Genomic DNA, 115,343 nt, shown 5'->3' with positions numbered 1-115,343 from the left:
CTGTTGATCAGAATTTTGGCTTGCGGTGAGGTCCACAACACCCGGTCGATCAAATCATTCGGGCGGTAGGGATTATCGGCTATGCCATCACTGTTAAGATCGAAGCCGGCATTGTCACTCCAGTAATTGCCACGCCCTTCATGTGACCAGTCGAGGTTACGTGTGCCGACATATTTGACCTGATTGCGGTTGTTGATGAAAGCATTGCCAGTCATGGTATTACCTTCAGAACCAGCGGTGAAGTGAATGCCTATGCTGCAATTTTCAAAACTGTTGTCGGTGAACTTGTTCTTGTTCGCATTATAAATAAAGACGCATTTTTCTGGCCCAAGGCGCATGGTTTCGCCTGCCGTCGCTGCTTGCTGCTTTTCGGTAGGAAGACCGTGTTCGCCTTTTTGCACACCCGCATCGAGCCAGCGATCAATGGGTTGCATGCGTCCAATCACCTGATTGCCAGAAACTACTGAACTATTGGCATAATTGAGCAGCAATCCGTGATCGCGATCACCGTCTGAGATGTTATTCATCACCTTGAGACGATTGGTGTACATGATCGCAAAGCCAACCGAATTATTTCGCGAAATATTGCCAATCACTTCACTGCGGTCGGTATACATGTAGTGAACAGCAAACCGCACGTTTTCCATGAGATTATTCTGAAAGACGTTATTTTTGCTGGCATTTGTATAAATACCATCACGGCCATAGCGAATAGTATTGCCGATGACCTTGGCTCCCGGCGCATTCCAGATCGAAATCCCGCTGCCGGTTTGTGTCATGCGCACATTGCGCCGACCGATAACCTCATTCTTTCGCGCGATGGAATCGACGGCGCCGTGCAAATATATTCCATATAGATTTTCAATTAGCCGGTTGTCTTCAACCAACGCACCCGTTGCGGTTCGGGCGACAAAAATGCCTGCATTGAGTTCAGGCATGTTTTCGCCTGAGCCGCGTATTTCAAGCCCGCGCACAATTGCATCAGGAGCTTCAACGAGAATGACATTGCCTGTTCCCAGCCCGTCTACAACAGCACCCGGTTCACCGGTAAGCTCTATTGCGCGGTCAATGACCAGCGAACCCTTGTGTGTGCCAGTGGCAAGCCGGACGACATCGCCCGGCTCGGCCTTCTCAATGGCCGCCTGTACATTTTCGCCTTCAGCAACATCGATTTGCTTCGCCAGTGCAGCGTTGCAAAAGAGCGTTGTCAGAACGATGGTAAAACTGAATGAGAGATACAGACGGGGGATTATCATTTCATTCAGCTCTTTTTCGGTTCCACGAGCATGCGACCCTTCATTTCCATATGCATGGCATGGCAGAACCAGGAACAGTAATACCACCACACACCCGCCTTATTGGCAGTGAAGGTAACGGATGCGGTCGCTTGCGGACCAACCTCCATATTGACGCCGTAATTGATGATCGCAAAGCCATGCGTCAGGTCTTCGATTTCATCAATATTTGTCACATAGACGGTCACTTCATCGCCTTGCTTGACCGTGAAATCAGTCAGACCAAAGGCTGGGGCGGCCGATGTCATGTAAACGCGAACCTTGTTTCCATCGCGAATGACTTCGGAATCCACCATCAGGTCGATGCCATCCGCTTCAGCCTGTTTCACCGCATCGGCAAACATCGGATCTTCGCGGCTCCAGAAGTTGACCGGGTTGATCTTGGAACGGTGAACGATTGTCGCGTCATGCGGTTCAGCAAAGCTTGGACCATCATGGACGATTTCCATTTTTTCGCCCGAAATATCAATCAGCTGATCGTTTTCAGGCTTGAGTGGGCCGACATTGAGATAGCGATCCTTTGAGAACTTATTGAGCGAAATCAGCCATTGGCCATCAGCATCCTTCGTTTGTCCCATCGATGTATGATTATGTCCGGGCTGGTATTGCACATCCAGTTTCTGACGGATTGGATCGACCTTTTCACCAGCAAAGGCACGCTTTGCATCTTCGATGTTCCACTTGCAAATCTGACTGTCGATGAAGAGCGTTGTGTAAGCATTACCCTTGCCATCATAAGCCGTATGCAACGGTCCAAGTCCGAGTTCCGGTTCTGCAACAACGGCATCGCGTGGCTGGATCTTGTCAGCAAAAAGGTCATCGAACTTTCTGACGTCAAAAACGGTCACAGTTGGCGACAGCTTGCCATTGGCAACAATATGAATGCCATCAGGAGCGGTATTGATACCATGAGGGCTATTCGGAACAGGAATATAACGCGTGAAAGGCGAACCGTGGCGACCATCGACGACGGGCACACCGTTCATCTCCTTAAACTCGCCCTTTGCGACGGCTTCTTCAATGCGCTTGAGGTCAAAGACAACAAGCCAGTCCTGCTCGCTGCTCATCATTTCAGCAAGTGTGACGCCTTCTTCTGAATTATAGCAGGTCGCAAATGCGTATTTGCCCTGATAGTCGCAATCCACATTGTCGAGGTTGCCATCGACCATCACCTGCCATGCAACCTTCATTGTATCGCCATCGACGGCCGTGAAAATCGCATGATACTGCTTTGTATCTGTGAGATTGCTACCATCATTTGGAATTGGCACGCGGTCTTCACCGTTACAGAAGACGTAGCCTGTGCGCGGATATTTCTGCACGCGCAAACCATGAACCGTATGCTGGTTAGGAAGCTGGATGATCTTGTCGCATTTCATGACATCCAGACGAATGCGGCAAACGCGCGTGTTGGCCTTATCATTGGCAAAGAGATAACGACCATCATATGTGCCATCGGTGAATGACAAATGCGGATGGTGAAGATCCCCGTTCAGGAAAATACCGCCGCGATCTTTCATGAATTCGCGGTCTTCCGGCAACATGCCTTCACGGAGAATCTTCAGACTTTCATTGGTCTGTCCCCAGCCTGTCGCGCTGTCGCGATTGAAGACGGGAATACGCATCAATTCGCGCATCGAAGGCAATCCGACAATGCGCACTTCCCCTGTCTGTCCGCTGGAGAAGAAAACATAATATTCGTCGAGTTCGCCCGGCAAAACGGTAGCCTTGGCAGCATGACCGTTGCCGGCGGCAAGTGCGGGTGTGCTTGTTCCGGCAAGCAGCGCACCACTGATGCCAGTTGCACCGGCTGCTGCCACAAATGCTGATGTCCCCAGTAGTTGTCGTCTGCTAAACCTTGATTGTGTGTTTTCGTCGGTCATTTTTCTCTCCTTTAGAAACTAGTTCGGCGAACCGGTGCCAAGCTGGGCATCCAACGGTTTGCCTTTAACTGAGATGACGGGCTTGGCCGGTCCCCCGCCGCGTTCGGCAGTTGCTGCAAGAGGTGCATTGCGCGCGGCAAATTTTTCGCGTTTCACACGAACCTGAATCATGTGCGGGCAGCGTTGATCGTCGTGATAAAGTTCCTGACAATGCATGCAGTAAATGCATTCATTCACATTGATCTGGCCTTCAGGATGAATGGCTTCAACAGGGCATTCTTTAGCGCAACGCTGGCATGGCGAGCCGCAATCGGGCCAGCGTTTGAGCCATTCAAACATGCGGATACGGCCCGGAATGGCAAGCGCTGCGCCCAGTGGGCACATGTAGCGACAGTAGAAACGCTCGATGAAAACGCCTGCTGAAAGCAACGTCAGTGCATAGATCACAAACGGCCATTCGCGCGAGAATTTGAGAATAATAGAGGTTTTGAACGGCTCTACTTCAGCAAAGACTTCTGCAAGTGCCACCGAGTAAAGTGACAGTCCGAACAGCCCCAGAAATATGATGTACTTCACGGGCCACAGGCGCTCATGCAATCCCCATGGCAGTTTAACCTGAGGCACTTTCAGCCATTGCGCAAGGTTATTGCTCAGCTCCTGCAAGGCACCGAACGGGCAGAGCCAGCCACAAAACGGCCCGCGACCCCAGAATAGAAGTCCAGCAGCAACCGAAGCCCACAGAATAAAGATCAGTGGTGAGGTGAGGAAAAATTCCCAGTTAAAGCCGGTAATCAGCGAACTGGTAAAGGTCAGAACATTGACCACCGACAATTGCGCATTATTGTACAATCCGAGCCAGAGCAGAATAAAAAGCAGATAGCTGCGTCTGACCCAGACAAAAATGCGAGGACGCGCGACAAGACTATTCTGGAAGAAGAAGATTGCGACGAGTATGAAGATTGCGAGCCCCGCAATCACCACATTGACCCGGTTCATCTCCCACATTTTTACCCAAAGCGGGCTATTGTTGCCAAAAATATCGGATGCCGTCGCCTCTCCCACCGGCTGCGGTTGGCGCGGTGCCTCAGAAGCGGATACGGGCTGAACGGGTGCTGGAGCCGGCTTTGCGAGCAGATAGCGTTCCGGCAGGCTATAGCCCAAATCATAGCTGAGATTAGCCTTGTCACGCGCACCAAATCCGCGCTGAACGAGAAGCTGCAAATCCCATGGCTTTGTCACATCGAAGGCGAAACCCGCTGGCACACGTAAGAGCGCAATTTCGCGCAATTGCGGCGCGCCATCGGCTTCAATGTCACCAAGGCGCGTATGATTTTTGTCGCGGAAGCGAACGCCTTGTCCGTCCTGCAAAAGTTCTATGCGATCGAAAATTCCGCCGCGTACGTAGCCTGACCCCTTGAATGAATAGGCGCCGTCACCGGCAACCAGAATGGCCTGTTCACCGGGTTTAAGCTGTTTTTCCAGCCGTTCATAACCGTCTTTTCCGAGCAGGCTAATCCCGATGCCGGGCACGGAAACAGGAGCGGCATAAAGTTCGATAAAGTTATCGTCAGGGTTGGAAGTCTCTGCGTTGTTTGCAGCCTGTTCTTGATTAGCGTCGCGAAAGGCTTGGCTGACCTCGCCGACATTGAGTTTAAGGCTGCGAACCGATCCATCACCGATGAGCGTTTGCCAATCCTGCGGTGCGCGCAGTTCCATATTAACTGTTCGCGGCGCGTCAACGCTCTCGGCAAACACGGGCGTATTTCCCAGTCGCCCGCTGCGAATAAGACCCACTGCCGAGCGCACAATACTGTCACCCATCACAAGAACCGTGACGGTTGCACCACTGACGATCTCGACCTGTGGCGGTTTCGCCTTGCCTGCTGAAACCGAAGCCAGATCGCTGTTCACAAGGGAATTAAGTGCCGCGACAACTTTGGCTTCAGGAATACCAATCAGGACGATAGGCTCTTTGTGGTCCACCAGTTTGATACCACGAATGACACCTTTGGTATCTATTCCAACGAGGATGCGGATCGGCTTACCGGAATAACCGATCGAACTGGTGAAATCGGAATTGAGATAAACGTAGCCGAGCAGCTCGCCACCCTTCGTCACAGGGGCAATCGGTGGTTCACCAGCATGTTTGCCAACACTGTCTGCTCCGGGGAAGACCTGCGTGACTTCCAACGTCGGAAGATACTTTTGCAAGTCGGCGGAATATGAAGGAGATGCAAAAATACTGAGCGTAATCAGCGCAATCAAGACTGAACAAAGGTGATTAGAAAACACCTTGTGGGCCAAATGGCAAAAGCAACGGGATTGCCGGATCACATAATCGAAAGCTGTAGCGCCCGTAGTCAACATATTCATTTCAACCTAGCTGGCTGCCCTTAGGGGTAAGGCACCCGTTTATGTCGATGAATAGCGATCCGTGCGTCTTCTTCTTTGTTTCAGAACAACTAGAAAAAATCTTGGTTCGGTTGCAACGTTATATTGAACGAAAAACGGCTTAAATTTGGACGCGTTTACGCTGAAAATGCTTCAAAATCCTTGTTGATGGATCATGTTTTCTAGTCTGCAAAAAAGCCTCTTATTTATGATCCTATGGATGAGTTTGATGCTCGCGGAGGCAAAAGCTCCACCTAATCAGAAATGGCGTATCCGCTCGCGAAATTATCTGGGTTCCAGCTTTGCGCTAAAGAAGTGACTGCGCCGACTAGATCAATTGCGCGCGCTGCAATCTGATCGGCAATTTCCTCCACACTTTGAGGATGCAGATAAAAAGCCGGAACGGGGGGCATCACGATTGCCCCCATTTCTGTAACCGTACACATGTTGCGCAGGTGGACGAGATGCAGTGGTGCTTCGCGTGTCAACAAAACCAATCTGCGCCTTTCTTTCAAATGCACATCCGCAGCACGCGTCAGCAGACTGTCGCTGAAACCATGCGCAATCGATGCAAGGGTGCGCATTGAGCACGGCGCAACAATCATCCCCGCTGTCGGCACCGAGCCGCTTGCAATGGTAGCCCCTACATCTTCAACCGAATAGGTTTTGTCTGCGAGCCGATGAAGCATCGAATAGCCATTGGGGCCAAGCTCGTAGCGCAAGGTTCGCTCGGCGACTTCCGAGACAACAAGATGCGCTTCCACATCTTCTAGCTTTGCCAGCTTTTCGAGAATTTTAAGAGGGATAATAGAGCCTGATGCGCCGGAAACGCCGATAACAATCCGCTTCATTGGCGTGGCACTCCGCTAAGACCAAGTTCATCCCAGATCGCGTCGACGCGCGCAATTGTGCTGTCATTCATAGTCAGCACATCGCCCCATTCGCGATCTGTTTCCGGCCCAATCTTGTTGGTGGCATCAAGCCCCAGCTTGCCGCCCAGACCAGAGCGCGGTGACGCAAAATCGAGGTAGTCGACAGGCGTATTGTCAAGCGTGACGAGATCACGGCTTGCGTCAAAGCGTGTCGATAAAGCCCACAGCACATCATCCCAGTCGCGCACGTTAATGTCTCGATCAACTGCGATGATAAGCTTGGTATAGCTGAACTGCGGCAGCATCGACCAAAGACCCATCATCACCCGCCGCGCCTGTCCCGGATAGCGCTTGTCGATGGAAACCACCATGGCGCGATAGGAGCATGCGGCAGACGGTAGCCACAGATCAGAGATTTCAGGAAACTGCGCGCGAACAACCGGCACGAAAAGTTGGTTCATCACTTCGCCAAGCTTCGACGGTTCATCTGGCGGGCGCCCGGTATAGGTCGATAAATAAATGGGGCGTTTGTGCATGGTTATTGCGCTCAGTTGCATGACAGGGAATTCTTCGACACTATTATAATAGCCGGTATGATCGCCATAAGGTCCTTCAGGTGCCGTATATGACGCCGAGACATGGCCTTCGAGAATAATTTCTGCATTGGCAGGCACACTCAGCGGAACCGTGAGCGCATCAGTGATAACAGGTCTGCGGCGCGACAGGAGACCTGAAAAGGCCAGTTCACTCATGCCTTCCGGCAAAGGCATGACAGCAGCCAATATGCTGGCCGGATCGACACCGATTGCAACAGCAACAGGCATATCAAGCCCGCGCTGCTGCCACATGCGGTGATGTCGTGCTCCGCCACGATGCGCGAGCCAGCGCATGATCAGACGGCCTGGTCCTAATTTCTGCATGCGGTAAATGCCGACATTCACGTCTGACGGATCGTCGGGCGCACATGTAATCACCAGCGGCCACGTCACAAGCGGCGCAGGTTCACCCGGCCAGCACCACTGAATCGGCAGTTTGCCAAGATCGATTTCATCACCCAATAGAATCGTTTCATGAACGGGTGCACGGCTTATCCGGCGCGGACGCATGGCAAGCGCTGCACGCGCAATGGGAAGCTTGCTCCAGATTTCCTTCGCGGAGCGCGGTGGCTTGGGCGCACGCAATTCCGCAAGCATTTCGGCAAGTGCTGGAAGTTCCTCGACTTCCCGCCCCAGTCCCCACGCAATCCGTCGCTCAGCACCAAACAGATTGGCAAGCAGCGGGATTGTCCGAACATGACCATCAGCATCGACAGGCTTTTCAAACAGCAATGCCGGACCATCAGCGTGAAGCACACGCTTATGGATTTCCGTGACTTCGTGAACCAACGAAACCGGGCGCGTGATGCGCACAAGATCGCCGCGCTTTTCAAGCTCACGCATAAAGCTTTGCAAACAGGTATAGTTCGGCGGCAAAACAGAAGCATTTTTCATGCCTCATGTTTGAGTACCGAATTGTTTTCCCGTCTTTGATCTTAATCAAACTCCGACAGCACTGAATCGCATAATTCTCTGATATGTTAAACAGGAGCTGAGTAATGATGAAGATTCCACCAGCTGTGGCTGCTCCTGCCCGGCTTGTTCCGCCATTTCTGCTGACCCCGCTTGTTTCGCGCGTTTTTCTTCAGGTTATCCGCGCACATCCGGGCCTGTTTGAGCGTCTTGGCGATTACGTCAACAAGCGATTTGGTTTCAGCCCCTCCGACCTGCCATTTGTGTTTGTAGTCGAGCCTGCACGGCCCGCAATCACTGTAATGCGCAAAGATGCGGCTGTAGAGACCGATGCGGCGATTGATGGTCCGCTCGTCATGCTGCTGGCATTGCTTGAAGGAAAGCTTGATGGTGATGCGCTGTTCTTCTCGCGTGACATCACAGTGACCGGCGACATGGAGGCGATGCTCGCTCTGCGCAATGCGCTGGACGATTGCAATGTCGATCTTCCCGCCGATCTTGGGAAAGCAGCAGGCCCGTTTGCCCCAATCATTCAGAATATTGCGGGCTATGTTCGCGACAAGGCATTGCATGTCAAAGGGTCGGATCAGGGAGAACGCACATGGAACTGATCTGCCCGGCAGGTACACCGGCCGCATTGCGTGAAGCTGTTCAGGCAGGTGCCGATGCGGTCTATTGCGGATTTCGTGACGAAACCAATGCGCGCAATTTTCCAGGACTGAATTTCAGCCGCAATGAACTGCGCGATGCGATAATCTTCGCACATTCGCACCGTACGCAGGTCTTTGTTGCGATCAACACCTTCATGCGTGCGGGCGACGAACATATCTGGTATTCCGCTGTCGATGACGCCGCAGCTCTTGGGGCGGATGCGGTAATTCTAGCCGATTTCGGCCTGATGGCTTACACGGCGGAAAAACATCCGCAGCAGCGTTTGCATGTTTCGGTGCAGGCTTCGGCTTCCAACGCCGATGCAGTGCGTTTTCTGATCGATGCTTTCAAAGCAAAACGCGTTGTACTGCCGCGTGTTCTGACCATTCCTGACATTGCAAAACTTGGTAAAAAAATCGCCTGCGAGATGGAGGTCTTCGTCTTTGGCGGCCTTTGCGTGATGGCAGAGGGACGCTGCTCGCTTTCCTCATATGCCACCGGCAAGTCACCCAATATGAATGGCGTCTGCTCTCCGGCAAGCCATGTTCGTTACCGCAATGATGGTTCTGAACTTGTATCGGAGCTGGGCGATTACACGATCAACCGGTTTCCGGCGGGAGAAGCTGCGGGCTATCCGACGCTGTGCAAAGGCCGTTTTAATATTGGCGACGAAGAAGGCTACGCCTTTGAAGATCCGGTTTCGCTTGATGTGATGAACCATATTGATGAGTTGCGCGCTGCAGGCGTTTCGGCCCTGAAAATCGAAGGCCGTCAGCGCGGTAAAGCCTATGTTGCGGAAGTTGTTTCGACTTTGCGTCAGACATTATCGGCAGGGCCGGAACGACGCGCCGCCCTTTTGTCGCGATTGCGTACATTGAGTGAAGGTCAGCAGACCACCTCAGGCGCTTATGAGAAACGCTGGAGATAATCATGTCAGCTCAACGCTCCACGCCCAGCCTTAGCCTGGGTCCTATTCTCTTTTTATGGGACGGACCAAAATGGCGAGATTTCTATTTTCGCATCGCTGATGAATCTCCCGTCAAACATGTAACGGTTGGGGAAATCGTCTGCTCTAAACGTTTTCACTTCATTAATCATTTTATGGAGGAAGTGGTTGAGCGATTACAAAATGCTGGTAAGAGCGTGAGCATTGGTTCGCTTGCGTTGGTCATGCTGGAACGCGAAGCAAAACATGTGCGCCAGACGGCAGAGGATTCACCCTTTCCGGTTGAGGCCAATGATCTTTCAGCGCTTGGATTGCTTGCAGGCAAACCGCATATCGTCGGCCCATTGGTTAATGTGTATAATTCCGCAACGGCAAAAGTTCTAGCAGCGCATGGCGCAACATCCATTTGCCTTCCGCCAGAACTGCCTCTGAATTCCATTCGTGAAATTATCAAAGGTGCGCCGGAAATAGCCTTTGAGGTGTTCGCTTTTGGACGCATTCCGCTGGCGATCTCGGCACGTTGCGCCCATGCCCGCTCCAAAGGCCACATCAAAGACAATTGCCAGTTTGTCTGTGGTGAAGAGCCAGACGGATTGCCCGTTAAAACCCTCGACAGTCAGCCATTTCTGGCGCTCAACGGTGTGCAGACGCTCTCTCACACCTGCCAGTCACTTATTGAAGATATTCCCGATCTTGTACAGGCAGGCGTTCAGCGTTTCAGGCTATCGCCGCAGGATTGCGACATGGTTTCCATCGCAAGAATTCATGAAGATGCCCTGCATGGTCGAATCGATACTGAGGAAGCGCTGGCGAGATTGCAGCAGATTTATCCGGCGGCGCCGCTTTCCAACGGCTTTTTGCATGGTGGCATCGGTGCAGCATATGTCAGTCGTCAGAAGACTGCATCAGTCATGCATGGCTAAGACTCTAAAAGCAAAAAGACCGTGCTTTCGTTTAAAAGAACGGTCTTTTATCATTTAAAATTTGCATCAAACTCAGGCGCTTAAACTTCACCTTCCGCAAGTTTCCTGATGCCCTGCGTATCGATCACCGTCAGCTTCTGACGCCCGCCGAGCACAAACCCTTTTGTTTCCCATCCACTCAAAATCCGCGATACGGTATGGAGCGTAGTTCCCGTCATCTCGGCAATATCCTGCCTTGTGATCGGAAAATCGATGCGAATACCGCCGTCTTCTTTCTTGCCAGCCTTCTGGGCCAGACGCAACACAACATGGGCGACGCGGCGCTCGACTTCTTCCGTTGACATTTCTCGGATGCGCGTATGCGCTTCCTCAAGACGCGTGCCAATTGTTTGAATGGCATTCATCGCAAGACCGGGATTCTGCTCGACGAAATAATCCCACAGTTCGGTGGGCCAACCGAGCACAATACTTTCTGTGACTGCCATGGCAGTGCCGGGATAGTCGTTGCGCTGAAGAGCTTTGGCAAAGCCGAAAAGATCACCCGGATGCACCATGCGAACGATAATCTGCTGCCCGTCAGAAGTGACCTGATTAACCTTGAGACGTCCATAGAGCAGCAGATAAAACGTTACCGCTTCATCACCTTGTTCAAAAATGGATTCACCCTGCGGAATACGTCGCGACGAAGCATAGGAGACAAGCTTATCCAGCTCATTGTCCCCCATTTTGGCGAATAATGATAATTTCCTGACAAGACCGCGATCAATCGTGGCCATTCGAATACCCCTACTCTGAATCCCTATTCCTACTTAGCATAATTAAGCAGGAAAAGCATGCGTTTAGGGGCAAAAACTTGTGGCGATTCATCAATTAAGGTTACACCGAAAGGGCTCTTAACCGCTTGAGCACAGGGGCATACCAGCGCCCGTCGCGGACAAGGCGAAATCCGAGATTATCAGGCGGCAAACCAACACTGCACCCCCCGGATTTTGGGTTACGGATAAACGAACTCATCGCTGCACGATGCTTGCCATTCACCACATAGACACCGCAAACCACGTTTTCGCTTGCTATCTTGCCATATGCATCAAGATTGACACGACGGTGACAAGTCGTGGTCCATTCCCACACATTGCCACCAATATCGGCTATACCAAGCTCGTTTTCACCAAAGCTGCCCACCGGACGGACCGCCGGATCGCGATCCTTTTTGCTTTCGCTCTGCTTTTCATAATCGCGCAACCAGCGCAGCGCTGGATTAACACTGCCATTGTCATCACCGCCTAGAGCATCATCGGCAAAACGCGACCCCGCAGCGAAAACCCATTGCTCGTCGGTCGGCAAATGCCACACTTCGCCCGTTCTGTCCGAAAGCCAGCGCGCGTAAGCCTCTGCATCATCATAGCTGATGCCAACAACCGGATGGGTCGATTGTGCAGTGTTTGCAGCCTTAGACTGCGTATCAGCGGCAATACATGCGCCATCGCTTACGCACTTGGCATAGTCTGCAACCGTAACCTGATATTTCATAATCTCGAATGCCCGGCCAAGCCTGCGTGTCGTCAACGGTGCATCGGTCGGATAATTGTTCTTCTGAAAATCGCCATCCGCGCGATAGGTCATGCTTCGTGCAGTAACCGTCACGGTTTGCGGGCGATTAATCTCGGATGCCTCAGCTTTAGCCCCGATCTGACCCGCCGCATCGACCACGAAGAGCGCGCTAGCGACAGCAAGAAGGCCAGCCGGAACAGCGACGCCAAGATCGCGCAGCTTTTTCTTTGCATTCTGTTTCATGATGTTCACACGATCAGTTACAGGATCAGTCGTCCGGGAGACGAGCCTCCAGTGCTCTCATGTCCCCCGAACTATTGGCTGTCATGTCAGGCTTACATGCCCGATGGTGCCAGTATTGACGTCATCAGATCGTCGTTCCATTCGCCCGTTACTTTGAAGTGAGCAGCAGCGCCCAGCTCAAAAGCCTCGATCAGGTTATGGTTCACATAGGCGTAAATGCCCGGTTGCTGGAAGGTATAGAAGGCTGCTGCCGCTGCACCACCTGGGATAAACCATGTTTCCTGATCAACATCCGGTGGCGTGTTAAACTTGCCGGTTGCCCAGACATAGTCCCCATGTCCACCAATCAGGTGCGCACGCGTATCGCGGTTAGCCTGCGAATGGACGATCAGAACCTTTTCACCAACCTTTGCTGTCATGGCCTTATCGCCTGTCAGCGCACCGACACCGCCATTAAAGACGACATGGGTTGGAGTAAGAGTACGCATGACCTTGACAACATCTTCATAAGAATCGCCGGGCGCGTCATACTTCTTGTAATTGCCTTCTTCGTCGCGCGGAACATAGAAGTCCTGTTCGCCAACATAATAGACCTTGTCATAAGTCAGCGGATTGCCCTTGCCATCGTTTAGGCCTTCGCGTGGCAGCACCATGATTGCACCATTCATGCCCGATGTGACATGCCATGGAACCATTCCGGGAGGTGCGCAGTGGTAAACAAACACACCAGGCTTGGTTGCCTTAAACCGCAGAACCGTCTTTTCACCCGGGTTGATCTCTGTGAGCCCCCCACCACCCAACGCGCCGGTTGCCGCATGGAAATCAATATTGTGCATCAGTGTATTTGTTTCAGGATTGATGAGCGTCAGTTCAACATAGTCGTCCTGATGCACCACCATAAGCGGCCCCGGCACGGTGCCGTTAAATGTCATCGCATGAACTTCGGTCCCAGCATCATCGAGGATCATCTTTTTTTCCTCGATCACCATGGTGAATTCAACCACCTTGGGACCGCCGTTTGCAACCTGACTATGCGCATGCACGAAAGGAGGCTTAACCAGCTCGACCTTCTCTCTTGGCAGCGCTGCAATTTCTGCGGCACTTGCCTTTTTCAAGGTTCCTGTAGCCCAGGCTGAGCTTGTCGCCAAAACTGGTGCCAGTGCGCCTGCAAGGGCTGCTCCTGCCAAAATTGTACGACGATTAATATTGATGTGATCACCCATCGATTCTCTCCTTCCGATAGGACCGAGCGCTCTGTTTGCTCTGTCACTATAGTTATAGGCCGATACCGCTGAGGCTCATTGTTTATGATCAACATCCGTTGATTATTTCAATAATAATTACCATTATAAATCAAATACTTAAAATAAAAAGCCAACGCATTAACTTCGCCATTTGCGCCAGAACAAGTAAGGAAAGCAAAAACAACAATTAAGCACCCTGATTACGTTCACATGATATGCTTAGTCTAGTTTAGAACAGTTCTTTACTGACAATTCCTTTCGTCTCCAAAACGATAAAAGCAGCCCTGAAAGGAGCTGCTTTTGTGAATTTAGGCGCTGAGATAGGCATCAGAAATCTGGCACCGCAAAACGGGCGCGTGCTTCGGGGATGGCCATATCTGGCGACCATGCCGGTTCATAGATCAGTTCAACGTCTGCATGAGAAACACCCGCCACCTCTTCAACGCAAGTCTGTACGGCTTGCGTCAGAAATCCAGCCGCAGGACAGCCTCGCGTTGTTGTCGTCATTTTGACCGACACATCACCATTCGCATGCGCAGTGATCATATAGATCATGCCAAGATCAACGAGATTAATGCCGAGTTCAGGGTCCATCACAATGCGCAATGCATTGCGTACATCATCTTCCAGCCGGTGGAGTTGTTCACTTTGCATCATCGTTCCTCACGCTGTTCCGACGTGCACCATAATGCGATAAGCCTGACCTGTTTCGTCGAAATTCCCCACCCATTGGTGGCCGCGCTTTTCAAGTTCAGGAAACAGAAACAACGGCTCGCGATGCAAAAGTGCAAAAAGCACCTCGCCTGTCTGCATATTCTCGACTTCCGCAAGAATGCTGACCATCGGCTGTGGCGGATCCATATCCGAGCAATCAAGATATTGCGAAGGCTCCGGCCAGTCATCAGGCGAACCAGCATTATCGGAAATCTGCACAACTGGCGTGTCTTGTCCGATGGGTGCAAACAAAACCTGCCAATCGCCATCGCCAATTGCTTCCGCTTTGGCAGAGAACCCCTTGCGTTCCATGACTGCAAAGAGTGGTACCGGCTTAAATGGAGCAATTAAAATAAGGCTTTGTCCGGCAGCCAGTCCTTCGACAGCGCCCATAATTGCCTGAAACGGCTCGACGCCAGCTTTCAGGAGTGGGCGCACATCAAGCTCATGTGGAATCAATTCGTAGACTGACACTGTCATTTTCTCCCCCTCGAAACTGGCCCGCCAGCGTAAATCAGATGTGGCATCGTGATAACGTTTGGAAGCTTCATGGCTTCCGGCACATCCATCAGTCGCCGTGCGCGAATGAAATGAGATGACAAAGCGAGAATTGCAACAAGATTAAGTCCACATCCCACCCTGAATGCGAGCGTTTGCCCGACGATGAGCGCGATAATGGCAATGGCAACGCCTGTATAATACACCCAGAACCAACGCTTTGCCCGGCTTTCAACCACAATGTCCTGCACGCGCGGCGTCAGAATTTTCCCCATCACCGGACCATAGCATTCAAGCCATGTCAGGAACGGGACGATCTTGTATAGCTGTGCCAAACTTAGGCCGGTTAGCCAGCCAAATGTATAAAGATAGACCAGCGCTGCAACAACCCCATCCGTGGTGCCGACCCAAGGCAGAGCAATTGCGACGGGCAGCGAAAGCAACATGGCGGCAAAGGCCGGAACAGATGCAGCACTATTCAACTCAATATTTTTACGTTTTCTCTGGCCATAAATCGAATGCACATCATGGACGTAAAGTCCGATACTGGTAACGCCCAGTGCCAGCGCCACCATGAGAGCAATATCAATTCGATCATAGCCCCATGTTGTGAAAACCGTCACGAAAGCCAGTAAAGCAAGAGCGGCAACACCTGCTGCCAGGACCAGTTGCGTCGTCCGTTTTGCAGGCTCCGGCGCAAGCATAAACATGCTTAAAAGACGATAACTGACACCCATCGCTGTAAAGGTCATCCAACCGCCAAGCCCCAAAATGACATGGGTCGAAAGGCCTGACGAAACGATTTCCATCAAAAAAATCTGCTCAAGCATGCTCGACAACATGAGTGTGAAGAGGCTTCCCAGAACAACCACAACCAGCAAGCACACAAGACCGACGACGACAAAACGTGCTGGCAGCGTTAGAGGCCTTGCGATCCAGATTGTCTTACCAAGCATTATGATAATGATTGCAAAGCCTACTATTAGAAACAGCGCTGAGAGAGGCATCAGCCATAACGGAAGATCGACAATGCCTGCGAGAACCGCGAAGCTGGCGATTAGTCCGCAAAGGCCGGTCAGCAAAAACAGCAATGCCGGAAGCTCCGCACCGCTCAGTTGCAAAGGCTTTGCGACCAGCACAGGCACGAACTGCAACAATGCCCCGCACATCAACAATGAAAGCCAGCCAATCGCGATAATATGCACCACGATGAGTGTTTCCGGTGCCCGTAAATCATCAAACGGATAGCCGAAACCTCCCGCCATGAGTGCCATTCCTACACTCAAGAAAAACAGCGAGGCAGCGACATATGAGAGTGTCCATCGGGAAAGCGCGGCACCGAACATGGCAGGCCTTCATCAAAAAGCGGGATTAATGGTTACCACAAGTACATTCGTGGCCATCGGCATGATCATGGGAATGGTTCTTTGGGCGACCAATTTCTACGCGCCACACCGGACCGTTTTCCTTATATTCCCACGAGAAGACACCCGGATCACGGTTTTCAAGCTGATGGCGCAGCGGAACCGGATCATGATCGTTGACGATCTGCAACGTTTGGCCCGACTCCAGATCATCAATCATCGCGAAAATGGTCGCGTGACGAGAGATAGGCGGAATGGTGCGTACATCGATAATATTGATCGTGGAAACAGGTTCGCTTGTCATCAGGGTCATCCATGGCCGTCGGCTATCGAAAGATGATGATGACAGCCCCGCATCATCATGAAACCAATTCTAAACTGGATGATGCGGGGGCGATTTGTTTCATCTCAAACAAGATAAAAAATAAGACTATTGGAACTCTAGCCCGCAAGCATGCGGTAAATTGCAGGAAGAGCTGCCGGAAGCTTGGACAATTTTGCAATCAGAGAATAGCCGCCATGCCCAAAAAGTGCGGGCAGATAAGCATTGGCTTCGCGATCCACAGTCACGGCAAAGACATTAATCCCTTGGGTCCGCGCTTCACTGACCGCCCTCCGTGTATCCTCCAAAGCAAAGCGACCCTCATAATGATCAACATCGTTGGGCTTGCCATCGGTCAACAAAAGCAACAGCTTCTTACGATTATGCTGTTCGCTGAGCTTGGCAGTTGCGTGGCGCATCGCAGCACCCATACGCGTATAGAAGCCGGGTTTTAGCGCCGCAATCCGGTGTTCAACCGTCTTGCTAAATGGCTCATCGAAATCCTTCACCGTTTCAACCCGCACCCATGCGCGACGACGCGAGGTAAATGTCAGGATCGAACAGCGGTCGCCACAAGCGGCAATGCCGTTGGCCAGCACGAGCAGCGCTTCTTTCTCCACATCCAGCACTCGCCGGTTATCAACCCATGCATCGGTTGATAGCGAAACATCTACAAGAATAGTCACCGCCAGATCGTTCGCCTGCGGACGGCTCATCAGATGCACGCGCTCGCTGCCCTGCCCGCCTGCCGCAAAATCACAGCGCGAGCGGACAACCGCGTCAAGATCAAGATCGTTGCCGTCGAGCTGCGCACGCATCATCTCACGACCGGGTCGCAAAATCTCAAACTGACGCCGCACTTTTCGCACTAGACTTCGCGCCTCATCATCGAGTTCGAGTGCCTCATCGCGGTCCTGCACTGGTGCTGCCAATACACTGCAATGATCCTGAAGATAGGTTGCCTTGCGATAATCCCATTCAGGATAGGTAAGTTTTGCGTTCAGCAAACTATGATCCACCGCCTCCGGCGGCAGATCAAGATCAAACCGAAAGCGCGCTGCGGGTTTGCCCTTACGTTCGCCCAGTGTCAGATCATCAAGTTCATCAGCGGATTTTGCACTCTGCTCGTCGCTGTCATCCGAAGGCCTATCGACGCGGACCATTTCAGCCATCGCCAAAATTTTCTCAAACCGATTGAGAATGAAAGGACTTCGATCCGTTTGACGACTATCCTGCTTTTCACGCTGTGCAATCTGCCGCCCTGTCTCAACACCTTGCGCGTTGGAATTGCGCACGGGCTCGTCTGCATCTGAACGTGATGCGGTTTCGTCACGTCGGATCAGACCCGGCCAGAGCGGCACTGGCAGGATCGGCAAATAGCCCGCTGGTGCACGATGCGGAACAATCGCCGCAAAGCTGAAATCCGGCAGCCCTGCCCCTTCTTTTAGCAATGACAGAACGCGCTGTTCAACAAGCAGTTCAAGCTGGTTTAGCGGCCGCTTTGGTCGTGCGGCAAGCACGGCATCGCAAAGCCGCGCATACCGATCCTGTAATCCAGGAAATAACATGCAGGTTTTAAGCGTCGTCTCTGTCGCTATATCAAGCGATGCCAGATCGCGGCGTAACGGATCATCTGGTATTGCAGTCAAATCCATCGGCATGACCGCCATGTAACCTGCCAGCCAAACATATAGATCGTAATTGAGCCTTTGATCAGGAAACAGCGCTATTTCAGGCGGCAACATCAGCGTTGCTTCATCACGCAAAGGATGGTTGAGTTTCTCCTCACCCAAAGCCATGCGCTGTCGCAATCCTAGCCTATGCCCGGAAGTTCGCGCCCGCGCAGGCGCAATCTGAACAGCAATATCGCCGCCAAAACCACGGAAGCAAATCGCAAGTCTTTGGCGAATATCAGCAAGCTTTACCGCCTGATCAGGATATTGCGGCCATGACCCGGTTTTGCCGATAAGGCGATGCCAAGCCCGACCAACGGTTTCCTCAAGCTCCAGAAAATCCAGCATAATATGCCCGCCTATTTCAGCATTGCATCAGCAATTTCCAGAAGAGCTGCCTTCACATCCGGCTCGTCGGTGAGCGGTTCGATCATGGCCGCACGCGCTGCTTCTCGTTGTGACATCCCCGCATCGATCAGTGAAGCGCAATAAACCAGCAGACGCGTTGAAACGCCTTCTTCGAGATCATGTCCTTTCAGACCGCGCAGACGATGGGCAAGAGCAACAAGCGGCGCGACGGACTTCGCATCAAGGCCGCTTTCTTCGCTCACCACTGCAATTTCCTGCTCTTTCGGCAGGAAGTCGAATTCAATGGCCACAAAACGCTGACGCGTGCTTGGCTTGAGTGATTTGAGCAAGTTCTGGTAGCCGGGATTATAAGAAACAACGAGCATGAAGCGGTCCGGTGCTTCAAGCAGTTCGCCGGTGCGTTCCAGCGGCAGAACACGGCGGTCGTCGGTCAACGGATGCAGAACCACAGCAACATCTTTGCGTGCCTCGACAATCTCATCGAGATAGCAAATGCCGCCCTCGCGTACTGTCCGTGTCAATGGTCCATCCACCCAATGGGTGTCGCCGCCTTTCAGCAGATAACGTCCCGTAAGATCGGCCGCCGCCAGATCGTCATGGCAGGAAACCGTTGAAAGTGGCAGGCCAAGCTTTGCCGCCATGTGGCTGACAAAACGGGTTTTGCCGCAACCTGTCGGGCCTTTTAAAAGCAGCGGCAGCTTTCGCTTCCACGCCATTTCAAACAAGGCGCATTCATTGCCAGACGGGCTATAAGCGGGAATGGAAGCGTCAATTGTTTCAACGCTTTTCAAAACGGAATTAATTGTGCTGGTCATGGCCGTCTTCCTATTTGTTAAATGAAGAAGCCCCGCCGGACGACGGGACTTTTAGCATTGATTATTCAGCAGGCTGTACGAAACCAGTTACGTTTTCGCGGCGTTCCTTGCCCGGAACCAACACGGCCCAGATGAACATGAAGACCGAAATCACCACGACAACGCCAGAACCAAGTCGCATCCAGTAGAAGATCGCGAGTTGATCCTGCACAACCATGAAATTTTCGCCCAGCACGCGTTGCAGATGGGTCTGCACCACGCCGGCAAATGTGAGCGCAAAGGTCATGACCGACATCGCTGTACACATGGCCCAGAAGCTCACCATCGAGAGCATCTGATTATAAGGCGCACGTCCACGAATTTCCGGGATCGCATAGGCCATAACTGCAAGGTTGAGCATCACATAGGCACCGAAGAAAGCGAGGTGGCCGTGTGCTGCGGTGAGCTGTGTGCCGTGCGTGTAATAGTTGACCGAGGACAGTGTATGCATGAAGCCCCATACGCCTGCACCGAAGAATGCCATCACCGAACAACCGATCGACCACAGAAGTGCCGCACGGTTTGGATGTTTGCGACCGGCTTTCCACGTCATCACGAAGGTGAAGATTACCATGGTGAAGAAAGGGGCGACTTCCAGCGTCGAGAACAAAGAACCAATCCACTGCCAATAGCCCGGTGCGCCAATCCAGTAATAGTGGTGGCCAGTACCAAGAATGCCGGAAAACAGGGCCAAACCGACAATGACATAGAGCCACTTTTCAACAACTTCGCGGTCGATACCATTGAGCTTAATCATCAGGAAGGCGAGGATCGAAGCCATGATCAATTCCCACACGCCTTCAACCCAAAGATGGATCACATACCACCAGTAAAGCTTGTCGATGGCGAGATTGACCGGATTATAGAAGGCGAAGAGGAAGAACAGCGACAGACCCCAAAGACCAAACAGCAGAATATTGGTGACTGTCGTTTTGCGGCCTTTCAAGGCGGTCAGAGTGATGTTGAACATAAACATCAGACAGACGACAAGAATACCAACTTTGATGATAAAGGGCTGTTCAAGAAACTCACGGCCCTCGTGGATTTTAAACAGATAACCCACAACCGCGACACCGGCTGCCACAAAGAACATCCAGAACTGGATGACGGCAAGCTTTGTGCTGTAAAGCTCAGTTTCTGTTTCTTCCGGCAAAAGATAATAGGTCGAACCCATAAACCCCATCAGCAGCCAGACGATCAGCGCATTGGTATGGATCATGCGCACAATATTGAACGGCAGAAGCTCGGAGAGCGTGTTAGGGAGCACATAGATCAAACCGGCGACAACGCCGAACGCGACCTGCGCAACAAACAGGGCGAGTGCTCCATAAAAATAGAGCATCGCAACCTTTTGGCTTTCATATTTCATATCATAAAACTCCGTTCATCCGCGCCTCAGCCTGCGTCATTCGGTGGCCAGTTCTGCGTCTTGATGCGGCTTGTCCATTCAAGGAAATCAGCCAGATCGTTGAGTTCCTGCTCAGTGAGGTTGAACTGCGGCATCTGGCGGCGTCCCTCGATGCCGGTCGGCTGCGCTTGCATCCACGCTTTCATAGTGTCGCGTGCGCCCTCAGGATCGTCTTCCCCGCCATAGCGTTTCCAGACATTGCCAAGCTCAGGGGCGAAGTAAGCGCCCTCACCCAGCAGCGTGTGACAATTGATGCAGGAATTCTTTTCCCAGACGTGCTTGCCCCGTATGACCCCTTCAGTCAGTGTAGATTCATCCGTGGATGTTGTTTTCATGTAGTAATGGCTGTGCGCCGTCAGTCCCACGAAGATCGCGAAAAAGAAAATGGAACCGCCATAGAAGACGTTTCGGGCGCCGGTCTTGGTTAGGCGTTCTGCCATCCCCTTCGTCCTTTCATTGGCCTAAGGCATAGCCTCGGCATTCAGAGCCGTTTCGCTCTGAATATTTATTTTAACGCGCATCTTTTTCCGAAAACCGTTTCACACTTTTCGGGATGCGCTCTAATCCCCATCAATGGTTTGGCTGGTGAATCCCCTCTCCAGCATCGCGGGACAGCACTGTTCTATCGGGAGGTGAAAAGCCGTCTTTGCGATTTGGCAAAGACCACAACAGTTGCTTAAAGGAAGAGCCGCACTGCGACAGAACGCGCGAGTGCAAGCATTAGCAGAATTGCTGCCCAAGCCAGTAAAGCAGGTTTCAAAGCGCCTCTGGTACCGCGCATTTCCATGAAATCAAGCACGACGAACCAGCCTTTTGCAAAAGCAAGAACCAGCACAACGACGATTGCTGCAAGCACACCGTGACTGAAACTCGCAACCAGCGCGCCACTCAGGGCAAGTGCCAGCAAAATGATGATCGTGCGGTTAAGCGAAGTGTGTTTGTGGATTATCACTTTATTGCCTCATGCAAGATAGAGAACCGGGAACATCACCAGCCAGACGAGATCAATCGCGTGCCAGAGCGTGGTAATGAGCAGGACATTGGATGGAGACGGTCGCCATGCGACAAGCGCCAGAATGACGGAACCGAACAACACATGCATGAGGTGAAAGCCGGTCAGCAGAAAATAAAGTTCAAAGAAAGAACCGGCGGCTTCATCACCCGCGAACCCAATTTCATGCGAATATTCGACGAGCTTCACAGCCACGAAAACAACGCCGAAACATGCGGCGTATAAAAGCGGACGCCGGACCCTGTCAGTATCATGACGCCTGCGAACAGCAATCGCTGCCTGCCAGCCACTCATCAGCAAAACGACCGTATTGGTCGCTGCCAACCCGGGACTGAGATGTGAGCGCAATTGCGCAACACCTTCAATGTTGATGATCGACATCACCATGAACGCAATCAGTAAAATTGCAAAAGTGATGAGCTCACTCCAGACGAGTATCCAAAGGAGGAAATTATCCTGCCCTACATCATCTGAAATCTTTGCCGCAAAGGACGCTTCTTCTATTCTAAGCATGGCCATGCCTAGCGCGCAGCGCACACGCCTTCTTTGCGTTTTGGCAAAGAAAAATCGGCACTGCGGATGCATTGTGCGTTTTCAAAACAAAGGAATGTTTCAATGACAGAAGCACAGTTTGGGCTGTTGATAGCAACGCCCGTCATCATAGGCTTTTCGCTGGTGCTTTACCAGATGGGTGCTTTGCAGGGGGCTGGCACACTCTCAGCCGTTGCAGCGTCCATTGTCATCGCCGTCATTCTTTTTCTGGGCCAGTGATCATGGAGAAAACCTCTCAACTCCACGCGTCCGATGTGAGTCATCTTGAAGCGCATCATGGCGATGCGCTTAATCTGTGCCTGCAATTGGAAGAAACAGCGGAAGAGCTGGAAAGCAATTGCTCACCGCAAGATTATTTAAGGCTGGCGGCTTTCATTCCACAGCTTGTCGGCGAGACCCATGCGCTGGAAGAAAAAGTGCTTTTCCCTGATTTTAGTCAGCAAGCTAATTCTCATTTTGCGGGCGTTATCATCGAACGTCTGAAGGCCGAGCACCGCTGTGATCGGCTGGCGGCTGATGAACTTGCACAGACTCTGACAGCGATTGCAGAAGGCAAAAGCACGCGCGCTCCTGAGACAGTGTCGTATATGATCCGTGGATTTCTTGAGAGCCTTCGCCGTCACATTCTGTCGGAAAAGCTGATGATTGAAGCGCTGCTCGCAGCCAAATCCGAACAACGCGAAGTATTTGGCTGATATTGATTATCAGCCAAGCTGGTTATCACCGCTTTGCAACACGCGTATTGCGGGCCAATAGCTCTTGAGCCACAGCAGAAATGCAGCCGCCCATAAAACTGCTGTCGGCGCATAAGGTGAACCCGGCAACTCCGGCATAAAGCTCATATCCGGCAAAACACGGAAAAAATCAGCTGCAGTCAGAAGGAAAATCGCAAGCTTGGCCGCGCGTGGCAGACCAAGCGTCTGATGCGTATGCAGCAGACCCGCGATACAGAAGACCGCAAGAACACCAAGCCCCAGACCACCCATCAGCGCCACATGCAGGCCTGCAAGTTCGGGAACAGGTGCGCCAAGCTTCGCAGCTCCACTCAGTAACAAGCCAATACCTGCCAAAGCGGAAGAACCAGCAAGTGCTACGATTTCAGCACGCAAGGCCTCTTTGCCGATAAAGGCTTCGCCCACACGGTCGATAAAAGCAGCACCCGCTGCAATCAGCAGATAGCCGCATGTTTCAGGTGAAAAGCCAAACAGATCGACCACGACTGCAACCACGATCAGTCCCGGTGCCAGATTAAGTCTGCCGGGATGCGGGCGAAAGGGGGCAATGCTACGCGTTGGATCCAGCACCAGATTGGTAATCGGCACCGTAATGCGTGCCAGCGCAATGCCAAGAAGCCCGAGAAACACCAGTCCGGCGATGCGCAGCATCTGGCCTGCCAGTTCAATATTCTCGACAAGGAAACCGTATCGCACCAGCGCCTCGCAAAACGTCAGCGCTACGATCCAGCCGATGAACGCCAGCAGCCGGTCAGTGCGCCGCACAATGATGAGCTTGAGCATGTAGGCAATAAGAAAGCCAAGCCATGCAAGGTCGCATAATGCACCAATAAGCCCAAGGCTGTCAGCCCCCAGAAAACCAACCAAACGCCCCGTCAACCAGAGGGCTGCGAGCACGAGAAGCGGCCTGCCCTGCAAGCGTTTCGTGTCGGTCCATTCAGGAACTGCCGTGGTAATAAAGCCCATGAGTGCAGCGCCAAAGGCGCCGAAAATCATCTCATGTGCATGCCAAAGCGCTGGCGGCGTGGAACGCACAAGCGGCAGATCAAGGCCAAAAACCAGTACCCATTGAAATGGCCAGAGTGCTGCGTAAAGTGCTGCAAGCGGGAAAAAAAGTCGGAAGCCTTCATCCGTCAATATGTCTATTAATGGCTGTGCTGGCCGCTCTGTGATGGCAGTCATGGCCGCCTCCGCTCATCAACATCGTCAATATGACGGAAAATCGGATCGTGTTTGAGAAAATCCTGCACAGTCGCAAACACGTCTTCGTCCGAACGCTGGCCCGGCAACAGCCGTAGCCTACGCTCGCCCGCAATACCGCTGCCATCGCTGTTGAGCACGACAATCCGGTGCGCAATACGAGCTGCTTCCATGAGATCATGGGTTACGAATATCGCGGCAAAGCGAGTCGTCCGCCCCGCATCGATGATAATATCCTGCATTCGGCGTTTGAGTGCGACATCGAGCGCGGTAAACGGCTCGTCGCAGAACAGGAAATCCGGCTCAATGACCAGCGCACGGGCAATGGCGACACGCTGCTGCATCCCGCCCGATAGTTCGGACGGATATTTATCAAGATCAGTAAGCTCAAAAGCCACGCGGTTTGCCGCACGCTTCACTGCCTCATCACGATCACGCCGCTTCATGCCTGCGATACGCAGCGGATAGGCAATATTGTCATTCGCCGTTGCCCATGGCAGCAGGCGCGGCTCCTGAAAGATTATGCCGTGCCGGCTATAGTGGCGTCTGATCCGCCCATAGCGCTGATCGACAATACCAGCCGCAATATGGATAAGCGTACTTTTACCGCAGCCTGACGGTCCGACCAGCGCGACTATCTCAGCCGCTTCTAAATCGAGACTGATATGATCGAGCACGGTGCGCCCGAAATATGCATGTCCGATACGATCAAGTTCCAGCACTGTCATCACAACCACCTCAACGCTTGACGCCCCATGGCTGCGCAGCAATACGCCAGCGTTCAAATTCGGCACGAACTGGATGGATCAACCCGTATTCAATCACGATCAGCGCCGTTACAGCGATCAGTACCCAGGCAAGCGAACCGGCAATATCGAGATTGGCACGATTGCGCGCCAGTTCACCGCCAATGCCGCCGACATTGGCGAGCAGTTCTGCCATGACCGCCACCTTGAAGGCCGAGCCGAGGGATACGGCGAGCGCAGGAAACAGATAGGCCGAAACATGGCGCAAACTAAGTGTCGTCAGCCGCTTTAAGCCGCTTGCACCAAAGGCACGCGCCATATCGTCAAGCTTACGATCACGCGTTATGATGCCTTCGGCAACGGAAACAAAAATGAGCGGCGATGAGGATACGAGAATGGTCATGGCAACAGTTCCGTCCGTTGAGCCAAACCAGATCATGGCAAGCACGATCCACGCTATAGGCGGAACCCCGAGCAACACGGTGACGAGCGGCTTTGCCAGCCGCAGAACTGCCGGAAAATAACCGGCAGCCAGACCAAGACTGGCACCAAAAACCGATGCGAAAGCAAAGCCTTTCAGCGCGCGACGTGTCGTGAGGAAGGTGAGTTCCCATGCATGATGATCGCCCAGCAATGCGATTGCAGCGTGAAACGTTGCTAAAGGTGATGGCAGGATAAAATCGCCATAGGTCTCATGACCGACCTGCCAGAGTGCTGCCAGCAACATTAATGCTGCAAGGCCCGACCATGCGGACCAGAGAAAGCGTCCTGTCCTCCCTACCCTGTCAGCCCAGCTCGTCATACTATTTCCAGTTAAAGGTAGAAGCCGTCATCCGGCAATTTACCGGCGATGATAGCAGGATCATTCGATGCAAGGGTTTCAAGCATCGTTTCAATTGCAGGCCGTGCCTTGCTGGCGCGCGTCGCCGTAAGGCGCGACGTTGCGATGGATGCAGCGAGAACCGGTTCGGGGAAATCAAGCGATTGCGCTGCAATGCCCGCAGCCTTTGCAGGCTCAGCATTCACGCGCTGCGCAGCCGCTTCCAGAGCACTCTGCAAACGATCCGCTAAGTCGGGATGCTCTGTCAGGAGCTTATCCGTCAGCACCAATCCTGCTTGCGGCAGAATTGGTGCTTTCCCCGTCACCTCGCCCCAGAGCTTTTGTACGTCGATGGTGCGACTGATATTTTTGCCTGCGGCTTTACCAAGCATAGTGGCAGCAGAAACGGCGGGCTCAGGCGCTAGAACTGCATCGACCTTACCTGTCAGCAGCATCTGCATTGCCTCAACCGGCGACGACGTGTTCTCAAGAGAAACATCTGTCTCCGGTGACAATCCGTAATGAGCAAGCAAGCGCTTTAGAACAAGGTCAGGCATATCATTTCTGAATGGCACAGCCAGCCGTTTGCTCTTGAGCGCAGGAATAGTGTTGAGCGCTGCATCGTCTGAAACAATATAGATCAAACCATCAGTCATCGTGTTGAGAAGCTTGAGCTTCATCCCGCGATTATAGAGATTTGCCGCGACCTGAACCGGCCGAACCACCGCCGACATTGTGCCAGAAGTGAGGCCTGCGCGCATTTCATCAGGGCTGCGCCAGACTTTGAAACTGGTCTTGTTAGCAAGGCCATTGAGTTCGCCTGATGCCAGCGCCTCAGCCAGAATGATCGATGGCCCGGCCGGTGGGCCATAGATCACCAGCTCTTCCAGTGTATCGGCGTGCGCTGCGCCGAAGCCGCCCATAAGCTGTGAAATCAGCAAGCCTGTCGGAATGGCAGCAAGACTGGTCAGCAGAGCACGTCTGTTCAAGGGCGCGGTCATGACAGCCCTTAGCGTTTCACTCATTGTCCACTCCAATGGGTTCAGATTTTTCCCATCATTATAACTGTGGTTGGCGCCCCTCTTTGATTTGGATCAAAGAAGAGAAATTCCCTCATGTTTATTTGCCGCCTATCATTAGGAGCGCGGGGCGCTCGCAATTGCAGGGGAATATTCATGCGGATTGAACAGGGCACCTCAAAGCCAGGAGGCTTTCACCAACGGCGTATGCTGCAACTTCTGACATCGACCGGATTAATACTGTTCGGTGCATGCGGCTTTGCTCTGGCGCAATCAGCATTACCCGGATCATCAATTGTGCTTGATCCGATCATCATCGGTGCCGACGATAACGCAGCCTTGAAAAAGCGCTTCGATGCAATGCCGGGCGGTGTTGCACTTGTCGAACAAAGTGATCGGGTCGTGACCGCAAACGAGACCGTATCGCGTGCATTGCGTTCTGTTCCGGGTGTGGTTGTGCAGAACTTCTTTGGTGGCAACGACCAGCCGCGCATTCAGATCCGTGGTTCCGGCCTGCAACAAAATCCGGTCGAGCGTGGCATTCTAATGCTTCAGGACGGTTTGCCGCTTAATCGTGCAGACGGCACTTACGCGGTCGGATTTGCAAACCCCAGCCTTGCGGAAACGATAGAAGTCTATCGCGGCTATATGGCCAATCGGCTTGGCGCGACTGTACTGGGTGGCGCACTCAATTTCGTATCGCCCACAGGCGCGCAATATCAGGGCATGCAGGGAACCGTCAGCGGCGGCTCATTTGGACAGGTCGGCGTTTCCGGCAAAGCAGGCTTTCAGACCGGCACGATGGATGGGCTGTTTCAGGCCGATTACACACGTCGCGACGGTTTTCGTGATTATAACCAATCCGAACGCGTGAGCGTTGGCGGCAATGTCGGCTTTGAGGTGAACGATAATATCAAGACCCGCTTCTTCTGGGGCTATACCGATCTTGGCTTTGATGTGTCCGGGCCTCTCACCAAAAGCCAACTCGAATCCGATCCACGTCAGGTTCACACCGGTCCGACAGTCATACCGGGCGGCGCGATCAATGCCGGCCCAAATGTTCTGCGTGACAGGCCACGGCGCGATGCAAAACAACTCCTGATCGGTTCACGCACCACAGCCGAATTCGACGCGCATCTTTTTGATTTCGCGATGGGTTACACCTATACGGACGACACATTCCGCTTCCCGATTTCCGCGGAGATCCGCGAAACCAAGGGTGGCGATTTCACCGGTGTTGTTCGTTACGCATATAGACACGACGATGCAGCGCCCCTGCCTCTTTTTGAAACGACTGCGCAATATTCCATCGGTTCCATAGACCGCAATTATTACATCAATCAATCCGGCACACAGGGCGCGCAGTTTGGTGAAAACGATCTCGATGCCAGCACACTCTCGCTTCATGCTGGCTTCAACGTTCCGCTCAACGATACAATTACCGTCTTTCCAGCACTGTCCTACGCCTACGCAACGCGCAAGAATGACGACACTTACAGCCTTTCAACACGGCCAACCATTGCCTACAATCCCGCCAATCCAACGCTACGTTTGCCCAACGGTGCAGTTCCAACAAACAATAACAGCTACGACCGCAATTATCAGGGCTGGAGCCCAAGCCTTGGCGTGAGCTACAAGCCTGATGACGCCAACACATTCTTTGCCGCCGTCAGCCGCAGCTTTGAACCGCCAACACATGACGATCTTCTGGCAACCATCAATGGTACGCCCAACAGCAGTGCCGGACGGCCAAACCCCGGAGCACCGTTTGCGGTAGCCGATGCTTTCCGCGCACCCGATCTTGATGCACAGACCGCAACAACGATCGAAGCAGGCTGGCGCTCCGAAATGGGGCTGTTTGCATGGGATGTGACGAGCTATTATTCATGGGTCAACAATGAGTTGTTGAGCTCGCGCGACGTTACAGGCGCCTCACTGGGCGCGATCAATGCCGACGATACACGACATTTTGGTATCGAGCTTGGACTGGCAGCACAGATCACTGATCGAATTTCCGGTCGGGTCGTTTATACCTATCAGGACTTCCGCTTCCATGATGATCCGCTTCGCGGTGACAACCGGCTTGCCGGTGCCCCTCGCCAGATCATCAACACGGTGCTCAATTACGAAGTTAACGACCGCTGGACTTTGCAGGGTGCCGTTCAATGGGTGCCTGAAAAAACGTCCGTCGATAATATGAACACGCTCTATTCCGATCCCTATGCCGTGGTTGATCTGCGTACAGAGGTGAAAATCAGCGATAACCTTCTGTTCTTCGGCGAAGTCACCAATGTCTTTGACGAAAAATATGCAAGCTCAACGCTGATTGTTGATCAGGCTCGGCCCGATCAGGCTGCGTTTCTGCCCGGCGATGGACGCGGGTTCTTTGTGGGCCTTAAAGCTAAATACTAATCGAATGAATGCGCCCTTTTGCAACTAACTACATGCAAGAGGGCGCATAATACTATTTATTTAACACCTCGGGTCTGATAGCGCTCTCTTAAATTCCCAACAGCTTGTTGCATTGTTGATCATGATGCAGTCCAAGTGCCTGGAGTAAGAGATGGCTGCCGATACAATGCTGAAAAATATGGTGCGTGCCCTTCCTGTTTTTGCAGGTATGGAACCGCCAGCTTTCGATAAGCTGCTCGCGCAAGCCACACACAGATCAGTTCCGCAAGGCCGCACGGTTTTCCAGCAGGGCGAACAGGCCAAGCTGTTCTATATTCTGGTGCATGGTCGTTTGAAAGTAACCCAGGTCACTGCTGACGGACAGCAACTCATCGTTCGGGTGGTCAATCCCGGCGATCTGTTTGGCTTTGCGCTTGCGCTGGGACGCAAGGATTATCCCGGCACGCCTCTTGCACTGGCCGATAGCAGCGTCCTTGCATGGCCGATGGAGCTAATGACCGAATTTATGGCACGTCACCCGACGCTAGCCGTGAAGACCATGCAGATGATCGGTAGTCGTCTCGACGCTGCCCATTCGCGTATTCGCGAAATTTCCACACAGGAAGTCGAGCAGCGCGTTGCTCATGCGATCATCCGGCTTGCTGATGAAGCGGGTGTAAAAGAAGATAGCGGTATCCGCATCGATTTTCCCGTCTCGCGGCAGGACATTGCAGAATTGACCGGAACTACTTTGCACACAGTTTCGCGCATCATCAGCCAATGGCAGGGCAAAGGCTGGGTCGAAGGTGGCCGAAAATCCCTGATCGTGCGTGATCTGAGGCGCCTCAAGCACATTGCTGAAAGCGATATGTGAGTCTTATTCTCCACTATTTAAATCTATTTGATCTCAATCAAAGATATGAGTCTCGAGCCGTTCTAAATCTACATCAGCCTGGCGAATGGGCATCGTTGTGAAGTCGTCCAAGCCAGCTATGGAGATCAAACAGATGCGTAAATTTGCAATTTCGTTCGCCGCGGCAACTCTCAGCCTAATGATGGTGGCCCCCGTCATGGCTGAAAATATCGAAGTCCACATGCTTAATAAGGGCGCAGAAGGCGCAATGGTTTTCGAGCCTTCTTATATCAAGGCAAATCCCGGCGACACGATAACATTCATCCCTACTGATAAGGGGCACAATGTTGAGTCGATCAAAGGAATGATCCCAGAAGGCGTTGATGCTTTCAAAAGCAAGGTCAACGAAAATTACGTACTGACCGTCACAGAACCCGGCGCTTATTTCGTCAAATGCACACCGCATTATGCAATGGGTATGGTTGCACTGCTCGTTGTTGGCGACAATCCAGCAAATCTTGAAGGGATCGTTGCAGCCAAGAAGCCAAAGCCTGTGCAGGCAAGACTAGAGAAGGCAATTGCCAGCGCTCAGTAACAGACGGCTCTAAATTGCAGAAAACCGGTCAGGTGACGAGGATATTATGGCAATACAGGAAGGTCTGCTTGCTGCCCCCGCAGCTAAGCCCTCCGAACGGCGCGGCGCGATAGCGCGCGGTTTCAAAAAAACCGGACCGGCAATTTTTAGTTATGGCTTCCGCCCATTTTTTCTGGGCGGGGCCATCTGGGCAGTTCTGGCAATGCTGCTCTGGATATTTTCACTGACGCTTGGCCTGTCTGTCGGTGGTGCCTATGGTGCACTCAACTGGCACGCCCATGAAATGGTCTTCGGCTTTTCTTCTGCTGTTCTTGCAGGCTTTCTGCTAACAGCGGTTCCCAACTGGACTGGAAGGCTGCCAGTTTCCGGCATGCCGCTTGCAATCCTTTTTGGTGCATGGCTTCTCGGTCGTCTGGTATTTCTCAATCCCGAAATCACAAACCTGTATCTGGCTGTTGGGATCGAAAGCCTGTTTCTGCCAATGCTGCTTTTCATTTGCGCGCGTGAAATCATCGCCGGACATCAATGGAAAAACCTTAAAGTTTTGATCGCTGTGGGTGTTGTTACGTTCGCCAACATCGCATTTCACTATCTAGCTCTGAGCGGTGGTAACGTTGCAATGGCAAACCGTATCGGCGTCAGCGCCTATGTGCTGTTAATCATGCTGATCGGCGGACGCATTATTCCAAGTTTCACACGAAACTGGCTCAACAAGACCGGATCAACGCTGTTTCCAGTTCCATTCAACCGCTATGACGGATTGTGCATTTTGGTGGGCGTTGCAGCCTCTCTTTCATGGGTCACAATACCTGAATCAACGCTGACTGCAGTTCTCGCAATCACAACGGCGATACTTCACACAATCCGTCTTTATCGCTGGCGCGGCTGGACAGTGGCGCGCGAAAAGCTTCTGCTTGTGCTGCATGGTGCCTACGCTTTCGTACCAGCAGGTTATATTGCCATTGCATGCGCGGCGCTTGGGAAGCTCAACCCCTTTTCAGCGCTTCATGTCATGACGGTTGGGGTTATCGGCTGCATGATGCTTGCAGTAATGACGCGTGCCACACGCGGTCATACAGGCAGACCGCTGACAGCAACGCTAACAACACAAATTGCCTATCTGTGCGTCATTCTCGCAGCCATTATCAGGCCTTTTGCTGAAATGATGCCAAACTTCTTCCATACATTTCTTGCGGGTTCCGCACTGCTATGGATGCTGGGATTTGGTCTCTATGTCCTCGAATACGGACCTATGCTCACGCGCAAACGAAAAGCTTGAGCAGAAAACCCAGTCAACGAACGATTGTTTTGAAAGGCTGCCGCGTCAACATCATCATACTCGGCGCATGAACTTGAGAATGATCAAGATCAGCTATGACCTGTGGTCTGCTCGTTCCGTACAATTGCAGCTTGTCAATGACTATACGCTATGGAGCTAATCTTTGCAGCTTAAACATTATGGCGGCACTGCACCTTCGCATCAAGCACATTTGCGTTCTGATCAATTGGGTAAGATGACCATCAATCCAAACATTTTACGCAGGTGGAGATTGGAATGAGACGACTTTTGCAAATGGATACGTGCTCATTAATGTGCCTCAGAGCCTGAATCATAATGAATGTAACGATATCAGGCTCTTGCGATGCGCCGGGTGAGCAGGCGAATGTTTGCGATGTAGACCCAGGCTTCAGCAGACGCGACGGTTTTTTCGATATCTTTGGCCAATCTACGGCAACGTCCCAGCCATGCAAACGTCCGCTCGACCACCCATCGGCGTGGTAAGAGTTTGAAGCCCTCAGCGTGATCGGATCGTTTGACGATTTCCAGCGTAAATTTTCCGACCTTTTCCAACCTGTCTTTGAGCTTGGGTCCCGCGTATCCACCATCAGCAAAGATATGCCGTAACCACGGCCAGCGTTTGAGGATGGTTTTCAAGACATCAGGTGCACCATCTCTGTCTTGAATACCCGCAGAATGGATCACCAGACCAACCATCAAGCCGAGGGTATCAACCACAATATGACGCTTGCGACCGTTGATCTTTTTTCCGCGTCAAAGCCCCGTATTCCGCCACTTTCCGTGGTTTTTACTGACTGGCTATCGATCACGCCAGCGGTAGGGCTGGGCTGCTTTCCGGTCAACTCGCGTGCTGTCATCACGAGCGCGTTGTTGATCGTGCGCAGCATCCCTTCATCTCGCCATCGATAGAAATACTTTTGCACCGTGGAAAATGGTGGGAAGTCCGTGGGCAAAAGCCGCCATGCGCCACCTGATGAAGCAATATAAAGCAACGCATTTACCACCTCTCGCAAATCCGTCTTGCGAGGGCGTCCGAGACGGCCCGGTGCAGGCATCATCGGTTCGATGACAGTCCATTCCGCATCCGTTAAATCGCTTGCATAACGTGCGTTGCGTCGTCCATATTGTTGCCGAGCGGTTGCAGTCCAGGCCATCATGATCTCCATCGAATGTAAGCTATCCGATTGAATCATAACCTACTGAAATCGCTCAATCCTTTTTGGAACAGGCTCTAAGGCTTCAAAGCATTTCATTCGGCCTCAGCGACTATCGCGGGCAGTGAAGTGGCGCATATGATCCGCAAATATCAATTCACAAATAATCGCCGTTCGCCATTCAAAGTCTTTGCGGAGCTCGCAGCATAATTGTGTCTACAGATAAGGCAGGCCTTAACTGGCTGAAATATTTGCGACACAACCCTGACAAGCACACCACGCTCTGCAAGAAGATCGTCTACATCCGCGGTGCTCAATGCAAAGCGGTGATAGGTCCAGACAACGTAGGCAACAATTTAATGCGGATAACTAAACTCCTTCAACCGGGATAGGAGCTGAGTAATTTCATGCCATATCGATACCGGAAACGCCAGCCTCAAACAACTTGGCAATACCTGCCGGACATATGCCGGTCTATTCCGACAATGTGCCGGTTATCCCGACAGGATACTTGATGCCTGAAAATGGTTGACGTGCCAAGCTGCCGACAACAAATCTAACCCGGAAAACTGTTTATGACCGATCTCACTCATCCCGCGCCCCAGTTCTCGCCAATCGACGCTGAAAAGCTCGCCAAAGACATATTTGGCGTCACCGGAAGCGCATCCGCGCTTGATAGCGAACGGGACTGCAATTATCGGCTGAAAACTGAGAGTGATGCAGGCTGGATTTTGAAAATCGTCAATGCCAGCGAGCCAGAGGTCGAAAGCGAGTTCCAGACAGCGCTTTTTCGTCATCTCGCAAATGGTAATTCCAAACTGGCTGTGCCTTATCTCAAGCCAAGTCTTTCCGGTGAAATGCTTGCTTCCGTCACGGCTGCCGATGGTGAAAACCATGCCGTGCGGCTGGTTGGCTGGCTTCCTGGCACTCCAATGGCGCAAGTCACGCGCACCTTTGAACTGATGCGCAATCTGGGCCGCTCGCTGGGTGAACTGGATCATGCGCTTCAAGGCTTCATTCATCCCGGTGCTGTGCGTGAACTCGACTGGGATTTGCGTCATGCTGGACGCGCACGCACGCGCCTGCACTTTGTCGGTGATGCAGACAAGAGGGCATTGCTTGAGCGCTTTATCACTCGCTTTGAAACACTGGTTGCGCCGAAACTTGCAGGTCTGCGCGCGCAGGTCATTCATAATGACGCGAATGACTGGAATATTCTCGTCGATAAGGACAATAATGAGCAGATCGCAGGGCTGATCGATTTCGGCGACGCCGTTCATACGGTGCTGATTGCAGAAGTGGCGATTGCCTGTGCTTATGCAGCGCTTGATACAGAAGACCCGATTGGTGCAGCCGCAGCTCTCGCATCAGGCTTCCATGAAAAATATCCGCTGAAAGAAGAAGAAGTTGATCTTCTGTTTGAACTCATCGCGATGCGGCTTGTCACCAGCGTGACATTCTCGGCATCACGCCGCGACCAGACTGAAGACAATCCATATCTCGCTATCAGTGAAGCACCAGCATGGAATTTGCTGGCCAAAATGGATGCTATGAACCCGCGCTTCGCCACCGCTATTCTGCGCAAAGCCTGTGGTTTTGATGCGATTTCCGGCGCTGGCGCAATCCGTAAATGGATTTCCGACAATCACAAAAGCTTTGCGCCAATCGTGCAGCCCGCACCGGCTACCATGACCAAGGCAATTGTGCCTTATGGCGATGAAACGCACTTTATGACGGTCGCATCTGCTGAGCAGCGCGCAAAAGAGGCAACAGAGTGGTGGAATAATTTCTGCGCCGAAAACAATATCGAGCTCGGTATTGGTTCATGGGGCGAAAAGCGCACCGTTTATACGGATACGGCCTTTGAATCGCGCTTTATTGATGGTCTGCGTCGTATCCACCACCTCGGCGTTGACTTGTTTATGCCGGCTGGAACGCCGCTTTATACGCCGCTTGATGCGACGGTTACAAGCGTTGAAGTTGAACGCGAGCCGCTCGGCTATGGCGGTCTGGTAACGCTGTTGCACAGCCCGGAAGGTTGTCCGCCATTCGTGACCCTGTGGGGGCATATGGCGCAGGAGGCCTTGGGCCGTCTGAAGGCTGGGCAGAAGCTCAAAGCCGGTGATCTGGTTGGCTATATGGGTGATATTCATGAGAATGGTGGATGGACCCCGCATCTGCATTTAGGCATGACCACCGATCTCAATTTGACTGCGACTGAAGTTCTGGGTGTGGGCGAAACGGCCTATCTGGATGTCTGGGCTGATCTGTTCCCGGATGTCGCAGAACTGGCCGGTATTCCGCCCGAAACCTTCCATCAGGATGGTTACACACGCGCAGAGATTATCGAAAAGCGTAAGCAGATTTTGCTGCCAAACCTTTCAATCTCTTATTCTGAACCGATCAAATTCGTACGTGGTGAGGGCGCCTGGCTGATCGATAATACAGGCCGTGCCTATCTCGATTGCTTCAACAATGTTTGTCATATCGGCCATGCGCATCCTGAAGTGGTCGAAGCCATTGCGCGTCAGGCGGCGTTACTCAACACCAACACCCGCTATCTGCACGATAATATCGTCAACTATGCTGAGCGTTTGACAGCCACATTGCCGGAAGGTCTGACGGTTGCCTCTTTTGCCTGTTCAGGCAGCGAAGCAAACAGTCTGGCGCTGCGTATGGCGCGCAACCATACCAATCGCAATGAAGCAATTGTTCTCGACTGGGCCTATCACGGCACCACACAGGAGTTGATTGATCTCAGTCCTTATAAATATAAGCGTAAGGCCGGTAAGGGCCGTCCTGCTCATGTTTATGAAGGCACAATTCCTGACAGCTATCACGCTCCGGAAGACTGGCCCGTCGAGGAACATGCAAAGCGCTTTGCAGCCAATATCGCGGAGCATATTGAATCCATGCGCAAAGAAGGATGTAGTCCGGCCTTCTTCCTGGCAGAATCCATTCCGAGTGTTGCCGGTCAGGTGTTCCTGCCTGAAGGCTACCTCAAGGAAGTTTATGCGATGGTTCGCGCTGCTGGTGGCGTCTGTATCGCGGATGAAGTGCAGGTCGGTTTTGGCCGCGTGGGCAGCCATTGGTGGGCATTCGAATTGCAGGATGTGGTGCCGGATATCGTCACCATGGGCAAGCCTATCGGTAATGGGCATCCAATGTCGGCAGTTGTCACCACGCGTGAGATCGCTGACAGCTTCAACAATGGCATGGAGTACTTCAACACATTTGGCGGTAATCCGGTTTCCTGTGCTGCTGGTCTCGCTGTTCTTGACGTGATCGAACGCGATAAGCTGCGCGAAAATGCGCTTAATGTCGGCAACTATCTGCTTGATGGTTTCCGGGCGATGCAGAAGCGCTTCGATATTATCGGTGATGTTCGCGGTAGCGGTCTGTTCCTCGGTATCGAGCTGGTAACAGATCGTAAAACCAAAGCGCCCGCAACTGCTTTGGCGCGTGCAATCAATGATGGCGCAAGAGCGCACGGTATCTTGATGGGTACTGAAGGCCCGCATGATAACGTGCTGAAAATGCGCCCATCGATGGTGTTTAGCCGTGCCAATGCAGATCATCTCTTGAGCGTATTGAGCGATAGTTTTGCAGCCGCTTTGAAATAATAAATAGCTCACTCGCTATTTTGAAGGTCGCATCTTTTTATCCGTAAGGGATAAGGGTGCGACCTTTTTGTGTTTGAGTTTGGGTGCAAAAATTTGGCGGCAAGAGTGCCGACAATATGCCGGTCAATTCCGGCAATGTGTCGGGCTTGCAGACATATTGCTGGATGCTTGAAAACAAAGCCTGTGCCAAGCTCCATCATGAAGGTTGATGGTGAACCATAGCCCTAAAACAAAAAGACAAATCCAGAGGAAACCAAAAATCATGAATTCCAGGATTAAGAGCCTGATTGCTGTCGCAGCTGTCGCAATTGCTGCAACGTTCTCCATTGCCCCAGTGCAGGCAGATGAACTTGCCAAGCTCAAAGACGCTGGCAAAATGCGCATTGCGATGAGCGGTCAATATCCTCCGTTCAGCTTCACCAATGAGCAGAACGAAGTTGTTGGCTTTGACGTCGCAATTGGTTCTGCAATTGCCGACCGTCTCGGCGTAAAGCCAGAAATCGTTACAACCCCTTTTGACGGTATTATTGCTGGTCTGCTGGCGAAGAAATATGATGCCGTTGTGGCCTCGATGACCATTACACCAGAGCGCGAAAAAGCCGTTGATTTCGTCGGTCCATATTATCATGCCGGACGCACAGTCGTTGTTAAGGACAGCTCGCCTGTTCAGAAACTCGAAGAGCTGAACGGCAAGACCGTTGGCGTCACGATGGGTGATGCTCACGAAAAATGGGCGAAAGCTCAGGGCGACCTGACAGTTCGCACCTATAAGGGTCTGCCAGAAATGCTGATCGACCTTGATGCAGGTCGTCTTGATGCGCTGGTTATGGACAGCATTCCGGTAATGATTGCCGTTAAGGAAACCGGCCAGAAGGTCCGCATTCTCGAAACTCCGAATATTGATGGCGCACGTGAAGCGCTCGGCATTGCTATTCGCAAGAACAATCCAGAACTGAAAGCCGCTATGCAGAAGGCATTGGACGATATGCTTGCTGACGGCACTTACGAAAAAATCTCGATGGAATGGATCGGTAGCGACATTCGCTAACAGGATTTCCAGCCCGGCCCATTTTATCATAAACGGTAAAATGGGCCGGTTTATATGAGTTTTCGGAGTGGTTTTATGGATCTAGCGTTAATGCAGCGCGTCCTCCCGTTCTTTCTGGAGGCTGCGTGGGTCACGGTGCAGATTTCTGTACTCGCTCTTTTGCTGGGCTTTTTGATTGCCGGTCTTTTGGTGGCTGGTCGCCTGTCAAATATTATCGTTTTTCGTTCTTTGGCCGGTGCCTATGTCAGCATTTTTCGTGGCACCCCCTGCCTGGTTCAGTTGTTCGTCCTTTATTTCGGTGGACCGCAGATCGGTCTGGAACTTGAGCCATACGCAGCTGGCGTCATTGGTCTTGGTCTGAACATTGCTGCCTACATGGCTGAATCCATTCGCGGAGCAATTTCAAGCGTTGATAAGGGACAGACAGAAGCTGCCCGCTCTATAGGCTTTGATCGCGAACGCACGCTTCGGCTGATTGTTCTGCCGCAAGCAGCGCGCCTGATGATCCGTCCGCTGGGCGTCAATGCTGTAGCGCTTGTCAAAGGTTCGGCGCTGGTTTCGACAATCTCGGTGGTAGAACTCACCTATACGGCGCAGCGCTTCATCAGCTCTACATATAAACCCTTTGAGATATTTGCGGTTACGGCCGTTCTCTATATGTTCATCGTCTATGTCGTCGTTATGATTGTCGATCTTCTCGACAAACGTTTTGCGCCACGTTGAGGGAGGATTAAATGCCAGCTCTCGACTTCACTATCGTTCCTCCCTATGCAGAACTGCTTCTCGCCGGATTGTGGTGGACGCTTGTTCTCGCCGTGTCATCCAGCGTTCTCAGTTTTGTCTTTGGCATCTTTTTCGCGCTTGTCGTGCTATATGCACCGAAAATCCTGGCCTATCCGATCCGCTTCTTCATGTGGCTTTTCATGGGAACGCCGCTGCTGCTGCAGCTTTATCTTATCTATTACGGGCTTGTTCAGGTTGGCGTCGATATTCCAGCGCTCTTTGCCGGGATCATTGCTCTTAGTCTGCATTTTGCGGTTTATAATGCCGATGTTTTCCGGGCCGGTATTGTTACGGTTGATCCGGGGCAGACGGAGGGCGCACGTTCAATCGGCCTTAGTCGTGGCCAGACCTTGCGCTACATCATAATCCCGCAGGCCATCCGCAATACCATTCCGCCAATCGGCAACAATATGATCGTTTTGCTGAAAGACACATCACTTGTTTCGATTATCGGGATTGCGGAACTCGTGCACAGCGCGCAGATCGCGATCAGTGAGACATACAGCCCGTTTGAATTTTATCTGACTGCCGCCGTACTTTATTATGCTGCCAATCTCGTTATGGAAGCTGGATTGCGGCGCATCGAAAGAAAAGTGGAGGTTACGCGATGAGCGCCCTGAACCCAATGGTGGAAGTTAAAGGTGCCCGCAAAGCCTATGGTGCACTTGAAGTGCTCAAGAATATCGATCTCTCCGTCTCACGCGGACAGATTATTGCGATTATTGGGCCGAGCGGCTCGGGTAAAAGCACGTTGTTGCGCTCCATCAACCATCTTGAAACGCTGAACGGTGGCGAAGTCTGGCTTGATGGCGTACAGGTCAATCAGCCGCTGACTGGCAAAGCTTTCGAAAAGCATATCAACTCTGTTCGTCAGCAGATGGGCATGGTATTTCAGCACTTTAATCTCTTTCCGCATATGACGGTGATGGAGAATATTACGCTGGGGCCAATAAAGCTCAAAGGCATGTCAAAAAGTCAGGCACGGGAACTGGCGTCGGATTTGCTGTCTAAAGTCGGACTATCAAGCAAAGCCGATGTCTATCCATCGCGACTTTCGGGTGGGCAGAAACAGCGTGTCGCCATTGCGCGCGCATTGGCGATGCAGCCGAAAGTTATGCTTTTTGATGAGGCGACGTCCGCTCTTGATCCGGAGCTGGTCGACGAGGTCAATCTCGTCATGAAACAGCTTGCGGCTGAGCATATGACGATGTTGATCGTGACCCATGAAATGCGCTTTGCGGGAGAAGTGGCAGATAAGATTCTGTTTATGGATGGCGGCGTTGTGGTGGAAGAAGGCAAGCCGAAAGACTTGCTAACCAATCCTCAGAATGATCGTACTCGTAGCTTCCTACGTACGTATCTTGCACCGAATGGAATTTAACGCATAACCCGAAAAGCATGAAATTGTATAAAAGCGGCGAGCCAAAGGTCCGCCGCTAATTTTTCAGTAGGTTAAGAACAAGCTTATCGCTGGAGGTGATTATGCCGCGTTCTCCGCGAACAACACGAATGGCGAGCGACTGTCATTTGCGAATTGATTCTTACGGACCATATGTGCTACTTTGATCCCAGCAATGGTAGCAGAAGCTGAATGAAGGGTTTTGAAGCCTAACATATGTTTGGTGATCCGCTTGATGAAGCGATGACCCTGTTGAAGGATATTGTTCAGGTATGTGACCTTTAGGAGTTCAATCAGCTTATCCGCACCCGTAATTTTCATGATATTGTTTATAGCCAGCGCACCAGCCAAATTAGCCCCGCTTTTATCAATAACAATGTCGTTTGGAATACCATTGCTTGCGATGGCTTGCCTAAAGAACCGCCATGCAGCGTCGAGATTTCGGCGCTCAGACAGCATGAAGTCAAGGGTTTGTCCGTCTCGATCAACTGCTCGATACAGATACATCCATGTCCCTTCGACCTTAATATAGGTCTTATCAACACGCCATAAGCCAAGTGTTGGTCGTTTACATCTTTGCGCGCGGGCAGCAACCTGCGGCGAGAATTTAACCACCCACCGGTTTAATGTTGCATGGTCGATCTCTACGCCGGGTTCAGTCATTATTTCTTGAAGATCACGATAGGAAACCGGGTAACGAACGTAAAAGAATACGGCATACATGATCACACTTTTGGGGAATGCGTCCCCTTGAAATCGACCATGATTAATGCCTCGCTTCGATCTGAAATCGGTACAATCCCTTGCACGGATCATCAGATACGAAAAGTTTGCGACAGAACCGCGCTCAAAGTCCCTCTTGGCGATATTGCGCGACTGATGGGTAGCCACCGCTCGACGATCTATCGCGAGATCAAGTACAACAGCTTCCGGACACCGAGATTCCAGATTATAATGGCTATCATAGCGTTGTTGCCGACAACATCAGCAAGTACCGCAGAACACGGTTGCGCAAGATCAGACGGTACCTAGAGCTGCGCAAGTTTGTCACTTAACAATTGGAAGCAAATTGGTCGCCGGAACAGATCTGCGGGAGACTGGTTAGCCATGGCTTGAGCGCGATACGTCTATTCTCAGAAACGATCTATCGCTTCATTTATTCAAAGGAAGAATACGCGCTGAAGCTGTATGAGCACCTGGCCGAGATGCGAACAAAGCGCTGCCCACGCCGCACCAGACGATCGCGCAGCTCCTGCATTCCAGAAGCATTTTGTATTTATCAACGTCCTGATTTTGTTGGCAATCGTCTGCAATTCGGCAACTGGGAAGGCGACTTGATTATCTTTGATCGTGACCTTGGAGGAGCCAATGTCACGACACTTGTCAAACGCAAGAGCCGCTATTGCGTCATCATTAAAAACAACAGTCGGCGTTCAAAGCCTATCATGAATAAAATCATTCAGGCCTTTGCAGCGCTGCAAATAGAAAACCTTAAAGCGCCGATCTGATCATTCTGATCGGCGCTTTAAGCTAGCGGAACTCTGCAAGACGCTCTGTTAAAGAAGCAAAGGTCTGGCCATCCAGATTAATGATTATGCCGCGGTGGCGTCTTCGAAAGCTGACGAAATTTTTCCGCATCACGAATGGTTGCACCATCCGCAAGTTGCGTGACGGTTTGCCGGTAAATCATCTGCCAGGGCGTCGCATCCGCCGGTGTCTTCGGAAGGCCGTCCGCCTTCCGGCGCGCAATCTCAACATCATCCACCAACATATCGCACCTGCCCTGATTGAAGTCGATGCGAATAATATCGCCATTTCGCACCCATGCCAAACCGCCGCTTGCTGCACTTTCCGGTGAAGCGTTGAGAATGGATGGACTATCAGCGGTACCAGATTGGCGACCGTCACCGATGGTCGGCAGACTGGTAATGCCGCGTTTTAGCAAGTGATCCGGAGGCTGCATATTGACCACTTCGGCAGAGCCCGGCCAGCCGAGTGGGCCAGCGCCCCGAATGACCAGAATGCAGCGCTCATCAATATTGAGCTCCGCATCGTTGATGCGCTGATGATAATCCTCAGAGCCATCAAAAACGATAGCACGACCATCAAAAACGCCCTCGCGGCCCGGCTCTGAGAGATAGCGCTCGCGAAATTCCGGTGAGATCACACTCGTTTTCATGATGGCAAAATCAAACATATTGCCCTTCATGACAAGGAAGCCCGCACGCCACTTGAGCGGCTGCGCATAGGGGTAGATCACATCGCGGTCCGATGTTTCCCGACCTACGATATTTTCAGCAATCGATTTGCCGGTAACACTCGCACAGGCCCCATCAAGCTTTCCCGCCGAGAGCAGTTCCCACATGATTGCCGGAACACCGCCCGCCCGGTGGAATTTCTCACCCAGATATTCACCCGCTGGCTGGATATTCGCAAGTAGCGGGATGTCAAACCCCTCATCCTGCCAGTCTTCTGGCTTGAGTTCCACACCCGCATGTTTTGCCATCGCCATCAGATGTGGCTGCGCATTGGTTGAGCCGCCAATCGCCGAATTAACTTTGATCGCATTGATGAATGATGCGCGCGTGAGAATACTGGATGGACGGATGTCTTCCAGCACCAGTTCGACCGCGCGGCGGCCTGTGCGGTACGCCATCTGGCCGCGCTCACGATAGGCTGCCGGAATGGCAGCGCAACCTGTAAGCGACATGCCAAGCGCCTCTGCCATGGCATTCATCGTCGATGCCGTTCCCATCGTATTGCAGTGGCCGACCGATGGCGCAGAACTTAGCGCTGCTTCAAGAAATTCTTCTTTTGTAATTTCACCTGCTGCATATTTGCGGCGCGACTGCCATATCACCGTGCCGGAGCCTACGAGCTTGCCCTCATGCCAGCCATCAAGCATAGGTCCGCCCGAAAACACGATTGCCGGAATATCGACCGTTGAAGCGGCCATCAAAGCGGATGGGGTAGTCTTGTCGCAACCTGTTGTCAGCACAACGCCATCAAGCGGATATCCATAGAGGATTTCAACCAGCGTCATATAGGCCAGATTGCGATCCAGCGCTGCCGTCGGGCGTTTGCAGTTTTCAAACAGCGGATGACTTGGAAACTCAATGACAATGCCGCCCGCGTCCCGGATACCGTCCCGGATACGCTTCGCAAGATCAAGATGATGTCGATTGCAGGGGTTAAGATCGCTGCCAGACTGAGCAATACCAATGATTGGCTTGCCCGAACGCAATTCTTCAGGCGTGGTGCCATAATTCATGAAGCGCTCAAGATAGAGCGCTGTCAGATCCAGATGATCGGGATTATCGAACCAATCCTGAGAGCGTAGCCGACGCGGCGTACTTCGATCATCATTCATTGGTCTTCCTCCGGCTCACGGTTGTTGAGCCTCTCCAAATGCAGCAACAAGCCTGAGTGGTCCTTTTCCCCATGGCCAGATTCTACGAATGCGCGGAATTCATCACGAACTCCCTCGGTCAGTGGCAACTCAAGGGACAGAGTTTCAGCCATTGCTGCGACTGCATCCAGATCTTTCAATTGTAATCGTGAAGGTCCACCAGGCTCAAAACTACGCTCTACCATGCGTTTGCCATGCAATTCCAGAATGCGGCTTTCCGCAAAGCCACCGCGAATGGCATCGCGAAACTTGCCGCGATCCGCACCACCGGCTTCCACCAGCATCATGGCTTCAGCAACGGCACCGATGGTGATCGCAACAATCTGCTGGTTGGCTAGCTTGCATACCTGCCCCGCACCCGAAGGCCCGACATGCGTAACGCGGCCAAGAGCTGCAAACACATCCGCCAGTTCCTCAACAAGTGCCCCATCACCGCCAGCCATGAGTGCAAGAGTTCCTGCCTCTGCTCCGACAGTTCCGCCGGAAACAGGGCAATCAATATGCCGGATACCCATTGCATTCAAATGCTGCGCATGTTTCCGCGCAATCGGTGGAGCGATAGACGAAGTATCAATGACAACGGCACCCGTCTTAAGTGCGGCGGCAACGCCCCCATCAAACAGCACCGCGCCGACCGCTTTGCCATCGGAAAGCATTGTAAAAACCAAGTCGGCGTCTTTGACAGCTTCAACAGCGCTTGTGGCGACAATCGCACCATTTTGAGCCAAGGGCTTGGCCTTTGTGTTATCGCGATTCCACACAGAAACGCTATAACCAGCACCAAGCAGGCGTCGAACCATTGGCGCCCCCATAAGGCCTGTGCCAAGGAAAGCAATCTTGCGCGTCAAAGCGAACCTCCAAGCTCATCCTCAATATGAGCATGAATAATCTGGTCAAATGAGGTTTCTGCCTCAAACCCCAACGCGTGCGCGCGCTTGGCTTCAAAACCCGGCGCCCATCCCGCACACATCTTTATGATCATCTCATCGGGCTCGCGACGAATAAGCGCGACCGCTTTTTCACCGGCGATACGGCGTAATGCTTCGATCTGCTCTCCGACGGTGACGGAAAGGCCCGGCATAAACAAATTGCGGCGCGCTCCAACGCGCTGAAGATCCATCGTAGCACCATGAATAAGAAAACCAACGGCAGAGCGCGGCGAGGCATGCCAATGACGAACGTCTTCGGATACGGGCAACACGGCTTCCTGCCCGATCAAGGGCTCACGCAAGATATTCGAGAAGAAGCCTGATGCGGCGGCGTTGGGCTTGCCCGGACGAATGCAAATCGTCGGCAAGCGGATACCAATGCCATCGAAAAAGCCGCGCCGCGTATAATCGGATAACAGCAACTCGCAGATTGCCTTCTGCGTGCCATAACTGGTTAGTGGCGTCAGGTGGAACTCATCGGGAATAGGAAACGGCAGTGGCGCGCCGACAACTGCAATCGAAGACGTGAAAACAATGCGCGGAAAATAACCGTCTTCCATGTGCGCTTGGCGAACGGCATCAAACAGAAGACGCGTACCATCGAGATTGATCCGGTAGCCCTTATCAAAATCAAGCTCTGCTTCACCCGAAACAATGGCCGCCAGATGAAAAATGATGTCTGGGCGTGTTTTTATCAGCTTCTCAGCGGTGCCGGGTACAGAAAAATCGCCACTTTCAAGCCTGACCTTGCCTGTAAAATCTACAGGTGATTCCGGCTTTACGGCATCGACCAGCGTCAGTGTTTGGATTGACTTGCCATCAAGGCCGCCATCTTTAACCAATCGCTGCGACAGCTTGCGGCCGACCATACCTGCCGCGCCTATAATCATAATATGCATTATCTTCTCCTCCACGACAGATCTTATTCGATTCTGTGTGCTCCAACACCAAAAGCCCGAAAAAGTATTTGTAAGGTTGTCTGATAACCTTATATCATGCGCTTGAAAACCAAAATAATGAATTTGCCCTCTGCATCATCGAACAAGGCAGGCAGGAGGCTGGAGGAATCATGCAACTGGAAATCAGACCCACGAGCGCCGCTGACACCGCATCAGATCATGTGCAGGCGCTAATCGCTCAATTGGGAACAGACCTTGTTCTTTCCGGCGACGATATGGATCGCTTTTGCCGCGACTGGCACGATGATGTGATTAGCAGTGCTCTTGCGGTGCTGCGTCCGCGTTCGACACAAGATGTATCCGCATGCATAAAAGCGGTGAGCGCGCGTGGACTTTCCATTGTCCCGCAAGGCGGCAATACCGGTCTTGTGCTTGGAGCAATACCCGATTCCCCTGCAACGCAGGTTGTTCTAAGCCTTGAGCGCATGACAAACGTGCGCAGCATTGATGCCGATGATTTTTCGGCAGTCGTCGAGGCTGGCTGCATTCTGTCGGAATTCAAGGACAGGGTTGAAGCGGCTGGAATGTTCTTTCCACTTGCGCTGGGCGCACAAGGGTCTTGTCGCATTGGCGGAAATGTGTCCACCAATGCAGGCGGCATTAATGTGCTGCGCTATGGCATGACGCGTGAACTCGTCCTCGGTCTGGAGGTTGTGCTACCGGATGGCTCCATCTTCGATGGCCTTTCAACGCTGCGCAAAGATAACCGCGGTATAGACCTGAAGCAGCTGTTCATCGGTGCTGAGGGCACTTTGGGCATCATTACAGCCGTTGCCGTCAAGCTTATGCCGCATCCTGAACAGGTCACGACCGCGCTGCTCGGACTGAATTCTCTTGATGATGCGATCGCGCTCTATCGCCGCGCACGATATGATTGTTGCGACTTGATCTCGGCATTCGAGTTCATGCCGCCTCTTGCCTTCACTCTGGCACGCGAAGCAATGCCGGATTTGGCCATGCCGATGGACGGAAATTACCCGGCCTATGTACTGGTGGAAATTTCCGGCTCCGGCCTGATAGATATTGAAGACCTCATGCAGCGTTTTCTTGAAAACGTCATGCAGGATGGTCTTGTTGTCGACGGGGTCATTGCAACTTCGCATGACCAATCCCGTAAACTTTGGCTGTTCCGCGAAGGAATGAATGAAGGGCAGGCCAAGCGTGGGCCGCATCTGCGGACAGACGTTTCTGTGCCATTGTCGCGCCTCGCCGATTTTGTCCGTGACGCAGAAGCTGCCGTTTATGCTTCTCTTCCAGAGTGCATTTGCGTGTCTTACGGTCATGTTGGCGACGGCAATGTTCACCTCAATGTTCTGCCGCCTGTGATGCTTGATCGCAAAGAGACTGATGCCTGCATTTATGCAGCCAAAAACATCATCAATGATGTGCTCGAACGTTATGAAGGCTCAATCAGTGCAGAGCATGGGATTGGTCGCCTGAAGCGTCCAGATTTTGAAAAACGCTTGCCTGATATTCGCAGGCAGTTGCTGAGCAAGATCAAGACTGCAATTGATCCGGCTCACGCGATGAATCCGGGCTGTCAATTGAGCTTTCCTGCGAATTCTCAAACAACCGCCTGAAGAATATACGCAGGCGTGCTGCATGTGGCGGAATCTGCGTAAATAATATGTTTGGAATGTTTGCCTGCATGCGTTGCTGCGAAGCGCGGAGCGACGCTCAATCCCTATCGTTGTTTTTTGCGGGTCCGCTTATAATGCAGACAACCGTTTAAAATTAAGCTGCAACAGACGATCACTGAACACGTAATTTCAGTTCTGGACAGGGAAACAAACTCCAACTAAAACAGTTGGCACGGTTGTCAGACATCCTGACAATAAGGCAGCATCGGTGTTGGAGGCCGCTGTCTTTTAAAGTGAGCATAGCCTTGTTCCATGTGGAGGAGAAGGCCAGCAAGCGACCTGTTTGTCGCTAAATGTTGAGTCGTATGTTTCCCTGTGCCGGAGACAGGAAACAAATAATTGTAGCTTCCATTGGAGGGAGGCTATGGGGAGGAGGGTCGCTTGAATTCAAAGCATTCGCTGAGTGCACTCAGAATTTTGCCTGCCAATGTGCAAAATGCTATTTTGTTCGACCGGGTTTCTGCGCCGGATACAAAAGGCATGATGTCATGATCAAGAAGCTAACTGATCTGTTTTTCCGATTTCTGGCGCTGCTTATGATTTTGGCGCTGGCAAGCATGGCACTGATGGTTTTCATCAATGTTGTCCTTCGCTATGGCATGAATTCAGGCATTGCCATTTCCGATGAAATGTCCCGATACTTTTTTGTGTGGCTGACCTTTATTGGTGCCGTCGTTGCACACCGTGAAAACCTGCATATGGGCGTTGAGACGGTCGTACAACGCTTTGGGCGAACCGGTCGAATAGTTCTCATGAGCGTTTCCAATCTAGTTATCATGGGTGTTTCAGCAGTCCTCTTTTGGGGAACTTGGCAGCAGTTGCCTATCAACGCCTCTATGGTCGCGCCCGTGAGCGGTCTTTCCATGGGCTGGGTCTACGGCATCGGGTTGTTCACGGGTGCTGGCATTTTCCTGATTTCGCTTGAAAGATTGTTCCGCATTGTAACGGGCCGCATCACCGAAGACGAAATTTCTGCCTTCGCGGGTGAACATACCAGCATTGAAAAACTCTCGGAGCGTGCCTGATGACTCTTCTCGTATTCATTGGATCGCTCGTCGGCGCCATGGCCATCGGCGTACCGGTCGCTTTTGCACTTATGCTCTGTGGTGTCGCGCTGATGTGGCACATGGACATGTTCAATACGCAGATCATTGCCCAGAACATGATTGCGGGTGCTGATACATTCACTCTGCTCGCGATCCCTTTCTTCATTCTCGCTGGTGAGTTGATGAACTCAGGCGGCCTATCCCGTCGTATCATTGATTTTGCAATTGCCTGCGTTGGTCATATTCGCGGTGGATTGGGCATCGTCGCAATTTTCGCGGCCATCATCATGGCGTCTATTTCCGGCTCTGCGGCGGCCGACACTGCAGCACTTGCTGCCATTCTCATTCCGATGATGGCCAAGGCGGGTTATAATGTTCCTCGCTCTGCCGGCCTTATTGCTGCAGGCGGCATTATTGCGCCGGTTATTCCACCTTCAATGGCCTTCATTGTCTTCGGTGTCGCCGCCAATGTCTCCATCACAAAACTTTTCATGGCAGGCATCTTCCCCGGTGTCTTGATGGGAATCTCTCTCATCATCACCTGGCTGTTGGTTGTCCGGAAGGACAAAGTCGAAACTCTTCCTCGCGTTTCAGGCAAAGAGCGCCTGAAAGCCAGTGGTCGCGCTGCATGGGCACTTGGCATGCCCGTCATCATTCTGGGTGGCATCCGGGCCGGAATTGTAACGCCCACTGAGGCGGCGGTTGTTGCAGCGATGTACGCCCTCTTCGTGGGCATGTTCATTTACCGCGAACTCAAGATAACCGATCTTGGTCACGTGTTTCTTCGAGCCGCGAAAACAACGTCTGTTGTTATGTTCCTTGTCTGCGCGGCTCTCGTGTCTGCATGGCTTATTACAGCAGCGAATATTCCGGCTGAGATCAGCAACTATATCGAACCACTGATCGACCGTCCGACTTTGTTGCTCTTCGTGATCATGCTTCTGGTTCTGGTTGTGGGTACAGCACTTGATCTGACACCCACGATCCTGATCTTAACGCCGGTTCTGATGCCGATTATCCAAAAAGCAGGTATTGACCCTGTTTATTTCGGCGTTCTCTTTATTATGAATACATCTATCGGCCTTCTCACACCACCGGTTGGTGTTGTGCTGAACGTCGTCTCCGGCGTTGGCCGCGTGCCGCTCGGTCGTGTCATAACAGGCGTTTTTCCGTTCTTAATTGCCGAGATTTGCGTACTGCTCCTTCTGGTTCTGTTCCCAAGTCTCGTTCTTGTTCCTGCCAGCTGGCTCTATTGAGTCACTGGTTTCTTCTACTTTCTATAACTCTGGGAGGATACTTATGAGAAAATTCCTAATCGCAACAACCGCACTGGTTTCTGCCGTTGCAACTTTTGCCATTGCACCAGCACAGGCTGAATTCAAGAGCCGCAACATCCGCGTCTCCAATGGCATCAATGCTGATCACCCGGTCGGCGACGGCATCAAGGCAATGCAAGCATGTCTTGATGAAAAATCGGATGGAAAGCTGAAGTTGACCGCATTCTGGGGTGGCGCTTTAGGCGGCGATCTTCAGGCAACGCAGGCTCTGCGTTCTGGCGTACAGGAAGCCGTTGTCACGTCCTCTTCGCCTTTGGTCGGCATTGTTCCCGCACTCGGCGTCTTCGATCTTCCGTTCCTGTTCGCCAACGCTGAAGAAGCCTATACCGTGATGGATGGTGAATTCGGCGATCTTCTGAATGAAAAGCTCGATGCGGCAGGTCTGGTTAATCTGGGTTATTGGGAGAACGGCTTCCGCAACCTGTCCAACTCCAAGCGCCCAGTCAACAAATGGGAAGATCTTGAAGGTATGAAAGTTCGCGTTATGCAGAACAATATCTTCCTCGATACATTCAAAAATTTTGGCGCCAATGCCACTCCAATGGCCTTTGGTGAAGTTTTCTCTGCGCTGGAAACAAAGGCTATTGATGCACAGGAAAATCCCTATGTGACAATTGACACCTCTAAATTTTATGAAGTGCAGGAATATGTTTCCGAAACAAAACACGCCTACACACCGTTCCTTTTCTTGTTCTCCAAGCCTATCTTCAATACCTATTCTCCTGAAGAACAGGCTGCTCTGAAGGAATGTGCCAGTGTTGGTCGCGATGTCGAACGCAGCGTGATTGCCGAACTCAACAAGAAGTCGCTGGCAAAAATCGAAGCGGCTGGCGTAAAATTCAACACGATCACGCCTGAAGAACATGCCCGCATCCTCGAAAAGTCTCAGGTGATCTACGAAAAGCATAAGGCTGACATCGGCCCAGATATCGTGGACCGCGTTCAGAGCATCCTCGCTGATCTGCGCAAGTAAATCTAAGCATCAATGCAAATATAAAACCCGCGGCGTTTGTTCACCGCGGGTTTTCATTGAGAGATTTTTGATAGATAAAGAATACGCTTTCAGGCTTCCCGCTTTACCCGTTGTTCGCGGAAGAAGATGAACAACCCTGACCCCACGATGAGCACTGCGCCGATCATCATGCTTGTTCTCGGAACATCTCCGAAAAACATCCAGCCAAACAGCACAGCCCATAACAAAAGCGTATATTGCAATGGAGCGACCGTTGCCGCATCGGATATTTTCAATGCGCGATTAACGAGCATATGCGCAGCCATAGCAACGATTCCCAAAAGCAGCATGAGTACAAGATCGGTAGACGTTTCCATCGGCCGCCAGTCAAATGGCGCAAAAATGAAGCCCGCGATCAGCGCACCTATTAATTGAAAGAAAACCAGCGTTTTGTCCGGTGTGGCGCGTAGGCTGCGGCCTGAGACCATCATGAAAGCAAAGGCAACCGTACCGACAATCGCAATAATCGCGGGCGTGGTAAACATGGCACTGGAAGGATTAAGCGCGATAATTACCCCCACGAAGCCTATACTAATGGCTGCCCAGCGACGCCAGCCAACTTTTTCGCCAAGCAGAAAAGGCGAAGCTGCTGCTACATAGATCGGTGCGGCCAACCAATATGTCATAACATCAGCCAGCGGCAGATACATCACCGCATAGTAGAACGCAAAGACCTCCAAGGTCGAAAAGAAAACACGTGCTGCTTGCAACAAAGGTTTTTCCGCTCTCACAATGGGTTGAAGCCCAGCCCGCCAAAGAAAGGGTGCCAAAATTATAAGCGCCGCAACACTACGAATGAGAATAACCTGACCAACGCTGTAACTGGCTACAAGCCATTTACCCATTGCATCGTTTAATGAAAACATCAGCATGCCGACAAGCATAATAGCCGGTCCGGCGATTGCTAACATGGCGCTACCGCCGTGGTGTGGTTGTGTGGTGGCAGACATGGAGCCTCCGATCATGACTGTAAGTTAAATTGTTCGACCTTATATCGAGGCTGTATCTGAAACCCGGCGACTTACCGTGAATGCTTTGTCCAGATCCGGGTTTAATGCCATACCAAGACCCGGGCCGGGGGGCACCGTAATCGTGCCGTTCTTCACCTCTGGCAAAGCCGTGACAAGATCGCGATACCAGGTCCGATAAAAGGCACGGACACTCTCCTGCACCAGTGCGTTCGGCGCATTAAGCGATAGATGGGTCGAAGCACACAACACCACTGGACCAGTACAGTCATGGGGAGCAACAGGCAGATGCCACGCTTCAGCCATCGACGCAATTTTTCGCGCTTCAGACAATCCGCCGCACCACGAAATATCCAGCATGACAATGCCCGCAACGCCGGTTTCAAGATAATCGCGAAAGCCCCATCGCGAGGCCAGCGTTTCAGATGCGGAAATGGGCGCGGGAGAAACGTCTGCATAGCGTTTGAGACTGGAGAGACTATCCATCTTGATCGGATCTTCATGCCAGAAAGTGCCATAAGGCGTCAGCGCTTTTGCGATCTGCATCGCGGGCAAAAGCTGCCACATGGAGTGGAACTCCACCATAATATCGATCCGGTCACCAACGGCCTTGCGGATTTTTTCAAAAGGCTCAAGCGCTGCTATCATATCCGACGATGCTATATATTGACCGCGCGTTTTTTCCGCAGCTGCATCAAAGGGCCAGATTTTCATAGCCGTGATGCCCTCTTCAAGAAGAGAGTGGGCCAATTCATCTGCCCTGTGTAAAAAGCCATTCAGATCATCATAATCGCGACCGGTCGAAAGGCCATAATTAGCTGTGGTCTGGCCAGTTGCCTTCTTGATATATTCTGTGCCGGCACACGTGTTGTATGTTCGAATTTCGCGTCGCGAAAAACCTCCCAGAAGCTGAGCTATAGGTTGGTGGGTTGCCTTGCCGAAAATGTCCCACAACGCAATGTCAAAAGCCGAGTTACCGCGCACTTCCGCGCCCGATGAACGAAAGCCGACATATCCCACAAGATCGGACGCCAAACGGTCGATTTCCAGAGGATCGCGTCCAATAACTCGGGGTACAACATACTCGTGAATGTAAGCTTCAACAGTTTTCGCACCGAAAAACGTTTCGCCAAGCCCCGTGATCCCCTCGTCTGTATGAACAAGAACCCAAAGCAGGTTCGCGCGTTCTGCCACGCGCACAGTTTCTAACGCCGTGATTTTCATAGATTCCTCCTAAACTCCCCCTTGAATACTCCTCATGAGCCTTTTGGATTACTCATAACTTGACAAATGGAAGTAGCAAATTTGTTAGCGTTTCGAGATGCAGATTCTCAAAGGCATTGCCAAGTCGTTTCATTAAGGCTTCAAGTCGCTTGAGTCTGTGTTTTCAAGTGACTATTGTAGTAGTGTACTCACGCTATAATGCAAATGAATCGGTGCGTGCATTGCGGTTGGATATGGTGATGAGATTGTTGCGGCGAGGACGGAATATCATGTTGATATAATAGTAGGCCGAAAATAATCGTTGCGCCTGACGCGATGATTTAAACCGCCTCATCATTTTTCCTGTTTTCAGCTTAGGCGATGTGAGTTATCAATTTTATTATTCAGGCCTTTATGAGCACGCTGTTCCGGCAACTGACGCTAGGTTTTATATCGGATTGACGTAGCTGCGCAACTTGTGTGTCACAGCACCGCGTCGCTGACGGAATTATCTGATCAGTTTTGAAAAGAAATGCCTGGCGGCTTTGGGGTTTCGACGCGTTTCAGACAGAATATCAAAAACATCGCTGTCTGCATCAATTGCACGCTAGAGCCAGAATCTCTTTCCACCGATCATAGTGACGGCCTAGGCTCAGGACTCATTCCTTTCCAAGCCAGAATATAACGGCTGCTGCGAGATCTATTGCTGCTTGGAACACAATCGGGCAGCGATCATAACGGGTAGCAATTCTTCGCCAGTCTTTCAGTCTGCCAAACATGATTTCGATACGATTGCGCCGTTTATATCGGCGTTTGTCATACTTGATAGCCTTCTTGCGGTTTTTGCGCCCCGGTATGCACGGCTTTATCTCTTTGTCTTTTAACCGTTTTCTGAACCAGTCAGCATCATAGCCTCTGTCTGCAAGAAGCCAGTCAACCTTCGGCAGTTTATCGATTAGAACTGCTGCTCCTTTATAGTCGCTGATTTGCCCTGCCGTGACATGGAAACAAATGGGACGCCCCTGCGTATCGGTGACGGCATGCAACTTGGTATTTATGCCACCCTTCGTCCGACCGATCAGGCGTCCAGCGCCCCCTTTTTTAACCGTAGGCTTGAAGCCGTACGGTGTGCTTTCAAATAGGTCGCATCCATCATCACAGTCTTGCCGACTGATGATTGTGAAGACAGGCCTTCAAATATCTGCGCAAATATCCCCTTGTGACACCAACGGTTCCAACGATTATAGAGCGTTTTACAAGGCCCGTATTCCCGAGGGGCATCACACCACCGTAACCCATTGCGAAGAATGAAGATAATTCCACTCAAGACACGCCTGTCATCAACGCGTGGACGTCCATGGCTCTTGGGAAAAAACGGGCGAAGGCGTGACATTTGTCCTTCGCTCAGCCAGTAAAGATTACTCATTGATCAGCCTCCTCAAACGAAACTGAATCACCTCTCCTTTCTGAAATCAATGGGTCCTGAGCCTAGGTCCGTAACCTCCGACGATTCCTGTAGGCAGCGGCGCAAAGATTGTTTTACCGTCCGGGGTCACCCAGCATTCACGCCGGTAATGAATAACCTCAGCGCGCAAAACCACATCCCGAACGTAACAGCTTTTGTAACCTTTAAAACGTGATCCAACCGGAGCATTGGCATGAAGAACAACATCACGGTCAACGCGTTCGACATCCCGTTTTGGTCCACGTGGTTTCTTTTTGCTTGGCTGTTTATCCTGCGCCTTCGCGTCTGTGGCCTTGTCCATGCCTGACGGTTTGAACGGTGGTCGTGGTGGCAGGTTTTTCAGCCGAGCAATCTCATCGCGAAGGAGTTGGTTCTCAACCTTAAGCCGGGTGTTTTCCAGACGAAGCTCGGCATTCTCCTTACGGAGTGCTGCATTCTCAGCTTCCAGTCTCTCAAGACGAGCCTCTGCATGTTCTGCTTTCTCAACCAGACCTGTGACCAGACTGCGCAACGCATTCAGTGAAAGCGTGTCAGCATGCTTGGGCGAGGGAAGCGTTCTCTTCGGCATACCAAAAGAGAATCATGATTTGCCAAAATCAGGAATCCCATAGGCATGAAATATCGATGCGAAACTCGCGATATGCACAGTGTTTGATATTTCTGACTTCGACTCAAAAACAAAAGAACTGCCAACAAATCTGCCCCGGTTACAACCGCAACTGGCCACTGCGCGTCAGCGCGCCCTTGTCGACCAGGTCCTGCAGATCACGGGTCGCGGTGGCACGTGAGGTTTTGGTAATGGCCAGATAATTGTCAGCACTTAAGCCGCCCACAAAGCCTTCGGGCCCGGCTTCAAACAACCGCGCGACGACTTTTTCTTGCCGAGGATTGAGTGCACCCCGGAACCGGTCATAGAAATGCGCTTTGGCAATATAAAAGCGCACCCGCTTGAGCGTCAGTTGTTGCGCTGCGAGCACGGTATGCCCAAACCACACCAGCCATTCTGTTACATCAAGGGTGCGCTGATGTTGTTCCAACTGCGCGTAACAGTGCCGCCGAATTCCCTCAGACAATGGTCGAAGCGCGAGTGGCTGCCGGACATTGTCGGCGATGTGGATTATGCGAGGCCGCAACCCAGACTGTTTGGGGTGAGGGGCCCGAAGACGCTGAGCTCATGATTGTAGGAGAACAGCCGGGTGATCGTGAGGATCTGGAAGGTCGACCGTTCGTAGGTCCGGCAGGTCACCTTTTGCGTGAAGCCATGGTTGCAGCAGGAGCAGAAGTTAGGCAGACATGGCTGACAAATGCAGTCAAGCATTTTAAGTTCACGCCGCGTGGCAAGCACCGCCTGCATCAAAATCCTGACCGGCAGGAAATTCTGCATTGTCGCTGGTGGCTTGGGCTTGAGCTGGCTTTCATCCGTCCACGCATGGTGGTTGCGTTGGGGGCTTCTGCGGCGTTCGCTCTGAGGGATAACAACGCTCCTCTTACTTCGCGACGCGGTCAGGCTGAATTCGGGTTACATGGTGGACCGGTGCTGATCTCCTGGCATCCATCCTATATCTTGCGGTTAAACGACAGTGTCGCGAGAGAACGTGCAAGGCGTGAATTGATCGAAGATATAATCCAGAGCGCTCGCATCGGCGTATCTGTCTGACCCATCAATGTTTCAGCTTCGATCAGGAGAGATCAATGAAAGGAAGCCGCCGGCGCGTTCGGTGTGTTAGTTCACTGACAGCAGTGGCCATTGATGCTCCAATGTCGGCACTTGCCGTAATTCCCTGCACGAAAGGCTGGTCGTGCATCAGATACGGCAGCCCGCCGAACGCAATCTTGCCACGTGCAATGTCCGGTGCCAGCAAAGTGTAGTCGTCTGAAACGTCCGGAATATCCTCTCCGACCGAAACGAGTTGCCGGCGCAGTGACGGAAACGGTAAATCCTTCGTCTTGAGTGGCTTCTGGCCTCGGGCGTCGATGAACACGTCGAATGTCCGTATTGCCGAGCCAATGGCGATGACGGTGTGATCCTCCCTTACGTCCATGTCGTAATCGTGCCCAAGTTCGAGGACGTCTATCAGGCCAGCCTTGCGCAGCGCCAGCAGCCTGCGGATCGATTCCGACGGGATGGCGGCATAGTTGTCGACGAAGACCTTGCAGAGTCCTGTATCGAACCGCTCGCGGTCCTCTTCATTGAGATGCGGGATAATCTCTTGCACGACCTCGTGCAGCCGAAGGATTGCATAGCGCCAGGGGACGGTATGCTTCTCCTGCTTGTTGCGCTCGACTTCTTTGAGATTGTATTCTGCCCAGCGGAACGCATCGTGGTTTTGGCGGTCGGCAAAGTAGGCATCAGCGAAGCTGTCAGCGTCGAGCTTCGAAAGCGAAACACGCTCGCTCCAGGCCGGATCGGCGTCCTCGATTTCGCGCGCGACCAGGGCAAATATCCTGTCAAGCAAGCCACTCTCGTCAGTCTGGATCTCCCTGTTGATCGCCTGCTCCGTAGCAATCTGTAAGGGCTCATACGGGATCGGGCAATAAAAATCCGCTTCTGGCAGGATGCCAGAACGGGACATAAGCGTTATCGCCAGACCTTTACTGTCCGGGTCAAGGTCGAAGCGCAGGCTTTCGTCTTCTTCCTCGATGAAGCTTCCGTGCTGGGCAACGACCGCCATCGCTGCGTCGATGGCGCTGAGCGATGTCCCCATAATGCCCACTTGACACGCCGGTATCCTGGTTTCGATCAGTCCAGACCAGGGGCTGGGAAAATAACTGCGCGTTGCTTCGTCGTCGTCGGGCCAGACGTGGCCGGTGGCTATGACGACGAGATCGAAGAGTTTCGAATCGAGCTTCCCCTCAGTCCAGAGTTTGACACCATCGGCCGTGGCTTCGATATCCGTGACCTCGCAGGATTCGTGCACTTCGACTTCAAAGCCTTTTCGACGCGCTGCCTCGACAAGAGCCAGAAACTGATCCCGGAAATATTCGCCCAGCAGAATGCGAGGCAGGAATTGTCGATCGTGAAGACCTTCCTTGTCGACCCGGTATCGAGCGAGACGCGTCTCGTCCTGCTCGCGCAGCCAGTCCAGATAGGTCGAGGTAATCGGCGGAATCTCGATGCTGGCGATGTTGGCCAGCATCATCCGGCTGTTCTCATCGTCATTATATGGCATGCCTACGCCAGCTTCATCTTCCTTCTCGTAGATCGAGATGGACATTGGCTCTGCGAATTTGAGCAGCGAAAAGAAAGTATAGATCCCGGTCGGTCCGGTGCCGACGATAGCAATGTTCTTCATGGGCGATTACCAATTTCTCCACATTCTAATACGCGCGGTAAACGGCCCGGCTGGGCCGGGCCGCTTGTGTTTGCACTTCGAACATCTCTTCACATCAATTGTATGCTGCGAGATCAGAGCTTGACGGTATCTTCACGCGCCCATAAGCGAAGCTTACGGCAAGACGCGACGAAATCGGTGGCCGCCCTTGCATTGTCGAGCGGGATCAGCCCTTCGTCCATTTCGGGCTCGATACCGGCCTTGGTGAGCAGCGGCATCGCGCCTGCGGTAAAGCCAATGAACTTGCAGTGGGCAAAAGCGTCTGCAACAAAGTCTCTTGCAGTGGACTCGCCGATAAGCCTGTTGACCGCTTCTTCAGATAACACAAGCGCTACAGCATCAAACAATACGGATGGACCACCGTCAATCATATGGTCGGCCTCCATCCAATCGCCGCTGGATGCTTCGAAACCTCCGACCGTCGGCGCAACCAGTTCCACCATTGCGCCTTCCTTCTCCGCGGCGTGCCGGATACCCTTGAGCACCTGTGCATCCGTGCCATCGGCGACAAACACGCCGATCTTTCTGCCCTTGAAGCTGCCGGGTCCGTTCTCAATAATGCTGAGTGCAGGAGACGGAGCAAGATTGTCACGTACGGGCACCATTGCATCCGCAGCCTTCGGCATCTTGCGGATGCCGAGCTTTCCGGCGACCGTTTCCGCAAGGTTGGCATCGATGTTGAGCAAATGAGACACAACACGCTCACGGATCACAGGTGTTTCCACCTTCGACAGTTCGAAGGTCAGCGCCATGGCGATATGTTTTTGCTCCACAGCGGTCTGGCTCAGATAGAACTGCCGCGCCTGGCTGTAATGGTCGGCGAAGCTCTCCGGTCGGAGGCGAACTTTCTGTCCGTCTTCCTGCGCTGCAAACGACCGGAACCCGCGCTTGGGATCAGGCCTCGACCCTTCGCCCCAGGAATTAGGCTGGTAATTTGCTCGTCCGACAGGATTGCGCATCGCCATATGGCCGTCCTGCTGGAGATGGTGAAACGGACACTTTGGCGCATTGATCGGAATATGGGTGAAATTCGGACTGCCCAATCTTTTCAACTGCGTGTCGAGATAGGAGAAATTGCGCCCCTGGAGCAGCGGATCATTCGAGAAGTCGATGCCGGGGGGAACGTTCTGCGTCATGAACGCGACCTGTTCAGTCTCGGCGAAGAAATTGTCCGGCATGCGGTTGAGCACCAGCCGCCCAACCGGCATGGGCTTTATGATTTCTTCCGGGATCAGCTTGGTCGGGTCCAGCACATCGAAGTCGAAGCTGTCGGCAAAATCCTGATCAAAGAGTTGCACGCACAGCTCCCATTCCGGAAAGTCACCCGCTTGGATGGCATTCCAGAGATCGCGCCGATGGAAATCGGGGTCGGCGCCATTGATCTTGACCGCTTCGTTCCATACGACGGATTGGAGGCCAAGTTTCGGCTTCCAGATGAATTTGACAAAGGTCGACTGATCCCTGTCATTCACGAAGCGGAAAGTATGGACGCCAAATCCTTCCATGAAACGGAACGAGCGCGGTATGGCGCGGTCCGACATGATCCACATGATCATGTGCATGGATTCTGGTGTCAGGCTGATGAAGTCCCAAAAATTGTCATGTGCCGACTGGGCCTGCGGGAATGCCCGATCCGGCTCCTCCTTGACGGCGTGGACCATATCGGGGAATCGGATGGCGTCCTGAATGAAGAAGACGGGAATGTTGTTGCCGACAAGATCCCAGTTGCCTTCCTTGGTGTAAATCTTGACGGCGAAGCCCCGGACGTCCCGGGCGAGGTCGAACGAACCCTTCGATCCAGCAACCGTGGAAAAACGGACAAAGACAGGCGTCTTCTCGCCAACCCGTTGGAAAATATCTGCGCGCGTATATTCGCTGAGTGATGCTGTCGTCTCGAAATAGCCATGCGCGCCATAGCCTCGGGCATGAACGACGCGCTCGGGAATACGCTCATGGTCGAAGTGAAAGATTTTTTCCCGGAAATGAAAATCCTCAATCAGCGTAGGACCACGCTGGCCGATCTTCAACGTGTTGAGGTCGTCTGACACCGGCCCACCCTGCGCGGTGGTCATGGCAGGTGTCTTGTCGCCGGCAATCTGATAAAGATCTCCGCCTGGGCCGGCTTCGAGCTTTTGGTCATGAATCTTGAGTGATTTTTGCACATTTGTGGCTTTGTCGGTGGCTGACATAGCTGGCTCCCGTCCGTTATGTGATCTCTATACAAATTGGAAAGGGTGCCGAGTGGCACCCCTGCTTCATGATCACGCAGCCTTGGCGCGTTGGTTGGCCGAAGCATCCGCAAGTTTCGTCAGATCGCTGTCCGTTTTGGACTCTTCCTGAAGCGTCTGATCGAGAAGCTTCGCCGCATCGCTCAGGCCAAGTTCTTTTGCCCACCGTTTCAAAGTTCCATATCGGGTGATTTCGTAGTGCTCGACCGCCTGCGCGGACGAAATCAAGCCGGCGTCGAGCGCCGCTGTATTCTTGAACTCCTCCATGATCTCCTCGCCTTCGGCGATGATCCCTTCGATCGCGTCGCAGGTTTTGCCTCTCGCTGCCTTGCCCATGATCTCGAATACCTGGACAAGTCGTTCGACATGAACCTCCGTCTCTTCGCGATGCTTCTCGAAAGCAGCCTTCAGGTCTTCAGACTGCGCCGCACGTTTCATCTTCGGCAAAGCCTTCAGGATCTTGCGCTCAGCGTAATAGATGTCCTTGAGAGTGTCGTGGAACAGGTCTTCAAGGGTCTTTTCCTTTGCCATGGTACTTCTCCTCTCATGAATTGTCGGATCGATATTTGAGCCCCGAAGACCGCTAAGTTCGCGGAAAAATGTGAGAATTGGCCAGTGTTCCGGTTCAAAGCGAGCATCTTCACCCGTCTTTTAACGCAATGTGATAGCTTAAGTTCCGTAGCTTATCGCTTTCCTCTTAGCTTTCGCATGGTCGAAGATATGCTGGCTTACCGTGGGATCCTCGTCACCCACAAGACGGTGCATGAATGGGCGGAGAAGTTTGGACGTGAATATGCCAATACGATCCGTCGCCGTACCCCACGTCTTGGTGATAAATGGCACCTTGATGAAATGGTCATCACGATCAAGGGTGAGAAGCATTTTCTGTGGCGCGCGGTTGATCAGGATGGCTTTGTACTGGATGTTCTTGTTCAGAAGCGCCGCAATACCAAGGCTGCTAAGCGTTTCATGCGTAAACTTCTGCGTAGCCAGGGCTGTTCAGCGCGCGTCATGGTTAGCGATAAGCTGAGGTCTTATGGCGCTGCCAAACGAGAACTGGGGATGAGCGTTTGCGATCATCGTCAGCACAAAGGCTTGAACAACCGCGCTGAGAATTCGCACCAGCCCATCCGACGACGAGAGCGGGTCATGAAGCGCTTTAAATCAGCGCGACACGTGCAACGCTTCACATCCATTCACGACCCGGTCTACAATCTCCACTACTTTCCCCGCGACCTTCTCTCCTCAGCAGACCATCGCGAGCTGCGTCAGACCGCCACAAACATGTGGCGTGAAATCGCATGCCTGAAAGCTGCATAATTTCAGCGTCATAGACAAAATTGCGGACTTGCTCAGGTTAACGTAACAGTGCCTATTGGCGATAAAGTGAGGAACGAGATTCGATCATGGCCTATTTTCGCAGCTTATGCTTGCGCCAGAGTTAAGGTAACTGTGCCGTCAAGCGTCTTCAGCGCTTCGATGATTTCGTCATATGAGACGGCCTTATCGGTTCCAGGATAAAGGCGAAGAGCCGGACTGGAATCGATGGCAAAGATGTCGGATGCCCACGACGCAAGAATGGCGCGTTTCTCGTCTATGTCGATATCGTCGGCTGCAAGAACGTCTCGGGGATGACCGAAATGTTGGACCGGATGATGCAGATGCTCGGCGCTAATTGCTGCTGGTTTCTCCGGAATCAAATTTTCCAATCTTTCCTTTCTCATAGCTTGCCCCCCTTTGATGCCAGGCGGATGGTTTCGGTTGCATGTGGCGCAGGTCGTTAGTACGCCCGGTGATCGAACACGCCTCGCGCGGCCTCGACCATTGTTTCTAGATGGCTCGGTTCGCGAACACCTTGCCTGTATAATTCCACAGTGATGGCCGCCATCCGCTCCGCTTCCTCAGTTTCCTTGGTAACTCCAGCTCTCGATCGAATGTCATCGAAAACCCTCTGACAGACAACAAGGTCTCTGGAATAGAGTGGTTGGGGTGAGCGCTTGGTTGTAGTCTGAACCATGTTTATCTCCTCATTAGAGGCTCACCCCCAGCGGGGGCGAGCCAAAGACAATCGCTTAGAAATCCATGGCGGCGCTAGCCGGCAGGGCTGGAGTGGCTTCCTTTTTGGGCTTCTCTGCGATCATCGCTTCCGTTGTCACCAGAAGACCGGCAACCGAGGCTGCGTCCTGCAGCGCAGTGCGCACAACCTTGGCCGGATCGATCACGCCCTGGGCATAGAGATCGCCATATTCGCCGGTTTGGGCGTTCCAGCCGTAGGAGAAGTCGGTATTCTCGCGCAGCTTGCCGACGATCACCGAACCTTCGGCGCCGGCATTCTCGGCAATCTGGCGCACCGGCGCTTCGATCGCGCGGCGGACGATTTCGACGCCGACCTTCTGGTCCTGGTTGGCGGTTGTGAGATTGTCGAGTGCCTTGACGGCGCGGAGCAGCGCGACGCCGCCGCCCGGCAAGATGCCTTCTTCGACCGCCGCACGGGTGGCATGCAGCGCATCGTCGACGCGGTCCTTCTTTTCCTTGACCTCGACTTCCGTGGACCCGCCGACACGGATGACAGCGACGCCCCCGGCAAGCTTGGCAAGACGTTCCTGCAGCTTCTCGCGGTCGTAGTCAGAGGTGGTTTCCTCGATCTGGGCGCGGATCTGGGCAACTCGACCGTCGATCTGCGCCTTGGAACCGACACCATCGATAATGGTGGTGTTCTCTTTCTCGATCGCCACCTTTTTGGCCCGACCGAGCATGTTGAGCGTGACGTTTTCGAGCTTGATGCCGAGGTCTTCGGAGATGACTGTGCCGCCCGTCAGGATGGCGATATCTTCCAGCATGGCCTTGCGGCGGTCACCGAAGCCCGGAGCCTTGACGGCAGCGATCTTCAGACCGCCGCGTAGCTTGTTGACGACGAGGGTTGCAAGCGCTTCGCCTTCAACGTCTTCAGCGATGATGACGAGCGGTTTGCCGGACTGGACGACGGCTTCGAGAACCGGCAGCATCGCCTGCAGGTTCGACAACTTCTTCTCATGGATCAGGATATAGGGATCTTCCAGTTCCACCCGCATCTTGTCTTGGTTGGTGACGAAGTAGGGGCTGAGATAGCCGCGATCGAACTGCATGCCTTCGACGACTTCGAGTTCGGTTTCAGCGGTCTTGGCTTCTTCGACAGTTATAACACCTTCGTTGCCGACTTTCTCCATCGCCTCGGCAAGATAACGACCGATCTCGGTATCTCCGTTGGCAGAGATGGTACCAACTTGAGCAATTTCGGAATTGCTGGTGATCTTGCGGGCGTTGGTCTTCAACTCCTTGACAACCGCATCGACGGCGAGATCGATGCCACGCTTCAGGTCCATCGGATTCATGCCGGAGGCGACGGCCTTGGCGCCTTCCTTGACGATTGCCTGGGCCAGAACGGTAGACGTTGTGGTGCCGTCGCCAGCAAGATCGTTGGTCTTGGAGGCAACTTCGCGCAGCATCTGCGCGCCCATGTTCTCGAACTTGTCTTCAAGCTCGATTTCCTTTGCGACCGAAACGCCGTCCTTGGTGATACGAGGGGCGCCGAAGGACTTGTCGATGACGACGTTTCTACCCTTGGGGCCGAGGGTGACCTTCACGGCATTAGCGAGCACATCGACCCCACGCAGCATGCGTTCACGGGCATCGGTGTGGAACTTGACTTCTTTCGCAGCCATTTCTTTAACTCCTCAATAGGCAGCTATCTGACGGATGGGTTGGATTGACTGGTATCGCCTCAGGCGGCCTTTTTCTGCTCGGCCTGGGCTTCGATGATGCCCATGACATCGCTTTCCTTCATGATCAGCAGGTCTTCGCTATTGATCTTGATCTCGGTGCCTGACCATTTGCCGAACAGGATGCGATCGCCTACCTTGACGTCGAGCGCCTGGATCTGTCCGGACTCATTGCGCGAGCCGGGACCAACGGCGATGACCTCGCCTTCCTGCGGCTTTTCCTTGGCGGTGTCGGGAATGATGATGCCGCCCTTGGTCTTTTCTTCGGATTCGACCCGGCGGACGAGAATGCGATCATGTAGCGGTCGGAACGACATGTTTTCCTCCGTTGAGCAAAAATGATGACGTTGTTCCCTCTGCCCGGACCGAATGATCGGTCCGGGCGGGTGCAAAACCTCAAGTCGAGCATTTTGCGCAAAATGATCTGGTTTTGAGATTTTTCGATTTCAAGAGGGAGAGACGAAAAAATTAGCACTCGTCTTCTGATGCTACTAACATACTGGAAAGGAACAATAAACGGCGCGATTGCGTTTAAAAATCAGTTGATGGTCGTGAAATTTTGCGACACACTTCACAGTGTCATGAAACGGAGATGAAGCATGCAATTCTCATCGGATCTGGAACGTCAGCTCAAAGGCTACGGCCTCACCACCGCGCACATCCTCTATCGCATTCCTGATTTCGAATCCGTGCTGCAGACCTATGTCTGGCAAGACTACGATCTGGCACCCGATTTTCCTGAGATGCACAGGTTCCTGGATTTCTGGCAGTCCAGGCTTGAAGGCCCGCTCCATTCTGTCCGCTATACGCATCAGTGCTTGATCGGACCGAATGAATGGCGCCGCGTCGAAGGCGAGTTCAAGCTTCACTGAGGTCTTGAACAGAAATTTCGGCGTTGTCACGTTAACTGGGCTACAGTTGCCTTCCTGACGGTTTGGGCGTAAATTTTGGCGATGCAGACATCAGATATCATCTTCAAGCGTCACCGTTTTCCGCCACAGATCGTTGCTCATGCGGTGTGGCTTTATCTGCGGTTCAACCTTAGTCTGCGTGAAGTTGAAGAAATGCTGCTTGAGCGTGGAATCGACGTATCATGCGAGACAGTTCGTCGTTGGATCGCCAAGTTCGGCCCCCAGATCACACGCAACTTGCGGCGGCGTCAGGCGCGCCCCGGCGATATTTGGTATTTGGACGAAGTGGTCGTCAAATGCGCTGGAGAGAAATTCTGGCTCTGGCGTGCGGTGGATCAACATGGCTCCGTTCTCGAAGAAATCTTGCAGAAGCGGCGTGATAAAAGGGCGGCAAAGCGACTGCTCGTGGCGTTAATGAAGCGCTATAGCTTTGCTCCCAAACGGATCATCACCGATAAGCTCCGCTCCTACGGTGCAGCAAAGGCAGAAGTGGCACCCGGCCTTGACCATTGGTCGCACAAGGGCCTCAATAATCGGGCTGAAAATAGCCATCTGCCGTTTCGAAAACGGGAGCGAACCATGCAAGGTCATCGGTCACCTGGAGCGTTGCAACGGTTCGTCTCCATGCACTCAGCGACCCGCAATTGTTTCTCTGTTCCATCTCGTCGCCGAGCCGCACAAACAATTCGCTACCATCGCCTCGAAGCTTTCGATGCATGGAAAATTGCGGCCAGTGTCGCATGAATATCTACGAGCCCCTGGTCTTTCCGGCCAGAGAAACTTAACGTGACAACACCAGCGGCGCCAATCTCGCCGGAGCCGAGGCTGTAAACAATATCCTGAAAATCACGGGGCACAGCAAGATGATTGAAATTCTTCAGGTCAAATATCTCAATAACATCCTTGAGCAGGATCATCGGTTCATCAAGCGGATCACAAAGCCGATGATGGGCTTCAAAGCGTTGCATTCAGCTTCAGCAACAATCGCAGGCATCGAAGTCGCACATATGATCCGCAAGAACCAATTTGCAAATGACAACCGCTCGCCATTCGAGGTCTTTGCGGAACTCGCAGCATAAGTGTGTCCGCAGAGAAGGCCGACTATAACCCGCTAAAAAATTTACGACGGAGCCAGTTCGGCGGTATGGACACATCCATGGTCAGCCAAATGAAAAGTACTTGTCACAACCCGCTAACCAACGGGTTGTGTATGCTTACAGTATTATTCGCCTCATTCAGGAATGACTGCTCCAATTGCTTTCAGTCCCGCCACTGCACATTCTGCGTCAATCGCTCCTGTGGGTGCTCCACCTACACCAATGCCACCGAGCAGAGCTTCACCAATTTTAATCGGCAAACCACCAGCTTGAATAACCATGCGTGGATCCATATCCCGCATGCCTGAATTTTCCTGTTGTGCGGTGATAAAGCTGGCAAGTCCAGCCGTGTCGCGACCCAGCGCAGCAGAAGTAAAAGCTTTACCTTCAGCACTTGAGCCAGTATGCGGGCCAGAATTGTCAGCTTTCAATAGAACCTTGGTGTTACCATCGCGCGCAACGATCGCGACACTCACATTGCTGCCTTTGGTAGCGCACGCATCTAACGCTGCCTGTGCTGATTTAACCGCTAATTCAACTGGCAAATAAGAAGTGGTTGGCAGTTCCTGCGCTATCGAAGTGACAGGAAGAAGAAATACTGATGTAAATAAGAGGCCACGGATCATAGTTTCACTCCATTTTTCATGAGAAACTTAATTGCATGATCTTTATATTTTTAGTGATATTAACAAAAGGTTTTCTTCTAGCATTATTCGATTAAAGCACCGGCTATATTAGTATTTTTATTCCCAATAATCTTCGCAATGAAGCCAATCACTTGGCGGGGAAGGTGATTATAATTTTAATATTTTATCTATAACCAAAATGATTAAGGCTGATTTAGTCTATAATTATCGTTGTCCCAGCGTTGGAAACGATCTAGACTGGCGTCCTCGTATGACGTTCCTTTTCTTTAGCAAGGCCTGTAACAGCAACCTCAATCCGCGATCCCTTCATTAAGTCATCGTAGAAATTAGCAACTTTAAACACGTGGCGCGGATCTCTTAGCTTTTAAAGTAATGTGCAGATGAGGCAGCAACCCGGACCGTAGAGACCCTTCGGGTAAACATGTCATCAAGACTATGAACGGTACGATGCGCAAACATCTATCAGCGCAGAATATTATCCGCATTGCAGACGCTTACGCGATGTGCATTGCAATGCTTCAATCTCCGGCCGCGAGCGACTTGCCACATCTTTATAAAAAGATGATCAAAGGAATTTTCCTCGATACTGGCAAGAAACACCTTAAAGGTGGCACTTCTCTTTCAGCTGCCAGTGACGAGTTAAAAGCATTCCGCCGCGACAGCCGTGAATCGAAGGCAATCGATAACAAATTCGAGCCGACAAATTCAGTCTTCGAGAAACTGAAAAATGTCAGATCATTCGATTATGTATAGACACGGCCTACAGTTGATTTTTGAAGATCTGTCCGTCCTTCATAATCACGAGTAATTTGTTGCTTGGATCAGCTAACAGAGCGATATCAGCAATCGGGTCACCGTCCACTAAAAGCAAGTCAGCAAGCGCACCTTCTTCGACAACACCCAGCTTACCCGGATAAGGATTGCGCCGGTCAGATAGCGCTAAAAGCTCGGCATTGTCTGTGGTTGCCATTTTAAGGACTTCAGCAGGCGTGTACCACCGCGTCATCGTCGCGAGTTGCGATCCCTGCTGTGCGGCGCGTGCGGCATCAAAAAGGATGTCCGTGCCAAAAGCAACTTTTACACCGTATTTCTTAGCCAATTTATATGCATTATCTGTACCAGCACGAACTGCCGCTGAACTCGCCTGTCCATCGCCGTGTGCATGTTGGTTCGCATTTTCGTCATCAAGAAACGGCTGAAGGCTCCACCAGATCCCCTTCTCAGCCATCAATTTTACGGTCTCTTCATCCGCAAGCTGACCATGATCAATAACCTTGACACCAGCTTCAATCGCATTGCGGATGGGTTCCGGCGTATAGGCGTGAACCGTTACATAGGTGCCCCAATTTGCAGCAGCCTCTACCGCCGCACGGATCTCTTTTACACTCAATTGAACCGTATCAAGCGGACCATAGGGCGATGACACTCCGCCGCCAGAAACCACTTTAATCTGGCTCGCACCTTGCAATAATTGCTCTCGGGTTCGCTTTCGTACTTCATCCGGTGAATCAACTATAGCAGACATGCCTACACGTTCTGCGTAACTCAATGCTCCTGATGGTGAAGGTATTTCAGACAACATACGAAAATCACCATGACCGCCTGTCTGAGAAATCATAGCGCCGGATGGCCAAATGCGCGGACCCGAAATAACGCCCCTGTCGATGGCCATCTTAAGACCAAACGACGGGCCACCTAAATCTCGAACACTGGTAAAGCCACGCATTAAAGTTGCTTCAGCCTCAGCGCCGGCCAGCAATGTAACGAAATTTATAGGCGCCGTTGTCGCAACTGCCATCGAAGGAGCAACCATGAACGTGTGCCAGTGCGCATCTATGAGGCCTGGCATCAGCGTACGTCCTTCACCCGCAATCTGGATTGCAGCATCATCCACAATGATCGGATCAGAGGAAATTCTAGCAATCTGATTACCGGAAACCAGCACGTTCATAGGTGACGTCAACTTCGAGCCGTCAAAAATTCGGACATTCGAAAAAATGGTGTCAGGCTGTGAGGGCGTTTGCGCTTGTATCGCGGTTACTGTGAGGAATACCTGCACTGAACTTATCAGCATTATACCAAGTGACTTTAGCATCTAATTTCCCCGAACTAATAATCCGTATGATTTGTCGTTCCCAAGTCATGCTAGTTGGGAAGCCGCATTAAAAACGATATGTAACCCCGAGCACAGGGCCGCTAAATCGAACGTCATAGACGTGGCCACGATGCTTATAATCGACATCCAGCATTTTATAGCCGGCGGACATCGATAGATTTTGAGTAAGCGTATAATTGACCGTAGACAAAAAAGACCAGGTCAAATCAGATCCGACACTGAATCCGCCGATATCTGCCTGCGCTTGTAGGGACAGCCTGTCTGCCAGATTGACAAATACACGGGACCCAACCACGGGATCAACCCAACTGAAGCTCTCGTGATAACTCTCTGATCGTCCTAAACCGCTTGCGGTGATTTCGTTGGAGATATGCCAAATACGGATACCGCCCAGTGCATCAAGAGTAAGACCGGGAACATCGAAGACGCGATACCCCCCTTGAAGGGTTCCCATAAATTGCTTTGTGTCTAGATTTCCTTTTACATCTATCGCTGGCAGCTGAGACGTTCCCGGAAATCTGTAAGTATCACTGTCTGTTGTATCGGTGTACATCACATTCGCAGAAAGCACGAAGCGGTCATATCGGCCCCAAATATTTACGAAACCTGCAACATTGAGCCCATCCCTGCCGTCTGAGAATGAACGATCTACTCCCACCGTTGGCCCCGGCCCAAATGGCGAAACCGCTCCTCTCAGCCCAGTTGCCCAAATATAGGGTGTAATTTGCAGTGCGAAGCTTGGGCGTCCTGTCCCGAGCTCAACGTTCGGCTCATTATAGACCGAATCTGCCGCACAAACATTTTGCGGAAAACATATCGCCAGTCCGAATATCAAAACACGCCAATTCAAAATGATGCCCCTTCCCCACGAATATCGCCTTATGAAGCGCTGAAACCAACACTGCAATATTCAAAATAAGAAGTCACAGATTCCTAAACAGAATACAATGCCCTTGAAAGCGTGTTTCTCTGTGAAATAAGGCGAATTTGATCGGCATTTTATCACTTTCATTTGCAAATTTATCGTCAAATGAATAATCGTCTTCAGACTGGGGATTTAGAGGCGGGAAATATTACTATATGCATAAAAAGAAATTTCGTATGCGAAGCTCTTTCTGTGGCTCGGGACTTATAATTGGAGCTTTATTCTTTGCTGCTTCATTAACACCCAGCCTGATACCACGTAATTACGTTTTTCAGGGCATTTTGGCGGGCGTAGCTTTTGGTTCGGGTTATGGTATCGGCGTATTTCTCCGTTGGCTATGGCTATACTTGGAGCTACCCAGCCTGAATGCTCAGATCTTAAAATATGCAAAACTGCTAGCCGCTATCATTTGCTTGAGCATCATGCTTGTCGCCTTGTATCAAACCGCAAGCTGGCAAAACTCGATCCGCAGCGTTTTGAGTATGGAGCCTGTAGAAAGCGGTTATCCATTTAGTGTCAGCGTGCTGGCACTGATAACCTTTGGGGCTCTCGTTCTTCTGGCGCGTGGGATAATCGTTCTGGGCCGGATGATAATCAATAAACTCAACAGCTATTTTCCACGCAGAGTATCCATTATTGTCGGCGCAGCAATTACGTTTGCTCTTATATTTACAATAGCAAACGGCGTTTTGGTAGAGTATTCATTCCGCGTATTAGACAGTTCTTTTCAAAGATTTGACGCTCTGGTCGAACCGGACCGTCCGCAGCCACTCATAGCGGAGCGCGCTGGCAACCCTCAATCGAAACTCGATTGGCGGAAATTGGGTCGTGCGGGACGAGAATTTGTAGCCTCAGGACCGACGGCATCCGAAATCAGCGATTTTAACAATCGCACCGCGCTAGAGCCAATTAGGCTTTATGCTGGCTTGCAGGTGGCGGATACACCCGATGAACGCGCTCAATTACTGCTGAGCGAATTAATCCGAACAGGTGCTTTTGATCGCGCAGCACTTGTTGTCATCACGCCAACAGGCACTGGTTGGGTTGACCCATCCGCAATTGATGGACTGGAGTTCTTGTTTGACGGTGATGTTGCAAGCGTTGCCTTGCAGTATTCTTATTTAAACAGCCCGCTTTCACTCCTATTTCAGCCAGAAAACGGACTTGCTTCATCACAGGCGCTTTTCCGGGCAGTCTATGACCACTGGAAAAAATTGCCGGTTGATCAGCGCCCAGAGCTATATCTCCATGGACTTAGCCTTGGTGCATTTAATTCCCAGCGGTCTATAACTTTTTTTGATATTCTGGGAGATCCAATTAATGGCGCGGTCTGGAGTGGCCCACCCTTCCCGAGTGAGAAATGGCGCTCGCTGACCAATACTCGCGATGCCGGATCAACAGAATGGTTGCCGGTTTTTCAGGATGGACGGTTTGTGCGCTTCATGAACCAGAACGGCACGCCAGAGGGGAATACAGTGCAATGGGGTAATACGCGTTTCGTCTATTTACAATATGCCAGCGATGCGATCACCTTTTTTGATAAAAGTCTGGCCTATCAGGAAGCCGACTGGATGAAATCGCCGCGAGGTCCTGATGTCTCGCCTATGCTGGGATGGTATCCGATTGTGAGCATGCTGCAAATCCTCATCGATATGCCTTTGTCGGACACGGTGCCGATGGGTTATGGGCACGTCTATGCGCCGGATCACTATTTAAATGCGTGGCTAGAGGTTACGGGCATAGAAACCTGGCAAGCTGACGAAATAGAGGCGCTTAAGAAGCATCTCATTAATAGAGCTCAGCGTGAAGATGGTTACGAGTATCGTGGCGGTTGAAGATGTAAAGCCGCAAATTTTACGCCAGTGATGCGAAAAATCATCGCAGATAAACAACACGTTATCAGTTTGGAATTCACTGAATGGCCGCAGTATTTCAGCTCTCTGTCTATACGTCCTTCTTAGCTTTTACGGCTCTAGGTATAGCGTTCTTTTTATTCGGGCGTCTGGTTTTGTATGTGCTTGCAAAGCATGCAAAACATAATCATCTCTCAATTCCTATCGGAGCATTTATAGGGACAGTGGCTACCGCCTGGGCGCTCGCGCTCGGCTTTGTGGCAGCCGACATCTGGGCTGTGGGTTCAAAAGCTGACCAAGCCACCAGTGATGAGCGATCAGCTATTGTACGCTTGATTGGTACGGCTAATTCTCCGGCCATTAACGCGCCTGAACTACGGGAGGCTCTGATAACATATCGAACGGCGGTCATAGAGGATGAGTGGACGAAGAATATCAACCTGCGCCCGGTTTCTTCTGTTGAGGTGGCATTACAGAATATTCGAAATGAGATTTTTGCGATAAGCCAGAGCGATATTCCAACGCCCATTATCTCACATCTTCTCAATGATTTTGATATTCTGCAAAATTCGAGAAACTTGAGGTTGGCAGTCGGAACGACGTCAGTTGATGCTTACAAATGGTATTTGGTATTGGCACTCACATTGATGACGATTATGACAATTGCTTCAACCCATGCTGACAGAACACGCGCTGGCAGCATGGCTTTGACGATTTTTTCCTTCAGTGCAACTTTATGTTTATGGATATTGGCAATCCATGCAAATCCGTATCAGGGGCTGGAAAAGCTTGAACCAACGCTGCTGCTAACTGAGAATACCCCTCAGACGTAATGAGAGTTAGTTCAGTCGGCTATCAAATCAGAGGGTGGCAGAATATTGCGATTAAACCCCTATTATCACGGGCCAGTAACAGACCATTTCGACGGCCAAAGGTTCTACAACCCGGGTGAACCTATGACTGATCGTGGTGTTCAAGAAGTACTGCGCTGGCAGCGTGCTTCTCCTAAAAACGCCTGGCCAACTAAGATCAATGTTCAGCAGGTTGTCCCTGAAAGTCGTGTGGACGCATTGACCGTAACAATGGTCGGCCATGCGACGGTTCTCATTCAAATTGCTGGTCTTAATCTCCTCACCGATCCAGTATGGTCAGATCGCGCGGGTCCTTTTCACCTTGTCGGACCTAAACGTGTCGCTGTTCCCGGTATAGCATTGACCGACCTTCCGCCGATCGACATAATCTTGCTGTCCCATAACCATTATGACCATTTTGATGTACAGACCTTAAGAAAGCTCAAAGCGCGGCATTCGCCACTGTTCGTTACACCATTGGGCAATGATGTTTTGATCCGGCGTTACTTGCCAGACGCTCGTATCGAGACAGGTGATTGGGGAGATTTTTTCTCGATTGGTAAAAATGCGGAGATTCACATCGTTCCTGCAAATCATTGGTCAGGACGCAGCTTACACGATCGTCGCATGGCACTTTGGGGCGGCTTTATGGTTAGGACGGCTGGACGATTGATTTATTTTGCAGGGGACACCGGATATGGAACAGGGAGGATTTTCCGCGACATGCGACGACAATTTGGATCGCCTGATTTAGCAATTCTGCCATGCGGCGCTTATGATCCTCGTTGGTTCATGGCCCCTCACCATGTTGATCCAGAGGAAGCCATCCAAATCATGTGTGATCTCGACGCCGATAAGGTCCTGGGCATGCATTGGGGCGTGTTTAAACTCACTGACGAAGCATGGAATGATCCAGCTATTCGACTCTCAAAAGAACTTGAGGCCCGCGGCGTTAATTCGACGCGTTTCCAGCCAATGATGCCCGGTCAGGTGGCACACATTTCTTAATGCGATTCACGGTACGAACCAGAGCAACGTGATTAAACGTCGGATTTTCCTTTTATACTGAAGTCACAAATTCCATGGAGGCCCGCATAGCTAAATTAACAAACCAAGGCTAGGGGAGCTAATTTCGGCGCCTATACCATCCAGGTGTTTAAAATAAGCTCGCCGTGAGGCTTTATTGTTAAGCCAGCCTTCATATAGTGCCTGCGTGGGTTTTCAGTTATCGGAGGTTAGCCATCATCGGTGATTACATTACCACCAAGACTGTAATGGACTTGTCCCGCTTTATTTCCGCCTCATGATCTTGTTTCGGCGGTTATTTGTTCGAATTGAGCGGGCGATATTCCTCCGAGGGTCGAATGCCTTCTGCGTATGTTGTAAAATCCGTTTATGTATTTGAATAGCGCATCCGTCAGATGCTGCCGTGTTGGTGTTGTCACGTTAAGTTTCTCTGGCCGGAAAGACCAGGGGCTCGTAGATATTCATGCGACACTGGCCGCAATTTTCCATGCATCGAATGCTTCGAGGCGATGGTAGCGAATTGTTTGTGCGGCTCGGCGACGAGATGGAACAGAGAAACAATTGCGGGTCGCTGAGTGCATGGAGACGAACCGTTGCAACGCTCCAGGTGACCGATGACCTTGCATGGTTCGCTCCCGTTTTCGAAACGGCAGATGGCTATTTTCAGCCCGATTATTGAGGCCCTTGTGCGACCAATGGTCAAGGCCGGGTGCCACTTCTGCCTTTGCTGCACCGTAGGAGCGGAGCTTATCGGTGATGATCCGTTTGGGAGCAAAGCTATAGCGCTTCATTAACGCCACGAGCAGTCGCTTTGCCGCCCTTTTATCACGCCGCTTCTGCAAGATTTCTTCGAGAACGGAGCCATGTTGATCCACCGCACGCCAGAGCCAGAATTTCTCTCCAGCGCATTTGACGACCACTTCGTCCAAATACCAAATATCGCCGGGGCGCGCCTGACGCCGCCGCAAGTTGCGTGTGATCTGGGGGCCGAACTTGGCGATCCAACGACGAACTGTCTCGCATGATACGTCGATTCCACGCTCAAGCAGCATTTCTTCAACTTCACGCAGACTAAGGTTGAACCGCAGATAAAGCCACACCGCATGAGCAACGATCTGTGGCGGAAAACGGTGACGCTTGAAGATGATATCTGATGTCTGCATCGCCAAAATTTACGCCCAAACCGTCAGGAAGGCAACTGTAGCCCAGTTAACGTGACAACGCCGCATCGAGGCGATTTACCGTCGCCCAAACACCTCGAAGCCAGCGCCAAGGCATAAAATCTATCCCTATCTCCTGCGCAAGCTGGCGGTCACCAGACCCAATCAGGTGTGGGCAATGGACATAACGTATATTCCGATGGCACGTGGCTCTGTCTATCTGTGCGCTGTCGTCGACTGGTTCAGCCGCCGGGTTCTGTCATGGCGACTGTCGATCACAATGGAGGCGGACTTCTGCATCGAAGCGGTTGAGGAAGCTCTGGTCAGCTATGGAAAGCCTGAAATATTCAACACGGATCAAGGATCACAGTTCACGTCCATCGACTTCACTAACTTGCTGAAAAAGGCAGAGATCGCCATCTCGATGGATGGCAAGGGTTCGTGGCGAGACAATGTCTTTGTCGAGCGGCTCTGGCGATCAATCAAATACGAAGAGGTTTATCTTCACGCCTACAAGACCGTGTCCGAGGCCCGCAATGCCATCGGCAGATATCTAAATTTCTACAATAGCCGACGCCCACATTCATCGCTTGACCGGCAGACACCGGATCAGGTCTACTTCAACGCGCTGACACCAATGATGGTGGCGGCATAAGCGAGGCGGAAATCCACTTAACAAAACGCCAGAAACTGTTCAGACAAACCGAGCCACTTCTATCTAGGGTTGGATCGGTTAATTTGTCATAGACACAATATACAAAGGCAAAAAAAATTTATGAAAAAAGCGAGCCTTACGGCTCGCTTTAAATTATTAAAGATATCGGTTTCTTTCTCGTTCAATTTCTTCTGACGTATAGGGTTCGGCGTTAGGATCAAAATTCTTCCAGCCTTCGCGAGTGTACACTTCGCGACGCGCAGCCACATCGACACGTGATGCGCCTGCAAGAATTGCGTCTGCTTCAGCGGCTCTCTCTTCAGGGACACGCGCAGTCACCAGTGAACCACCGCGACGCACGCTTTCCGCGTAAACATTAGCATCCTCCTCGGAAACACCCGACTCTGTCAGAGCTCCAATAAGGCCACCTGCTACGCCACCGACAACGGCACCACCAACTGCACCAGCAAGAGTAGCGGCAAGCCAACCGGCAGCTACGACGGGACCTACACCCGGGATCGCCATGATTCCGAGGCCAGCCAACAACCCGCCCGTTCCGCCGATTGCAGCACCAATACCGGCACCTACGCCTGCTCCTGCGCCCGCATTGCTTTCACCTTCGCGATGATGGGAGACAATGGAAATATCGTTGGACGGAAAGCCTGCAGATTCTAAGCGGTTAACTGCATCTTTCGCAGCATCATAATTATTAAATAGCCCGGTAACAGTTTTCATTTTGCACTCCGATAAAAATAGTTTTAAAAGGTGAAGGAGTCTTAGAAATGGGTCTTACATTGCCTTCTTGGTTACGTTTCCCTGATAATCAAGCTGAACCTGAACCTTATCTCCCCCCTTCATTGCAGAGGCATTCCAAATCCCGTCTTCCCCCAGCTTAAGATCCATGACGCTACTATATCCGGCTTCTTCAATTCGGGATTTTGCTTGATCCTCAGTGAAGCTATTCTCGCCTTTCACTGGTGCGTCGGGGTTCTTGTCGCTTGGTGTACTAACCGCGGGCGTCTCTTTCGCCGTCGAACCCGTATCGGGAGCAGAAGTTTGAGCAAAGGCAACAGAAGGCGCAAGAAAACATGCGCTGAATAGCGCTATAGTGCTCATTTTCATGATGTTTCTCCAATATTCAAACTTATTGTCTGGATATTTAATAAACGCATGAATATGTTATCGGTTCCATAAGCTGAGCGTTTGTATGAAGAATAACTGTACCACCCTTCTTGATTGTCACCAGCTTGACGCGAGTACGTCTCAAACTCTTATCTTAACGAACATTTTTTTCGAGAAGTGTTTTAAACCTCTTTAAACGGCCCTAATAAATTCCATGCATCACAGCATCATAATGATCTTCTATGGCTGTAGTGCAGTTGCATGACTTTTTACGCAATGCGGCCTCATCCTCAATGGTAACAACACCGCGCTTTGTTGAAATTACCCCTTCTGCGCGGAGTTGCCCTATCGTCCTTGTTACAAACGTTCGTCCTACACCAAGCATTTCGGATAACTGATCATGGGTGAGTTCAAAATGATCTGAATTTGTTCTGGCAGATGCAGACAGCAGCCATTTTGCCGTTCGCTGGGTAATTGTATGGGTTGCGTTGCAGGCTGCCGTTTGAAAGACTTGCGCCATCAGGCAATCTGAGTATCGCGCAAACCAGTGGCGTAAAGTGATCGATTCCATTTTGACCTGCTCAAGAGCAGACGTTTTAATCCTGTAGAAACGACCGGCATTACGGACTATTGCTGTTGCATAGGCTGGAAGGCTACCATTTGAAACGATGCCACCTATTGCACCTTCTCTGCCGATTAATGCGATTTCGACAGCACTATTGTCCTCATCTACCCATCTTTGAAAACTGGCCATCGCGGGTCCGCAAGGAAACCATGTATTTACAACATCGTCGCCGGCTTTATGCAAAATAGTAAGTGCTTCGAGATCATAGGTAATTGTATGGGGGAGCAATTTTTTTCGGTCCTCCTCGCTGAGCATCATCAACAGCAGGTTATCTGAGAAATCTTGCATCGATTGAATGCTCATTGAAAACGTTTCCTTTATTCGCTCTGGAACTGTCCATAAGTGGACAGACGATTGACGTTTGCTATGTTACTTTTAGACATAACGAATGAAGCTGATTGGAAATTTGGTTTCACCGATTCCTCAAATGAACAGAAGTAAATCTGCAGACGTAGTGGTGCATTGCAAATAAATAAACTCGCCCTTGCTACCATTGACACCCTCAACAAATACTCTTTTGATTTGACTTCGTGAGAAAGTGTGCCGTTCATAATGTCCCTATCTGAGCCGGTTAACCTCACAAATTGCGACCGCGAACCTATTCATATTCCGGGCTCAATACAAACACATGGTGCTATGCTTGTTGTTGATCCGGTAAGCCAGCGCTTGCTGTATGCCTCTTCCAATGTCGTTTCGTTAACGGGCTACAGTGGCGATTTGATCCCTGGCACTGAAATTTCTTTGATCATCGGCGAGAAAAATGCGCATGATTTTCGCAATGCTGCCGCCAAAGCGAGAGACCCAGGTCTATCTTCAATCTTGATAGGATTGCGATTTCCTGGACGACCAACGTTGTTCGACGCCATCGTTCATTCACACAATGGTAAGACTTTTATCGAGTTTGAACCTTGCCCTGATCGTGGCCAGACAGCAAGACAAGCGCTGGATCTGACGCGGTCAGTCATTCATAGGCTCGGACGCGAGGAAAGCGTTGATCGTGCGGCAACAGCGGCCGCCCGTCTCATGCGTGCCATGCTCGGTTATGATCGGGTGATGGTTTATCGCTTTCTTCATAACGGAGCCGGGCGTGTTATTGCTGAGGCGAAATCGGCATCATTAACGAGCTTTATGGGGCAGCATTTTCCGGCGAGCGATATTCCGGTTCAGGCGCGCAGGCTCTATGTTAACAATACCATTCGAATGATTTCCGATACGACATCTAGCCCTGTGGCGTTGACCCCTGCACTGAGCTTAGGCGAAGAACCAGTTGATATGTCGTTTGCGCAGTTGCGAAGTGTTTCCCCAATTCATTGTCAGTACCTGAACAATATGGGTGTCGCAGCTTCGCTTTCTATATCCGTAGTCGTGGATGGAAAACTCTGGGGATTGATCGCATGCCATCATGACGCCCCCAAAGTGACACCTCTGCCACTGCGTATAGGTGCTGAATTATTCGGCCAGTATTTTTCACTTCACATTGCCGCCTGCGAACGCCGCGCAACACTGCAAGCTGCTGCCGATGCGCGAGCACAGTTGGATACTATCGTTTCTCGACTTGGCGTAAATAGTTCGATGCGTGAAGACCTCATTGGACAGTTGCCAGAATTTGCGAAACTTGTTTCCAGTCACGGTGCTGCGATATGGATGAATGACAAGTGGTTTCAGCATGGAGATACGCTGGATCAAGTCTCGACACTACATCTTCTGAAAAAGGCCCGAGAACAGGCAGCTGGTGACATATGGTCTACCTCTGAAGTAAAGACGTTTCTGCCGGAGCAATCCGGTAAGGTTGCGGGAATTCTGGCAATTCCGCTTTCGGTTACTTTTGGCGAGTATCTAATTTTATTTCGCAATGAAGAAGCGCACCTGATTGAGTGGGCTGGCGAACCCGTAAAAACTGTCGTGAATACCCCATTCGGAGAGCGTCTGACACCACGCGGTAGTTTTGAAACATGGCGCGAGGAAGTAAAAGGTCGCTCTACTCCATGGACAACCGTCGATCTTTCGGTCGGTCGCGCAATCGCCACCTATTTGCGAGATGTCATACTTCGCCAGAGCGAGATCTCGGAAAAAGAGCGCATTCGGACAGAACAGCGCCGCCGTATTCTCAATGCCGAGCTAAATCACCGAGTTAAAAACATTCTTTCTCTGGTCAAATCTATCGCTAGACAAACAGGCATGGGCGCACAGAATGTCGAAGACTATGCGCGCACACTGGAGGGACGCCTTCGGGCACTCGCAGCCGCACATGATCACTCTCTCGACATTACAAAAAGTGGGTTGATTAAGACGCTGATTGAAAGCGAGGCAAATCTTTATCGCGACAGTGCTGGCTTGGAAAAAGTTTCTCTTGAAGGTAAGGCACTCAGTTTGGATCAGCGGGCCTACAGTGTTCTATCACTGGTTGTACATGAGATGATGACCAATGCTGCAAAATACGGCGCACTGTCCACGAGCAATGGCCGGCTGGATATCAGCTGGCATCTCGAAGCGAATGGGGAATGCAGGATTATCTGGCAGGAGAGCCAAGGTCCTGTGGTTGTGCAACCGACAAGCACCGGCTTTGGAACCAAGCTGATCAGAAGCTCCTTTGAATATGACTTGCGAGGAAAGGTTCATATCGAACACAAACCCGAGGGGCTCTACGCAACATTTCAAATTCCCGCAGCATACGTTAGTTCCGAAGAACTCATAATGACCAAAGAGGATTCATTGTGCATATCAGAAAAACCTCAACTGAATGACACTTCCATTCTCGTAGTTGAAGACCAGAGTCTTATCGCAATGGACGTTGAAGACACACTGCGGGAAATGGGTGCGCAGGACATAAGACTTATCAGTAACGCTGAAGAGGCAGTGGCTGCACTTACGACTTTTAATCCGCACATAGCGATTTTGGATTTCAATCTTGGCTCCGTTACATCAGAGACTGTCGCAGAGCATCTTTCTGAACGCGGAATTCCATTCATCTTCATGACTGGTTATAGTGATCAGTCATCCATTCCTGAACGCTTCCGGCATATCGAAGTTATCCGCAAACCTATCGATATATCGTCGCTCAGTATGAAGTTGAATTCAATGATTAAAGCGCCGATTTGATCGAAAGGGATGCACTCTCAATAATCGCTGGTTTTAACTTTGATAGTTTTAAACTTGATGAATAGAGCCTACCCCTTCGGTTTACCGGTTAACTTCCTTAAGATTATTGGTCGTGGATTTTTAAATACTCCTGGCGCGGCATCGGAAAGACACTCGATTGCAGCTTCAAGAAGATTGAATGTCAGAAAGTCAGCGTGGCTATCGTGCTGCAATTTCTTGCGATCAAATATCGTCTCGTTCGTGGTTGTCTGCCATAACGCCAGTCCGATACGGGCTCCCGGATTGAGACGTCTCAAACGCCGTAAAGAAAACTTGGCGCGACGTGCAGACTCTAAATCGAGCACGCAAAGAACAATCGCAGTGGCACCCGCAATATCTTCCTTGCGCAATTGACTGGGTTGAGTTTGCTCCTGATCAATCACCTTGGTTTGCGCTGCCTGAACCGACAAAACCTGCGCCAGCATTGCAGCCGTAACATCGTCAAAAGGACCACGTCCTCCGAGACAAATTATCGATTTATTTTCACCTGAGGGGATCTGCAACATTTCGCCATCTTCGGTATCTGATAATGCATCAACAGAGACAGTTTCTTCATTATCCTCTTCTTCATCGGCTATTTGTTTGAGATTTGCGACCAGCATTCTGGAACTCTGGGAAATCTGTCGTAGCTGTGTGTCACTGAGAACGCCGCGAATGCGATCCTGTTGTGCAATAAGCAGCGCTGGAATGGCTACGTTGCCATAATATTCCACCAAGAATTGTTCAGATAATAATTCAAGCGCGTTGTCGGTGGCCTCATTAGGATCACCAGCCAAAAGTCGTTGATATAGCCTCTCTTCGGGAGTGAGTACCGGATCCGAGCCAAAAAGAATTTCAAGAAAGCGAAACTGCGGAACATAGCGCCCCAGAACGACCAAACATACGGTCAGTGGCGTTGAGAGTATCAATCCAATCGGACCCCATAACCATGTCCAGAAAATTGCAGAAACAATAATTGCTAAAGGTGAGAGGCCAGTTCGCGATCCATAGAGCCACGGCTCAATTACATTGTTGCTGATGAGTTCAATCAAAACGAAAAGCGCGATGGTCCATAAAAGTAGATCCCATCCGGGTGCTATGGCAAATGCCAGAAAGATTGGCATTATAGCCGCGATGACAGGACCAATATATGGCGCAAATCGTAAGACTATTGCCAGCATGCCCCATAAAATTGCGTTCGGTACACCTAAAATCCAAAGCCCAATGCCCAGCGGCACGCCATAACTGATATTTACAACTAGCTGTGTGAGCAGATAGCGCCCCACCCGCGTACCCGCCTCCTGCAAAGCTGAGGTGGTCCGATGAAGATCCCCATGACCCACCAGACGAATAAAGCGATCTCGTAATTCTTCTCTCTCGAGAAGCATGAAGACCACCACCACAATAACGAGCCCCAAAGTGGCAAGCGGCCCAATAAGCGGCCCTACGATTGTTTCAAGCGTTTGAACTGGATTTCGCTGGGAAAATATTTCTACGAGAATTGGCTTGCGCTCGGGCTGTCTTGAGACGGCTTTATCGACAGTTTTTCCCTCGTCTTGACTGATCTCCGCGCCAATACGTTCCGCAAAGCTGTTCAGGCGATTAAGCAGACCATTATCGGTGCCAGTTTCTTTTAGCGTACGAATTTTTTCGATGATATTGTATTGATAGGTCGCGATGTTCTGACCGACTTCATTGACCTGAAATGCCAAAATTGCGCCAAACAATCCAAGAATCAGAAACCCGCCAGTAACGCTGGAAATGATGGCAGGCAAACGCGGCAAACCAAGACGTCTGAGAAAAGAGACAATCGGCGCCAGCATGAAGGTTAAAAGTACAGCAGTGGCTAAGGGTAAAAATACATCCTGAGCAAAATAGAGGATAGCAACGACTGCAGCGACGGCAGCAAGTGCGGGCAACCGTGATTGTTCGTGCGCTACAGCTAAAGAGTGGTTACCACGTCCAAGTCCGCGCTGCATGATGCCTCTTATTAGTTCGTGTTCCTATGATGCAAATTGATACGCAGTGCTGACGTTTACATTGTTAAAGCATACGAAAAGAGGACTATTTACGGAAAATAATGGTTAGGCTTTAAGAAATACAACAGCCGCTACCGGCAAGGCAACCCAGATACCGGGCTCACCACGATACGCAGAAAGCTCACCGCTTAAAGCAATGGGCTTTTCACAAAATGCGCAATCTATCAGGCTTTATCGATAACACTCTTTACAGAATGTTTTGCCTTACCTTTGGCCTGCTGTGCATCGCCCTTGGCTTGCATCTCTTTGTCATCAATGGCTTTGCCAATAGATTGCTTAGCTTTACCAGCGATTTCATTAGCCTTGCCGGATACCTTATCTGAGGTACTGCTCATTCTAACTATCTCCCTAAACTATGTTGTTGTAACTCCATTTTAACAACGATCATCGCTAAAATTGGTTCCAAGGGAGTTTTCACTTTCGAAGTCCAGCACTCTGAAATCAGCGTTGAGGCCGGGAAGGCATTATTAATAGAACTGGACCCAACCTTGCATTACGCCCGACCATGAATTGCCAGAGGAAGAAGCAGGGAGAAAATGATTATTAGCACCAAAAACTCAGGAAAATCTATTCAACGAAACGGTTGAGGTTAAATGTCACATTTTCAAATAAGAGCATTACTTAATTGACTCAAGCCCAAATCATTCGGGGATCGCCCAGCTGGTCCATAGCGCGCAGTTGTTAAACGCAATGAGCGGGTGCGATTGCTGATATTTGAATGGAGGCCTTTGTATTCTTCGGTCCAGACTTCAAACCTGTTAAGCTGATGTGGCCCAAAGGTTGAAAATAGCGGAATGTCACTTGCGTCTCTGCCACGCGCCACGAGAGCCCGCCCTATCCTTGGCTGGTTATGACGGGCATCAACAGTAAACCACTTACCATCGAGGTAAACCTCAACCCAATGTTGGTTTTCGTCTGGTTCTGAGCCAGGTTTCCATTTCGGGTTAACCAACACGAAGACGGAAATAGGCATGGGATTCAAAAAGATACATGCGCTGTGGCGGATCAGCCTTAAACACACAACTGGGTCAAATTCAGGCTGAATTCAACAGTCAGACCCTAATTGATTACGTAACGAAACTCCCGACTTGCGTTGTAGCGATGGAAGCGTGTTGTGGAGCTCATCATCTTGGTCGGCTGTTTGCGGCACAAGGCCACGAGGTCCAGCTGATGTCACCAGAATATGTTCGCCCGTACATCAAGGCCCAGAAAAACGATGATCGGGACGCTGAGGGGATTGCCGAAGATGCATCTCGACCGACCATGCGTTTCATCGATCTTAAGAGCCAGGAGCAACTGGATATCCAGACACTGCATCGGGTGCGTAGTCGCCTTGTGGCAGAGCGAAGGAATCTGATCAATCAGCTTCGCGCAATTCTGTTGGAACGTGGGATCATCTTCCCGGTCGGACGGCAAAAGTTCGAGATCGGCATTGATGCTCTGCTCGCAGAGAGCAACGAAATATTATCTCCACGTATGCGTCAGCTGGTTGGCGATTTACGCGTGGAATGGAAGGACCTCGACACGAAGATCGAAACTTTGAATACTGAATTTGTTCAACTGGAACGCAATGCTACGGCCCCGGCGGCTGCAGTGGGAGATGCAAGCAGCTTCAAGGAAGCGCCCGATCTGGGTGCTTGGCTCGGACTGGTTCCTAACTGGCTTTGAACGCAGCTACCCAGTGGCTGTGTAATAGGATCGGCTACATAAAAGGAACGCGTAGCCAGCGAAGTTTGCAGGGAGGATCGTGAAGATGGCCAGACAGTCGAACGGCGTTTGGAAAACCCGGCCAAAAAAATGGCACCTGTTGCCGAAGTCTTTATTGGGTCTCTAAGCGTGCGGATGTCCATCTTGGCCATGAGCTTGCTCATGAGACCGATACGGTGACGCAGACTGAACAGAACACCGTAAAATCCTCTTGCAACCGGGCGGGCCATACGTTTTTTGTAGGTAAAGCTGCGCTTGCGCAGCCAGACGTCAAGCGCACTGCGGCCGATCGATACGGCTCTCTCCTCATACAATCGCCAGACCATCTCGTAGAGCGTGATGTCCTTCGCCTCTTCAGTCATGCTGAAGATGAAGTGCTCGTGAGTATCCAGGCGATGACTGTTCAAATCCCAATCCCAAATCGGGCTGCCGCTTAACGCGCTGACATGCCATCCCTTGACGCAGCCAGAACGCGGTTACGCAGATCACCACTGAAAGCCCGGGGCATATTGCCTCCAACCAAATCACTAGTCGGAGCAATGGAATCAGAATTCGGCGACGAAGGGAATCCTCAACGCGATTCCGCGTTCAATGGATCCGCTCTAGCGTTTTATTCAGCGCATCATCGCAGCAACATTTCCACCATCGACGGTGATAACCGCGCCTGTTGACGTTCGTGCAGAAATGAGATGCAAAAAAGCATCCGCAACATCATTCGCCGAAACTTCACGCTTGAGCAAATTACCGCGCATATAGACTTCCGGCGTCACTCCACGAGCCTCTGCACGCTCCTCAACCATTTCATCGGTCATCAAACCCGTGCGAATACGATCAGGATTGACGGCATTCACGGTAATTCCATCTGCCGCATGTTCCAACGAATATTGGCGCATCAGGGCCATGAGTGCTGCCTTTGAAGTCCCGTAAGGACCGAAATCTGGTCCCGGATTGACGGCCTGCTTGCTGACATTGAAGACAATGGCACCGCCGGTTTTCTGACGCTGCATAACATTGACGACTGCGCGGGCGATGTAATGATGGCTCCAGAAATTGAGATCAAATGCCGACTTGAACAGAGCGTCATCAACGAACAGCAGTGCCCCCTGAAAAGCCGCACCGGCATTCGAAACAAGAATATCAACACCACCAAAAGCAGCAACAATCTCCGCGACCGCTTTTTCAGCGGACTGAGGATCGGTTAAATCACAAGCGATGGCTTTTCCACCCAGCCGCTCTGCTTCCGCTGCTGCACGCTCGGCATCAATATCAATCAGTGCGATTTCGGCACCTTGTTCCCGTAGACGTTCTGCAATGGCAAGACCAAGACCACCTGCCCCACCGGTTACGACTGCGACCTGACGGGTCAGTGGTTTCTCGGTCTGTTTGGCGAGCTTAACCTGTTCCAGCGACCAATATTCAATGTCGAAGAGATCTTCTTCACTCAGCGCTTCGAACTGATCAATCCCTTCAGCGCCACGAATGACGTCGATTGTCGCCTCAGCCACATCCGCACCGATACGGGCTGCTTTTTGTGTTGCACCCGCGGCAAACAAGCCGATACCGTCGATATAGAAAACCCGCGGCATCGGGTCGACCATGGTTTTCCCACCGCCCACACGTGCATTGTTTCGCTCAAAATACGCTTCATATTCAGAAACATAAGACGCAATGCTGTCTTTAACGATCTGCGCCCAGTTCTCAAGATCGTGCGCATAAGGAACAGGCAGCGATACACCATAGCGCTTGATATGGATGACGTGCTCCGGCGTTGCATTTCCCCGGCGAACAAGATCGACAACATTGGGAGCGCCACAAAAATCAAGGATGTCATCGCTCGTGCGATGCTCCATGATAAAACGACGGGGACGCCCTTCTTCCCTGCCCGGAAGCGCGATTGCGCCGCGCAGGATCGGCGCAATATCCGAAATTGAAGCAAGCTTTTCCGTATGCGCATTCTTGCATGCATTGCTGAAAGGCCGCGGATTGCCCTGAGCGATCCGCTTCTCTGCCCGATCAATCGCTTCGATCATATTTTCATAGGCGATGCGGGGATCTTCCGACCATGTGAAAATGCCATGTTTAAGCAGGATCATGCCCGGCGCGTCCGGGCGTTCCGAAAAGGCTTTCTGACAGGCTTTTGACAGATCAAAACCTGGCATAACGTAGGGCACGATAATCATTTCCGGAAAGAGCTCACGAATGATTGTTTCCCCGTTTGGTTGATTGGTCAGCGCGACAATCGCATTGGCATGCGTGTGATCAACATGTTTGAACGGTAGAATGGCATGGAGGATCGCTTCGACGGATGGATTGGGTGATGACGGATCAAGCAGCAGTCGGCGTTGCAGCATCACCATATCATCGTCGCTGAGCGTCTCATAATTGACCATAGCCTTCAGGCGTTCAAGATTGAGAGCAGGCAAGCCAGCTGGCTCGATCTTGCCCATATCCCAACCACTTCCTTTCACACAAAGGACTTCAACCGGAGTGCCATCATGGTCGTTAAGAATGGTCTTGACAGAAGTGTTGCCCCCCCCATGGAGAACGAGCTTTGGCTCCGAACCTAGCAAACGCGTGGTATATGTGCGGATAGCAACATCGCGGTTGATACCTGCTTTCTCATAGGCACCAACCATTGCGCTGAAATCCGCATCCGACCAATTCGACTTCATTTGCCTACTCCTCAATTGGCACACTGCGGCGCCAGAGCCGCAGACATGGAAAAACGCTCACGGAAAGTGTGTTTTTCCATGGTAAAACAGTTATTTATGAAGACATATCCTCACTAAATACAATTGACACTATATACTGACATTAGTCAACTTCCTTCATTGGCTTGTTGATTAAAACTCGTTTATGTGCGAACCAGATGAGGGGCTAACATCAGGAAATCAGTATGACATCGGACGATCTGACACCGTCTACGCATGCCATCCCGGCTGAATTTGATGACGCGATTGTATGGGCTGCCTGGCTTTATTATGAAGACCAGCTCACGCAGAACGATATTGCGAAGAAAATGGGCGTTTCTCGCGCAACCATTGTTAATTATTTGCAGGAAGCCCGGCAGCGTGGCGTAGTACGGATTCTGATGAATTCGGAAATCCTGACCCGCACAGAGATCGCGCAAAAACTCGCAACCCTGTATGGCCTGGATGAGGTTCTCGTCATTCCCAGCGAGAAAGCAGCCCCCGCTGAAGCGCAACTACAGGCACTGGGAACCGGCGGCGCACGCCTTATTGAACGCATGGTCAAACCCGGCGACACAATCTGCGTATCCTGGGGGCGAACAGTTCTCGCAATCGCGGACGCGATCTCGCTGCCGCGCCCTGTCGAAGGACTGACCGTCGTTCAGGTCACAGGCTCATCGATGGGCAAGCGTGAGTTTGCGGCAGAGCTTTGCACGTCGATCATGGCCCGCAATATCGGAGCAACCAGCGTGAACATGCTGGCTCCTGCGATTTTGAGCAGTGCGGGATTGCGAGACGCGCTAATGGGCGAACCAGCGCTTCAACGGCAGTTTGAGCTCATTGCCCAGTCAGACATGATTGTCTTTGGTGTCGGTGGGCTATCATCAGAAAGCACCATGCGTATTGCTGATGTCACCAGCGATGAAGAGATCAATGCCTATGCCAAGGATGGCGCGGTGGCAGTCCTGATCTGCCGCTTCCTCGACAGTCAGGGCAAACAGGTCATTCGGGATCTCGACAAACGTGTCATCGGCATTGAACTCGATGAGTTGCACAGGGTTCCCCGCAGGCTTTGTGTGGCGGGTGGTTCGCGCAAGATCGAAGCGATCCGCGCGGTTTTAACCGGCGGCTATGCAACCCACCTCGTTACCGATTTTGAAGCAGCAGAACTTCTGCTCGCGCAATAAAGCAGAAAGCGGCGGACTGCACCCAACAGTCAGCCGCAGTTATCATTACTGCTTGATAGCAGCAGTATTCATGAAATTCAGCGTATCCTCGAAAGAACGGATACCGGCATCAGAGCCAAGCCCGGTCGCGACCAGAGCTGCGGATGCCTGTGCAAAATTCAATGCAGTCTTCACATCCATTTTACGGTGCAGTGCCGTGATAAAACCCGCATCGAACGCATCACCGCAACCTGTCGTATCAACCACTTCAATCTGGAATGCGGGCTGACGCAGAACAGCGCCGGTTGAATCCATAAAGCATACGCCATCACCGCCAAGCGTGAAGACACAGTGTTTCACTCCGCGTTCGATGAAAAAGCGTCCCGCGCCTTCGACACCGGCCGCACCCGAAATCTGTTTTGCTTCTTCAATAGATGGCATGAAGTAATCGATATGCGGGAAAAGCGGAGAGATCAGATCAAGGGTACTGTCATTCGCCCCCAAAAGATCAAAAGTCGTGATACGCCCGCGAGCCTTGGCTTCGGCCAGCAATTTTCGGCTTGGTTCACCATCGAGTTTTGCCAGTAGGCCTGTTCCGCCTAAATGGATAATCGGAGGCGCCAGAACGGCATCAACCGCACTGTCGAGAACTTCAAAATGATCCGATGCGCCGCGCGCATGGAGCGCCGGGCGATCCCCGTTGCGACGGATATTGAGAATGGTCGAAGATGTCGGAAAACCTTTCAAACGCTGCATCTGCGCAACGTCTACGCCAAAGCGTTGCAGAGTTGCCAGTACAAAATCAGCCTTCTCATCATCGCCCACCGCCCCGACAGCGAGACAGTTCAGACCAAGCTTCGCCAGGTCCACCACGGTTCCACCTGCGGTCCCCGCCACTGTCAGCCGGATTTCATCGATAAACTCGACATTGCCACCCGGTGGAATGGCATCAACAGGACGTCCCAATACGTCGAGAATATAGAGTCCAATAACAGACACATCGTGAGACATGATATCCTCCCAGATTTCAGTTGGGGGCGGCCTGCGCAAACAACACAGGATGACCCAACACAATTGTATTTCATTGATCGATGGCTTTGCTTATCAGGCTTGCGTCAAGCCCTTTCGCGCAGAGCGAAGATCGTTCCAGCGAGCAGGATGAAAGCCCCGACAATTGCCAGCTGCAGAGTGCTTGGAATGCCCACAAAGATCAGGACATTGCTGACAAGCGTTATCAATAGAACGCCCAGCAATGTCCCTATGACTGAACCTGAGCCACCCGTGATGCGCGCTCCGCCCAAAACCACAGCTGCAATGATTTCAAGCTCCATGCCCGCCAGATCGAAAGGATTTGCGAGACGGTTGCTGGAGACGTGAACCACGCCTGCAATACCCGCCAGCAAACCCGCATAGGCAAAGACAAATATACGGACACGGAAAAGGTTGATTCCAAGTCGCTCGGCGATGGATGGATTACCACCAACCGCGAAAATAGCACGCCCCATCAATGTGCGTTCAAGAATGAACCACGTCACAAAAGCTGCGACCACCAAAACCAGCACAGTGGCAGGCAGAACGGATACGACGCCGTTCGATGCGCGATGCGTGAACAGCGACGCCTTACCGAACGCGTCCATCGCGGCAGGAATATTCATAAAGAGCGCAGTGCCGACGAAGGTCAGAAGGAAACTTCGTATCACATATTGCGTGCCGATCGTCACGATCAGCGAAGGCGCTTGCAGCTTTTGCACGAGAAAACCATTGAGCGCACCAAAGCAGGCACCGCCGAGAGCAGCCAGGACCAGAATGAGAGCCATCGGCATTTCTGGAAATAGGTTCGTCACCAACATTGTCAGCGCATACATGACAAAAGCGGCAATAGCTGTAAACGAGACGTCGATACCACCGGATGCGAGAACGACCAGCACCCCCATCGCAAACAAGCCGCGTACAACGGATGCGCGCAGAATGTCGACCAGATTGCTCATCTGCAGAAAATCGGGATTGGCTGCGATAACCACAAAACAGGTGATGACTGTCAAAAGAAGCGTGAACAGTTCCGGTCTGGCACCCATCAAGTCCCAAAGCCGGAGCAGCATGCCGCGCTGTTTGGCGCTGCTCTTTTCCACCGATACAATGTCGGTCATTGCGCGATCTCCTTTGTTATGCTGGCCATGGATGCATAGATCGCGTCTTCAGTCAGTCCATCGGCATTGTGTGCGGCAACGATACGGCCTTGTCGCATAACGAGAATGCGGTCGCAGTTCTGCAAGAGTTCCGGCAGATCGTCGCTAATAATGATGACGCCCATTCCATCGTCAGCCAACCGCTGGATGATGCGGAAGATGGTGTCCTTGGAACCGACATCGACACCAACTGTCGGACCATGCAGGATCAAAAGCTGCGGATTGATGGTCAACCAGCGCCCGATCAGAACACGTTGCTGATTGCCGCCGGACAGCGACTGAACCGGAATGGTGACATCAGGTGCAACAATCTGAAGATCGGCAACGCTGTCTTCCGCAACTTTTCTGGCACGCCTGCCGCTGATCATGCCAAGCGCATTGCGCAAACGATCAAGGACCGGCAGCGTTATATTGTCCTGAATAGGCTTTTCCAGAAACAGACCTTCCGTAAGCCGATCTTCCGGGACATAGCCGATGCCAAAGCGGATCGCATCAGCTGCCGATTGTGGCGCGATTTCCTTGCCATTCAACCGGATTTTTCCAGAGCTAGCTGGCACAACACCGGCCAGCGCCAGCGCCAGTTCATTGCGACCTGAATCGAGCAGACCCGTCACGCCGAGAATTTCACCCTTCCTGAGCGAAAGCGAAACAGATTCAAAATTCTGTCCGTCACCGAGATGTTCGACGTCCAGCATCACATTACCGAGTTTGGGGTCGGTGCGATAGCGGGTTTCACTGATTTCGCGACCTGTCATCCAATGGCTGAACTCAGCCTTCGTATGTGTTGCGACATCAAGTTCAGCGACTTTCAGTCCATCACGCATGATGATTGCACGACCGCCGAGCGACTTGCACTCATCAAGCTTGTGCGTGACGAAAAGAACGGCGACGCCTCTGCTAAGCAACTTTTCGACAACCCGCAGGAGATTGACAACCTCCTGACGCGTCAGCGAGGTCGTCGGTTCATCCATAATGACCAGACGTGCCTCAGAAGCAACTGCGCGTGCGATTGCAATGAGCTGACGGGTGGCAAGGGGCAATGTATCTGTTCTGCGTTTCAGAAAGGCATTATCAGTTGGCAGATGCACCTCCGCGAGTGCACGCCGCGCTGTTTCATTGAGTGCAGAGACATCAAGTCTGCGCGCGAGCTTACCTGACGCTTCGACAAGTTGCTCGGTGAAAGCGACATTTTCCGCTACCGAAAGGTTCGGCAGAAGTGAAAGGTCCTGATAGACAGTCTCAATACCCGCTCGTAAAGAACCGATAGCACCAATGTCGCCTGCGCGGGCGCCTGTTGGTTCGCCGTCGATGAAAATCTGGCCCTCATCGGCTGGCTGTGCACCGGAGAGAATTTTGATGAATGTGCTTTTGCCACAGCCATTTTCACCCATCAGGTGATAGATTTGGCCCGCTTCGATAACAAGGCTGACTTCCTTGAGCGCTTTGACGCCGCCAAAGGATTTCTTGACGCTTCTGATCTCAAGAAATGGCGGTGTTGATGCAGGTGTTGAATCTGTAGCGTGCATGGAAATTTCCTGAAACTCTCAGACACTTCTGCGCCGTGCATTTCCTCAAGGCGCGAACTGGTTGGATGCGATACCGCAGTTCCGGGGCCGCTGTGGTGCTACAGCCCCGGAATAGTATGCAGAGGCAGCTTCGCTCTTAGAACGGGAAGTTCTTGTAGTTGGACTTGTCCACGTCTACCCATGCCTGACCCTGCATGATGACGCCCTTGCCCGGTCCCTTGATCACCGTCATCTTCTCATAGCCAGGAACGCCAAGGTCCATACCGTCCTTGATTTCCTCACCCTTGAGAACCAGATCTGCGACCTTGTTCATGACATAGCCCGCGTCTTTCGGATCCCAGAAGAAGATCTGATCGACGGCACCGCTTTCGAGATAGGGGCCGGTATCCTTTGGCAGACCAAGGCCATAAACGCAGGTCTTGTCCTGCAAACCAGCTTCTTCAACAGCGCGGCCGATACCAATCACATCGATAGCCGACGAGCCCTGGAAGCCCTTGATATCCGGGTATTTACGCAGAATTTCCTTCGCCTTTTCATAGGCTTTGTTGGCGTCGTTGAAGGATTCATTCTTCTCAGCAACCAGTTCCATATCTGGATACTGCTTTGCGTTTACAGCGCCTGCATCAACCCACTGATTATGCGTGAGGCTACCCAGCGAACCTACGAACGAGGTCCATTTGCCAGACTTGCCCATGCAATTCGCAAGTGCTTCATTGATGCGCGTCCCGAATGCTTTGTTGTCGAAAGCTTCGATGTCGACATCGACATTCGTCAGGCTGTCACCTTCGTGCGCAATGACCTTGATGCCACGCTGCGCTGCACGACGAAGCACGCCTTCCAGTGCCGATGGATCCATCGGGACTACGGCGATTGCGGAGACGTTCTTTGCAACGAGATCTTCCAGAATGCGCGCCTGCTGAGCAGCATCTGCCTTTGCCGGACCGACCTGGCTTGCGCTAACGTCTGGGTTGTCCTTGCCAAAGGCATCAACGCCCTCATTCATACGTGTGAACCAGTTTTCACCCGTGACCTTTACCACGGTCACGATGGTCGGCTTGTCCTGTGCAACGGCGACACCCGCCATCGCAACACCTGCGAGCATTGTGCAAGCAGCCAGTTTGGAAATAATACGCATGCTTCTCCTCCGATTATAATGCTGTTTATTGTTGAGTTTCATTCCTGATGACCCGCAAAATTCCTCCGGCCGGGCATCAGGGAATTGGTTATCTTCGTAACCGCAACCAGTAGCCCAGATGCACGCGTGCAGAAGCCAGCAGCACCAGAAGCAGCACACCCCAGGCAAGATCGCGGAAGAAATTGGAAATATTCATGAAGTTGAACAGGCTTGAAAGAATTTGAAGTGCAGTCGCAGCCAGCAGCACGCAAAGAACCTTGCCATAGCCGCCTTCCGGCTTAACGCCACCAAGCACTGCAATAAGAATAGCGATCAGAACATAAGAGCCGCCGTAATCCCACTTCACGGACGAATTGCGCGCTGCAATGATGATCCCCGCGATGGAGGCCAGCAAGCCGCAGATCGTGTAGGTCAAGAGCAGCATGCGCTTTTCGTTGATGCCGCCATAACGCGCAGCTTTCGAATTGCTACCCATCAGCATCAGCTTGACGCCGAATGGTGTGTATTTGAGAACAAAAGCCAAAAGAGCGGCAATGGCGAGAAACAACGCAAAGCACATCGGAATGCTCAGCACCGGCATGTTGCCGAAATTATCCAGCGGCTCGATATAACCAAGGCTGATCGCAGATCCATTGGTCAGAAAGACGGCAATGCCTGTGAAAACCAGCTGTGTGCCAAGGGTCGCAATCAGCGGCGTAAGCCGCGCATAGGCGATCATGATGCCATTGACCAGACCACCAATAAGGCCGACAGCCAGCGCCAGACCGGCAAAAGTCCACGAAAACAGAAGCGGTGCATCGGCAACCGGAATAAGAGTTCTAGTCAACAGGAAAGCAACAATTCCGGCGAGATTGGCAAGTGCTATACCCGAAAGATCAATGCCACCATTTCCCGAGATCATGGCGAGCATCACACCCAGCGCGAGCAGACCAAGCTCTGGCACCTGAGCGGCCATGGACTGCAAATTATAGCTATCCATGAAATTAGTGCCCGCAAAAGCTGCGCCTGCAGCCAGGACTGCGCAATTGATCAATAGCAGAAAAACAGTCTGCCTATCCACGCTATAAGATGACACGTCGTCTCCTCCCAGTATTCAGGGGCTCCCACCCCTTCGATGAACCGGCAATTCTTCAGACTCTCAGTCCGGATGATATACGCCACCTCACCCTGACATTTGTCAGCGTATGTTGTCGCTTGTCAACACTTTTTGTTCCTGAAGCATAAAAAGCCCGGATTTACGGCTTTTTTGGCCCTTCGATTTTCGTTTATTGGCGTTTTCTTTCAGAGCTTGATATCCACGTTAATCAAAATTCTTACATTTGTCGACTATCTATCGAAAAATGTAAGAATTTTGATTGGGTGATTTACCCACACATAAGAATCCGGTGAAGAATTCAAATTCAAGCCCGTGCGAAACACTTAGGCGCTGTCTTGCCCATCATAGATACGCGATGAGCCGATCCTTTACGCAGACATTCAAGCAGCGCATCGAAGAAGGTCAAAGACATCAGAAAGAATGGGTAATGGCTAGTTCATCTGTATCTTGATAACCGGATTGCTTTTCCCAAGGGCGCGTTTCACCGCAGCACGCGCCGAAGCCAAATCCGGCATGATCCAGTTCGGTTCACTGCCAAGAAACTTATCGAGAAACGCAATTGCATAGCCTGGCATTTCCGAGACGTTTTCTTTGTAAGACCACCATGTCCGCAGTTCATCGGCGCACTGGTCAATATTGGGCACCGTGCCAAACTCTTGCTCCTGAACGGCAGCAATCGCACAGATACAGTAATTGGTGTAGAGAAAACCTTCCGGCCAAAAGCTGACGATCTCGTAAAGGCGTGCAGAATCGCCTTCGGGATGCTTCGGCTGTGAAATGACCTTCGCGGGCGACAAGCGGATCAGCTCGCGCAACACAAGACCTGCAGCGAATGTGATGAAATCCTTGCGGTCCACCTGGGCAAAACGCTTATTCTGCTCGACCAGCTCGACCCAATTCAGAAACGCCTCAGTGAGCTTCTTTTCATCGATATAGTATTCAACACCATAAAGCTCATGCAACAGACTGGCATGCTTGCGAAATGTCGCCCTGAACCAACGCAGCTGACGCAAACGATGGCGCAAATCCGGCATTGATGTCATTTGTTCTCTGAGTAACAAGTCCATGCTGCGAGCGATCTCCCGTTTGCACATGACATTATGCCAAACCGATTGAAATGTCAGTCTTCATTCGCATCTAATTATCACAAAAATTATACATATTGACATTCTAGAAGACAAATGTTCTCTAATTGATGAAAGACGAACACAGAAAAATATCCCGTTCGTGCTTCGTGGGAGGAGATCAGATATGGCTATCTGGCAATGGGCCTTGCTGGCGCTTGCTTTGCTGTGGGGCTTTCAGGCGCTCGGCGTCTGGTTCCAGATGCGCCACTATTCCGATGTGATGAAGGGCATCACTTCGAAATATTCAGACGGCTTTGTTGGTGCAGGACATATTCGCGGACGCTTTGGAAAAGGGGTCATCGTGCTAATCGTTGTCGACCGCAACCTTGTGGTGCGGCGTTTCCTGCAAATGAGCGGACGGACGGTTTTTGCGAAATTCAGCCGCCGCGAAGGCTTTGAGGGAATGCACCTCAACGAATTACCGGACAATCCGGCAATTGGAGAAGGAACGCCTGAAGTGGTTGCTGCCGCGAAACAGGCTATGGAGCAGATCGGTCGCATACGAGAACAGTCCGATGGGATCGAGCTCGAAGGTCTGAGGGCAGTGGGAGCATAGGAGTTGCTTGCCTCAAACAAGCAATCGAGGAGGAAAAATGTCGATAGTGTCGATGTTGGCACAACATGCCGACGCAACAATGCAATCTATACATATGGCTGGCAGCATGATTTCCGATGCCGCTCTGCATGGCAAACACGCCGCAGAGCATGCAGGAAATGACTTGCTGCAGCTTGCACAAGCAACCACCACCGCACCCGCAGATGCCGGCAGCAGCGGAATTTCTGTTGACCAGTTCAAGGAGCGTTTGCAGAACGTCGCACAGGAAGAACAGCTCGGCTGGCTGGCTTCAATCGGCAAACACTTTATTGGCGTCTTCCAGAAGGGCGGCGAAGTTTTTGCCGGATTTGTAACCGGCATCATCCCGACACTCGTCGTGCTGATGACCGCGTTTTACGCCGTCACTGAACTGGTCGGCGAAAAGCGTGTCCACGGCATCGCACGCAATGCGGGACGTATCGCGCTTACCCGCTATACGGTTCTGCCCGTGCTGGCTGTGTTCTTCCTGACCAACCCAATGGCTTATACCTTCGGTTCATTTCTGGACGAGAAATACAAGCCTGCCTTCTATGACGCGGCTGTGTCTTATGTTCATCCGCCACTGGGTCTCTTCCCGCATATCAATCCAGGTGAATATTTTGTCTGGGGCGGTGTGCTCGTCGCACTTCTCGAACTGGAGAAGAAGGGCGCGGTTCCGGCAGGTTATCACATCAGCGTCGCCATTTGGTACGCCATTGTTGGCCTCCTGGTGATCCTCCTTAAGGGTATGCTCACAGAACGCATCACCGCCATTATGGCGCGGCGTCAAGGCATCGAACTTTAAGCGGGTATTGGGGAGGACGACATGGTAAAGACCTATAAGGCAGTTAAGATTTCCCGCGGCTCGAATGGCTGGGGTGGTCCACTCGTCATTCAGCCGACCGAACAGCGCAACAAGGTGGTTTCTGTCACAGGTGGTGGCATTCACCCGCTTGCACGTCAGATTGCCGAACTAACGGGAGCTGAGGCCGTTGATGGTTTCCGCTCACCGCCAATCGAAAGCGAAATGGCCGTTGTGGTTGTCGATTGCGGAGGCACAGCGCGCTGCGGTGTTTATCCACGCAAACGCATTCCAACGGTGAACATTACGCCGGTTGGACAATCCGGCCCTCTGGCACAATTCATTACCGAGGACATTTATGTTTCAGGTGTAAAGCCAGAGAATATCGTTCCCGCAGATGGATCGGCCCCAGCAACACCTGCTGCTGCAGCCGCACAGGAAGAAGAAGCGCCTGCTCCGCTTGACCTTCCGAGCGAAGGCGGCATTGTCGGCCTTATCAGCGGCATAGGTCGCGTGATGGGCCGCGTTGTTGGCATCTTCTTCCAGGCCGGTCGCCGCACAATTGATCAGGTTATCCGTAACGTTTTGCCATTCATGGCATTCGTAACGATGTTGATCGGCCTGATTCTCTACACAGGTATCGGCGACATTCTTGCGCAGCCGCTGGGACCGCTTGCCAATAACATTGTTGGGTTGCTTGTTCTGTCAGCAATCTGTGGCTTGCCGTTTCTCTCGCCAATTCTTGGACCAGGTGCGGTCATTGCACAGGTTATTGGTGTCGCGATTATCGGCCCACAAATCGCCAACGGAACAATTGCGCCCGCGATGGCCCTGCCAGCACTGTTTGCCTATAACGCACAGGTGGGTTGTGACTTCGTGCCGGTTGGTCTGGCGCTTGGAGAAGCAAAGCCAAAGACAATTGAAATCGGTGTTCCGGCAGTCCTGATCAGCCGACAGATCATGGGACCTGTTTCAGTTCTGATCGCATGGCTCGTCAGCATCGCAGTACTTTAAAACTCTAAGCCTGCCGCAGCAAAATGCGGCGGCAGGCAATTTTCCAGACATTTACAGTATCGATGTTTCTGATCGGCTCCCTCAGGCATCGAATGACCATACCAAAAGAAAGGACCGCCTCTATGTCGATACATCTGAAAACGCGGATCTCCGCAATCGGCCCGGAAGTAGCAGATCTCGCTGAAGGCGGCGTTCTCATCCTGTTTGCTGATGGCTCGCCACCTGAACTGGCAGAAGTTTCTGTTCTTCACGTTGTGGAAGAAGGGCCTGAAACATCAGCTCCGGCTGTTGGCGCTAAGATTGCCATTGGCTCGGTCACTGCAGAAATTACAGCCGTAGGCGAAAGTGCCTGGCAAAAAGTGCGTGAGATCGGACATGTCGTCATCTCTTTCACAGGCGCGACCTCAACTGATCGCCCGGGAGAAATCTGCGCGAGTGAAATAGCCGGAGAAGACCTTGTCGCGGCCCTGAAAGAAGGCCAGATTATCACCATCGGCGGCTGAGGGCTGATTGCTCTCTCATCTAAAATTATGTTCTAAACAGACTATTGGAATGATTATCAAAGTCCCGGACGCTGGAATTGTTTCATCTGTTGATTTGAGGCTATAGACATGGAACGCTCGACAATCGTCCGGGTGCATGAAGGGCTGCATGCGCGCCCTGCCACGCGCTTCGTTAAACTGGCCAAGGGCTTTGAAAGCGATATTGAAATCGCCAAAGCCGGAAAAAGCGTCAGTGCCAAAAGCTCCGTCAAGCTGATGTTGCTTGGCGTGAAAGAGCTTGATGAAGTGACCGTTCGTGCCAATGGAGCGGATGCGATTGAGGCCATTGAGGCCCTGATCGGCTATCTGGAAAATCCGCAGGCAGGGATTGAAGAAACCACTGCCCCTGCCCCTGCACCCAAAGCGGAAGCCACACCTTCGACTGCGCCTCAACCCGCGCTTTCGATCGAACTGCCTGCCGGTCAGATTAAGGGCGTTGGAGCCAGCGAAGGTATTTCACTGGGCACGGCATTTCCATTTTTTCCAGAAGAAATCAAGCCTTCGGGCAGACAACTTTCAGCATCGGAAATTGATGCGGAGATCGAACATTTCAAATCGGCAATCGCAACCGTGCAGCATCGCATGGATACCTCGCTTGCAAGCGGTAATCTCGCCGATGCTGACCGTGGCATTATTGCGGCCTTGAAAGACATTGCAGCCGATGACAGCCTGACTGACGAGGCGCTCGGGCTTATTCGTGGTGGTCTCGATGCGATTTCGTCAATGCTTGCCGCCGCCTCAACCGTAGCCGGGCAATTTGCAGCACTCGATGATCCATATCTCAATGCACGCGCGGATGATGTGCACGCTGTCAGCCGCCAGATTTGTCTAGCTCTGCTTGGCAAAGACGACATCAACCTGGAAGAACTCCCGGACGGTTCTGTTCTGATAGCCGAGGATATTGGTGCGTGGGATCTGGCACGTGCACCACTCAAGAAAATCAAAGGCGTCGTTTGCGGACATGGTGGCGCCACATCGCATGTCGCTATCATCGCACGCACGCATGGCATTCCTGCGGTTCTGGGTCTTGGCAGTGCTGTTCAACAGCTCAAGACCGCGAAAACGGTAGCAGTCGATGGAAGTTTTGGCATCGTTCACTCCGATCCAGACGAGGCTACCCGCACCGAGATCGAAGCGCGCATTTCCAAAGCTTTACAGGAAAAGCAGGCACTGGATGCCTACCGTAGCATCACGCCGCGTCGTGCTGACGGTACCATCATAGAAGTCGCAGCCAATATGGGTGCGCTGGAAGAAATCGACATTGCACTTGAATCCGGAGCCATGGGTGTTGGACTGTTTCGCACCGAACTTCTGTTCATGAAGCATATTCATCTGCCGTCCGAGGATATGCAGACCGAAACTTATACCGCACTTCTGAAAGCTTTTGCACCGAACTCCGTGATCGTTCGCACGCTCGATATTGGTGGCGACAAGCCGATTGCGGGGATTGAGTTTCCGGAGGAAGAAAACCCGTTCCTCGGCTGGCGCGGCATTCGCATGTGTCTCGACCGCCCGGATATATTCAAGCCTCAGCTCCGTGCACTGTTGCGCGCAGCTGTCAACGGCAATCTCAAAGTGATGTTGCCGATGATTTCGGATGTCGAAGAAATTCGGGCGACAAAACGCCTGATCGCAGAATGTGCCGCCGAACTTAAGAATGAAGGCAAAGCCTATGCTGAAGTCGATCTTGGTGTGATGATCGAAACTCCAGCAGCGGTTTTTGCGGCCAGAGAACTTGCCAAAGAGTCTGCTTTCTTCTCCATCGGCACCAACGACCTGACACAATATGTGATGGCCGCTGACAGACTCAATCCGACCGTTGCAAAGCTTAACGATGTCAGCCATCCAGCGGTGATGGCTGCAATCGAGATGACGGCTAAAGCCGGCACCGATGCAGGCATCATGGTTGGCATGTGCGGTGAAGCAGCAGGCAAGCCAGAACTGATCGGCGCGTTTATTCGTATGGGATTGACCGAACTCAGCATGAGCCCGGCATCCATTCCGCGTGCAAAAAAGCTGATCGCGGACATGTTCGCAAATTAGACTGCGTTCGCAATGCGAACATTAAAACCCGGATCATGATCCGGGTTTTCTATTATGGAAGATGGGCAAGCAGTGTCTGAAACAGGACTTCGAGCTGCGATTGATCGCGTTTTTCTGCTGCCTGCATGAGGCGCTCCTGCCGCACGTCCAATGCCAGAATAGCGCTTTCCAAAGGATCAGTGCCCGCGAGATCAGCAGGTTTCAACGTCATCAAACCACAGGCAAGACTGACGGCGGCAAAACAGGATATTTCAAACCGGCGCAAAGCCTGCGGATCGCGGTTGCCCTCCATCGAAATAAACCGCACAGGTCTTTCCAAAAGCAGCTGTTTAAACATCGTGGCGATGACTTTTGCCGTCGCGCCTATTCTGTTCTCCCCAGCTTCTCCCGCAAACGCGTTTTTGAGCAACGCAGTGTGGTTCCGTACCAGCCTGTCATGAACTGTGACAAAGACCGCTTCCTGAATCAGCACATTCTGCAACTGGTGCCGTCGCAGCACCTCCTTGGTGAGATAATACATATCTTTGCGGAAAGCCCGCACACCCTCTGCCGACCCACCAAAGTAAATCGCAATGCTCTTCACACGAGGCGCACCACTATGAACCTTTGGATCGGATGAAATCAGCGATATCGAAATCGTTTCGGCGGTAGTCAGAGCTTTGTCCATCACACTGGCCGCATGGCCCAGTAGCAGTTCGGGAGAAACAATTTCACCGGGACGCGATGAGGCCTGTTCCGCACGCAAACCTTCATCACGATTGCGTCGGATCATATATCGGACCTCACGCAGACGGTCCTTCAAATTGACTGCAATATCTTCTGAAATTATGCGTAACATATTCGTTTTCCTCACCGAGGCCGCCATGATAACAGAATAGGCAATGCATAGGAATTATTGTTTGCGTTCACATGGAAAAGCAATAGTTTAACAAGAAGACCACCACTTCAATAACACTGTATTTTGCTATTAATTTGAGGGATAGTTTTGAAAAAAGCCGGCAAGAAGACGCAGAAAAATCCGGAAGCAGCAGACCTCATCATTGGCTCGGAAGGTGTGGCTGCGGAAAATCGTACAAGCCGGCTGAGAACGCGCGCTGCATGGATGTATTATGTCGAGCAGATGACGCAGAATGACATCGCGGAAGCACTTGGTGTTGGCCGTGTCACAATCGTTCGCCTTCTTGCAGATGCCCGCGCCCGCAATGAAGTGAAAATTACCATCGAAGGCAAGCTGGCCAGTCTGACAGCGCTTGAAGTCGAGCTTGAAAAGACATTTGGACTTGAGCGCGCCATCGTTGCGCCGCTCTCTTCCGCGGATATTGATCCTATCCCGCCGATCAGTGCAGCGACCGGCGCCTACCTTTCGGAGAGAGTACAGCACGGCATGACAATCGGTGTAGGCTGGGGACGTACCCTTTCCAACACCCTGCAACATATCGGTGCGCGTCCGCTCAATGACCTGAAAGTTATCTCGTTGCTAGGTGGTATTGTGCAGCCACGGCGTTCGAACCCACCGGAATTTGCCTGGCAATTTGCGCAGATTTTTCAAGGGGAAGGCTATCTGATCCCCGCCCCTGCTCTGGTCGACAGCAAAGAAACGCGTACCGCTCTTATCGAACGTTGTGGGCTGAATACCGTGCTGGATATGGCGGAGCAACTTGACATGGTCCTGCTCAGCGTTGGTGATATTCAAACCGCAAGCAGTACATCTTACCGTGTCGGGCTGATCGGCGAGGCGCAGAAACTGTCGTTGATCGACAATGGTGCGGTCGGAGACGTTCTGTTTCACTTTTACGATATAAACGGCAAAATCGTTGATGATCCGGTGCATGACCGTGTCATGTCAGCCAAAATTGAAAGCCTTCAGAAGACGCCACAACGTATTCTTACATCAGGTGGCAAAGAGAAGATCGCCGCGCTGCTGGGTGCTGTAGAACTGCTCAAACCAACTGTCCTCATCACCGATGAAGAAAGTGCCGCGCAGATGTTGAAAGACAAAGCAACATCCCACTAAGACCAAAAAGCGCATCGTTACTAAACGATGCGCTTTTTATTGCTTTAGGCCGGTATTAATTAGCTGCGGCTGCGCATTCTTTCAGGATTTGCAGCACAGCAGCCCGCTCTTCGATTTGTGGCATATGTCCACAACCTGCGAAGATATGGACACCCACTTTACCCGGCAGACCATGCGCGTGAGTGACCGGGATAACACGGTCCTCCGCTCCGAAGATAAGCCGCACAGGCATGGCAAGCGAAGCAATGCTCGAGCGCACCTCAAAGGTCTGTGTGCCATCAGCAAAAAACCGCGCACCAATAGCTTCTTGCGTATCGCGCAGTTCTGTATCAGCAGCCTGAGCAACGGTTGCATTGATGAACGGCTTTGTCAGATGACTTTCATCAGCAACAAGCACTTTAAGCCAGGGAACGATGCTGGCTTCACTTTTTGCGCCGATGAGACCCGTTATAAATGCGCCATTGACCTGTGGTCCGAGACCGCCCGACGCTATGAGCAGCAATGAGCGCACATCGACAACACCGCGGGCTGCTGTAACAGTCGCGACCGCACCACCAAGCGAATGCCCAACGAGCACGCAAGCTGATACATGCAGTGATGCGAGCGTTGCTTCAACGCTTGCGGCAATGTCGTCAATGCTTGCAGGAATGGCGCGTGGTGAATTGCCGTGTCCCGGAAGATCGAGTGCAAGGATCGGATGACCGAGCGACGCACCGGCAAACAATCCACGCCACGAATTGAGATCCGCCGCATAACCGTGGATCAGAACGATCGGCAAGCGGCCTGCATCACCCTCACGCAACCAGACTGCATTAAGCAGTGCCGGAGCGATTGGTTCAGCAGCGTTTCTCACTGGCGGTTTAACCGCAACCGCAGCAGCTACTGGCTTCGCAATGCTGATATTGCCTTCAACATCCTTTTTCTGCACACGACCTTTCGGGCCTGAGCCTTGAACGGACTTGAGATCAATACCAGCTTCACGTGCAAGCCGACGGGCGAGCGGTGTTGCCCGCACATCATTGGCTGAACTTGGCTCAAAGTCCTGGGAGGATTTTGGTTCAACCTGTTTTAAAGCGACCGGTTCAATGACGGTTTCTACGGGTGCAGCAGCAACGGGCTCTTCAACAACGGGTGTTGACTTGCCGTTACGCTCTTCACCTTCAGCATAAATCCAGGCGACAGCTTGACCGACGGGGACAACAGCCCCTTCCTCAGCAGTAATATCTGCGATGATACCGGATGCTGGAGCATCGACTTCCATCGCCGCCTTGTCAGTCTCAATTTCAAAGAGAAGCTGGCCTTTCGTGACGGTATCGCCATCCTTGGCAAACCAACGCGAAATCTGCCCCGTCTCCATATCCATATCGACCTTGGGGAGAATGACTTCCACAGCCATGGTCAGCGCACTCCTTTGGCCAGATCACGAGCGCTTTTCAGGATATCAGGCACCTGCGGAACGGTCGCGCGTTCAAGATCAGGATTATAAGGAATTGGCGTTTCAGCTCCGCCCAGACGCACAATCGGCGCATCGAGGTAATCGAACGCGTCACTTTCAGCGACGATTGCAGAGATTTCAGCACCGATACCAAGCGTCTTGACCGCTTCATAAACGCAAAGGAGCTTTGACGTTTTCTTGACGCTTTTAATGATGGTTTCACGATCAATCGGACGCACAGTGCGCAAGTCGATCACTTCAACATCAATACCTTCCTTGGCAAGTTCAGCGGCGGCATCAAGGGCCTTGTGCACCATGATTGCCGTTGCAACAATCGTCAGATCACGGCCTTCACGAACCACTTCTGCCTTGCCGATTGGCACGGTGTAGAAGCCTTCAGGAACAGGACCTTTGGTCTTGTAGAGCAGCTTATGCTCGAAAATCATGACGGGGTCAGGGTCTTCAACGGCTGCAAGCAACATGCCCTTGGCATCATAAGGCGTCGAAGGCTGCAAAACCTTGAGACCCGGCACATGGCCAAGCCATGCTTCAAGGCTCTGGCTGTGCTGTGCAGCAGCCCCCGTTCCCGACCCAGCCGGAAAGCGCATAACCAGTGGCACTGAAACTGCACCACCGAGCATGTAGCGGATTTTCGCGGCCTGATTAACGATCTGCTCCATCGCGAGGGCTGCGAAGTCGGAAAACTGAAACTCAAAAATCGGACGCATTCCGGTCAGCGCGGCACCGACAGCAACACCTGCCCCGCCCAGTTCTGAAATCGGCGTGTCCATAACCCGGTCTTCGCCAAAGCGATGCACCAGATCACCTGTCACCTGAAATGCGCCGCCATAGACGCCAATATCTTCACCCATCAGGAATACGCGGTCGTCGCGTTCCATGGCAATTGCCATTGCTTCCTGAATGGCTTGCGAATAGCTCAACTCACGGATTGTCGTGTCCATGTTCAAATATCATCCGTGTAAACGTCGCGGGTAAGGTTGGTAAGATCAGGCGCCGGGCTGTTCTTGGCGAATTCAATCGCATCAGCGATTTCCTTTTCCACCTCAGCACGAATTGCCTCGATCTCGGCGTCATTGATGAAGCCATAGGCTTTCAAGTCGGCCTCAAAATGCGCGATTGGATCGCGATCATTCTGCCAATGCTCAATTTCTTCCTTGGTGCGATAGCGGTTGCGATCGCTCTTGGAATGACCACGAATGCGGTATGTTTTGTTTTCAATCAGCGTCGGGCCATCACCGCGTCGTGCACGCTCACTTGCTTCGTTGACGGCCTCTGCCACTTCCGACAGATTGTTACCGTCTACGATCACGCCCGGCATGTTGTAGGCAGACGCACGATCAGCCACATTGGCAACTGCCGTCGAGCGCTTGGTCGATGTGGACATGCCATAGCCATTGTTTTCACAGATGAAAACGACTGGTAGCTTCCAGACAGAGGCCATATTGAGCGCTTCATGAAAAGCGCCCTCATTATTCGCACCGTCACCAAAGAAAGACACGACAACCTTGCCGTTTTTCTGCTTCTTGGCAGAAAGGGCAGCACCAACAGCAATCGGAATACCGCCACCGACAATACCGTTTGCGCCGAGATTTCCCTTGGAAACATCAGCAATGTGCATCGAGCCGCCACGGCCTTTGCAATAACCGGTTTCCTTGCCAAAAAACTCAGCAAACATACGTTTCACGTCTGCGCCCTTGGCGATGCAATGACCATGGCCGCGATGGGTCGAGGTGATCATGTCATCATCATTGAGCGGCAGGCACGATCCCATTGCACTCGCTTCCTGACCAATGGAAAGATGCATTGTTCCGTGAATGAGACCACGCGTGTAGCTTTCTTCCGCGCCTTCTTCAAAGCGGCGGATGAGATACATCTTATGCAGTGCTTCTTTCAGTTGCTCCGGCGAATAGGTGCGGAAGGCATAAGGCAAGTTATGACGGTCGCCCGTATCCTGCGGTTCGACTTTTTTGGCTTGAACCATGATGTTTTGTCCTCACGCTCCGTAAACGAGCTTGTCCTGACGTGCGCGCAGCTCGGCAATCTTGGAGCCGGGAGCTACAGCCGCGTTGTCGTAAGTGATCAGTTCGCCTTTTTTGATTGGCTTGGTCACACTGCCACCCTGCAACAGTCCGCATGGGATCGCATGCGCGCTTCTTGCTTCACCGGAAGTCATGATCCATGCGCGGTAGCAATATTCGCCAATCGCATCGAGCTTTTCACCCGGCTGCATGTCCTTCTTGGCAACGGCAGCCACTTCTGCGACCGGCTTTGAAAGCGGAACCATGTCAGGCTTGCCATAAAGAACAACACGGGCGCAGGTTAGCGGCACTTCGAGTGAAGTCAGGTGATAAGGGCGATGGAATGTGAAATATGGACCCTTGCCCATCTTCAGGTCTTCCATCCGTTCTGAAATACGTGGATGCGACATGTCGGCGACAACAAACACGCCCGGCGCAACGCCTTTTCCGATCGAATAATCAACAACACCAACCTTTGACAGTACGCCGCCATCCTTCTCGGGGATCAGCGTCTTATTAAGTTGGTCAAGCGTCGCCGCTGGGCCGTGCATACCGGCTTTATCAGGCACAAGACCTGTCGCATTAGCGATGGCAGCCATTTCGACCATGGTTTTTGAACCATCGACGAATTCCACCAGCATACGCACGTTCATGTTACGGCGGGTAGCTTCTTCCATATACTGATCAGGCACAGCATCAATATTGAGCGGGTTATTCTTACCCTTGCCTGCGGCCACAATTGGGTGGCCCATGGCGCTTACGAACTCAATCAGCTCCATACAGGATGATGGCTCGTCACCTGCGCCCAGCGAATAGGTGACGCCAAGGCGCTCCGCTTCAGCTTTTAGATAAGCGCCGATGGTCACATCGGCTTCAACATTCATCATGACCAGATGCTTGCCATGCTCCATGGCACGCAGGCCGATCTCGGCACCAACAGCCGGAACGCCAGTCGCATCAATCACAACATCGATAAGATCATTTTCAAGGATAAGATTTGCGTTGTCGGTGACAGCAACCTTATGCGCTTCCATCGCGGCGGTCAGATCAGACGCGGTCGAAACCTCGCGGCCATACCCTTCTTCCTGAAACGCAATATCAACAGCCTTAAGAGCGTTAGGAACACGCAGCTCGGAGATAGCACCGACCTCAATGCCCGGCATATGCGCAACACGCGTAACAATGTCAGTGCCCATCTCGCCAGAGCCTATCAGCCCGATACGGATGGGTCGCCCGCTGTCCGCCCGCGCCTGCATATCGCGTGCCAAACCTGTCAACGCCACATTGGTTGCCATCGTTTCCTCCTGAACGTCTCTGCAATACGTTTGCAGTCTCCTCTGACACCCTATCGATTAATGAACATTTGTTTCTAAGTCAATACCAGTGTTCATTTTGATCTCGCGCCGACCCCATTGAAATGCCATCTTGTTATTCAACTTTAGTTTGCTATAGAATACAAATGTTCTGCCGTTTCGCATAACTCATATTTTGAAGTGTCGATACGTAAGAGCTAACAATGGCGTTCTGTGAGCTCGATGCACGTTGGGAGTGCTTCGGGGGGAGGAGAAATAAATGGACGCGTTTCTGAGCGGACTAAAAACGGCAGTCGATACGCTTGGGGCAACGGTTCTGTTGCCTATCGTCATCTTCATTATTGCGGTGGTTCTTGGCGCCAAGGTGGGCAAAGCCTTTCGCGCAGCGATCACCATCGGTGTCGCTTTCATCGGTATTAATCTGGTTTTGGGCTTGATGTTCACCTCTATTGGTGAAGTCGCTCAGGCAATCGTCACCAACACAGGCATTAAGCGTGATATCGTTGATGTGGGTTGGCCTTCCGCTGCGGCAATCGCCTTTGGCTCGTCCGTGGGTCTATGGGTTATTCCAGTCGGCATTCTGGTCAACATCGCTCTTCTTCTGATGCGCTGGACGCGGACACTGAATGTCGATGTATGGAACTTCTGGCACTTTGCCTTCGTTGGCTCGCTGGTAGTGGCCGCAACCGATAGTATCGCTTACGGTATTATTGTTGCAGCGCTTGTTGCCGCTCTGTCTCTGCTGTTTGCAGATTGGTCGGCGCGCGCTGTGCAGCAGTTCTACGGCATTCCCGGCGTTTCCGTACCACATCTGGCTTCCGCACAAATCCTGCCAATCGCGATTGTGCTCAACTGGATCATGGACCGCATTCCTGGCATCAACAAGATCAACATCAACACCGAAACCATCGAACGTCGCTTTGGGGTGTTTGGTGAACCGGTTGTTATGGGGCTGATCATCGGTCTCGTGCTCGGTCTTATCGCATTCTATAATGCGGGCGACTTCGGTACGGTACTTGCCAAGGTACTTGGTACGGGCATGACACTGGCAGCTGTGATGCTGCTTCTGCCACGCATGGTCAAAATCCTGATGGAGGGCTTACTTCCGGTTTCTGATGCAGCGCAAGAGTTCGTCCGCAAGAGAACTGGCGACCGCGAACTGCTTGTTGGTCTCGATTCGGCCATCCTGATTGGTCATCCGGCTGCAATCTCGTCAGCACTTATTCTGGTGCCAATCGCAATTATTCTCTCGGTCATTCTGCCGGGCAATCGCGTTATCTTGTTTGCTGATCTTGCAGTGATTCCTTTTATCGTTGCTATGACCGCTCCGCTTCTGAAAGGAAACGTATTCCGTATGGTTGTGGTGGGCACAATCACGCTGGCTATTGGATTCTATGTAGCCAATGCGCTTGCTCCGCTCTTTACCAGTGCGGCAGTGTCGTCTGGCTTCAAACTGCCTGAAAACGCCTTGCAGATTACTTCAGTGGTTGATGGGTTCCTGTGGGTTCCTGATATTATCATCAAAACAATCAGCTGGCTTGGTGGTACGGTGGGCGTTGCAGTCATTGCCGCCGTTATCGCGTTACTGTTCATACTCTATCGTCGCAACACACTTGCATGGGAACGTGCGGCGGGCGCAGAGGATGAACCGGCAGAAGAAAAGATCGCCTGATAGTGGCAATCAATTCTGCACTATAATCAAAGCCGCACGTCTGCTTCGACGTGCGGCCTTCTTCAAACGGAGAGTGAAATGGCTGCTGGTCTGATTGATTTTCTAGACCCAAACGCGATCGAGCTTCAGAGCGACGCAACAATAAACGAGGAAATTATCCGGATTCTCGCGGGAAAACTGGAAAAATTGGGCTATGTAAAGCCAAGCTACGCCGATGCAGTGGTAAGTCGTGAGCTCTCCATGCCGACTGGGTTGCCACTTGAGCTCGAAAAGAACGTGGCCGTTCCACATACGGACCCTGAGCATGTGCTCAAAGCGGGTATTGCCTTTGCAACACTGAAGTCACCCGTTGAATTTGCCAATATGGAAGATCCTGACGAGGCCGTTGCTGTTGGGTATGTCTTTTTGCTTGCGATCAATGACAAGGATAAGCAAATTGAGACCTTGCAACAGATCATGGCAACAATTCAGGATCCGGACGCACTCGAGAGGCTGATGGCAGCGCGCTCTTTTGAAGATATTCAAACTGCGTTGAACAAACAATAAATTGCAAAGCGGAACTCGAGACAACACAAATGCGATTGTCGTGCATTGCAAGGCATGTAGGAACACTTTGGAGGAAACCATGGCTAGACTAAAGACAATTCTCTTCGCGTGCGGAACGGGTGTCGCGACATCCACGGCCGTGAATGCCGCCGTCACCGAAGAAATGAAAAAGCGCGGGCTCACCTTCAATGCCCAGCAGGCTAAGGCTACAGAAGTTGCATCCCTGGCTGACAATGTGGATTTTATTGTTTCAACCACACCAATTTCTGCTTCCGTCACCAAGCCAGTCATCAAAGGCCTTCCCTTTCTGACCGGTATCGGCAAAGATCAGGCCCTCGATCAGATCGAAGCCGAATTACGAAAGTAATTTTCACGATCGCGAAGAAACGAGTTGGTGGCGCGCGTGCTCCAACTCAAGTAAGTTGTTATTACCTGGACATGTTTTTGGCAGTTTAGAAGTTCTGCGCGATCAAATTTTCTATGTTGTATTTCGGCTTGTCGCAAATTGTTGAGAAGGTCAAAGCCGCCCCGTGATCGGTCGCATTTTTATGCTTTGTTAACCTTTTGAAGTCCGAAGAGGCGCGCGAGCAGGTCATTCTGATCGTTGACGGTCCACCCGCCGGAAAAGTCGAAGCCTTTCCGCAGCCACAACGTCGCTTCGAACCCGGCCATCGTCCGACGCGCCGTCTTGAAGGACTGGAATCCGCCGATCTTGGCCATGTTCTTCTTCACGCGAAAGTGGCCACTCGGGGGTGCGGATAAAAACTTGGACTGGTTTTACGTCACAATGCCAAGACTGTTTCGATATTCGATTGGGCTTCGAGCGCCAAGCGATATCTTGATCCGTTTCTCGTTGTACCATCGAATGTAGCCATCGACTTCATTGATAAACTGCTCAAGTGTGGTGTTCTTCCAATCGCTGGGGTAGAAGAGCTCTGTTTTCAGCCTGCCGAAGAAGCCTTCGCATGCAGCGTTATCTGAGGAACAAGCCTTGCGGGACATTGAACGCACCAGCTTTGCAGAAGTGGTTCGGTTTGTCTGAACAGTTTCGGGCGTTTTGCTAAGTGGATTACCGCCTCGATTATGCTGCCACGATCATTGGTGTCAGCGCGTTGAAGTAAACCTGATCCGGTGTCTGTCGGTCACGCGATGAATGTGGCCGTCGGCTGTTGTAGAAATTTAGATATCTGCCGATGGCATTGCGGGCCTCGGACACGGTCTTGTAGGCGTGAAGATAAACCGGTGTTGTCACGTTAACTGGACTGCAGTTGCCTGCCTGACGGTTTGGGCGTAAATTTTGACGATGCAGCCATCAGATATCATCTTCAAGCGTCACCGTTTTCCGCCACAGATTATTGCTCATGCGGTGTGGCTTTATCTGCGGTTCAACCTTAGTCTGCGTGAAGTTGAGGAAATGCTGCTTGAGCGTGGTATCGACGTATCATACGAGACAGTTCGTCGTTGGATCGCCAAGTTCGGAGCCCAGATCACGCGCAACTTGCGGCGTCGTCAGGCGCGCCCTGGCGATATTTGGTATTTGGACGAAGTGGTCGTCCAATGCTCTGGAAAGAAATTCTGGCTCTGGCGTGCGGTGGATCAAAACGGCATCGTTCTCGAACAAATCTTGCAGAAGCGGCGAGATAAAGGGGCAGCAAAGCGAATGCTCGTGGCGTTAATGAAGCGCTATGGCTTCGCTCCCAAACGGATCATCACTGATAAGCTCCGCTCGTACAGTGCAGCAAAAGCAGAAGTGGCACCCGGCCTTGAGCATTGGTCGCACAAGGGCCTCAATAATCGAGCCGAGAATAGCCACCTGCCGTTTAGGAAACGGGAGCGAACCATGCAAGGCCACCGATCACCGGGAGCGTTGCAACGCTTCGTTTCCATGCACTCAGCTACCCGCAATTGTTTCTCTGTTCCATCTCGTCGCCGAGCCGCACAAACAATTCGCTACCATCGCCTCGAAGCTTTCGATGCATGGAAAATTGCGGCCTGTGTCGCCTGAATATCTACGAACCCCTGGCCTTTCCGGCAAGAGAAACTTAACGTGACAACACCTCCCAACGTAATGTCATTTCCCAACAATCCAAACCTGGGCCAAAGCCGTTGGGCATAATTTTTAAGACCCTGAATCCTAGTCTCTCATAGAAACCAGAACTATGCTGGCTTGTTGAAAGGACTAGCTCATCTATGTTTCGCAAATGTCTAGCTTGCTCTAACCTGGCTTTAAACAAGTACGTGCCAATGCCTTTTCGATGCATCTCTGAGCTTACCATTCCCCATGATAAAGAAGCTTGACGCTTTTTTGCATCGATAGTTAATCCACCACAAGCAATGATGTCTTCGCTAAGCGTGAGCACCAGGTAAAAGCCTTCCACATCAGATTTTCCGAGCAGAAAGTCGCAAAATTCTTCGCGTTCCCCTGCTGCAAAGAAGGTCGGCACATTGCTATCGAATATTGCCAGGCAGCCGTTAAAATCGCTGACAGTATAAGGTCGGGCAATCAAGTTCTTCATCATGAGTAATTCCACGGCAGTAATTCATTAATTTGGCTCTGCTTATGACCATTGACGATTGCGGTGAGCGTGCTGGTCAGCCATTTCTGCGGATCGACTGAATTGAGTTTGCATGTCTCAATCAGTGAGGCGACCATACCCCAGTTATGAGCACCTGCTTCATGACCTGCGAATAATGCATTTTTTCGGCTCAATGCAATTGGCCGGATTGTTCTTTCGACACTGTTGTTATCCAGTTCCACGCGACCATCAGACAAGAACAGACACAAGCCGTCCCAGTATTTGGCGATGTATTTCAATGCCTCGCCCAATGGGGCTTTTGCCGACACGCGTGCGCGGTGATACGCAAGCCATGTTTGCATATCGATGATCAGCGGCTTTGATTGTGCCTGACGAACCGCGAGCCGCGCTTCTGGGGTGAGCCCGCGCAATTCAGCTTCGATCTTATAGAGTTCGCCGATCCGCTTTACACCGTCTTCAGCAATCGGGGACGAGCCTGTGCGCGTAATCTCAATAAGCTTACGGCGCGCATGAGCCCAGCAATAAGCCAATTGTATATTCTGACCAATACGATCTGGCGTGACCAGTCGATTGTAGCCTGCATAGCCATCCACTTGCAGGATACCGTTGAAGCCCTTCAATATCTGTTCGGCATATTGGCCAGATCGCCCGGGCGCATAAGTGAAAGCGACACCGGGCGGGGCATTGCCGCCCCATGGTCGGTCATCCCGCGCCAAAGCCCAAAAATATCCCGTTTTGGTCTTACCTGATCCGGGATCAAGAACCGGCGCACGCGTCTCATCCATGAAGAGTTTGCTTGATCGCTTCAGATCAGCAATCAGCGCATCAAAGACAGGGCGCAGCTCAAAGGCTGCCCTTCCCACCCAGTCAGCCAGTGTCGAGCGATCTATGTCGATGCCCTGACGGCCCATAATCTGGGCCTGGCGATAAAGCGGAAGATGGTCGGCATATTTGGAAACCAGCACATGCGCAACTGTTGCTTCTGTCGGCAAGCCTGACGGGATCAGTCGCGCTGGAGCGTGTGCTTGCACAACACCATCCGTACAGGCGCGGCATGCATATTTGGGACGATGCGTGACAATGACACGAAACTGCGCAGGGATCACATCCAGTCGCTCAGAAACATCTTCGCCAATGCAATGCATGCAACCACCGCAGGCGCAAATCAGACTTTCCGGCTCTATCACTTCGTCGATACGTGGCAAGTGCTTTGGAAGAGAACCCCGATTGATGGCACGTGGCTTTGAGGCGGGCTTGGTGGAAGCTGTATCTGCTTCATCTTCCGCATGGATCGCCGCAATAGCTGTTTCCAGATCTTCCAGGGCCAGATCAAACTGCTCAGGATTAATCTTCTCTGACTTGCGTCCAAAAGCGGCCTGTTTGAAGGCTGTAACCAGCTTCTCCAGCCGCGCAATCCGATCATCTTTACGAAGACCGAGCGCCGTTGCTGCAATCAGCAGTGCTTTGAGTTCAGCAATATCGTTGGGAAGATCAGTGGCATCCAGCATGGGCCGAACTTACCAAATCCGGCCTTGATATGCTTGATGATTATGGTGTCAGAGTCATCGTGCCGCAGCATTTAAACAGCCATAGGCGCTCGTGCTTTCACTGCACGGACACGTCGCCAGTCAAGCCCTGCAAACAGGGCCTCAAACTGCGCATGGTTCAATGACATTAGCCCATCCCGGATCTCTGGCCAGCTGAACGTATGGGCTTCCAAACGCTTATAAGCCAGAACCATACCCGTGCCATCCCAGTAGATCAGCTTAAGCCGGTCCGCCTTGCGCGAACGGAACACGAATACAGTTCCAGTGAAAGGATCTTTGCGTAATTCGTGCTTCACCAACATCGCCAACCCGTCATGTCCCTTACGGAAATCGACAGGTTTTGTCGCCACCATGATCCGCACCCGATTGGAAGGAAAGATCATTTAAGAGCCGCAAGCGCGCTTGCAACAGCTGCAATCCGAGAAGCAGGTGCACCTTCTTCCAGCCGGATGATGACTTCCCCGCAGAATATCTCAACGCGTGAAGATGGTGGCGTTACCGGTTCAATTGCAGGCTCCGCTACTATGATCGCCGCAAATTCCGTATCATCTTCGGGCGAAGGCAAAACAAGCTTGCCCTGACGTGCCAGCGTGCGCCATGAAGACAGATAGTTCGCACGCACGCCATAACGATCGGCAACTTCCTGCACGCTCACGCCAGGGCGCAAGCTTTCCGAAACAATCCGGGCTTTTAAATCAACGGGCCACTGACGATGGCTGTCACGCTTACCCTGATCCGTTGAGAGAAACTCCATTCGAGGCTCCATGGAGAAACTCCGTTCTGTCCATTCGCTAACTCTCAATGACAGAACACAAAATCGAATAGAACGTGGGGTCAGAACACCGGTTACCGAAAACTTGCAAATAAGAATGAATTCGTAAGAGACATCCTGTAAAAAAATCTGCGGTGGCAGGTTGGTATCTACTTTATAATTCGTTGCACACCGCTCTCCGGTCGTATTCTTAATTTCTATTTGAAGGCTAGATAAGTTCTGAATCCGAACGGTTTCTTCGAGCGTTACGCAAATCAAGCCGTACGCTTGACAATTAATTATGGAACATATACAGAACAAACGTATGAAGAAATCCCTCGTTCAACGCTTAGCTATTCTTTCAGATGCTGCAAAATATGACGCTTCTTGCGCGTCGAGCGGAACTGTAAAGCGGAACTCGGCTACGTCTGGTGGTCTCGGTTCGACGGAAGGTTCGGGCATTTGCCATGCTTACGCACCGGATGGTCGTTGCATCTCGCTCCTCAAAATTTTGATGACAAATTTCTGCATTTACGACTGTGCTTATTGTATCAACAGATCGTCAAGCAATGTTGAGCGTGCAAGGTTTACTGCCGAAGAAGTCGTGTGGTTAACGTTAGAATTTTATCGACGCAATTACATTGAAGGTTTGTTTCTTTCGTCGGGCATTATTCGTTCTTCTGACTACACCATGGAAGAAATGGTACGCATCGCGCGCGAGCTTCGCACGACGCATAATTTCCGGGGATATATCCATCTTAAATCTATTCCAGAGGCCTCACCACAACTCATTGACGAGGCTGGGCTATATGCGGACCGCTTGTCGATCAATATCGAATTGCCGACCGATGCTGGTATAAGCAAATACGCGCCTGAAAAGCGGCCAGAAAACATTCGTAGATCTATGGGAAATCTGCGCATGAAAATTGAGGAAATGGCTGAACCGAGCCTACAAACTAAGCGGCAGCGTAGATTTGCGCCAGCAGGTCAAAGCACTCAAATGATTATTGGGGCTGATGCTGCTAACGATGCAACAATTCTTGGCACAAGCGCACGTCTCTATGGCAGTTATGGCTTAGGCTCAGGACCCATTGATTTCAGAAAGGAGAGGTGATTCAGTTTCGTTTGAGGAGGCTGATCAATGAGTAATCTTTACTGGCTGAGCGAAGGACAAATGTCACGCCTTCGCCCGTTTTTTCCCAAGAGCCATGGACGTCCACGCGTTGATGACAGGCGTGTCTTGAGTGGAATTATCTTCATTCTTCGCAATGGGTTACGGTGGTGTGATGCCCCTCGGGAATACGGGCCTTGTAAAACGCTCTATAATCGTTGGAACCGTTGGTGTCACAAGGGGATATTTGCGCAGATATTTGAAGGCCTGTCTTCACAATCATCAGTCGGCAAGACTGTGATGATGGATGCGACCTATTTGAAAGCACACCGTACGGCTTCAAGCCTACGGTTAAAAAAGGGGGCGCTGGACGCCTGATCGGTCGGACGAAGGGTGGCATAAATACCAAGTTGCATGCCGTCACCGATACGCAGGGGCGTCCCATTTGTTTCCATGTCACGGCAGGGCAAATCAGCGACTATAAAGGAGCAGCAGTTCTAATCGATAAACTGCCGAAGGTTGACTGGCTTCTTGCAGACAGAGGCTATGATGCTGACTGGTTCAGAAAACGGTTAAAAGACAAAGAGATAAAGCCGTGCATACCGGGGCGCAAAAACCGCAAGAAGGCTATCAAGTATGACAAACGCCGATATAAACGGCGCAATCGTATCGAAATCATGTTTGGCAGACTGAAAGACTGGCGAAGAATTGCTACCCGTTATGATCGCTGCCCGATTGTGTTCCAAGCAGCAATAGATCTCGCAGCAGCCGTTATATTCTGGCTTGGAAAGGAATGAGTCCTGAGCCTAGCTCCAGACCGATTTTATCAGGGAGAATATTTCCGTAATTATTATGTGCAGACGGAGCTAGCTGAGGAAATCGGCTTCAAATTCAGTGTCGAGCCAAACGTTTGCGTCATCATATCAGCAATGCGAACCTCGAAGCCGTTCTCGGCACGCGAGCTTCGTGATCTGAACGAACTGGTGCCTTTTATAGCGGCGGTAGGGCGTCAAAATTGGGCCGATCTGGCAGAACGATTTGAGCATACTGCAACAAAGCCGCGCGGAGAAAACCTCTCGGGACTTATCGAACGTGCTTTCCGTACTCTGGATAAGAACCTGTTGACGCCACGTGAAACAGAGATCGTGGGCTACATTCTTCGCGGATTTTCGGCAGACGCGACAGGGCAGGCGCTGGGAATTTCTTCAGGAACCGTTCGTATTCATCGGCGTAATATTTACGGCAAGCTGCACATCACCTCTCAGGGAGAATTGTTCTCAATGTTCATCACCTCTCTCAACTCTAATGAGCTCGTCGTTGGCTCCAAAAAGTTGCAGATATGATGCTGGGATATAAATTATGACGACAACTTTTTTCGGTGCTCTCGTTGGACTTGTGTCAA

At 51.8% G+C, this 115,343-nt stretch carries 102 protein-coding genes and 15 pseudogenes (1 of these 117 running past the window's edge); 47 read left to right on the top strand and 70 right to left on the bottom strand.

Features of this window, described 5'->3' with window-relative positions:
* The 5 genes from RI570_RS18390 to RI570_RS18370 form a co-directional block, all read right to left on the bottom strand.
* Positions 1 to 1,256: the 5' portion of a nitrous oxide reductase family maturation protein NosD gene (locus RI570_RS18390; protein WP_313830182.1), read on the bottom strand. It extends 139 nt beyond the left edge of the window; only the first 1,256 of its 1,395 coding nucleotides appear in the window; it begins with the start codon at positions 1,254 to 1,256; its stop codon lies off the left edge, out of view.
* A 5-nt stretch (positions 1,257 to 1,261) separates the two neighbouring features.
* Positions 1,262 to 3,178, bottom strand: coding sequence for a TAT-dependent nitrous-oxide reductase (nosZ, locus tag RI570_RS18385; RefSeq protein WP_313830181.1), 1,917 nt, complete (start codon positions 3,176 to 3,178; stop codon positions 1,262 to 1,264).
* Positions 3,179 to 3,196: 18 nt separating this feature from the next.
* Positions 3,197 to 5,443, bottom strand: a complete 2,247-nt coding sequence (locus tag RI570_RS18380; RefSeq protein ID WP_313830668.1) for a regulatory protein NosR — start codon at positions 5,441 to 5,443, stop codon at positions 3,197 to 3,199.
* Positions 5,444 to 5,823: 380 nt separating this feature from the next.
* Positions 5,824 to 6,420: a UbiX family flavin prenyltransferase gene (locus RI570_RS18375; RefSeq protein ID WP_313830180.1), complete on the bottom strand. Its 597-nt coding sequence runs from the start codon at positions 6,418 to 6,420 to the stop codon at positions 5,824 to 5,826.
* Complete coding sequence (locus tag RI570_RS18370; RefSeq protein ID WP_313830179.1) at positions 6,417 to 7,931, bottom strand: UbiD family decarboxylase; 1,515 nt, start codon at positions 7,929 to 7,931, stop codon at positions 6,417 to 6,419. Before RI570_RS18370 ends, RI570_RS18375 begins: the two co-directional genes overlap by 4 nt.
* A gap of 104 nt (positions 7,932 to 8,035) precedes the next feature.
* On the opposite strand from RI570_RS18370, the gene RI570_RS18365 reads away from it, so the two are divergent.
* The 3 genes from RI570_RS18365 to RI570_RS18355 are packed head-to-tail and all read left to right on the top strand — an operon-like array spanning position 8,036 to position 10,469.
* The gene (locus RI570_RS18365; protein ID WP_313830178.1) at positions 8,036 to 8,560 is read left to right on the top strand and encodes an SCP2 domain-containing protein; all 525 of its coding nucleotides are present in this window, start codon (positions 8,036 to 8,038) and stop codon (positions 8,558 to 8,560) included.
* A complete protein-coding gene (locus RI570_RS18360; RefSeq protein ID WP_313830176.1) occupies positions 8,551 to 9,528 on the top strand; it encodes a peptidase U32 family protein in 978 nt (325 codons plus the stop codon). Before RI570_RS18365 ends, RI570_RS18360 begins: the two co-directional genes overlap by 10 nt.
* A 2-nt stretch (positions 9,529 to 9,530) precedes the next feature.
* Positions 9,531 to 10,469, top strand: coding sequence for a U32 family peptidase (locus tag RI570_RS18355; protein WP_313830175.1), 939 nt, complete (start codon positions 9,531 to 9,533; stop codon positions 10,467 to 10,469).
* A gap of 80 nt (positions 10,470 to 10,549) precedes the next feature.
* On the opposite strand, the gene RI570_RS18350 is transcribed toward RI570_RS18355, so the two are convergent.
* From RI570_RS18350 to RI570_RS18290, 13 genes are all read right to left on the bottom strand, one after another.
* Positions 10,550 to 11,245 (bottom strand): Crp/Fnr family transcriptional regulator, encoded by a 696-nt coding sequence (locus tag RI570_RS18350; protein WP_313830174.1) that lies wholly within the window; start codon positions 11,243 to 11,245, stop codon positions 10,550 to 10,552.
* A gap of 100 nt (positions 11,246 to 11,345) precedes the next feature.
* Positions 11,346 to 12,266, bottom strand: coding sequence for an SUMF1/EgtB/PvdO family nonheme iron enzyme (locus RI570_RS18345; RefSeq protein WP_409558713.1), 921 nt, complete (start codon positions 12,264 to 12,266; stop codon positions 11,346 to 11,348).
* An 89-nt stretch (positions 12,267 to 12,355) separates the two neighbouring features.
* A complete protein-coding gene (gene nirK / locus RI570_RS18340) occupies positions 12,356 to 13,486 on the bottom strand; it encodes a copper-containing nitrite reductase (protein ID WP_313830172.1) in 1,131 nt (376 codons plus the stop codon).
* Positions 13,487 to 13,834: 348 nt separating this feature from the next.
* Positions 13,835 to 14,161 (bottom strand): metal-sulfur cluster assembly factor, encoded by a 327-nt coding sequence (locus tag RI570_RS18335; protein WP_313830667.1) that lies wholly within the window; start codon positions 14,159 to 14,161, stop codon positions 13,835 to 13,837.
* A gap of 9 nt (positions 14,162 to 14,170) precedes the next feature.
* A complete protein-coding gene (locus tag RI570_RS18330; protein ID WP_313830666.1) occupies positions 14,171 to 14,695 on the bottom strand; it encodes a DUF2249 domain-containing protein in 525 nt (174 codons plus the stop codon).
* A 2-nt stretch (positions 14,696 to 14,697) separates the two neighbouring features.
* Positions 14,698 to 16,065, bottom strand: a complete 1,368-nt coding sequence (locus RI570_RS18325) for a hypothetical protein (protein ID WP_313830171.1) — start codon at positions 16,063 to 16,065, stop codon at positions 14,698 to 14,700.
* A 25-nt stretch (positions 16,066 to 16,090) separates the two neighbouring features.
* On the bottom strand, positions 16,091 to 16,387 hold the full coding sequence (locus RI570_RS18320) for a DUF2249 domain-containing protein (RefSeq protein WP_313830170.1): 297 nt from the start codon (positions 16,385 to 16,387) through the stop codon (positions 16,091 to 16,093).
* Between the two features lie 137 nt (positions 16,388 to 16,524).
* The gene (locus tag RI570_RS18315) at positions 16,525 to 18,426 is read right to left on the bottom strand and encodes a nitric oxide reductase activation protein NorD (protein ID WP_313830169.1); all 1,902 of its coding nucleotides are present in this window, start codon (positions 18,424 to 18,426) and stop codon (positions 16,525 to 16,527) included.
* 11 nt (positions 18,427 to 18,437) lie between these two features.
* On the bottom strand, positions 18,438 to 19,250 hold the full coding sequence (locus RI570_RS18310) for a CbbQ/NirQ/NorQ/GpvN family protein (RefSeq protein WP_273729153.1): 813 nt from the start codon (positions 19,248 to 19,250) through the stop codon (positions 18,438 to 18,440).
* Between the two features lie 73 nt (positions 19,251 to 19,323).
* Entirely contained in the window at positions 19,324 to 20,670 is a 1,347-nt protein-coding gene (locus tag RI570_RS18305; protein WP_250040509.1) for a cbb3-type cytochrome c oxidase subunit I, read from the bottom strand.
* A gap of 26 nt (positions 20,671 to 20,696) precedes the next feature.
* Positions 20,697 to 21,149, bottom strand: coding sequence for a c-type cytochrome (locus RI570_RS18300; RefSeq protein ID WP_273729140.1), 453 nt, complete (start codon positions 21,147 to 21,149; stop codon positions 20,697 to 20,699).
* A 236-nt stretch (positions 21,150 to 21,385) separates the two neighbouring features.
* Positions 21,386 to 21,661 carry a cytochrome C oxidase subunit IV family protein gene (locus RI570_RS18295; protein ID WP_409558705.1) on the bottom strand — a complete coding sequence of 92 codons (276 nt, stop codon included), beginning with the start codon at positions 21,659 to 21,661 and terminating at the stop codon, positions 21,386 to 21,388.
* A 9-nt stretch (positions 21,662 to 21,670) separates the two neighbouring features.
* Positions 21,671 to 22,234, bottom strand: a complete 564-nt coding sequence (locus RI570_RS18290) for a cytochrome c oxidase subunit 3 (protein WP_313830168.1) — start codon at positions 22,232 to 22,234, stop codon at positions 21,671 to 21,673.
* Positions 22,235 to 22,336: 102 nt separating this feature from the next.
* On the opposite strand from RI570_RS18290, the gene RI570_RS18285 reads away from it, so the two are divergent.
* Positions 22,337 to 22,492, top strand: a complete 156-nt coding sequence (locus tag RI570_RS18285; RefSeq protein ID WP_313830167.1) for a hypothetical protein — start codon at positions 22,337 to 22,339, stop codon at positions 22,490 to 22,492.
* A 2-nt stretch (positions 22,493 to 22,494) separates the two neighbouring features.
* Entirely contained in the window at positions 22,495 to 22,968 is a 474-nt protein-coding gene (locus tag RI570_RS18280; protein ID WP_313830166.1) for a hemerythrin domain-containing protein, read from the top strand.
* A gap of 9 nt (positions 22,969 to 22,977) precedes the next feature.
* On the opposite strand, the gene RI570_RS18275 is transcribed toward RI570_RS18280, so the two are convergent.
* Genes RI570_RS18275 through RI570_RS18260 form a run of 4 tightly spaced genes read right to left on the bottom strand, consistent with a single transcriptional unit; the run spans position 22,978 to position 26,798 of the window.
* Entirely contained in the window at positions 22,978 to 24,189 is a 1,212-nt protein-coding gene (locus RI570_RS18275; protein WP_313830165.1) for an NnrS family protein, read from the bottom strand.
* Positions 24,186 to 24,935, bottom strand: a complete 750-nt coding sequence (locus RI570_RS18270; RefSeq protein WP_313830164.1) for an ATP-binding cassette domain-containing protein — start codon at positions 24,933 to 24,935, stop codon at positions 24,186 to 24,188. The genes RI570_RS18275 and RI570_RS18270 overlap by 4 nt, the downstream gene beginning before the upstream one ends.
* Before the next feature lie 10 nt (positions 24,936 to 24,945).
* On the bottom strand, positions 24,946 to 25,755 hold the full coding sequence (locus RI570_RS18265; protein WP_313830163.1) for an ABC transporter permease: 810 nt from the start codon (positions 25,753 to 25,755) through the stop codon (positions 24,946 to 24,948).
* Between the two features lie 11 nt (positions 25,756 to 25,766).
* Entirely contained in the window at positions 25,767 to 26,798 is a 1,032-nt protein-coding gene (locus RI570_RS18260; protein WP_313830162.1) for an ABC transporter substrate-binding protein, read from the bottom strand.
* A 150-nt stretch (positions 26,799 to 26,948) separates the two neighbouring features.
* On the opposite strand from RI570_RS18260, the gene RI570_RS18255 reads away from it, so the two are divergent.
* The 4 genes from RI570_RS18255 to RI570_RS18240 all read left to right on the top strand — a co-directional run bounded on the left by RI570_RS18255 (position 26,949) and on the right by RI570_RS18240 (position 31,910).
* Positions 26,949 to 29,204 (top strand): TonB-dependent receptor, encoded by a 2,256-nt coding sequence (locus RI570_RS18255; protein WP_313830161.1) that lies wholly within the window; start codon positions 26,949 to 26,951, stop codon positions 29,202 to 29,204.
* Between the two features lie 151 nt (positions 29,205 to 29,355).
* Positions 29,356 to 30,057, top strand: a complete 702-nt coding sequence (locus tag RI570_RS18250; protein ID WP_313830160.1) for a Crp/Fnr family transcriptional regulator — start codon at positions 29,356 to 29,358, stop codon at positions 30,055 to 30,057.
* A 133-nt stretch (positions 30,058 to 30,190) separates the two neighbouring features.
* Positions 30,191 to 30,631 carry a pseudoazurin gene (locus RI570_RS18245; protein WP_024899698.1) on the top strand — a complete coding sequence of 147 codons (441 nt, stop codon included), beginning with the start codon at positions 30,191 to 30,193 and terminating at the stop codon, positions 30,629 to 30,631.
* A gap of 46 nt (positions 30,632 to 30,677) precedes the next feature.
* On the top strand, positions 30,678 to 31,910 hold the full coding sequence (locus RI570_RS18240; RefSeq protein WP_313830159.1) for an NnrS family protein: 1,233 nt from the start codon (positions 30,678 to 30,680) through the stop codon (positions 31,908 to 31,910).
* 351 nt (positions 31,911 to 32,261) lie between these two features.
* On the opposite strand, the gene RI570_RS18235 is transcribed toward RI570_RS18240, so the two are convergent.
* Positions 32,262 to 33,085, bottom strand: a protein-coding gene (locus RI570_RS18235; protein ID WP_313830158.1) for an IS5 family transposase whose coding sequence is annotated in 2 segments (ribosomal slippage) — positions 32,262 to 32,683 and positions 32,683 to 33,085 — 825 coding nt in all. Because the reading frame shifts where the segments join, the coding sequence is not laid out codon by codon here.
* A gap of 81 nt (positions 33,086 to 33,166) precedes the next feature.
* Between RI570_RS18235 and RI570_RS18230 the strand changes: the two are divergent.
* From RI570_RS18230 to RI570_RS18195, 7 genes and pseudogenes are all read left to right on the top strand, one after another.
* A pseudogene (locus RI570_RS18230) lies at positions 33,167 to 33,295 on the top strand (IS6 family transposase); the annotation flags it as partial.
* A gap of 365 nt (positions 33,296 to 33,660) precedes the next feature.
* Positions 33,661 to 36,708 carry an aminotransferase class III-fold pyridoxal phosphate-dependent enzyme gene (locus RI570_RS18220; protein WP_313830157.1) on the top strand — a complete coding sequence of 1,016 codons (3,048 nt, stop codon included), beginning with the start codon at positions 33,661 to 33,663 and terminating at the stop codon, positions 36,706 to 36,708.
* A gap of 83 nt (positions 36,709 to 36,791) precedes the next feature.
* Positions 36,792 to 36,917, top strand: coding sequence for a hypothetical protein (locus RI570_RS18215; protein ID WP_313830156.1), 126 nt, complete (start codon positions 36,792 to 36,794; stop codon positions 36,915 to 36,917).
* Between the two features lie 53 nt (positions 36,918 to 36,970).
* Complete coding sequence (locus RI570_RS18210; protein WP_250043921.1) at positions 36,971 to 37,756, top strand: ABC transporter substrate-binding protein; 786 nt, start codon at positions 36,971 to 36,973, stop codon at positions 37,754 to 37,756.
* Between the two features lie 75 nt (positions 37,757 to 37,831).
* Complete coding sequence (locus tag RI570_RS18205; RefSeq protein WP_313830155.1) at positions 37,832 to 38,479, top strand: amino acid ABC transporter permease; 648 nt, start codon at positions 37,832 to 37,834, stop codon at positions 38,477 to 38,479.
* Between the two features lie 11 nt (positions 38,480 to 38,490).
* Entirely contained in the window at positions 38,491 to 39,150 is a 660-nt protein-coding gene (locus tag RI570_RS18200; protein ID WP_250043917.1) for an amino acid ABC transporter permease, read from the top strand.
* A complete protein-coding gene (locus tag RI570_RS18195; protein WP_313830154.1) occupies positions 39,147 to 39,920 on the top strand; it encodes an amino acid ABC transporter ATP-binding protein in 774 nt (257 codons plus the stop codon). The genes RI570_RS18200 and RI570_RS18195 overlap by 4 nt, the downstream gene beginning before the upstream one ends.
* A gap of 99 nt (positions 39,921 to 40,019) precedes the next feature.
* Here the strand turns inward: RI570_RS18195 and RI570_RS18190 are convergent.
* Positions 40,020 to 40,702: pseudogene (locus tag RI570_RS18190) on the bottom strand (IS6 family transposase).
* On the opposite strand from RI570_RS18190, the pseudogene RI570_RS18185 reads away from it, so the two are divergent.
* Positions 40,701 to 41,416: pseudogene (locus RI570_RS18185) on the top strand (IS30 family transposase); the annotation flags it as partial. The pseudogenes RI570_RS18190 and RI570_RS18185 overlap by 2 nt on opposite strands.
* A 107-nt stretch (positions 41,417 to 41,523) precedes the next feature.
* Here the strand turns inward: RI570_RS18185 and RI570_RS18180 are convergent.
* The 3 genes from RI570_RS18180 to denD are packed head-to-tail and all read right to left on the bottom strand — an operon-like array spanning position 41,524 to position 45,175.
* A complete protein-coding gene (locus RI570_RS18180) occupies positions 41,524 to 43,308 on the bottom strand; it encodes an IlvD/Edd family dehydratase (RefSeq protein ID WP_313830152.1) in 1,785 nt (594 codons plus the stop codon).
* On the bottom strand, positions 43,305 to 44,195 hold the full coding sequence (locus RI570_RS18175) for an NAD(P)-dependent oxidoreductase (RefSeq protein ID WP_313830151.1): 891 nt from the start codon (positions 44,193 to 44,195) through the stop codon (positions 43,305 to 43,307). The genes RI570_RS18180 and RI570_RS18175 overlap by 4 nt, the downstream gene beginning before the upstream one ends.
* Positions 44,192 to 45,175 (bottom strand): D-erythronate dehydrogenase, encoded by a 984-nt coding sequence (gene denD / locus RI570_RS18170; protein ID WP_313830150.1) that lies wholly within the window; start codon positions 45,173 to 45,175, stop codon positions 44,192 to 44,194. The genes RI570_RS18175 and denD overlap by 4 nt, the downstream gene beginning before the upstream one ends.
* 170 nt (positions 45,176 to 45,345) lie before the next feature.
* Between denD and RI570_RS18165 the strand changes: the two genes are divergently transcribed.
* The 4 genes from RI570_RS18165 to RI570_RS18150 all read left to right on the top strand — a co-directional run bounded on the left by RI570_RS18165 (position 45,346) and on the right by RI570_RS18150 (position 50,231).
* On the top strand, positions 45,346 to 46,815 hold the full coding sequence (locus RI570_RS18165; protein ID WP_313830149.1) for an FAD-binding oxidoreductase: 1,470 nt from the start codon (positions 45,346 to 45,348) through the stop codon (positions 46,813 to 46,815).
* A gap of 548 nt (positions 46,816 to 47,363) precedes the next feature.
* Positions 47,364 to 47,900, top strand: coding sequence for a TRAP transporter small permease (locus RI570_RS18160; RefSeq protein ID WP_409558704.1), 537 nt, complete (start codon positions 47,364 to 47,366; stop codon positions 47,898 to 47,900).
* A complete protein-coding gene (locus tag RI570_RS18155) occupies positions 47,900 to 49,177 on the top strand; it encodes a TRAP transporter large permease subunit (RefSeq protein ID WP_313830148.1) in 1,278 nt (425 codons plus the stop codon). Before RI570_RS18160 ends, RI570_RS18155 begins: the two co-directional genes overlap by 1 nt.
* A 43-nt stretch (positions 49,178 to 49,220) precedes the next feature.
* Positions 49,221 to 50,231, top strand: coding sequence for a TRAP transporter substrate-binding protein (locus RI570_RS18150; RefSeq protein ID WP_265985923.1), 1,011 nt, complete (start codon positions 49,221 to 49,223; stop codon positions 50,229 to 50,231).
* An 89-nt stretch (positions 50,232 to 50,320) separates the two neighbouring features.
* Here RI570_RS18150 and RI570_RS18145 read toward each other — a convergent pair whose 3' ends face one another.
* From RI570_RS18145 to RI570_RS18125, 5 genes are all read right to left on the bottom strand, one after another.
* Complete coding sequence (locus RI570_RS18145) at positions 50,321 to 51,220, bottom strand: DMT family transporter (RefSeq protein WP_409558703.1); 900 nt, start codon at positions 51,218 to 51,220, stop codon at positions 50,321 to 50,323.
* Positions 51,221 to 51,259: 39 nt separating this feature from the next.
* Positions 51,260 to 52,462, bottom strand: coding sequence for a mandelate racemase/muconate lactonizing enzyme family protein (locus tag RI570_RS18140; protein WP_313830147.1), 1,203 nt, complete (start codon positions 52,460 to 52,462; stop codon positions 51,260 to 51,262).
* A gap of 638 nt (positions 52,463 to 53,100) precedes the next feature.
* Positions 53,101 to 53,867, bottom strand: a protein-coding gene (locus RI570_RS18135; protein WP_313829875.1) for an IS5 family transposase whose coding sequence is annotated in 2 segments (ribosomal slippage) — positions 53,101 to 53,544 and positions 53,547 to 53,867 — 765 coding nt in all. Because the reading frame shifts where the segments join, the coding sequence is not laid out codon by codon here.
* 46 nt (positions 53,868 to 53,913) lie between these two features.
* On the bottom strand, positions 53,914 to 54,474 hold the full coding sequence (locus tag RI570_RS18130; protein ID WP_313830146.1) for a hypothetical protein: 561 nt from the start codon (positions 54,472 to 54,474) through the stop codon (positions 53,914 to 53,916).
* Between the two features lie 139 nt (positions 54,475 to 54,613).
* Positions 54,614 to 54,943 carry a hypothetical protein gene (locus RI570_RS18125; RefSeq protein ID WP_409558702.1) on the bottom strand — a complete coding sequence of 110 codons (330 nt, stop codon included), beginning with the start codon at positions 54,941 to 54,943 and terminating at the stop codon, positions 54,614 to 54,616.
* A gap of 35 nt (positions 54,944 to 54,978) precedes the next feature.
* Here RI570_RS18125 and RI570_RS18120 point away from each other — a divergent pair, with 35 nt between their 5' ends.
* Positions 54,979 to 55,563, top strand: coding sequence for a UdgX family uracil-DNA binding protein (locus tag RI570_RS18120; protein ID WP_313830145.1), 585 nt, complete (start codon positions 54,979 to 54,981; stop codon positions 55,561 to 55,563).
* 22 nt (positions 55,564 to 55,585) lie between these two features.
* Here RI570_RS18120 and RI570_RS18115 read toward each other — a convergent pair whose 3' ends face one another.
* The 3 genes from RI570_RS18115 to RI570_RS18105 form a co-directional block, all read right to left on the bottom strand.
* The gene (locus RI570_RS18115; RefSeq protein ID WP_313830144.1) at positions 55,586 to 57,199 is read right to left on the bottom strand and encodes an FAD-NAD(P)-binding protein; all 1,614 of its coding nucleotides are present in this window, start codon (positions 57,197 to 57,199) and stop codon (positions 55,586 to 55,588) included.
* 113 nt (positions 57,200 to 57,312) lie between these two features.
* Positions 57,313 to 59,427, bottom strand: a complete 2,115-nt coding sequence (locus tag RI570_RS18110; protein WP_313830143.1) for a catalase — start codon at positions 59,425 to 59,427, stop codon at positions 57,313 to 57,315.
* Between the two features lie 72 nt (positions 59,428 to 59,499).
* Positions 59,500 to 59,997, bottom strand: a complete 498-nt coding sequence (locus RI570_RS18105) for a ferritin-like domain-containing protein (protein ID WP_313830142.1) — start codon at positions 59,995 to 59,997, stop codon at positions 59,500 to 59,502.
* 153 nt (positions 59,998 to 60,150) lie between these two features.
* Between RI570_RS18105 and RI570_RS18100 the strand changes: the two are divergent.
* Positions 60,151 to 60,786 (top strand): annotated as a pseudogene (locus RI570_RS18100) (IS6 family transposase); the annotation flags it as partial.
* A gap of 137 nt (positions 60,787 to 60,923) precedes the next feature.
* Here the strand turns inward: RI570_RS18100 and RI570_RS18095 are convergent.
* The 4 genes and pseudogenes from RI570_RS18095 to RI570_RS18080 all read right to left on the bottom strand — a co-directional run.
* Positions 60,924 to 61,190 (bottom strand): annotated as a pseudogene (locus RI570_RS18095) (hypothetical protein); the annotation flags it as partial.
* Positions 61,191 to 61,246: 56 nt separating this feature from the next.
* Positions 61,247 to 61,483 (bottom strand): hypothetical protein, encoded by a 237-nt coding sequence (locus RI570_RS18090; RefSeq protein WP_313830141.1) that lies wholly within the window; start codon positions 61,481 to 61,483, stop codon positions 61,247 to 61,249.
* Between the two features lie 55 nt (positions 61,484 to 61,538).
* Positions 61,539 to 63,167 (bottom strand): chaperonin GroEL, encoded by a 1,629-nt coding sequence (gene groL, locus RI570_RS18085; RefSeq protein WP_313830140.1) that lies wholly within the window; start codon positions 63,165 to 63,167, stop codon positions 61,539 to 61,541.
* Between the two features lie 59 nt (positions 63,168 to 63,226).
* A complete protein-coding gene (locus tag RI570_RS18080) occupies positions 63,227 to 63,541 on the bottom strand; it encodes a co-chaperone GroES (RefSeq protein ID WP_313830139.1) in 315 nt (104 codons plus the stop codon).
* A 282-nt stretch (positions 63,542 to 63,823) separates the two neighbouring features.
* Between RI570_RS18080 and RI570_RS18075 the strand changes: the two genes are divergently transcribed.
* The 3 genes and pseudogenes from RI570_RS18075 to RI570_RS18065 all read left to right on the top strand — a co-directional run.
* On the top strand, positions 63,824 to 64,096 hold the full coding sequence (locus RI570_RS18075) for an aspartate-semialdehyde dehydrogenase (protein WP_313830138.1): 273 nt from the start codon (positions 63,824 to 63,826) through the stop codon (positions 64,094 to 64,096).
* An 81-nt stretch (positions 64,097 to 64,177) separates the two neighbouring features.
* A complete protein-coding gene (locus tag RI570_RS18070) occupies positions 64,178 to 64,879 on the top strand; it encodes an IS6 family transposase (RefSeq protein ID WP_313830130.1) in 702 nt (233 codons plus the stop codon).
* A gap of 53 nt (positions 64,880 to 64,932) precedes the next feature.
* Positions 64,933 to 65,214 (top strand): annotated as a pseudogene (locus tag RI570_RS18065) (DDE-type integrase/transposase/recombinase); the annotation flags it as partial.
* Between the two features lie 152 nt (positions 65,215 to 65,366).
* Here the strand turns inward: RI570_RS18065 and RI570_RS18060 are convergent.
* The gene (locus tag RI570_RS18060; protein ID WP_313830137.1) at positions 65,367 to 65,858 is read right to left on the bottom strand and encodes a GlcG/HbpS family heme-binding protein; all 492 of its coding nucleotides are present in this window, start codon (positions 65,856 to 65,858) and stop codon (positions 65,367 to 65,369) included.
* A 468-nt stretch (positions 65,859 to 66,326) separates the two neighbouring features.
* Between RI570_RS18060 and RI570_RS18055 the strand changes: the two genes are divergently transcribed.
* Positions 66,327 to 66,632, top strand: a complete 306-nt coding sequence (locus RI570_RS18055; RefSeq protein ID WP_313830136.1) for a hypothetical protein — start codon at positions 66,327 to 66,329, stop codon at positions 66,630 to 66,632.
* Between the two features lie 7 nt (positions 66,633 to 66,639).
* Here RI570_RS18055 and RI570_RS18050 read toward each other — a convergent pair whose 3' ends face one another.
* On the bottom strand, positions 66,640 to 67,974 hold the full coding sequence (locus tag RI570_RS18050) for an amidohydrolase family protein (RefSeq protein WP_313830135.1): 1,335 nt from the start codon (positions 67,972 to 67,974) through the stop codon (positions 66,640 to 66,642).
* 67 nt (positions 67,975 to 68,041) lie between these two features.
* A complete protein-coding gene (locus tag RI570_RS18045) occupies positions 68,042 to 68,845 on the bottom strand; it encodes an opacity family porin (protein ID WP_313830134.1) in 804 nt (267 codons plus the stop codon).
* A gap of 230 nt (positions 68,846 to 69,075) precedes the next feature.
* On the opposite strand from RI570_RS18045, the gene RI570_RS18040 reads away from it, so the two are divergent.
* From RI570_RS18040 to RI570_RS18030, 3 genes are all read left to right on the top strand, one after another.
* Positions 69,076 to 70,755: an alpha/beta hydrolase gene (locus tag RI570_RS18040; RefSeq protein ID WP_313830133.1), complete on the top strand. Its 1,680-nt coding sequence runs from the start codon at positions 69,076 to 69,078 to the stop codon at positions 70,753 to 70,755.
* An 83-nt stretch (positions 70,756 to 70,838) separates the two neighbouring features.
* Positions 70,839 to 71,606: a hypothetical protein gene (locus RI570_RS18035; protein ID WP_313830132.1), complete on the top strand. Its 768-nt coding sequence runs from the start codon at positions 70,839 to 70,841 to the stop codon at positions 71,604 to 71,606.
* A 123-nt stretch (positions 71,607 to 71,729) separates the two neighbouring features.
* The gene (locus tag RI570_RS18030; protein WP_313830131.1) at positions 71,730 to 72,632 is read left to right on the top strand and encodes an MBL fold metallo-hydrolase; all 903 of its coding nucleotides are present in this window, start codon (positions 71,730 to 71,732) and stop codon (positions 72,630 to 72,632) included.
* A gap of 293 nt (positions 72,633 to 72,925) precedes the next feature.
* Here the strand turns inward: RI570_RS18030 and RI570_RS18025 are convergent.
* Positions 72,926 to 73,057 (bottom strand): annotated as a pseudogene (locus RI570_RS18025) (IS3 family transposase); the annotation flags it as partial.
* Between the two features lie 54 nt (positions 73,058 to 73,111).
* Positions 73,112 to 73,813 (bottom strand): IS6 family transposase, encoded by a 702-nt coding sequence (locus RI570_RS18020; protein WP_313830130.1) that lies wholly within the window; start codon positions 73,811 to 73,813, stop codon positions 73,112 to 73,114.
* Between the two features lie 64 nt (positions 73,814 to 73,877).
* On the opposite strand from RI570_RS18020, the pseudogene RI570_RS18015 reads away from it, so the two are divergent.
* A pseudogene (locus RI570_RS18015) lies at positions 73,878 to 74,465 on the top strand (IS3 family transposase); the annotation flags it as partial.
* A 156-nt stretch (positions 74,466 to 74,621) separates the two neighbouring features.
* Here the strand turns inward: RI570_RS18015 and RI570_RS18010 are convergent.
* From RI570_RS18010 to RI570_RS18000, 3 genes are all read right to left on the bottom strand, one after another.
* Positions 74,622 to 75,200 carry a general stress protein gene (locus RI570_RS18010; protein ID WP_313830129.1) on the bottom strand — a complete coding sequence of 193 codons (579 nt, stop codon included), beginning with the start codon at positions 75,198 to 75,200 and terminating at the stop codon, positions 74,622 to 74,624.
* A 54-nt stretch (positions 75,201 to 75,254) separates the two neighbouring features.
* Entirely contained in the window at positions 75,255 to 75,587 is a 333-nt protein-coding gene (locus tag RI570_RS18005) for a PepSY domain-containing protein (protein ID WP_313830128.1), read from the bottom strand.
* Positions 75,588 to 75,789: 202 nt separating this feature from the next.
* Positions 75,790 to 76,515 (bottom strand): Crp/Fnr family transcriptional regulator, encoded by a 726-nt coding sequence (locus RI570_RS18000; protein WP_313830127.1) that lies wholly within the window; start codon positions 76,513 to 76,515, stop codon positions 75,790 to 75,792.
* A gap of 249 nt (positions 76,516 to 76,764) precedes the next feature.
* Here RI570_RS18000 and RI570_RS17995 point away from each other — a divergent pair, with 249 nt between their 5' ends.
* Positions 76,765 to 79,311 carry an HWE histidine kinase domain-containing protein gene (locus tag RI570_RS17995; RefSeq protein WP_313830126.1) on the top strand — a complete coding sequence of 849 codons (2,547 nt, stop codon included), beginning with the start codon at positions 76,765 to 76,767 and terminating at the stop codon, positions 79,309 to 79,311.
* A gap of 68 nt (positions 79,312 to 79,379) precedes the next feature.
* Here RI570_RS17995 and RI570_RS17990 read toward each other — a convergent pair whose 3' ends face one another.
* From RI570_RS17990 to RI570_RS17980, 3 genes and pseudogenes are all read right to left on the bottom strand, one after another.
* Positions 79,380 to 81,308 (bottom strand): AI-2E family transporter, encoded by a 1,929-nt coding sequence (locus RI570_RS17990; protein ID WP_313830125.1) that lies wholly within the window; start codon positions 81,306 to 81,308, stop codon positions 79,380 to 79,382.
* A 224-nt stretch (positions 81,309 to 81,532) separates the two neighbouring features.
* Positions 81,533 to 81,703, bottom strand: a complete 171-nt coding sequence (locus RI570_RS17985) for a CsbD family protein (protein WP_313830124.1) — start codon at positions 81,701 to 81,703, stop codon at positions 81,533 to 81,535.
* A gap of 269 nt (positions 81,704 to 81,972) precedes the next feature.
* Positions 81,973 to 82,269, bottom strand: a pseudogene (locus tag RI570_RS17980) (transglutaminase family protein); the annotation flags it as partial.
* 131 nt (positions 82,270 to 82,400) lie between these two features.
* Between RI570_RS17980 and RI570_RS17975 the strand changes: the two are divergent.
* A pseudogene (locus RI570_RS17975) lies at positions 82,401 to 83,024 on the top strand (IS110 family transposase); the annotation flags it as partial.
* A 275-nt stretch (positions 83,025 to 83,299) separates the two neighbouring features.
* On the opposite strand, the pseudogene RI570_RS21715 reads toward RI570_RS17975, so the two are convergent.
* Both RI570_RS21715 and RI570_RS17965 read right to left on the bottom strand, forming a co-directional pair.
* Positions 83,300 to 83,473: pseudogene (locus tag RI570_RS21715) on the bottom strand (IS630 family transposase); the annotation flags it as partial.
* A 216-nt stretch (positions 83,474 to 83,689) separates the two neighbouring features.
* Positions 83,690 to 85,747, bottom strand: a complete 2,058-nt coding sequence (locus RI570_RS17965; RefSeq protein ID WP_313830123.1) for a bifunctional aldolase/short-chain dehydrogenase — start codon at positions 85,745 to 85,747, stop codon at positions 83,690 to 83,692.
* 224 nt (positions 85,748 to 85,971) lie between these two features.
* Here RI570_RS17965 and RI570_RS17960 point away from each other — a divergent pair, with 224 nt between their 5' ends.
* Positions 85,972 to 86,952, top strand: coding sequence for a sugar-binding transcriptional regulator (locus tag RI570_RS17960; protein ID WP_313830122.1), 981 nt, complete (start codon positions 85,972 to 85,974; stop codon positions 86,950 to 86,952).
* 45 nt (positions 86,953 to 86,997) lie between these two features.
* Here the strand turns inward: RI570_RS17960 and RI570_RS17955 are convergent, their stop codons facing one another.
* The 6 genes from RI570_RS17955 to RI570_RS17930 all read right to left on the bottom strand — a co-directional run bounded on the left by RI570_RS17955 (position 86,998) and on the right by RI570_RS17930 (position 93,941).
* Positions 86,998 to 87,942 (bottom strand): sugar kinase, encoded by a 945-nt coding sequence (locus RI570_RS17955; RefSeq protein WP_313830121.1) that lies wholly within the window; start codon positions 87,940 to 87,942, stop codon positions 86,998 to 87,000.
* Positions 87,943 to 88,046: 104 nt separating this feature from the next.
* The gene (locus tag RI570_RS17950; RefSeq protein WP_313830662.1) at positions 88,047 to 89,030 is read right to left on the bottom strand and encodes an ABC transporter permease; all 984 of its coding nucleotides are present in this window, start codon (positions 89,028 to 89,030) and stop codon (positions 88,047 to 88,049) included.
* Positions 89,031 to 89,074: 44 nt separating this feature from the next.
* On the bottom strand, positions 89,075 to 90,643 hold the full coding sequence (locus RI570_RS17945) for a sugar ABC transporter ATP-binding protein (protein ID WP_313830120.1): 1,569 nt from the start codon (positions 90,641 to 90,643) through the stop codon (positions 89,075 to 89,077).
* A gap of 136 nt (positions 90,644 to 90,779) precedes the next feature.
* Positions 90,780 to 91,778 carry an autoinducer 2 ABC transporter substrate-binding protein gene (locus RI570_RS17940; protein WP_313830119.1) on the bottom strand — a complete coding sequence of 333 codons (999 nt, stop codon included), beginning with the start codon at positions 91,776 to 91,778 and terminating at the stop codon, positions 90,780 to 90,782.
* An 88-nt stretch (positions 91,779 to 91,866) separates the two neighbouring features.
* Entirely contained in the window at positions 91,867 to 92,853 is a 987-nt protein-coding gene (locus RI570_RS17935) for an ABC transporter permease (protein ID WP_313830118.1), read from the bottom strand.
* A gap of 452 nt (positions 92,854 to 93,305) precedes the next feature.
* Positions 93,306 to 93,941 carry a hypothetical protein gene (locus tag RI570_RS17930; protein WP_313830117.1) on the bottom strand — a complete coding sequence of 212 codons (636 nt, stop codon included), beginning with the start codon at positions 93,939 to 93,941 and terminating at the stop codon, positions 93,306 to 93,308.
* A gap of 184 nt (positions 93,942 to 94,125) precedes the next feature.
* Here RI570_RS17930 and RI570_RS17925 point away from each other — a divergent pair, with 184 nt between their 5' ends.
* The 5 genes from RI570_RS17925 to ptsP all read left to right on the top strand — a co-directional run bounded on the left by RI570_RS17925 (position 94,126) and on the right by ptsP (position 98,976).
* On the top strand, positions 94,126 to 94,557 hold the full coding sequence (locus tag RI570_RS17925) for a transcriptional regulator GutM (RefSeq protein ID WP_313830116.1): 432 nt from the start codon (positions 94,126 to 94,128) through the stop codon (positions 94,555 to 94,557).
* Positions 94,558 to 94,594: 37 nt separating this feature from the next.
* A complete protein-coding gene (locus RI570_RS17920) occupies positions 94,595 to 95,380 on the top strand; it encodes a PTS glucitol/sorbitol transporter subunit IIC (RefSeq protein WP_313830115.1) in 786 nt (261 codons plus the stop codon).
* A gap of 21 nt (positions 95,381 to 95,401) precedes the next feature.
* Positions 95,402 to 96,391 (top strand): PTS glucitol/sorbitol transporter subunit IIB, encoded by a 990-nt coding sequence (locus RI570_RS17915; RefSeq protein WP_313830114.1) that lies wholly within the window; start codon positions 95,402 to 95,404, stop codon positions 96,389 to 96,391.
* Between the two features lie 122 nt (positions 96,392 to 96,513).
* Positions 96,514 to 96,894 (top strand): PTS glucitol/sorbitol transporter subunit IIA, encoded by a 381-nt coding sequence (locus RI570_RS17910; RefSeq protein WP_313830113.1) that lies wholly within the window; start codon positions 96,514 to 96,516, stop codon positions 96,892 to 96,894.
* Between the two features lie 108 nt (positions 96,895 to 97,002).
* Positions 97,003 to 98,976 carry a phosphoenolpyruvate--protein phosphotransferase gene (gene ptsP / locus RI570_RS17905; RefSeq protein ID WP_313830112.1) on the top strand — a complete coding sequence of 658 codons (1,974 nt, stop codon included), beginning with the start codon at positions 97,003 to 97,005 and terminating at the stop codon, positions 98,974 to 98,976.
* A 52-nt stretch (positions 98,977 to 99,028) separates the two neighbouring features.
* On the opposite strand, the gene RI570_RS17900 is transcribed toward ptsP, so the two are convergent.
* Entirely contained in the window at positions 99,029 to 99,814 is a 786-nt protein-coding gene (locus RI570_RS17900; protein WP_313830111.1) for a hypothetical protein, read from the bottom strand.
* Between the two features lie 147 nt (positions 99,815 to 99,961).
* Here RI570_RS17900 and RI570_RS17895 point away from each other — a divergent pair, with 147 nt between their 5' ends.
* Complete coding sequence (locus RI570_RS17895) at positions 99,962 to 100,990, top strand: sugar-binding transcriptional regulator (protein ID WP_313830110.1); 1,029 nt, start codon at positions 99,962 to 99,964, stop codon at positions 100,988 to 100,990.
* 55 nt (positions 100,991 to 101,045) lie between these two features.
* Here the strand turns inward: RI570_RS17895 and RI570_RS17890 are convergent, their stop codons facing one another.
* From RI570_RS17890 to RI570_RS17875, 4 genes are read right to left on the bottom strand one after another with little or no spacing between them, the layout of a single operon-like run.
* The gene (locus RI570_RS17890; protein WP_313830109.1) at positions 101,046 to 102,386 is read right to left on the bottom strand and encodes an acetoin dehydrogenase dihydrolipoyllysine-residue acetyltransferase subunit; all 1,341 of its coding nucleotides are present in this window, start codon (positions 102,384 to 102,386) and stop codon (positions 101,046 to 101,048) included.
* Positions 102,387 to 102,388: 2 nt separating this feature from the next.
* A complete protein-coding gene (locus RI570_RS17885) occupies positions 102,389 to 103,387 on the bottom strand; it encodes an alpha-ketoacid dehydrogenase subunit beta (protein ID WP_012093444.1) in 999 nt (332 codons plus the stop codon).
* Positions 103,388 to 103,389: 2 nt separating this feature from the next.
* Entirely contained in the window at positions 103,390 to 104,427 is a 1,038-nt protein-coding gene (locus tag RI570_RS17880; protein ID WP_310014594.1) for a thiamine pyrophosphate-dependent dehydrogenase E1 component subunit alpha, read from the bottom strand.
* A 12-nt stretch (positions 104,428 to 104,439) separates the two neighbouring features.
* Positions 104,440 to 105,759 (bottom strand): NAD(P)H-dependent oxidoreductase, encoded by a 1,320-nt coding sequence (locus RI570_RS17875; RefSeq protein ID WP_313830105.1) that lies wholly within the window; start codon positions 105,757 to 105,759, stop codon positions 104,440 to 104,442.
* Between the two features lie 277 nt (positions 105,760 to 106,036).
* Here RI570_RS17875 and RI570_RS17870 point away from each other — a divergent pair, with 277 nt between their 5' ends.
* The 3 genes from RI570_RS17870 (at position 106,037) to RI570_RS17860 (ending at position 108,362) form a co-directional block, all read left to right on the top strand.
* The gene (locus tag RI570_RS17870; RefSeq protein WP_313830104.1) at positions 106,037 to 107,449 is read left to right on the top strand and encodes a PTS galactitol transporter subunit IIC; all 1,413 of its coding nucleotides are present in this window, start codon (positions 106,037 to 106,039) and stop codon (positions 107,447 to 107,449) included.
* A 78-nt stretch (positions 107,450 to 107,527) separates the two neighbouring features.
* Positions 107,528 to 107,995 (top strand): PTS sugar transporter subunit IIA, encoded by a 468-nt coding sequence (locus tag RI570_RS17865; RefSeq protein WP_313830103.1) that lies wholly within the window; start codon positions 107,528 to 107,530, stop codon positions 107,993 to 107,995.
* 79 nt (positions 107,996 to 108,074) lie between these two features.
* Positions 108,075 to 108,362: a PTS sugar transporter subunit IIB gene (locus RI570_RS17860; RefSeq protein WP_313830101.1), complete on the top strand. Its 288-nt coding sequence runs from the start codon at positions 108,075 to 108,077 to the stop codon at positions 108,360 to 108,362.
* Positions 108,363 to 108,541: 179 nt separating this feature from the next.
* Here RI570_RS17860 and RI570_RS17855 read toward each other — a convergent pair.
* The 3 pseudogenes from RI570_RS17855 to RI570_RS17845 all read right to left on the bottom strand — a co-directional run.
* Positions 108,542 to 108,742 (bottom strand): annotated as a pseudogene (locus RI570_RS17855) (DDE-type integrase/transposase/recombinase); the annotation flags it as partial.
* Positions 108,743 to 108,772: 30 nt separating this feature from the next.
* Positions 108,773 to 109,027 (bottom strand): annotated as a pseudogene (locus RI570_RS17850) (IS3 family transposase); the annotation flags it as partial.
* A gap of 49 nt (positions 109,028 to 109,076) precedes the next feature.
* Positions 109,077 to 109,235: pseudogene (locus RI570_RS17845) on the bottom strand (integrase core domain-containing protein); the annotation flags it as partial.
* 63 nt (positions 109,236 to 109,298) lie between these two features.
* Here RI570_RS17845 and RI570_RS17840 point away from each other — a divergent pair.
* A complete protein-coding gene (locus tag RI570_RS17840) occupies positions 109,299 to 110,000 on the top strand; it encodes an IS6 family transposase (RefSeq protein ID WP_313830100.1) in 702 nt (233 codons plus the stop codon).
* Positions 110,001 to 110,037: 37 nt separating this feature from the next.
* On the opposite strand, the gene RI570_RS17835 is transcribed toward RI570_RS17840, so the two are convergent.
* The 4 genes from RI570_RS17835 to RI570_RS17820 all read right to left on the bottom strand — a co-directional run bounded on the left by RI570_RS17835 (position 110,038) and on the right by RI570_RS17820 (position 112,833).
* Entirely contained in the window at positions 110,038 to 110,514 is a 477-nt protein-coding gene (locus tag RI570_RS17835; RefSeq protein WP_313830099.1) for a GNAT family N-acetyltransferase, read from the bottom strand.
* Positions 110,511 to 112,040 (bottom strand): IS66 family transposase, encoded by a 1,530-nt coding sequence (gene tnpC / locus RI570_RS17830; protein ID WP_313830097.1) that lies wholly within the window; start codon positions 112,038 to 112,040, stop codon positions 110,511 to 110,513. Before tnpC ends, RI570_RS17835 begins: the two co-directional genes overlap by 4 nt.
* Positions 112,041 to 112,111: 71 nt before the next feature.
* Positions 112,112 to 112,462 carry an IS66 family insertion sequence element accessory protein TnpB gene (tnpB, locus tag RI570_RS17825; RefSeq protein ID WP_313830096.1) on the bottom strand — a complete coding sequence of 117 codons (351 nt, stop codon included), beginning with the start codon at positions 112,460 to 112,462 and terminating at the stop codon, positions 112,112 to 112,114.
* Positions 112,459 to 112,833, bottom strand: a complete 375-nt coding sequence (locus RI570_RS17820) for a transposase (RefSeq protein WP_313830094.1) — start codon at positions 112,831 to 112,833, stop codon at positions 112,459 to 112,461. The genes tnpB and RI570_RS17820 overlap by 4 nt, the downstream gene beginning before the upstream one ends.
* Before the next feature lie 322 nt (positions 112,834 to 113,155).
* On the opposite strand from RI570_RS17820, the pseudogene RI570_RS17815 reads away from it, so the two are divergent.
* The 3 genes and pseudogenes from RI570_RS17815 to RI570_RS17805 form a co-directional block, all read left to right on the top strand.
* A pseudogene (locus tag RI570_RS17815) lies at positions 113,156 to 113,908 on the top strand (putative DNA modification/repair radical SAM protein); the annotation flags it as partial.
* 63 nt (positions 113,909 to 113,971) lie between these two features.
* A protein-coding gene (locus tag RI570_RS17810; RefSeq protein ID WP_313829875.1) for an IS5 family transposase occupies positions 113,972 to 114,738 on the top strand; the annotation gives its coding sequence in 2 pieces (ribosomal slippage) (positions 113,972 to 114,292 and positions 114,295 to 114,738; 765 coding nt in all).
* Between the two features lie 57 nt (positions 114,739 to 114,795).
* A complete protein-coding gene (locus tag RI570_RS17805; protein WP_313830093.1) occupies positions 114,796 to 115,284 on the top strand; it encodes a LuxR C-terminal-related transcriptional regulator in 489 nt (162 codons plus the stop codon).
* Positions 115,285 to 115,343 lie beyond the last annotated feature (59 nt).

The sequence above is a fragment of the Brucella pseudogrignonensis genome (genome assembly GCF_032190615.1).
Classification (GTDB): Bacteria; Pseudomonadota; Alphaproteobacteria; order Rhizobiales; family Rhizobiaceae; genus Brucella; species Brucella pseudogrignonensis_B.
This window is presented reverse-complemented; position numbering and strand designations above follow the sequence as displayed.

Coding starts and splice junctions, on each gene's coding strand:
- nosZ (WP_313830181.1), bottom strand. CDS start 3,178: ATGACCGACGAAAACACACAATCAAGGTTTAGCAGACGACAACTACTG.
- RI570_RS18375 (WP_313830180.1), bottom strand. CDS start 6,420: ATGAAGCGGATTGTTATCGGCGTTTCCGGCGCATCAGGCTCTATTATC.
- RI570_RS18370 (WP_313830179.1), bottom strand. CDS start 7,931: ATGAAAAATGCTTCTGTTTTGCCGCCGAACTATACCTGTTTGCAAAGC.
- RI570_RS18365 (WP_313830178.1), top strand. CDS start 8,036: ATGATGAAGATTCCACCAGCTGTGGCTGCTCCTGCCCGGCTTGTTCCG.
- RI570_RS18360 (WP_313830176.1), top strand. CDS start 8,551: ATGGAACTGATCTGCCCGGCAGGTACACCGGCCGCATTGCGTGAAGCT.
- RI570_RS18355 (WP_313830175.1), top strand. CDS start 9,531: ATGTCAGCTCAACGCTCCACGCCCAGCCTTAGCCTGGGTCCTATTCTC.
- RI570_RS18350 (WP_313830174.1), bottom strand. CDS start 11,245: ATGGCCACGATTGATCGCGGTCTTGTCAGGAAATTATCATTATTCGCC.
- nirK (WP_313830172.1), bottom strand. CDS start 13,486: ATGGGTGATCACATCAATATTAATCGTCGTACAATTTTGGCAGGAGCA.
- RI570_RS18335 (WP_313830667.1), bottom strand. CDS start 14,161: ATGCAAAGTGAACAACTCCACCGGCTGGAAGATGATGTACGCAATGCA.
- RI570_RS18325 (WP_313830171.1), bottom strand. CDS start 16,065: ATGTTCGGTGCCGCGCTTTCCCGATGGACACTCTCATATGTCGCTGCC.
- RI570_RS18320 (WP_313830170.1), bottom strand. CDS start 16,387: ATGACAAGCGAACCTGTTTCCACGATCAATATTATCGATGTACGCACC.
- RI570_RS18315 (WP_313830169.1), bottom strand. CDS start 18,426: ATGCTGGATTTTCTGGAGCTTGAGGAAACCGTTGGTCGGGCTTGGCAT.
- RI570_RS18305 (WP_250040509.1), bottom strand. CDS start 20,670: ATGAAATATGAAAGCCAAAAGGTTGCGATGCTCTATTTTTATGGAGCA.
- RI570_RS18300 (WP_273729140.1), bottom strand. CDS start 21,149: ATGGCAGAACGCCTAACCAAGACCGGCGCCCGAAACGTCTTCTATGGC.
- RI570_RS18290 (WP_313830168.1), bottom strand. CDS start 22,234: ATGCTTAGAATAGAAGAAGCGTCCTTTGCGGCAAAGATTTCAGATGAT.
- RI570_RS18285 (WP_313830167.1), top strand. CDS start 22,337: ATGACAGAAGCACAGTTTGGGCTGTTGATAGCAACGCCCGTCATCATA.
- RI570_RS18280 (WP_313830166.1), top strand. CDS start 22,495: ATGGAGAAAACCTCTCAACTCCACGCGTCCGATGTGAGTCATCTTGAA.
- RI570_RS18275 (WP_313830165.1), bottom strand. CDS start 24,189: ATGACTGCCATCACAGAGCGGCCAGCACAGCCATTAATAGACATATTG.
- RI570_RS18270 (WP_313830164.1), bottom strand. CDS start 24,935: ATGACAGTGCTGGAACTTGATCGTATCGGACATGCATATTTCGGGCGC.
- RI570_RS18265 (WP_313830163.1), bottom strand. CDS start 25,755: ATGACGAGCTGGGCTGACAGGGTAGGGAGGACAGGACGCTTTCTCTGG.
- RI570_RS18260 (WP_313830162.1), bottom strand. CDS start 26,798: ATGAGTGAAACGCTAAGGGCTGTCATGACCGCGCCCTTGAACAGACGT.
- RI570_RS18255 (WP_313830161.1), top strand. CDS start 26,949: ATGCGGATTGAACAGGGCACCTCAAAGCCAGGAGGCTTTCACCAACGG.
- RI570_RS18250 (WP_313830160.1), top strand. CDS start 29,356: ATGGCTGCCGATACAATGCTGAAAAATATGGTGCGTGCCCTTCCTGTT.
- RI570_RS18245 (WP_024899698.1), top strand. CDS start 30,191: ATGCGTAAATTTGCAATTTCGTTCGCCGCGGCAACTCTCAGCCTAATG.
- RI570_RS18240 (WP_313830159.1), top strand. CDS start 30,678: ATGGCAATACAGGAAGGTCTGCTTGCTGCCCCCGCAGCTAAGCCCTCC.
- RI570_RS18220 (WP_313830157.1), top strand. CDS start 33,661: ATGACCGATCTCACTCATCCCGCGCCCCAGTTCTCGCCAATCGACGCT.
- RI570_RS18210 (WP_250043921.1), top strand. CDS start 36,971: ATGAATTCCAGGATTAAGAGCCTGATTGCTGTCGCAGCTGTCGCAATT.
- RI570_RS18205 (WP_313830155.1), top strand. CDS start 37,832: ATGGATCTAGCGTTAATGCAGCGCGTCCTCCCGTTCTTTCTGGAGGCT.
- RI570_RS18200 (WP_250043917.1), top strand. CDS start 38,491: ATGCCAGCTCTCGACTTCACTATCGTTCCTCCCTATGCAGAACTGCTT.
- RI570_RS18195 (WP_313830154.1), top strand. CDS start 39,147: ATGAGCGCCCTGAACCCAATGGTGGAAGTTAAAGGTGCCCGCAAAGCC.
- RI570_RS18180 (WP_313830152.1), bottom strand. CDS start 43,308: ATGAATGATGATCGAAGTACGCCGCGTCGGCTACGCTCTCAGGATTGG.
- denD (WP_313830150.1), bottom strand. CDS start 45,175: ATGCATATTATGATTATAGGCGCGGCAGGTATGGTCGGCCGCAAGCTG.
- RI570_RS18165 (WP_313830149.1), top strand. CDS start 45,346: ATGCAACTGGAAATCAGACCCACGAGCGCCGCTGACACCGCATCAGAT.
- RI570_RS18160 (WP_409558704.1), top strand. CDS start 47,364: ATGATCAAGAAGCTAACTGATCTGTTTTTCCGATTTCTGGCGCTGCTT.
- RI570_RS18155 (WP_313830148.1), top strand. CDS start 47,900: ATGACTCTTCTCGTATTCATTGGATCGCTCGTCGGCGCCATGGCCATC.
- RI570_RS18150 (WP_265985923.1), top strand. CDS start 49,221: ATGAGAAAATTCCTAATCGCAACAACCGCACTGGTTTCTGCCGTTGCA.
- RI570_RS18145 (WP_409558703.1), bottom strand. CDS start 51,220: ATGTCTGCCACCACACAACCACACCACGGCGGTAGCGCCATGTTAGCA.
- RI570_RS18140 (WP_313830147.1), bottom strand. CDS start 52,462: ATGAAAATCACGGCGTTAGAAACTGTGCGCGTGGCAGAACGCGCGAAC.
- RI570_RS18130 (WP_313830146.1), bottom strand. CDS start 54,474: ATGCCGAAGAGAACGCTTCCCTCGCCCAAGCATGCTGACACGCTTTCA.
- RI570_RS18120 (WP_313830145.1), top strand. CDS start 54,979: ATGGTCGAAGCGCGAGTGGCTGCCGGACATTGTCGGCGATGTGGATTA.
- RI570_RS18115 (WP_313830144.1), bottom strand. CDS start 57,199: ATGAAGAACATTGCTATCGTCGGCACCGGACCGACCGGGATCTATACT.
- RI570_RS18110 (WP_313830143.1), bottom strand. CDS start 59,427: ATGTCAGCCACCGACAAAGCCACAAATGTGCAAAAATCACTCAAGATT.
- RI570_RS18105 (WP_313830142.1), bottom strand. CDS start 59,997: ATGGCAAAGGAAAAGACCCTTGAAGACCTGTTCCACGACACTCTCAAG.
- RI570_RS18090 (WP_313830141.1), bottom strand. CDS start 61,483: ATGGTTCAGACTACAACCAAGCGCTCACCCCAACCACTCTATTCCAGA.
- groL (WP_313830140.1), bottom strand. CDS start 63,167: ATGGCTGCGAAAGAAGTCAAGTTCCACACCGATGCCCGTGAACGCATG.
- RI570_RS18080 (WP_313830139.1), bottom strand. CDS start 63,541: ATGTCGTTCCGACCGCTACATGATCGCATTCTCGTCCGCCGGGTCGAA.
- RI570_RS18075 (WP_313830138.1), top strand. CDS start 63,824: ATGCAATTCTCATCGGATCTGGAACGTCAGCTCAAAGGCTACGGCCTC.
- RI570_RS18070 (WP_313830130.1), top strand. CDS start 64,178: ATGCAGACATCAGATATCATCTTCAAGCGTCACCGTTTTCCGCCACAG.
- RI570_RS18060 (WP_313830137.1), bottom strand. CDS start 65,858: ATGATCCGTGGCCTCTTATTTACATCAGTATTTCTTCTTCCTGTCACT.
- RI570_RS18055 (WP_313830136.1), top strand. CDS start 66,327: ATGCGCAAACATCTATCAGCGCAGAATATTATCCGCATTGCAGACGCT.
- RI570_RS18050 (WP_313830135.1), bottom strand. CDS start 67,974: ATGCTAAAGTCACTTGGTATAATGCTGATAAGTTCAGTGCAGGTATTC.
- RI570_RS18040 (WP_313830133.1), top strand. CDS start 69,076: ATGCATAAAAAGAAATTTCGTATGCGAAGCTCTTTCTGTGGCTCGGGA.
- RI570_RS18035 (WP_313830132.1), top strand. CDS start 70,839: ATGGCCGCAGTATTTCAGCTCTCTGTCTATACGTCCTTCTTAGCTTTT.
- RI570_RS18030 (WP_313830131.1), top strand. CDS start 71,730: ATGACTGATCGTGGTGTTCAAGAAGTACTGCGCTGGCAGCGTGCTTCT.
- RI570_RS18020 (WP_313830130.1), bottom strand. CDS start 73,813: ATGCAGACATCAGATATCATCTTCAAGCGTCACCGTTTTCCGCCACAG.
- RI570_RS18010 (WP_313830129.1), bottom strand. CDS start 75,200: ATGAAAACTGTTACCGGGCTATTTAATAATTATGATGCTGCGAAAGAT.
- RI570_RS18005 (WP_313830128.1), bottom strand. CDS start 75,587: ATGAAAATGAGCACTATAGCGCTATTCAGCGCATGTTTTCTTGCGCCT.
- RI570_RS18000 (WP_313830127.1), bottom strand. CDS start 76,515: ATGAGCATTCAATCGATGCAAGATTTCTCAGATAACCTGCTGTTGATG.
- RI570_RS17995 (WP_313830126.1), top strand. CDS start 76,765: ATGTCCCTATCTGAGCCGGTTAACCTCACAAATTGCGACCGCGAACCT.
- RI570_RS17990 (WP_313830125.1), bottom strand. CDS start 81,308: ATGCAGCGCGGACTTGGACGTGGTAACCACTCTTTAGCTGTAGCGCAC.
- RI570_RS17985 (WP_313830124.1), bottom strand. CDS start 81,703: ATGAGCAGTACCTCAGATAAGGTATCCGGCAAGGCTAATGAAATCGCT.
- RI570_RS17965 (WP_313830123.1), bottom strand. CDS start 85,747: ATGAAGTCGAATTGGTCGGATGCGGATTTCAGCGCAATGGTTGGTGCC.
- RI570_RS17960 (WP_313830122.1), top strand. CDS start 85,972: ATGACATCGGACGATCTGACACCGTCTACGCATGCCATCCCGGCTGAA.
- RI570_RS17955 (WP_313830121.1), bottom strand. CDS start 87,942: ATGTCTCACGATGTGTCTGTTATTGGACTCTATATTCTCGACGTATTG.
- RI570_RS17950 (WP_313830662.1), bottom strand. CDS start 89,030: ATGCTGCTCCGGCTTTGGGACTTGATGGGTGCCAGACCGGAACTGTTC.
- RI570_RS17945 (WP_313830120.1), bottom strand. CDS start 90,643: ATGCACGCTACAGATTCAACACCTGCATCAACACCGCCATTTCTTGAG.
- RI570_RS17940 (WP_313830119.1), bottom strand. CDS start 91,778: ATGCGTATTATTTCCAAACTGGCTGCTTGCACAATGCTCGCAGGTGTT.
- RI570_RS17930 (WP_313830117.1), bottom strand. CDS start 93,941: ATGGACTTGTTACTCAGAGAACAAATGACATCAATGCCGGATTTGCGC.
- RI570_RS17925 (WP_313830116.1), top strand. CDS start 94,126: ATGGCTATCTGGCAATGGGCCTTGCTGGCGCTTGCTTTGCTGTGGGGC.
- RI570_RS17920 (WP_313830115.1), top strand. CDS start 94,595: ATGTCGATAGTGTCGATGTTGGCACAACATGCCGACGCAACAATGCAA.
- RI570_RS17915 (WP_313830114.1), top strand. CDS start 95,402: ATGGTAAAGACCTATAAGGCAGTTAAGATTTCCCGCGGCTCGAATGGC.
- RI570_RS17910 (WP_313830113.1), top strand. CDS start 96,514: ATGTCGATACATCTGAAAACGCGGATCTCCGCAATCGGCCCGGAAGTA.
- ptsP (WP_313830112.1), top strand. CDS start 97,003: ATGGAACGCTCGACAATCGTCCGGGTGCATGAAGGGCTGCATGCGCGC.
- RI570_RS17900 (WP_313830111.1), bottom strand. CDS start 99,814: ATGTTACGCATAATTTCAGAAGATATTGCAGTCAATTTGAAGGACCGT.
- RI570_RS17890 (WP_313830109.1), bottom strand. CDS start 102,386: ATGGCTGTGGAAGTCATTCTCCCCAAGGTCGATATGGATATGGAGACG.
- RI570_RS17885 (WP_012093444.1), bottom strand. CDS start 103,387: ATGGACACGACAATCCGTGAGTTGAGCTATTCGCAAGCCATTCAGGAA.
- RI570_RS17880 (WP_310014594.1), bottom strand. CDS start 104,427: ATGGTTCAAGCCAAAAAAGTCGAACCGCAGGATACGGGCGACCGTCAT.
- RI570_RS17875 (WP_313830105.1), bottom strand. CDS start 105,759: ATGGCAACCAATGTGGCGTTGACAGGTTTGGCACGCGATATGCAGGCG.
- RI570_RS17870 (WP_313830104.1), top strand. CDS start 106,037: ATGGACGCGTTTCTGAGCGGACTAAAAACGGCAGTCGATACGCTTGGG.
- RI570_RS17865 (WP_313830103.1), top strand. CDS start 107,528: ATGGCTGCTGGTCTGATTGATTTTCTAGACCCAAACGCGATCGAGCTT.
- RI570_RS17860 (WP_313830101.1), top strand. CDS start 108,075: ATGGCTAGACTAAAGACAATTCTCTTCGCGTGCGGAACGGGTGTCGCG.
- RI570_RS17840 (WP_313830100.1), top strand. CDS start 109,299: ATGCAGCCATCAGATATCATCTTCAAGCGTCACCGTTTTCCGCCACAG.
- RI570_RS17835 (WP_313830099.1), bottom strand. CDS start 110,514: ATGATGAAGAACTTGATTGCCCGACCTTATACTGTCAGCGATTTTAAC.
- tnpC (WP_313830097.1), bottom strand. CDS start 112,040: ATGCTGGATGCCACTGATCTTCCCAACGATATTGCTGAACTCAAAGCA.
- tnpB (WP_313830096.1), bottom strand. CDS start 112,462: ATGATCTTTCCTTCCAATCGGGTGCGGATCATGGTGGCGACAAAACCT.
- RI570_RS17820 (WP_313830094.1), bottom strand. CDS start 112,833: ATGGAGTTTCTCTCAACGGATCAGGGTAAGCGTGACAGCCATCGTCAG.